The sequence below is a fragment of the Mechercharimyces sp. CAU 1602 genome (genome assembly GCF_024753565.1).
GTDB lineage: Bacteria > Bacillota > Bacilli > Thermoactinomycetales > JANTPT01 > Mechercharimyces.
This window is the reverse complement of record NZ_JANTPT010000002.1, coordinates 172558-278209: the sequence shown is the minus strand read 5'-3', so window position 1 is coordinate 278209 and position 105652 is coordinate 172558. Positions and strand designations below refer to the sequence as shown.

Annotated in this window: 110 protein-coding genes and 1 pseudogene (1 of these 111 cut by a window edge); 92 read left to right on the top strand and 19 right to left on the bottom strand. The window is 44.5% G+C overall.

Annotated elements, in window-relative coordinates; translation table 11 throughout:
• Positions 1-161 precede the first annotated feature (161 nt).
• Positions 162-581, bottom strand: a complete 420-nt coding sequence (locus NXZ84_RS12445; protein WP_309495898.1) for an HTH domain-containing protein — start codon at positions 579-581, stop codon at positions 162-164.
• 506 nt (positions 582-1087) lie between these two features.
• Between NXZ84_RS12445 and NXZ84_RS12440 the strand changes: the two genes are divergently transcribed.
• The 8 genes from NXZ84_RS12440 to cls all read left to right on the top strand — a co-directional run bounded on the left by NXZ84_RS12440 (position 1088) and on the right by cls (position 13263).
• Positions 1088-2317 (top strand): MFS transporter, encoded by a 1230-nt coding sequence (locus NXZ84_RS12440; RefSeq protein ID WP_258840652.1) that lies wholly within the window; start codon positions 1088-1090, stop codon positions 2315-2317.
• Between the two features lie 246 nt (positions 2318-2563).
• Positions 2564-3745 carry an acetyl-CoA C-acetyltransferase gene (locus NXZ84_RS12435; protein ID WP_258840651.1) on the top strand — a complete coding sequence of 394 codons (1182 nt, stop codon included), beginning with the start codon at positions 2564-2566 and terminating at the stop codon, positions 3743-3745.
• A gap of 66 nt (positions 3746-3811) precedes the next feature.
• Positions 3812-4666 (top strand): 3-hydroxybutyryl-CoA dehydrogenase, encoded by an 855-nt coding sequence (locus tag NXZ84_RS12430; protein ID WP_258840650.1) that lies wholly within the window; start codon positions 3812-3814, stop codon positions 4664-4666.
• Between the two features lie 30 nt (positions 4667-4696).
• Positions 4697-5839: an acyl-CoA dehydrogenase gene (locus tag NXZ84_RS12425; protein ID WP_258840649.1), complete on the top strand. Its 1143-nt coding sequence runs from the start codon at positions 4697-4699 to the stop codon at positions 5837-5839.
• A gap of 16 nt (positions 5840-5855) precedes the next feature.
• Positions 5856-6998 (top strand): acyl-CoA dehydrogenase, encoded by a 1143-nt coding sequence (locus NXZ84_RS12420; RefSeq protein ID WP_258840648.1) that lies wholly within the window; start codon positions 5856-5858, stop codon positions 6996-6998.
• A 36-nt stretch (positions 6999-7034) separates the two neighbouring features.
• Positions 7035-7991, top strand: coding sequence for a methylmalonyl Co-A mutase-associated GTPase MeaB (gene meaB / locus NXZ84_RS12415; protein ID WP_258840647.1), 957 nt, complete (start codon positions 7035-7037; stop codon positions 7989-7991).
• Positions 7992-8223: 232 nt separating this feature from the next.
• Positions 8224-11463: a fused isobutyryl-CoA mutase/GTPase IcmF gene (gene icmF / locus NXZ84_RS12410; RefSeq protein WP_258840646.1), complete on the top strand. Its 3240-nt coding sequence runs from the start codon at positions 8224-8226 to the stop codon at positions 11461-11463.
• A gap of 273 nt (positions 11464-11736) precedes the next feature.
• The gene (gene cls / locus NXZ84_RS12405; RefSeq protein ID WP_258840645.1) at positions 11737-13263 is read left to right on the top strand and encodes a cardiolipin synthase; all 1527 of its coding nucleotides are present in this window, start codon (positions 11737-11739) and stop codon (positions 13261-13263) included.
• A gap of 197 nt (positions 13264-13460) precedes the next feature.
• Here the strand turns inward: cls and NXZ84_RS12400 are convergent, their stop codons facing one another.
• Both NXZ84_RS12400 and NXZ84_RS12395 read right to left on the bottom strand, forming a co-directional pair.
• Entirely contained in the window at positions 13461-14273 is an 813-nt protein-coding gene (locus tag NXZ84_RS12400; RefSeq protein ID WP_258840644.1) for a MerR family transcriptional regulator, read from the bottom strand.
• 21 nt (positions 14274-14294) lie between these two features.
• Positions 14295-14720: a VOC family protein gene (locus NXZ84_RS12395; protein ID WP_258840643.1), complete on the bottom strand. Its 426-nt coding sequence runs from the start codon at positions 14718-14720 to the stop codon at positions 14295-14297.
• Between the two features lie 594 nt (positions 14721-15314).
• Between NXZ84_RS12395 and NXZ84_RS12390 the strand changes: the two genes are divergently transcribed.
• The 4 genes from NXZ84_RS12390 (at position 15315) to NXZ84_RS12375 (ending at position 18317) form a co-directional block, all read left to right on the top strand.
• Positions 15315-15827 (top strand): DinB family protein, encoded by a 513-nt coding sequence (locus NXZ84_RS12390; RefSeq protein ID WP_258840642.1) that lies wholly within the window; start codon positions 15315-15317, stop codon positions 15825-15827.
• Between the two features lie 69 nt (positions 15828-15896).
• Positions 15897-17216, top strand: a complete 1320-nt coding sequence (locus NXZ84_RS12385; protein ID WP_258840641.1) for a helix-turn-helix domain-containing protein — start codon at positions 15897-15899, stop codon at positions 17214-17216.
• On the top strand, positions 17203-17325 hold the full coding sequence (locus NXZ84_RS12380) for a hypothetical protein (protein WP_258840640.1): 123 nt from the start codon (positions 17203-17205) through the stop codon (positions 17323-17325). The genes NXZ84_RS12385 and NXZ84_RS12380 overlap by 14 nt, the downstream gene beginning before the upstream one ends.
• Positions 17326-17507: 182 nt before the next feature.
• Positions 17508-18317: a hypothetical protein gene (locus NXZ84_RS12375; RefSeq protein ID WP_258840639.1), complete on the top strand. Its 810-nt coding sequence runs from the start codon at positions 17508-17510 to the stop codon at positions 18315-18317.
• Between the two features lie 73 nt (positions 18318-18390).
• Here NXZ84_RS12375 and NXZ84_RS12370 read toward each other — a convergent pair whose 3' ends face one another.
• From NXZ84_RS12370 to NXZ84_RS12355, 4 genes are read right to left on the bottom strand one after another with little or no spacing between them, the layout of a single operon-like run.
• A complete protein-coding gene (locus tag NXZ84_RS12370) occupies positions 18391-19140 on the bottom strand; it encodes an ABC transporter ATP-binding protein (protein ID WP_258840638.1) in 750 nt (249 codons plus the stop codon).
• Between the two features lie 6 nt (positions 19141-19146).
• Complete coding sequence (locus tag NXZ84_RS12365; RefSeq protein WP_258840637.1) at positions 19147-20154, bottom strand: ABC transporter substrate-binding protein; 1008 nt, start codon at positions 20152-20154, stop codon at positions 19147-19149.
• Positions 20151-20945 (bottom strand): ABC transporter permease, encoded by a 795-nt coding sequence (locus NXZ84_RS12360; protein WP_258840636.1) that lies wholly within the window; start codon positions 20943-20945, stop codon positions 20151-20153. Before NXZ84_RS12360 ends, NXZ84_RS12365 begins: the two co-directional genes overlap by 4 nt.
• Complete coding sequence (locus tag NXZ84_RS12355; RefSeq protein ID WP_258840635.1) at positions 20942-21247, bottom strand: thiamine-binding protein; 306 nt, start codon at positions 21245-21247, stop codon at positions 20942-20944. Before NXZ84_RS12355 ends, NXZ84_RS12360 begins: the two co-directional genes overlap by 4 nt.
• A gap of 59 nt (positions 21248-21306) precedes the next feature.
• Between NXZ84_RS12355 and NXZ84_RS12350 the strand changes: the two genes are divergently transcribed.
• The gene (locus NXZ84_RS12350) at positions 21307-22323 is read left to right on the top strand and encodes a lipoate--protein ligase family protein (RefSeq protein ID WP_258840634.1); all 1017 of its coding nucleotides are present in this window, start codon (positions 21307-21309) and stop codon (positions 22321-22323) included.
• A 70-nt stretch (positions 22324-22393) separates the two neighbouring features.
• On the opposite strand, the gene ung is transcribed toward NXZ84_RS12350, so the two are convergent.
• Together ung and NXZ84_RS12340 are read right to left on the bottom strand one after the other, a co-directional pair.
• Positions 22394-23068 carry a uracil-DNA glycosylase gene (ung, locus tag NXZ84_RS12345; protein WP_258840633.1) on the bottom strand — a complete coding sequence of 225 codons (675 nt, stop codon included), beginning with the start codon at positions 23066-23068 and terminating at the stop codon, positions 22394-22396.
• Positions 23065-23472: an acyl-CoA thioesterase gene (locus NXZ84_RS12340; RefSeq protein ID WP_258840632.1), complete on the bottom strand. Its 408-nt coding sequence runs from the start codon at positions 23470-23472 to the stop codon at positions 23065-23067. The genes ung and NXZ84_RS12340 overlap by 4 nt, the downstream gene beginning before the upstream one ends.
• 213 nt (positions 23473-23685) lie before the next feature.
• Between NXZ84_RS12340 and rpoE the strand changes: the two genes are divergently transcribed.
• The 15 genes from rpoE (at position 23686) to NXZ84_RS12265 (ending at position 36351) form a co-directional block, all read left to right on the top strand.
• Positions 23686-24153: a DNA-directed RNA polymerase subunit delta gene (gene rpoE / locus NXZ84_RS12335; protein ID WP_258840631.1), complete on the top strand. Its 468-nt coding sequence runs from the start codon at positions 23686-23688 to the stop codon at positions 24151-24153.
• 149 nt (positions 24154-24302) lie between these two features.
• A complete protein-coding gene (locus tag NXZ84_RS12330) occupies positions 24303-25904 on the top strand; it encodes a CTP synthase (protein ID WP_258840630.1) in 1602 nt (533 codons plus the stop codon).
• Between the two features lie 354 nt (positions 25905-26258).
• A complete protein-coding gene (locus tag NXZ84_RS12325) occupies positions 26259-26624 on the top strand; it encodes a response regulator (protein ID WP_258840666.1) in 366 nt (121 codons plus the stop codon).
• Positions 26625-26654: 30 nt separating this feature from the next.
• Positions 26655-27044 carry a 3-aminobutyryl-CoA ammonia lyase gene (kal, locus tag NXZ84_RS12320; protein ID WP_258840629.1) on the top strand — a complete coding sequence of 130 codons (390 nt, stop codon included), beginning with the start codon at positions 26655-26657 and terminating at the stop codon, positions 27042-27044.
• On the top strand, positions 27044-27856 hold the full coding sequence (gene kce, locus NXZ84_RS12315) for a 3-keto-5-aminohexanoate cleavage enzyme (protein ID WP_258840628.1): 813 nt from the start codon (positions 27044-27046) through the stop codon (positions 27854-27856). Before kal ends, kce begins: the two co-directional genes overlap by 1 nt.
• Before the next feature lie 98 nt (positions 27857-27954).
• Positions 27955-28458 carry a hypothetical protein gene (locus NXZ84_RS12310; protein WP_258840627.1) on the top strand — a complete coding sequence of 168 codons (504 nt, stop codon included), beginning with the start codon at positions 27955-27957 and terminating at the stop codon, positions 28456-28458.
• A gap of 78 nt (positions 28459-28536) precedes the next feature.
• The gene (gene fba, locus NXZ84_RS12305; protein ID WP_258840626.1) at positions 28537-29391 is read left to right on the top strand and encodes a class II fructose-1,6-bisphosphate aldolase; all 855 of its coding nucleotides are present in this window, start codon (positions 28537-28539) and stop codon (positions 29389-29391) included.
• Between the two features lie 23 nt (positions 29392-29414).
• Positions 29415-30059, top strand: a complete 645-nt coding sequence (gene fsa, locus NXZ84_RS12300) for a fructose-6-phosphate aldolase (RefSeq protein ID WP_258840625.1) — start codon at positions 29415-29417, stop codon at positions 30057-30059.
• Positions 30060-30153: 94 nt separating this feature from the next.
• Positions 30154-31401 (top strand): UDP-N-acetylglucosamine 1-carboxyvinyltransferase, encoded by a 1248-nt coding sequence (locus NXZ84_RS12295; protein ID WP_258840624.1) that lies wholly within the window; start codon positions 30154-30156, stop codon positions 31399-31401.
• Between the two features lie 91 nt (positions 31402-31492).
• On the top strand, positions 31493-32464 hold the full coding sequence (glpX, locus tag NXZ84_RS12290; RefSeq protein ID WP_258840623.1) for a class II fructose-bisphosphatase: 972 nt from the start codon (positions 31493-31495) through the stop codon (positions 32462-32464).
• 65 nt (positions 32465-32529) lie between these two features.
• Positions 32530-33801, top strand: a complete 1272-nt coding sequence (gene rho, locus NXZ84_RS12285) for a transcription termination factor Rho (RefSeq protein WP_258840665.1) — start codon at positions 32530-32532, stop codon at positions 33799-33801.
• 87 nt (positions 33802-33888) lie between these two features.
• Positions 33889-34842 (top strand): M23 family metallopeptidase, encoded by a 954-nt coding sequence (locus NXZ84_RS12280; RefSeq protein ID WP_258840622.1) that lies wholly within the window; start codon positions 33889-33891, stop codon positions 34840-34842.
• A gap of 106 nt (positions 34843-34948) precedes the next feature.
• A complete protein-coding gene (rpmE, locus tag NXZ84_RS12275) occupies positions 34949-35149 on the top strand; it encodes a 50S ribosomal protein L31 (RefSeq protein WP_258840621.1) in 201 nt (66 codons plus the stop codon).
• A 100-nt stretch (positions 35150-35249) separates the two neighbouring features.
• Positions 35250-35849, top strand: a complete 600-nt coding sequence (locus NXZ84_RS12270) for a thymidine kinase (protein WP_258840620.1) — start codon at positions 35250-35252, stop codon at positions 35847-35849.
• Positions 35850-35919: 70 nt separating this feature from the next.
• On the top strand, positions 35920-36351 hold the full coding sequence (locus NXZ84_RS12265; protein ID WP_258840619.1) for a hypothetical protein: 432 nt from the start codon (positions 35920-35922) through the stop codon (positions 36349-36351).
• Between the two features lie 48 nt (positions 36352-36399).
• Here NXZ84_RS12265 and NXZ84_RS12260 read toward each other — a convergent pair whose 3' ends face one another.
• Positions 36400-37416 (bottom strand): CPBP family intramembrane glutamic endopeptidase, encoded by a 1017-nt coding sequence (locus NXZ84_RS12260; protein ID WP_258840618.1) that lies wholly within the window; start codon positions 37414-37416, stop codon positions 36400-36402.
• 209 nt (positions 37417-37625) lie between these two features.
• Here NXZ84_RS12260 and prfA point away from each other — a divergent pair, with 209 nt between their 5' ends.
• The 11 genes from prfA to NXZ84_RS12205 all read left to right on the top strand — a co-directional run bounded on the left by prfA (position 37626) and on the right by NXZ84_RS12205 (position 46591).
• Positions 37626-38696 (top strand): peptide chain release factor 1, encoded by a 1071-nt coding sequence (gene prfA, locus NXZ84_RS12255; RefSeq protein ID WP_258840617.1) that lies wholly within the window; start codon positions 37626-37628, stop codon positions 38694-38696.
• 17 nt (positions 38697-38713) lie between these two features.
• Positions 38714-39583: a peptide chain release factor N(5)-glutamine methyltransferase gene (gene prmC / locus NXZ84_RS12250; RefSeq protein WP_258840616.1), complete on the top strand. Its 870-nt coding sequence runs from the start codon at positions 38714-38716 to the stop codon at positions 39581-39583.
• A 98-nt stretch (positions 39584-39681) separates the two neighbouring features.
• Positions 39682-40371: a stage II sporulation protein R gene (gene spoIIR, locus NXZ84_RS12245; protein ID WP_258840615.1), complete on the top strand. Its 690-nt coding sequence runs from the start codon at positions 39682-39684 to the stop codon at positions 40369-40371.
• 128 nt (positions 40372-40499) lie between these two features.
• Positions 40500-40961, top strand: a complete 462-nt coding sequence (locus NXZ84_RS12240; RefSeq protein WP_258840614.1) for a GNAT family N-acetyltransferase — start codon at positions 40500-40502, stop codon at positions 40959-40961.
• 80 nt (positions 40962-41041) lie between these two features.
• Complete coding sequence (locus tag NXZ84_RS12235; RefSeq protein ID WP_258840613.1) at positions 41042-42172, top strand: L-threonylcarbamoyladenylate synthase; 1131 nt, start codon at positions 41042-41044, stop codon at positions 42170-42172.
• A 60-nt stretch (positions 42173-42232) separates the two neighbouring features.
• Complete coding sequence (locus NXZ84_RS12230) at positions 42233-42796, top strand: manganese efflux pump MntP (RefSeq protein ID WP_258840612.1); 564 nt, start codon at positions 42233-42235, stop codon at positions 42794-42796.
• A 13-nt stretch (positions 42797-42809) separates the two neighbouring features.
• Positions 42810-43535, top strand: a complete 726-nt coding sequence (locus tag NXZ84_RS12225; protein ID WP_258840611.1) for a ZIP family metal transporter — start codon at positions 42810-42812, stop codon at positions 43533-43535.
• Positions 43536-43568: 33 nt separating this feature from the next.
• A complete protein-coding gene (locus NXZ84_RS12220; RefSeq protein ID WP_258840610.1) occupies positions 43569-44207 on the top strand; it encodes a low molecular weight protein arginine phosphatase in 639 nt (212 codons plus the stop codon).
• Positions 44208-44232: 25 nt separating this feature from the next.
• Entirely contained in the window at positions 44233-44673 is a 441-nt protein-coding gene (gene rpiB / locus NXZ84_RS12215; protein WP_258840609.1) for a ribose 5-phosphate isomerase B, read from the top strand.
• A 5-nt stretch (positions 44674-44678) separates the two neighbouring features.
• Positions 44679-45239 carry a TIGR01440 family protein gene (locus tag NXZ84_RS12210; protein WP_258840608.1) on the top strand — a complete coding sequence of 187 codons (561 nt, stop codon included), beginning with the start codon at positions 44679-44681 and terminating at the stop codon, positions 45237-45239.
• Between the two features lie 107 nt (positions 45240-45346).
• On the top strand, positions 45347-46591 hold the full coding sequence (locus NXZ84_RS12205) for a serine hydroxymethyltransferase (RefSeq protein WP_258840607.1): 1245 nt from the start codon (positions 45347-45349) through the stop codon (positions 46589-46591).
• Between the two features lie 69 nt (positions 46592-46660).
• Here NXZ84_RS12205 and galE read toward each other — a convergent pair whose 3' ends face one another.
• From galE to NXZ84_RS15125, 8 genes and pseudogenes are all read right to left on the bottom strand, one after another.
• Positions 46661-47650, bottom strand: a complete 990-nt coding sequence (gene galE / locus NXZ84_RS12200; RefSeq protein WP_258840606.1) for a UDP-glucose 4-epimerase GalE — start codon at positions 47648-47650, stop codon at positions 46661-46663.
• Positions 47638-48576, bottom strand: a complete 939-nt coding sequence (gene galU, locus NXZ84_RS12195) for a UTP--glucose-1-phosphate uridylyltransferase GalU (protein WP_258840605.1) — start codon at positions 48574-48576, stop codon at positions 47638-47640. Before galU ends, galE begins: the two co-directional genes overlap by 13 nt.
• Positions 48566-49003, bottom strand: coding sequence for a GtrA family protein (locus NXZ84_RS12190; protein WP_258840604.1), 438 nt, complete (start codon positions 49001-49003; stop codon positions 48566-48568). The genes galU and NXZ84_RS12190 overlap by 11 nt, the downstream gene beginning before the upstream one ends.
• The gene (locus NXZ84_RS12185) at positions 48978-49991 is read right to left on the bottom strand and encodes a glycosyltransferase family 2 protein (RefSeq protein WP_258840603.1); all 1014 of its coding nucleotides are present in this window, start codon (positions 49989-49991) and stop codon (positions 48978-48980) included. The genes NXZ84_RS12190 and NXZ84_RS12185 overlap by 26 nt, the downstream gene beginning before the upstream one ends.
• Before the next feature lie 42 nt (positions 49992-50033).
• Positions 50034-52064, bottom strand: a complete 2031-nt coding sequence (locus NXZ84_RS12180) for an ArnT family glycosyltransferase (protein ID WP_258840602.1) — start codon at positions 52062-52064, stop codon at positions 50034-50036.
• A gap of 139 nt (positions 52065-52203) precedes the next feature.
• Positions 52204-52833 carry a flavin reductase family protein gene (locus tag NXZ84_RS12175; RefSeq protein ID WP_258840601.1) on the bottom strand — a complete coding sequence of 210 codons (630 nt, stop codon included), beginning with the start codon at positions 52831-52833 and terminating at the stop codon, positions 52204-52206.
• Positions 52834-52931: 98 nt separating this feature from the next.
• Positions 52932-53231 carry a helix-turn-helix domain-containing protein gene (locus NXZ84_RS15130; protein WP_309495902.1) on the bottom strand — a complete coding sequence of 100 codons (300 nt, stop codon included), beginning with the start codon at positions 53229-53231 and terminating at the stop codon, positions 52932-52934.
• A gap of 48 nt (positions 53232-53279) precedes the next feature.
• Positions 53280-53498 (bottom strand): annotated as a pseudogene (locus NXZ84_RS15125) (Ada metal-binding domain-containing protein); the annotation flags it as partial.
• Between the two features lie 681 nt (positions 53499-54179).
• On the opposite strand from NXZ84_RS15125, the gene NXZ84_RS12165 reads away from it, so the two are divergent.
• From NXZ84_RS12165 to NXZ84_RS12145, 5 genes are all read left to right on the top strand, one after another.
• Complete coding sequence (locus NXZ84_RS12165) at positions 54180-54545, top strand: thiol-disulfide oxidoreductase DCC family protein (RefSeq protein WP_258840599.1); 366 nt, start codon at positions 54180-54182, stop codon at positions 54543-54545.
• Positions 54546-54560: 15 nt separating this feature from the next.
• A complete protein-coding gene (locus tag NXZ84_RS12160; RefSeq protein ID WP_258840598.1) occupies positions 54561-55118 on the top strand; it encodes an SdpA family antimicrobial peptide system protein in 558 nt (185 codons plus the stop codon).
• Positions 55103-56077, top strand: coding sequence for a sporulation-delaying protein SdpB family protein (locus tag NXZ84_RS12155; RefSeq protein WP_258840597.1), 975 nt, complete (start codon positions 55103-55105; stop codon positions 56075-56077). The genes NXZ84_RS12160 and NXZ84_RS12155 overlap by 16 nt, the downstream gene beginning before the upstream one ends.
• A 48-nt stretch (positions 56078-56125) precedes the next feature.
• Positions 56126-56800 (top strand): sporulation delaying protein family toxin, encoded by a 675-nt coding sequence (locus tag NXZ84_RS12150; RefSeq protein WP_258840596.1) that lies wholly within the window; start codon positions 56126-56128, stop codon positions 56798-56800.
• A 112-nt stretch (positions 56801-56912) separates the two neighbouring features.
• Positions 56913-57410 (top strand): DUF1648 domain-containing protein, encoded by a 498-nt coding sequence (locus NXZ84_RS12145; RefSeq protein ID WP_258840595.1) that lies wholly within the window; start codon positions 56913-56915, stop codon positions 57408-57410.
• A 45-nt stretch (positions 57411-57455) separates the two neighbouring features.
• Here the strand turns inward: NXZ84_RS12145 and NXZ84_RS12140 are convergent, their stop codons facing one another.
• Entirely contained in the window at positions 57456-57929 is a 474-nt protein-coding gene (locus NXZ84_RS12140) for a GNAT family N-acetyltransferase (RefSeq protein WP_258840594.1), read from the bottom strand.
• Positions 57930-58180: 251 nt separating this feature from the next.
• Here NXZ84_RS12140 and NXZ84_RS12135 point away from each other — a divergent pair, with 251 nt between their 5' ends.
• The 48 genes from NXZ84_RS12135 to NXZ84_RS11900 all read left to right on the top strand — a co-directional run.
• Entirely contained in the window at positions 58181-59608 is a 1428-nt protein-coding gene (locus NXZ84_RS12135; protein WP_258840593.1) for an RtcB family protein, read from the top strand.
• A gap of 60 nt (positions 59609-59668) precedes the next feature.
• Positions 59669-60295 (top strand): uracil phosphoribosyltransferase, encoded by a 627-nt coding sequence (gene upp, locus NXZ84_RS12130; RefSeq protein WP_258840592.1) that lies wholly within the window; start codon positions 59669-59671, stop codon positions 60293-60295.
• Between the two features lie 189 nt (positions 60296-60484).
• Positions 60485-61342, top strand: a complete 858-nt coding sequence (locus tag NXZ84_RS12125) for an arylamine N-acetyltransferase (RefSeq protein ID WP_258840591.1) — start codon at positions 60485-60487, stop codon at positions 61340-61342.
• Positions 61343-61451: 109 nt separating this feature from the next.
• Positions 61452-61640, top strand: a complete 189-nt coding sequence (locus tag NXZ84_RS12120) for a hypothetical protein (RefSeq protein ID WP_258840590.1) — start codon at positions 61452-61454, stop codon at positions 61638-61640.
• A 205-nt stretch (positions 61641-61845) separates the two neighbouring features.
• On the top strand, positions 61846-62064 hold the full coding sequence (locus NXZ84_RS12115) for an AtpZ/AtpI family protein (RefSeq protein ID WP_258840589.1): 219 nt from the start codon (positions 61846-61848) through the stop codon (positions 62062-62064).
• Positions 62061-62510 carry an ATP synthase subunit I gene (locus NXZ84_RS12110; RefSeq protein WP_258840588.1) on the top strand — a complete coding sequence of 150 codons (450 nt, stop codon included), beginning with the start codon at positions 62061-62063 and terminating at the stop codon, positions 62508-62510. The genes NXZ84_RS12115 and NXZ84_RS12110 overlap by 4 nt, the downstream gene beginning before the upstream one ends.
• A complete protein-coding gene (gene atpB / locus NXZ84_RS12105) occupies positions 62467-63210 on the top strand; it encodes a F0F1 ATP synthase subunit A (RefSeq protein WP_258840587.1) in 744 nt (247 codons plus the stop codon). Before NXZ84_RS12110 ends, atpB begins: the two co-directional genes overlap by 44 nt.
• A gap of 32 nt (positions 63211-63242) precedes the next feature.
• On the top strand, positions 63243-63467 hold the full coding sequence (gene atpE / locus NXZ84_RS12100) for a F0F1 ATP synthase subunit C (RefSeq protein WP_258840586.1): 225 nt from the start codon (positions 63243-63245) through the stop codon (positions 63465-63467).
• A 90-nt stretch (positions 63468-63557) separates the two neighbouring features.
• On the top strand, positions 63558-64043 hold the full coding sequence (atpF, locus tag NXZ84_RS12095; protein ID WP_258840585.1) for a F0F1 ATP synthase subunit B: 486 nt from the start codon (positions 63558-63560) through the stop codon (positions 64041-64043).
• Entirely contained in the window at positions 64040-64585 is a 546-nt protein-coding gene (locus tag NXZ84_RS12090; RefSeq protein WP_258840584.1) for a F0F1 ATP synthase subunit delta, read from the top strand. Before atpF ends, NXZ84_RS12090 begins: the two co-directional genes overlap by 4 nt.
• 27 nt (positions 64586-64612) lie before the next feature.
• On the top strand, positions 64613-66130 hold the full coding sequence (gene atpA / locus NXZ84_RS12085) for a F0F1 ATP synthase subunit alpha (protein WP_258840583.1): 1518 nt from the start codon (positions 64613-64615) through the stop codon (positions 66128-66130).
• A gap of 105 nt (positions 66131-66235) precedes the next feature.
• On the top strand, positions 66236-67093 hold the full coding sequence (atpG, locus tag NXZ84_RS12080; RefSeq protein WP_258840582.1) for an ATP synthase F1 subunit gamma: 858 nt from the start codon (positions 66236-66238) through the stop codon (positions 67091-67093).
• Positions 67094-67133: 40 nt separating this feature from the next.
• Complete coding sequence (atpD, locus tag NXZ84_RS12075) at positions 67134-68543, top strand: F0F1 ATP synthase subunit beta (protein ID WP_258840581.1); 1410 nt, start codon at positions 67134-67136, stop codon at positions 68541-68543.
• A gap of 25 nt (positions 68544-68568) precedes the next feature.
• On the top strand, positions 68569-68970 hold the full coding sequence (locus tag NXZ84_RS12070) for a F0F1 ATP synthase subunit epsilon (RefSeq protein WP_258840580.1): 402 nt from the start codon (positions 68569-68571) through the stop codon (positions 68968-68970).
• 533 nt (positions 68971-69503) lie between these two features.
• Positions 69504-70658 carry an MFS transporter gene (locus NXZ84_RS12065; RefSeq protein WP_258840579.1) on the top strand — a complete coding sequence of 385 codons (1155 nt, stop codon included), beginning with the start codon at positions 69504-69506 and terminating at the stop codon, positions 70656-70658.
• Between the two features lie 360 nt (positions 70659-71018).
• Positions 71019-71369 carry an NADH-quinone oxidoreductase subunit A gene (ndhC, locus tag NXZ84_RS12060; protein ID WP_258840578.1) on the top strand — a complete coding sequence of 117 codons (351 nt, stop codon included), beginning with the start codon at positions 71019-71021 and terminating at the stop codon, positions 71367-71369.
• Positions 71360-71872, top strand: coding sequence for a NuoB/complex I 20 kDa subunit family protein (locus tag NXZ84_RS12055; protein WP_258840577.1), 513 nt, complete (start codon positions 71360-71362; stop codon positions 71870-71872). The genes ndhC and NXZ84_RS12055 overlap by 10 nt, the downstream gene beginning before the upstream one ends.
• A 4-nt stretch (positions 71873-71876) precedes the next feature.
• The gene (locus NXZ84_RS12050) at positions 71877-72560 is read left to right on the top strand and encodes an NADH-quinone oxidoreductase subunit C (protein ID WP_258840576.1); all 684 of its coding nucleotides are present in this window, start codon (positions 71877-71879) and stop codon (positions 72558-72560) included.
• Positions 72561-72783: 223 nt separating this feature from the next.
• The gene (locus NXZ84_RS12045; RefSeq protein WP_258840575.1) at positions 72784-73884 is read left to right on the top strand and encodes an NADH-quinone oxidoreductase subunit D; all 1101 of its coding nucleotides are present in this window, start codon (positions 72784-72786) and stop codon (positions 73882-73884) included.
• Positions 73884-74849, top strand: coding sequence for an NADH-quinone oxidoreductase subunit NuoH (gene nuoH / locus NXZ84_RS12040; RefSeq protein WP_258840664.1), 966 nt, complete (start codon positions 73884-73886; stop codon positions 74847-74849). The genes NXZ84_RS12045 and nuoH overlap by 1 nt, the downstream gene beginning before the upstream one ends.
• Before the next feature lie 20 nt (positions 74850-74869).
• Positions 74870-75304 (top strand): NADH-quinone oxidoreductase subunit NuoI, encoded by a 435-nt coding sequence (gene nuoI / locus NXZ84_RS12035; protein WP_258840574.1) that lies wholly within the window; start codon positions 74870-74872, stop codon positions 75302-75304.
• Positions 75288-75797, top strand: a complete 510-nt coding sequence (locus NXZ84_RS12030; RefSeq protein WP_258840573.1) for an NADH-quinone oxidoreductase subunit J — start codon at positions 75288-75290, stop codon at positions 75795-75797. The genes nuoI and NXZ84_RS12030 overlap by 17 nt, the downstream gene beginning before the upstream one ends.
• 1 nt (position 75798) lies before the next feature.
• Positions 75799-76104 carry an NADH-quinone oxidoreductase subunit NuoK gene (gene nuoK, locus NXZ84_RS12025; protein ID WP_258840572.1) on the top strand — a complete coding sequence of 102 codons (306 nt, stop codon included), beginning with the start codon at positions 75799-75801 and terminating at the stop codon, positions 76102-76104.
• A gap of 26 nt (positions 76105-76130) precedes the next feature.
• Positions 76131-77987 carry an NADH-quinone oxidoreductase subunit L gene (nuoL, locus tag NXZ84_RS12020; protein ID WP_258840571.1) on the top strand — a complete coding sequence of 619 codons (1857 nt, stop codon included), beginning with the start codon at positions 76131-76133 and terminating at the stop codon, positions 77985-77987.
• Positions 77969-79501 (top strand): complex I subunit 4 family protein, encoded by a 1533-nt coding sequence (locus tag NXZ84_RS12015; RefSeq protein WP_483869639.1) that lies wholly within the window; start codon positions 77969-77971, stop codon positions 79499-79501. The genes nuoL and NXZ84_RS12015 overlap by 19 nt, the downstream gene beginning before the upstream one ends.
• A 4-nt stretch (positions 79502-79505) precedes the next feature.
• Positions 79506-80999, top strand: a complete 1494-nt coding sequence (locus NXZ84_RS12010; RefSeq protein ID WP_258840569.1) for an NADH-quinone oxidoreductase subunit N — start codon at positions 79506-79508, stop codon at positions 80997-80999.
• A 261-nt stretch (positions 81000-81260) separates the two neighbouring features.
• A complete protein-coding gene (locus NXZ84_RS12005; RefSeq protein WP_309495885.1) occupies positions 81261-81512 on the top strand; it encodes a DUF1146 domain-containing protein in 252 nt (83 codons plus the stop codon).
• A gap of 101 nt (positions 81513-81613) precedes the next feature.
• Positions 81614-82342 (top strand): YwmB family TATA-box binding protein, encoded by a 729-nt coding sequence (locus NXZ84_RS12000; RefSeq protein WP_258840567.1) that lies wholly within the window; start codon positions 81614-81616, stop codon positions 82340-82342.
• Positions 82343-82361: 19 nt separating this feature from the next.
• Positions 82362-83657 (top strand): UDP-N-acetylglucosamine 1-carboxyvinyltransferase, encoded by a 1296-nt coding sequence (gene murA, locus NXZ84_RS11995; protein ID WP_258840566.1) that lies wholly within the window; start codon positions 82362-82364, stop codon positions 83655-83657.
• A 164-nt stretch (positions 83658-83821) separates the two neighbouring features.
• Positions 83822-84865, top strand: coding sequence for a stage II sporulation protein D (gene spoIID, locus NXZ84_RS11990; RefSeq protein ID WP_258840565.1), 1044 nt, complete (start codon positions 83822-83824; stop codon positions 84863-84865).
• Between the two features lie 154 nt (positions 84866-85019).
• Positions 85020-85697, top strand: a complete 678-nt coding sequence (locus NXZ84_RS11985) for a M23 family metallopeptidase (protein ID WP_258840564.1) — start codon at positions 85020-85022, stop codon at positions 85695-85697.
• Positions 85698-86015: 318 nt separating this feature from the next.
• Complete coding sequence (spoIIID, locus tag NXZ84_RS11980; RefSeq protein ID WP_258840563.1) at positions 86016-86324, top strand: sporulation transcriptional regulator SpoIIID; 309 nt, start codon at positions 86016-86018, stop codon at positions 86322-86324.
• A 276-nt stretch (positions 86325-86600) separates the two neighbouring features.
• Complete coding sequence (locus NXZ84_RS11975) at positions 86601-87416, top strand: DNA-directed RNA polymerase subunit beta (RefSeq protein ID WP_258840562.1); 816 nt, start codon at positions 86601-86603, stop codon at positions 87414-87416.
• A 125-nt stretch (positions 87417-87541) separates the two neighbouring features.
• Positions 87542-88831, top strand: a complete 1290-nt coding sequence (locus NXZ84_RS11970) for an NAD-dependent malic enzyme (RefSeq protein WP_396654042.1) — start codon at positions 87542-87544, stop codon at positions 88829-88831.
• Between the two features lie 163 nt (positions 88832-88994).
• Positions 88995-89423 carry a 3-hydroxyacyl-ACP dehydratase FabZ gene (gene fabZ, locus NXZ84_RS11965; protein ID WP_258840663.1) on the top strand — a complete coding sequence of 143 codons (429 nt, stop codon included), beginning with the start codon at positions 88995-88997 and terminating at the stop codon, positions 89421-89423.
• 27 nt (positions 89424-89450) lie between these two features.
• Positions 89451-90515 (top strand): non-hydrolyzing UDP-N-acetylglucosamine 2-epimerase, encoded by a 1065-nt coding sequence (wecB, locus tag NXZ84_RS11960; RefSeq protein ID WP_258840560.1) that lies wholly within the window; start codon positions 89451-89453, stop codon positions 90513-90515.
• Between the two features lie 20 nt (positions 90516-90535).
• Entirely contained in the window at positions 90536-91729 is a 1194-nt protein-coding gene (locus tag NXZ84_RS11955) for a glycosyltransferase family 4 protein (RefSeq protein ID WP_258840559.1), read from the top strand.
• 186 nt (positions 91730-91915) lie between these two features.
• Positions 91916-92953: a Gfo/Idh/MocA family protein gene (locus tag NXZ84_RS11950; RefSeq protein WP_258840558.1), complete on the top strand. Its 1038-nt coding sequence runs from the start codon at positions 91916-91918 to the stop codon at positions 92951-92953.
• A complete protein-coding gene (locus tag NXZ84_RS11945; protein WP_258840557.1) occupies positions 92950-94098 on the top strand; it encodes a DegT/DnrJ/EryC1/StrS family aminotransferase in 1149 nt (382 codons plus the stop codon). The genes NXZ84_RS11950 and NXZ84_RS11945 overlap by 4 nt, the downstream gene beginning before the upstream one ends.
• A 3-nt stretch (positions 94099-94101) precedes the next feature.
• Positions 94102-95427 carry a nucleotide sugar dehydrogenase gene (locus tag NXZ84_RS11940; RefSeq protein WP_396654039.1) on the top strand — a complete coding sequence of 442 codons (1326 nt, stop codon included), beginning with the start codon at positions 94102-94104 and terminating at the stop codon, positions 95425-95427.
• A 28-nt stretch (positions 95428-95455) separates the two neighbouring features.
• The gene (locus NXZ84_RS11935) at positions 95456-96220 is read left to right on the top strand and encodes an acyltransferase (protein WP_258840555.1); all 765 of its coding nucleotides are present in this window, start codon (positions 95456-95458) and stop codon (positions 96218-96220) included.
• 43 nt (positions 96221-96263) lie between these two features.
• On the top strand, positions 96264-97721 hold the full coding sequence (locus NXZ84_RS11930; protein ID WP_258840554.1) for a lipopolysaccharide biosynthesis protein: 1458 nt from the start codon (positions 96264-96266) through the stop codon (positions 97719-97721).
• Positions 97722-97736: 15 nt separating this feature from the next.
• Entirely contained in the window at positions 97737-99134 is a 1398-nt protein-coding gene (locus tag NXZ84_RS11925) for an O-antigen ligase family protein (protein ID WP_258840553.1), read from the top strand.
• 18 nt (positions 99135-99152) lie between these two features.
• Positions 99153-100289 carry a glycosyltransferase family 4 protein gene (locus tag NXZ84_RS11920; protein ID WP_258840552.1) on the top strand — a complete coding sequence of 379 codons (1137 nt, stop codon included), beginning with the start codon at positions 99153-99155 and terminating at the stop codon, positions 100287-100289.
• A complete protein-coding gene (locus tag NXZ84_RS11915) occupies positions 100290-101531 on the top strand; it encodes a glycosyltransferase family 4 protein (protein ID WP_258840551.1) in 1242 nt (413 codons plus the stop codon). It begins immediately after the preceding gene.
• A 212-nt stretch (positions 101532-101743) separates the two neighbouring features.
• Positions 101744-102676: an NAD-dependent epimerase/dehydratase family protein gene (locus tag NXZ84_RS11910; protein ID WP_258840550.1), complete on the top strand. Its 933-nt coding sequence runs from the start codon at positions 101744-101746 to the stop codon at positions 102674-102676.
• Positions 102677-102769: 93 nt separating this feature from the next.
• Positions 102770-103393, top strand: a complete 624-nt coding sequence (locus NXZ84_RS11905) for a sugar transferase (protein WP_258840549.1) — start codon at positions 102770-102772, stop codon at positions 103391-103393.
• A gap of 566 nt (positions 103394-103959) precedes the next feature.
• Positions 103960-105652, top strand: partial view of an alkaline phosphatase D family protein gene (locus NXZ84_RS11900; RefSeq protein ID WP_258840548.1) — the 5' portion only. 266 nt of this gene lie beyond the right edge of the window; 1693 of the gene's 1959 nt are visible here — the first part of the coding sequence; it begins with the start codon at positions 103960-103962; its stop codon lies beyond the right edge, outside the window.

The following is a 105652-nucleotide window of genomic DNA, read 5'->3' as shown; positions in this document are numbered from 1 at the left end:
AATGAACTCCTTGATCAGAATGAATAAACGCCCCTTCTGCCATTTTCACTTTTTTATTCTCTTTTAGTTTTGTCAGAGTAACCGTTGCGATATCTAATGTGATGCGATCAGAAACATGATAGGTTAGAATCTCAGAAGATACTTTTGTTCAACTAGCGATTTTAACGACTTCGTTTCGCCCTCCTTTCCATCATTTTCATCTTTTTTAGCAATTCATTTTCTGCCTTTAATAAGGTGTTTTGAGCTTCTAACCTCGCATATTTTTCTTCGAGAGAAAGACTTCTCGTACGTGCTCTTCCAGAATGATTTTTTCTCCCATCCTGTAAGCCCAATACCCCCTTTTTCTTATAAGCACCAAGCCATCTCTTGGCGCACGATTCTACCCTTTGGATTCCGACCAGATGGATATCGAAGCCACACTGTGTAAAGATTTCTCTAGGTAATTTCCCTTTCCCATATTCCCCGATAAAGAGTTGCTTAAATTCTTCCGTATAGGTAATCGCCTTCAAACTGATAGATTGTACATAGGGGTTTTTTAGTAAAATTCGTTGTTCCTTCTCAGAGAATAGTTTCTTATTCATTTGATAATCTCCAGTCTTCGTTTTCTCTTTATTGTACAGAAAAGCACCCCATAGGATAGACTTTTTTTGGTGTCTACTCTATAGGGTACACTTTACATACACTTTCAAGCTTTTTTTGTTCTCCTTTGAACCTCATACTGTTCAGTAGTGAGAGAAGTCGTTTCCCTTACCTCCATAGATCGACAATCTTTTTGGACTGCTCGGCTTGCTCTCGTGCATTTTCTTTTGTCTAGCTTTTGTGGTCTTTATAATATTTGCTGGCTCCAGTGCCTGTATTTCTATAACTAGTTGATTTGTGATCTGTGTTTTGGGCGACCAAACGTTTCCTTACTTCATCGGCACAACAGCCTACCAGGAGCTTGTGTACGGATGACCCTGTATCTGAACATGCATAGGATATATAGCTGTATATGAAGAAGGAGAATGGTGAGAAGTCGTTTGCAATCACAACAGCTTTTCTATGCTGTGAAGGTGAACGATAAGAACGATTGGGGATGTATACGAGCATGAAATCCTTGTTAAAGAGTAGTTTGTTTGTGTTTCTTTTATCGGGGCAAGCATTATCCGGTTTGGGTGGAACCTTTAGTACCTTTATTCAGTCTTGGCTTCTCTATGAATTGACAGGGTCTAAGATAGCGATGGGTAGTTTGTGGCTTTACTTTATGCTCCCTGGCATCATCATTCAGATATTTTCAGGTCCTTATTTAGATCGCTGGGATTTACGAAAAGTGATGATCGCATGTCAATGGATTCGGGCAGGTGCATTTCTGGTGCCTGCTACCATGCTTTATATGGGGGAGTTACATAGTATTCACTTGTATATGGCAGCAATCGTTTCGGGCATGATGGAACCCTTGTTTCGTCCAGCAAGCATGTCATATGTTAGTAGGGTGGTAGCGAAAGAGCAATTAGTAAAAGCGAACTCTCTGTTAGAGGGAGTGACCAATTTTACAATGTGGTTTGGTCCGGTCGTTGCTGGGTGGGCAATCATGGAGGTGGGAGCTAGTTCTCTTCTGTGGGTGTTGGTGCTACTCTTGTTTCTATCTGGCCTCGTGTTGGGAAGACTTCCTGTAGAAAAGAAGGAAGAAGCCTCTACTGGAGTGGCATCATGGGTGAAAGAAGTACGTGAAGGGACATTGTTTTTTTGTCAGTATCCCGCTTTTTTGTGGATGGGCTTGTTAATGATGTGGGTTAACTTTTGTGCGGGTGCGTTTTTACCGATGATTGTACCGTATGTAACGGAATTTTTGGGAGGAGGTCCGGTAGAGGTAGGGATTTATAGTGTTGGTTTTCCACTGGGATTTGCGTTAGGGGCACTGATTTTAGGACTGCAGAAAGGTAGTGGGCGCTTGCGTGATGCCATGATTGTTTCACTACTATTGCAAGCGGTGTTAATGGCTTGTTTGGGTTGGGTGCGCTTTTTCCCGCTTGCATTCATGATCGAAGTCTGTGTGGGATTGACGGCTGCACAGTTTGTCATCAGAAATACTACTCTGTATCAGCAATATGTCCCGGCACATTTGCGGGGACGCGTATTTACTCTGCGGATGTTGCTCTCTCGATTAGGATTTCCCGTAGGGGCAGTATTGGGCGGTGTTATGGGTGAATTGGTTGGTATTCCAGCGCTTTTTACGACCATAGGAACCTCACTTGCGTTTGCGGGAGTGATCGTTTGGATTTCGCCTATGTATCGCCAGCTTGATAAATTTGAAGAGGTAGGGTTACTAGAGCATTAAGGGATATTGATTAGGTTTGGGGTTAAATGGGGCCGAGCGAAAAATCATGAGCTTGACTCAAGGAAGCTTCTGTTAGTGCATTGACAAGGTTGAGGAGTGCCTATTTCGAGCGACTCTCTGAATGTTCTGGTTGCCATCATGTGCAGTTCACGGTATCTTTAGAGTTGAAGGCGTTTACAAGATGGATGACGAGAGAATTGGTTTACACAAACATACTGGATAGATGAAAGTACTGGAGGTGCCAATATGAAGGAAACAGTCGTTTTGGGAGGGGCACGAACCCCGTTTGGTAAATTTGGTGGTGGCTTAAAAGATAAATCCGCAGTAGAACTGGGTGGCATTGCGATTGCAGAAGCGGTTAAACGTGCTAACATAGCAAATGAAGCAGTTGAGGAAGCGATTATGGGAATGGTGTTGGCAGGAGGAGCAGGGCAGGTTCCGTCTCGTCAAGCTGCGCGCCATGGTGGATTACCATGGGATGTGCAGTCTGAAACGATAAATAAAGTGTGTGCGTCAGGTATGCGCAGTGTAACGTTATCTGATCAGATTATTCGCTCAGGTGGATCTCAGGTGATGGTAGCAGGTGGGATGGAGAGCATGAGCAATGCCCCCTATATCTTACCGCAGGCGCGTTGGGGTGAGCGCATGGGGGATGGACAGCTTATCGACTTAATGATTCATGATGGGCTACGTTGTGCATTTGAAGGTGTGCATATGGTGGTGCATGGTAGCAACGTAGCAGCAGAATACGAAGTAAGTCGAGAGGAACAAGACGAATGGGCAATTCGTAGTCACGAACGAGCGCTGGCTGCGATTGAAGCAGGAAAGTTAGCAGAAGAGATCGTCCCCGTTACCATTAAGACGCGCAAAGGGGAAGTGGTTATTGATACCGATGAATCGCCCCGCCGAGGAACGACATTGGACAAACTCTCTAACTTGAAGCCAGTATTTTTGAAAGATGGTTCGATCACAGCGGGTAATGCTCCAGGGGTAAACGATGGGGCAGCTGCTCTTGTTCTCTCTTCGGCAGAAAAGGCGTTAGAATTGGGAGTGAAGCCGATCGCTCGTATACTGGGGCATGCTGCTGTAGGTATGGAAGCGCGTTACTTCCCTATTACGCCAGCACATGCTGTACAAAAGTTGTTAAAACAACATCAGCTGAAGATGGAAGAGATCGATTTGTTTGAGGTGAACGAAGCTTTTGCTGCAGTCGCACTCGCAAATGGACGCATTGCAGGTTGGGATGCAGAAAAAGTGAATGTAAATGGTGGTGCAGTTGCACTTGGGCATCCCATCGGTGCTAGTGGAACACGGATCATTCTCACCTTGATTCATGAGTTACAACGTCGTGGAGGCGGACTTGGTATTGCTGCTATTTGTAGTGGTGCAGCACAAGGGGATGCTGTACTCGTACGTGTTGACGGTTAATGGCTACCCTCCTCTGTATCGACAGAGGAGGGTTCATACATATAAATTTAATAAGGAGGAGAAAGCATGAGCATCAGACGAATAACAGTGATTGGCGCAGGTCAGATGGGTGGTGGCATTGCCCAGGTGGGAGCGCAAGCAGGATACGAAGTGACCTTACATGATATGAATGCGAAAGCTTTGGCACAAGGGATGGAAGCGATTCACAAGCGGTTAACGCGAGCGGTGGAAAAAGGGAAGATGAATATAGAAGCGCGGGATGCAACTTTAGAGCGACTGACATCTTCTCCTGATTTAACCGAAGCAGCACAGGAAGCAGATATTGTAATTGAAGCGATTGTGGAGAATATGGAAGTGAAAACGGAGATCTTCCGCAACTTGGATGTCATCTGCCCTGCTCATACGATTTTGGCAAGTAATACATCTTCACTTCCGATTACTGAGATTGCTGCTAGTACCAAGCGGCCAGAGAGAGTGATCGGAATGCATTTTATGAACCCGGTGCCGGTAATGAAACTGGTTGAGGTGATTCGTGGACTAGCAACGACTGACGAGGTATACCATACGGTAGAGATGCTGGCAAAGCAAATGCAGAAAGAGCCTGTTGAGGTAAATGACTTTCCGGGATTTGTATCGAACCGTGTGTTGATGCCAATGATTAATGAAGCAATTTATACTGTATATGAGGGAGTTGCGACACCGGAAGCTGTCGATCAAGTGATGAAGTTGGGTATGAATCACCCGATGGGTCCGCTCACGTTGGCTGATTTTATTGGCTTGGATACTTGCCTCTATATTATGGAAACTCTATACGAAGGGTTTGGTGATTCCAAGTACCGCCCTTGTCCTCTATTACGTAAGTATGTAAAAGCAGGTTGGTTAGGGAAGAAGAGTGGGCGCGGGTTTTACGTCTACGATTAAGACTGTTTAGTGGAGGAGGGATAAGGAATCATGGAGCTTAGGTTGACGGAAGAACAGCGTATGATGCAAAAGATGGTTCGTGATTTTGCTCGTACGGAAATCACACCTTATTTGCAGGAGATGGATGAAGAAGATCAATTTCCACATGAAGTGATCAAGAAAATGGGGGATATTGGTCTGATGGGAATCCCGATTTCGGAAGAATGGGGTGGGTCAGGAGCTGACTTTTTCTCCTATATTCTTGCCATCGAAGAGATTTCCAAAGTGAGTGCTACTGTGGGAGTAATCCTATCCGTTCATACTTCGGTAGGAACATACCCCATCTTGCGCTATGGAACTGAGGATCAGAAAAAAAATTATATTCCAAAGCTAGCGCGAGGTGAGTACTTAGGGGCATTTGCGTTAACGGAACCTGGTGCAGGTTCTGATGCGAGTCACTTGCGCACGACTGCTATCCGCTCGGGTGATCATTACCTCCTCAACGGTAGCAAAGTATTTATTACGAATGCGGGTGCTGCCGATACGTATATCGTGTTTGCGGTTACAGATGCAGAACAGGGTAGTAAGGGATTGTCTGCCTTTATCGTAGAGAAAGATACGCCTGGATTAATAATAGGAAAAAAAGAAAAGAAAATGGGCCTAGGTGGTTCCAATACATGTGAGCTTATTCTTGAACAAGCACAAGTGCCTGTGGCCAATCGCCTAGGTGATGAAGGACAAGGGTATGAGATTGCTCTTTCCAACTTAGCGGGTGGTAGAATTGGAATCGGTGCACAGGCTTTGGGAATTGCACAAGGTGCTTTGGAGCATGCAACCGCGTATGCAAAGTCGCGTGTACAGTTTGGTAAGCCGATTGGCCATATTCAAGCAATCCAATTTAAATTAGCCGATATGGCGACGAGGATTGAAGCAGCAAAGTTGATTGTATACCGGGCGGCTGATCTTCGTGGGCGAGGAGACGCATGTAAACAAGAGTCGTCGATGGCCAAGATGCTTGCCTCGGATACAGCGATGGCAGTGACGACGGAGGCGATCCAAATTTTTGGCGGTTATGGTTATACGCGCGAATACCCAGTGGAGCGTCTTTTCCGCGATGCCAAAGTGACGCAAATTTATGAAGGTACCAATGAAGTCCAACGACTGGTTATTGGAACGCAACAGTTAAAATCATAGAAGGAGTTTAGAAGAGATGAACTTTCAATTATCTGAAGAACATAAGATGATGCGCAAAATGGTGCGCGACTTTGCAGAAAAAGAAGTGGCTCCGACAGCGGCGGAAAGGGATGAAAAAGAGATCTTTGATCGCTCTATCTTTGAAAAGATGGGTCCACTCGGTATTACCGGCATCCCTTGGTCGGAAGATGTGGGTGGTGTAGGCTCTGATTTTCTTAGTTATGTGATTGCGGTGGAAGAGTTATCGCGCGTCTGTGCTTCCATCGGGGTAACATTATCCGCTCATATCTCGCTCGCTAGTTGGCCGCTCTATAAATACGGCAACGAAGAGCAGAAACAGAAATTTTTGCGCCCACTTGCAGAAGGAACGAAAATGGGTGCATATGGTTTAACGGAACCAGGATCTGGTTCTGATTCTGCGGGGATGAAAACAACGGCAGTGCGTGATGGTGATGATTATATCTTAAACGGCAACAAAATTTTTATCACCAATGGGGGAGAAGCGCAAGTATATATCGTGTTTGCAGTGACGGATGCTGATAAAAAGCATAAAGGTATTACGGCTTTTATCGTGGAAGAGGGCACCCCTGGATTTTCAATGGGCAAAAAAGAGAAAAAGTTGGGGATTCGTTCTTCTCCGACATTGGAAATTATCTTTGAAGATTGTCGGATTCCAGCAGCCAATCGCTTGGGAGAAGAGGGCGAAGGCTTTAAAATTGCGATGAGCACTCTTGATGGAGGACGTAATGGCATCGCGGCACAAGCAGTAGGAATTGCACAAGGAGCGTTGGATCAAGCGACAGCGTATGCGAAAGAACGGAAGCAGTTTGGCAAGCCGATCGGGCAACTGCAAGGAATTCAGTTTAAGCTGGCTGATATGGCGACCAAAGTAGAAGCTGCACGTCTGCTTACGTATCAGGCAGCATGGTTGGAGAGCGAAGGGCTGCCGTATGGAAAAGAGTCAGCGATGGCAAAGCTGTATGCAGGAGACATTGCTATGGAAGTGACGACGGAAGCGGTACAAGTATTTGGTGGTTATGGCTATACGCGTGACTATCCAGTTGAGCGGATGATGCGGGATGCTAAGATTACGCAGATCTACGAAGGAACGAACGAGATTCAGCGCTTAGTGATTGCCCGTTACCTCTTAAAAGATTAATGAAAAGGGAGTGAAAGGGGGAAGAGAATCATCAATTTGGAGAAACAGATTCGCGCAAGGGATCCACGTAGAGTTGCGCGAGCGATCACCTGGATAGAAAATGGGGATCCACGTCGCTATCCGCTGATGGAATCCCTCTTTCCTCATACAGGTCATGCTCATCTCATCGGTCTTACTGGGGCACCAGGAGCGGGTAAAAGCTCTCTAGCTGATGCTTTGATTACGCATTTGCGCCATGCGGGGTTAACGGTAGGGGTATTAGCGGTGGATCCCACCAGCCCTTTTACGGGGGGATCCCTCTTGGGCGACCGTATCCGTATGAATCGGCATGCTTTGGATGAAGGTGTATTTATTCGCAGTATGGGAACGCGCGGTAGTTTAGGTGGATTGGCGCGTGCCACTAAAGAAGCGGCACGAGTGTTAGATGCGGCAGGCTATGATGTGATTTTAGTGGAAACTGTCGGTGTTGGGCAATCAGAGATCGATATTATGCATATGGTGGATACGGTCGCGCTTATTTTGACACCGGGAGCGGGCGATACGGTTCAAGTATTTAAAGCGGGTATTATGGAGATTGCAGATCTTTTTATCGTTAACAAAGCAGATTTGCCCGGCAAAGGCAAATTAATTGCTCAGCTAGAGGAATTGATTCATATTGCAATGAATGGGAGGGATTGGACCCCTTCCATAACCCCTGTCGTAAGTACGAGTGGGGAAGGGATGGAGTCGCTGTGGGAGCGGTTAAAACAGCATCGCCATTATCTATTTACCAGCGGTTTAGGAATGGAGCGCCGACGGGCACATTTGAAGCGAGAAGTGCAAGAGATTATGCGTAACCAGCTTCAGATAGCATTGGCGCAAAAAATAGAGACACCTCCCTTTCAGGCAGATTTGGATCAGGTACAGGAGCGCGAGATCGCCCCTCATAGAGTGGCACATAAGTGGTTACAACAATTGCTGGAGTATGAAGGTGAAAAGAGGATAGATGGGTAACTCAATTATGGATTCCTCTTCGTTTACACTCATGTTAAGAAGTAGAACTCGCATTCGTAGCGGGTTCTACTTCCCGCGAAAATGAAAGCGTTTACAAGAATAATCATTTAATATAGTTTTAATATAATCTCAGCGTATAAATGAATGAAACGGCGTGTAAGTATTTATTTTTATATGATCAATGGGATAAATCACATATACCACTCGACATAAATATTGGAGGGAATAAAAGATGAAAAAAGAGAGAGTTTCTGCTCAACATCCGATCCGGTTTCTTACTTCTTCCAGTTTGTTTGATGGACATGACGCTTCTATTAACTTGTTTCGGCGTCTCCTGCAGGCTGCAGGAGTTGAAGTGATTCATATGGGGCATAATCGCTCAGTAGATGAGGTAGTAAGTGCTGCAATTCAAGAAGATGTTCAAGGAATTGCGGTCTCTTCCTATCAAGGTGGGCATATGGAGTATTTCCGTTACATGATCGATCTGTTGCGAGAACGTGGGGCTGCACATATTCAAGTGTTTTCAGGAGGAGGGGGCGTAATTGTTCCGCACGAAGTGCGTGAATTAGAGGAGTACGGTGTAAATAAAGTATTTACACCTGAAGATGGTCGTACATTAGGCTTGGAAGGCATCGTCTCCCATATGATACGCTCCTGTGATTTTGCGACGGTAGCTGGGCAGGAGGAATTAGAACTGCCCCATCATCAACGTCCGCATGATGTGGCTAAATGGATTACCTTAGCTGAATATGTGGCTGAAGATCGTGTACAATGCCCACCCTTTTTTGCTGAGACGGAAGATCAAAAGAGAACGGATACTCCTGTAGTAGGAATTACAGGGACAGGGGGAGCTGGGAAAAGCTCACTCACTGATGAGCTGATCTTACGCTTTGTCGAAGATTATCCTACTAAAAAATTGGCCATTCTTTCAATCGACCCTTCTAAACAGAAGACGGGAGGTGCGTTGTTAGGCGATCGGATTCGCATGAATGCGGTTCATCATCCTCATGTGTATATGCGCAGCTTGGCGACGAGAAGACATCGCTCAGAGTTAAGTTTAGCAACACGAGATGCAATTAAGGTACTACAGGCGGCAGAGTATGATTTGATTCTGGTAGAAACGAGTGGGATTGGGCAAGGGGATGCCGATATTATTGAGATTAGTAACTTGTCTATGTATGTGATGACGGCAGAGTACGGTGCACCATCTCAATTGGAAAAAATCGAAATGTTGGATTATGCTGATATGATTGCCATTAATAAGTTTGACCGGGCGGGTTCGCTTGATGCATTACGCGATGTAAAGAAGCAATATCGACGTAATCACGAACGTTTTGAAGATCCAGACGAGGAGATTCCCGTGTATGGAACGATGGCTAGTCGTTTCCATGATGAAGGCATTAATCGGTTATATATGGCTCTATTAGCTCGGATTGAGGAGCGCTTCCAGCTGGGATGGAGCCCTGTCTTGGGAAGGTCGGAGGGACAGAGGGAACTAAGCCACATTATTCCACCAGAGCGTACTTTTTATCTTCGTGATATTTCTAATACGGTGCGCTCTTATCGACAAGAGGTGGAAGAACAAGCGCAAGTAGCACGGAGACTGTTTCAATTACAGGGGACGCAAGCAGCATTATTAGAAGATAAAGTGACAGAAGAAGTGATTAAGGCATTGCAAGAAGTGATCGCTAAGTGGGAAGCTAAGCTGAATCCACATTATAAGACGGTACTGGATGAGTGGGAAGCGGTGTGTGAACGATATCGACAAGCGGAGTATGTGGTAAAGGTGCGCGATCGGGAAATTGTCACCCCACTTTATACGGAAACGCTAGCAGGGACAAAGATTCCTAAAATTTCTCTACCGCGCTTCCAAGACTGGGGAGAGATTTTAAGATGGAATTTGTTGGAGGGGGTTCCGGGTCGCTTTCCTTATACAGCAGGTGTTTTCCCTTTAAAGCGTCAGGATGAAGATCCAAAACGTCAGTTTGCTGGTGAAGGGACGCCCACTCGTACCAATCGTCGCTTTCATTACCTGACCAAAAATGATGCAGCTAAGCGACTATCGACCGCTTTTGACAGTGTTACCCTGTATGGTGAGGATCCAGATCATCGCCCTGATATTTACGGTAAGATTGGTGAATCGGGGGTAAGTATTTGTACGTTAGAAGATATGAGGAAACTATATGACGGTTTTGATCTGTGCGAGCCGCTCACCAGTGTATCGATGACGATCAACGGACCTGCCCCCATTTTATTGGCCATGTTTTTTAACACAGCGATCGAACAACAACTACAAAAGTTTGCTGAACGAGAAGGGCGCGCTCCTACGGAAGCTGAAGAAAAAGAGATTCGAGCGTGGACACTAAAGAGCGTACGTGGAACTGTGCAAGCTGATATCTTGAAAGAAGATCAGGGGCAAAACACATGTATTTTTTCCACTGAGTTTGCGATGAAGATGATGGGCGATATTCAACAGTACTTTATTGATCATGAAGTGCGTAATTACTACTCGGTTAGTATTAGTGGCTATCACATTGCCGAAGCGGGAGCCAACCCAATCTCGCAATTAGCGTTTACCCTTTCCAATGCATTCACCTATGTGGAATATTATTTGAGTCGTGGGATGGCGATTGATCATTTTGCCCCCAACCTCTCTTTCTTCTTCAGTAACGGATTGGATGCCGAGTATACAGTGATTGGCAGGGTGGCGCGTCGTGTTTGGGCAGTGGTGATGAAGAAGTTATACGGGGGTAATGAACGCAGTCAAAAACTGAAATATCATATTCAAACTTCGGGTCGATCCCTGCATGCACAAGAGGTGCAATTTAATGATATTCGTACCACCTTACAAGCGTTGCTTGCCATCTATGATCAGTGTAACTCGCTTCATACCAATGCTTACGATGAAGCGATTACGACGCCTACGGAAGAGTCAGTACGGCGGGCAATGGCAATCCAGATGATTATTACAAAAGAATTAGGATTAGCAAAAAATGAAAATTCGCTCCAAGGTGCGTTTATTATCGAAGAACTAACTGATTTGGTAGAAGAAGCTGTTTTACAAGAGTTTGAGCGAATTAGTGATCGTGGAGGCGTGTTGGGGGCGATGGAGCGCCAGTATCAACGAGGGAAAATACAAGAAGAATCTCTCTACTATGAGACGAAAAAGCATAACGGAGAGTTACCGATCATCGGGGTAAACACCTTTATTAATCCGGAGGGAGAGGAGGAGCGTGAATTTACGTTAACGAGAGCAGATGAAGCAGAAAAAGAAGAGCAGATAACTCACTTGCAAGCTTTTCATGCTCAACATGCGGATGAGTCCCAAGCAGCGTTGGCACAGCTTAAAGAAGTTGCCCGTGCGGGAGGTAATCTCTTTGCCGAGTTAATGGAGACGGTTAAAGTGGCTAGTTTGGGGCAAATTACTCACGCTCTATATGAAGTAGGAGGGCAGTACCGGCGTAATATGTAAGAGTCTGAGTGTGTTTTTAAGCTGCAAACATAGGATAAAGGGTGTGCCAGATTTGCGAGGGGAGAGAATCCCCTCGCAAGTCTGATCCCGTGAAAACCAACTGATCTGCATTGAAGGTTTTTTGTAAAGAACCTCAACCTTTGAGCATGGACATGCCCTACATGTCATTCTCATCATGACTGGGACATCGATGCATGGGCGTTTCCAAGAATCCCACTGCTTCAGCTAAGAGTGCTTAAGGGTATGATATGCTAAAGGTAAGGAGGCTAGAGAATGAAGAAAGTGCTCAGATTTCTATTTAGCCGTATGGTGATCGTCAGTGTACTCATCACCATTCAGCTTGTCTTTCTCTTGGTTGTCATCTTCGGTTTATCGCAGTATGCTTCCTATCTATATACCACGATGGAGCTATTAAGCATTTTACTGGTGGTCGCAGTTGTGATGAGTAATGACAATCCTTCCTATAAGTTGGCTTGGACGATTGTCATCCTAATATTACCATTGTTAGGAGGGCTCTTTTATCTTATCCGTGGTAGTAATCGTATCCCGAAAAAGCATATTCGAACACTAGAGAATCATTTAAAAAAGCATGAGGATTTATTTACACTAACAACGGACATACAAGAAGAACTTTCGTCGTATTATCCTAAAGATGCTAGTATTTCACGATTTATTACTACCGCTGGAGGTTATCCGATCTGGAGTGAAACCGCTGTAGAGTACTTCCCGTTAGGTGAGAAGATGTACAAGCGCTTACTAGAGGAATTAAAGAAAGCGAAGTCATACATATTGATGGAATACTTTATAGTGGAACGAGGAGTCATGTGGGATACAATCTTAGAGGTTTTAGAACAAAAAGTAGCTGAAGGTGTAGAAGTTTACTTGATGTATGATGATCTCGGCTGTATTCAAACATTACCGCCAAAATATGATGAGGAACTTCGTCAAAAAGGAATTCATGTTGCTGTTTTTAATCCTTATCGCCCTCAGCTAAACCTTTTGGTCAATCATCGAGATCATCGCAAAATTACAGTAATCGATGGAAAGGTAGGGTTTTGTGGAGGGATAAATTTAGCGGATGAATATATTAATGTGAAAGAAAGGTTTGGTCATTGGAAAGATACAGCAGTATTACTACGTGGCAAGGCTGTTTGGAACTTATTGATTATGTACTTATCCTTGTGGAACTTTACCTCCGCGGATAAATTGGATTTAGAAAAATACTTGTCTACGTTACCATCTGCTCAACCAGATGGTTATGTACAGCCATTTGGGGATAGCCCTCGCTATCCTGTTAAGGTATCGGAGAATACGTACTTAAATATCATCAATAAGGCGACACGCTATGTTTATATTACAACACCTTATCTTATTATCGATCACAATATGAAAACTTCATTGGTGCGGGCGGCCAAGAGTGGTGTTGATGTGCGCATTATTACGCCGCATATTCCAGATAAGTGGTATGTTCATATGACGACCCAATCGTACTATGAAGAATTGGTGCGAGCAGGAGTAAAAATTTATGAGTATACCCCAGGTTTTATGCATGCCAAAATGGTGCTCACAGATGATGATTTAGCCATTGTAGGCACTGTTAATATGGATTATCGTAGTATGTATTTACACTTTGAATGTGGGGTTCTCCTATATAAAAATTCCATTATCGCCCAAATTAAAGTGGATATTGAAGATGCGATGAACGTATCGACGCTAGTCACAGTAGAAGAAGCAGGCCGTATTCCGTTCTTAAAGTGGATGGTGCGCGCTTTTCTACGCCTCTTTGCCCCTCTGATGTAAGTGAGTGTGGGAAGTGGTTGTTGCTCCTGTTCTCGTCGGTTAGGTGTTTTGTACCCGCAATTGCTTTGGTGTTCTTCGATGAGTTGTGGGCTCAACCTTCCCTCCATGGAGGGAAGGTTGAGCCCATCATGGAATATATCAGAGCTAAAAATACCCTTAACCGGTGGTGGTGTGGTTGAAAGGGAAATATTTTATTTCTACATTTTCCTGACCGGAATCTGAATCTCTGTAACGAAATTATACGGATTTTGTTCGTTTTCAGGATGTTTAATCCCATAACCCCTTGTGTAACCGATGATTTCATATTTATTTTGTTCTATCCACTCTGCAATTGCAGTCATAGCAGGCATAATGTTCTCGTAAGAGCCCGTGTATCTAATGGTGGCTGCGTATGGTATTTCTGGTAATTCTTTATAAGTAAACGGGTTCTGATCTTCAAGCAATTCTTTTACAGGGACAGCAACTTCCATTTCAACATCACACTCTTTATGTTCATCATCATAATAGATTGAATAGATTCCGCTATCTGTTGTCTGGATATTGTTTTCGGTGCAAAATAAATTTAGTCGCTCCCACAGTTCTATTTCTTTGTTATAATCAGAAATATTCTCCTTTAATGAAAACACTTTAATCAAAGGTAATTTCTTTAATTCAACTGAATATTTCATGTTATCCTCCTCCAATTCATTAAGGGCCTTCGTTAATCGTTCATGTTTGAGGTGTTCAACATCAATGTTCTTTCTAATCTGTTTTAATTTTGAATTAAGGGCAGTGTGTAAAAATACTTTATTATCATATTTATCGATAATTTCATTCATCTCATTTACAGAAAAGCCCATGTCACGAAGCTTTACAATACGATTTAACAAAGGAATTTGAAACGCACTATATAGACGATATCCTGTAAATCGGTCAATTTCTGCGGGGCAAAAAAGCCCCAATTTATCATAGTGTCTTAGCATCCGTGTAGACACCCTTGTCAGTTTTGAAAATTGACCTATTCTAAACATAAGCACTACCGCCTTTACAAATCAGTATTGTTCATTCATCCAATCGTCATTAGCATATAGTTGGTCTGACGGATCTACGAATTGTACGATCTGAATCGTAACACCATTTGGGTCGGTCACCTGAAAAAGACGTTCTCCCCAAGGGTCCTCTTGTAATTCAGCAGTAATAACTACACCTTCCTTTTTCAAACGCTTTTCTTCTGCTTCGATGTCTTCAACAACAAAGGCGATTGTAAGACCCGATATTAATTGATTGCGAATGCTTTTCGGTAGAATTTCAATACCGTGTTCTAAAAAAATTATGGGGAACGTATTTTCTTCATGAATTAGATAGGAAAATCCTTCTGCACTCCACTTCTCAGTAAAACAAAAATATTTCCTTAAAAACATGCTGGACGCTAGCACATCTTTGACCGTTACGGCAATTGCTGATGAAGTTATTTTCATCTTGCTCACTCCTTTTATGATTGAATGAATTGTAATTATTTTTTATTCTAGACCTTATCACGGTGATAAGGTCAATATGTTTTAGTGAGTTTTTTACTGTCTTTTACAATACCCCCAAATAGACAAATATAGCTCCACTCAAATCGAGAGAAGCCATAAAGGTATGATAAAGGTAATTGTTCCTGTAAGACGAATAGTGGATTCACCTTGGCAAGTAGTAAAAGATGATTATTGAGGTGGAAGGATCTCCATAGTCTGTTTGGATCCTGCACGATTTGATGAAGGAGCGTTTGCAGGGTTAGAGTTGTTTTCACCCTTGGAAGTTTTTCATCGAAACAGGAGTACGTCATCCACGCACCCGGACAGAATGGTCCAAGGTGGGTGTGTTTGCTCCTCGTGGCCAACCAGGATGAATAAATTGCTGAATCAGTATTACAAAGACGAGTCGGAAAAAGTGGAAGAGGGGTAACGTGAATGATGAATGATTTATCTCTAAACGAATCGGGATAGAGTAGAAGGAAAGTGTGATAGGTTAGCTGAATTATAATGAAAGAAGGTTTTTTAAGTTGATGATTGAGCTTGGAGGGGTTTTGCTTGCAAACATTTTTTCAGTACAATTGGATGGTTAGAAAAGAGTGGTATCAGTGGTGTGAGGAGTTAAGTAATGAAGAACTTTTACGTAGTCGAACGGGCGGAGTGGGTAGTATATTGCAAACACTCTTTCATATAGTTGATGTGGAGTGGAGTTGGATACGCCGTTTACAAGGGAAAGAAGATTTCGAGGAAAGTTTTGATGATTATATGAGTTTAAATCAAGTGAGAAGATTGGATGCTATGTTTCGAGCGGAGGTTGTGAGCTTTGTGAACGATTGGGATGTAAGTATGGAAACTAAAGTATTTTATTGTGCTCTAGCGGATGGAAAGATTGCCACAGGTACGTGGGGTGAGGTAATCCGACATATTATAGCTCACGAAATTCATCATATCGGACAATTATCGATTTGGGCGAAGGAAATAGGAAAAAAGCCGGTGTCGGCCAATCTTATTGGAAGAGGTCTTGCCTCTGATTCTTCCTCCGCTTTGCTGAATAGAAAAACAAAGATGTAGATTCATATTGCATGTTTTAATAAGTAGTATATAATATTAACCAATAATCTATGTTATGGAGGAGTGGGAATGTTAGGAAGTTCTTCGAAAGAAGTAGGCGAAATTCTTCGTCGAATTAGAAAAGAAAAAGGGTTACGCCTTGAAGATATTTCGGACGAGAATATATCCCCAGCGACAGTTTCAAATATTGAACGTGGAGTTCCACATGTACTTCCAGCGAAGATTGGATATCTGATGGACAAGCTGCAAGTGGACACAGATGACTTAAGGGTACGGATGTCAGGTGTAGAAAAGGAGTTGGGGTTTCTCGAACTTAAACTAACCTCAATTGAAGCCCTGCTTGATCAGGGAAACCATGTTGAAGCAGAAAAGAAGCTCGTAGAGTTTGATGGAGTCAGTGTGGATCATCCTTTAACTCCTCAGATCTGTTACATACGTGGTCGGCTATACGTTAAGAAAAAGCAATGGTTGAAAGCAGAAAAGGAACTGCTGAACGCTATTCGATTATCAGAACAGAATTATAATAACATTGATGTGGATGCATACAATGAACTCGGGTTAATATCCTATTATAGAAATGATTTGCAGGCAGCTATTCAATATGTTAATAACGGGTTAGAAAAATACAATCCGGATGGTAAGAGAGATCACACTTTTGATGTTCTAGTGGTCAATAAGATCTCTTATTTAGAGAAACTTAATCGGATCGGTGAGGCTTTCTTTATCTTGAATGATGTTTGGGAGCGAAAAGAAGAGATTAAAAAGCCAGAACTGTTGTTACACTTGTATCATCTGAAAGTGGTTTTACTTCGCAAAACAGGGTACTGTGTCGAAGCTTTGGAGGTGGGACTGGAGGGGATTCAGCGAGGTAGGTTAACGACCGAGTATAATCGTATTCTTCATTTATGGGACGCATTGGGTAGTGTTTACCTAAGAATGAATGATTTAAATAGCGCAGATGTCTGTTTAACTCATGCCTTGTCTCTGGAAGAGTTAATAAGTAGTAAAAATTATTTCGTATCGACATTAACCAAAAAAGGCATTTTGCATATGAAAAAGAATGAAGAAAAGATCTCTGAACAATACTTACAAAAAGCGATAGCCATCGGAAAGGAACATCATGCCGATGTTTATTTACTTGATGCATTTGCCTTTATGGGAGATCTCCAATCTTCCTTAGAAAGGCATGGTGATGCTGTTGCATTCTATCGGCAAGCGTTAAGTATTGCTGATAAGTTAGACTTCAAGCAGAAAAAACATTCTATTCTTTTCCGTATCATCCAATCTCTTCAGAAGACAGATTCGGAGGAATTGTTAACTGAGATAGAGAATATGATTGAAGTACAGAAGGAAATAAAGGAGGATCCATTGTTCAATGAAATCATTTAAATTCGTTTTTTTGGCGTTTGCTCTAACTGTGGGATTACTTTCTTTTTCCCCTTTTGAGAGCGATTTACAAGCAGATGTTAAAGAGAGTGCAGAGCCAAGTAGCACCTAACTTCAGATATACAAAAACCCCTTATCACTGGATGAGGGGTTTTTACTTTACAGTTTGACAGATAAATCTTTATCCAGGATCTTTATTTAGGAGGGAGTGTAGTGATGAGTGGACTTTTTTGAGTGTAAAGCGATATAAATGTTATACTCAGTTAGATTATATGTGAGAAGGGGTAACGCCAAGTGGAGGAACAGAGAGAGAAAAATGATGCACAAATATCAGAAAAGAAAGAAGTGGAACATGAGGAAAGGTTGGAAAAGGAAGATTTATCTTTAGAGACTGCCTCTCCATTGAATCAGTGGGATCACACTCATTCTACAAAGGAGAGGGAAGAAGAGAATAAGATGATATCCTCCTCCATCCGTCTGCACCAACCTGATTCTTCGGTGGGGGAGAAGAATGGAATTCCTGCAAAAAAGAAAAAATTTACTCCACAAAATATTGGATTAATCGGTTGCGGATCAATCCTGTTAATATTATTTGTGACTAGTATAACGATGATCATCGTTTATGCAGATGAGATGGATGCTTGGCTATCGGATGTAGAGAGTTATGATGAAAATAGCTATAGCAGTGAATATGGTGAAGAAGGCTTCAATTATAATGATCAATCTACTAAAGTGAAAATGTTAAATGAGATGGAAGTTGAAGAGATCAGCTTCGTAGAAAATTATCTCCATCAAGATGAAAAATTAGTAGCATTTTATGATGTCTGGGTTGATAAGAGCGAAGTAACGATCTTAACAGATCGACGTCTTATCTATGCAATTGATGGTCGTATATCTGAAATGAAGTTAGATAATATCGAGGAGATCGAATATCTAGAGCGGGAAGCGGCCGACGGTGGGTATATTGATCTGTTTATCATCTCTGATAAAGATAAAAAGAAGATGAAAATAGAGGTGTATCAAGGAGAGGGGGGCGACTTTTTCTATCAACTTTTACAGGAAGGAACAGGTATTGTTGGTAGTAGTGAAGGGTATGGGTTATAACAAGGCACGCTTGCTGCTGGTAAAAAAGATGAAAGTAGCCTCTTCCTAAAGGGAGAGGCTACTTTTATAATGATCAAGTGCTCAATGCTGTTTGTAGCTGTTTTTTATAGTGGAGAAAGGCCGGCTCTGTTGTAATTATTGGAGCACGTGGTCGTGGTAATTGGATATCCAAGTCATATATGATACGTGCTGGTCGTGATGAGAGGACGATAACCCGATCAGAAAGATAGATAGCCTCTTCAATACTGTGTGTGATAAAGAGGATAGCTTGTCGGTATTGCTGCCAAATGTTTAAAAGCCACGTTTGCATTTGGGAGCGTGTTAATGCATCTAATGAACCGAACGGTTCATCTAGCAGCCAAATCTCTTTTTCCATCATAGCAGTACGAAGGAGAGCGACACGTTGGCGCATTCCTCCCGACAAGCGAGCGGGGTATTCATTAGCAAAAGATTCTAATCCGAATATAGGGAGAAGCTGATAAGCTTTATCCTGTGCATCTTTCTTGGATATTCCCTGAATCTCGATCCCTATGGTAGCATTTTCAACCACTGTTCGCCAGGGAAGAAGAGCATCTTTTTGCATCATGTAACCTACATGGCCGGTTTTGCCGGTTATTTCTTGACCATTAACGTATATGGCTCCTGAGCTGGGAAGCTCTAAACCACTGATAATATTAAAGAGGGTGCTTTTTCCACACCCGCTAGGACCAATTAAAGAGACAAACTCGCCTTTGTCTACCTTGAAATCCATATCGATAAGTGTTGGTAGGGGGCCAGAGGAAGAAGCATACGTTTTGGAAACATGTTGTATCGCTAAAGTCATCTGCTTTTACTCCGGTAAAAACTGATTTGTGAAAGCTTCGTCTGAGGAAATCTGGTTTTTGATCAGCTGATTATCAACCATCCAATCTGTAAATTGAGCCCATTTTTCTTTCTCCTGCCAGCCCCACTTGGCTGCATCTGCTTGGTAGTGGCGACTCATCCATTTTTGTGAGGCTTTAATCAGCTCAGGATCTGATTCGGGTGTATATTTGACCAAGATGTCAGCCGCATCCCCTGGCTGTTCGATAGCAAATTTATATCCTTTGCTAACCGCACGCATAAATTTGGTAGCGGTTTCTTGATCGCTTTGTACTGTTTTTTCACTTGCGATGATAGCAGGTGTATAAAAGTCTAAACTGGGGTCTAAATCAGTCAGGTACATCATATTGAGCGGAATATCACGCTGTTCCGCTTCCACACCCGTCCAGCCGTAATAAATCCAAGAGAAGTCGATGTCACGCTTTGTAGCGGTAAAAAAGTCAGCTTCACCCATGTTTACAATGTTAATCTTATCTTCTACTTTTTTTGTGGGGATGCCCTTCTTTTCTAATACTGTCTTCAAAAAGGCATTTTCCATCGGAGTACCCCACCCACCGTATGTTTTACCCACAAAATCAGCGGGAGAGGTGATCTTTTTTTCCTTCGGAGAAGCAAAGCCAGACGTGTTGTGTTGCAAGATAGCTGCAATGGAGACGATCGGAATGCCTTCTGCACGTGCCTGGGTAATATACTCTTGCGAACTGATTCCAAAATCAGCTTCTCCGGCTCCAACTAGTTGTGGTGCACTTGTCTCCCCAGGAGTTTCAATCTTTACATCTAGGCCCTCTTCAGAAAAATAGCCTTTTTCAAGCGCAACATAAAGCCCAGTATGATTCGTATTGGGTACCCAATCTAACATAAGGGTTATCTCTTTGTTTCCTGTTTCCTGTTCTTTATTCCCTCCACATGCCGATGCTGTGAAGACGAGCATCAGGGTGAGAGTAAGTGTGGTCGCTTTTTTCCACCAGTGATTCATGTTTCTTCAATCCTTTCATCATCCGTTTTTATGTATGTCCAAGGGGTAAGCCAACGCTGTATAACTTGTATGAGTAAGAATAATAAGATGCTCCAGAAGGTGATAACCAGGATGGCAACAAACACCTTGTCAGCGGCAAACGAGTGTTGTGCCCGTATAAGAAAAACCCCTAACCCTTTGCTCGCTCCTAACCATTCGCCGATTACAGCCCCCAATATACTATAAGTAGCCGCGATTTTACACCCTGAAAAAAAAGAGGGAAGCGCATGGGGAAAGCGGATGTAGCGAAAAAGCTGCCACTGATTTGCACCTGCGGACTGTAAGAGTCGAATCATATCGGGGTCAGATGAGCGTAAACCATCAGCAGTGCTGATGACTACGGGAAAAAAAGTAACCATAGCTACAATTAATAGTTTTGGAAACATGCCAAATCCGAACCAAACGATAAAGAGAGGAGCAATAGCAATGATGGGTACTGTCTGTGTGCCGATTAAAAGAGGATAGAGCGCACGCCGTATCCAGGGGGAAAGTTCGATCAAGGTAGCTAATAAGAGGGCGACGATGATTCCAAGTGCAAATCCTAGTAGGGCTTCTTGCAAGGTTACCCACATGTGGTCATGGAGGAGAGTTAAGCTTGTAAAAAAAGTATCCCCTATTTTGGAGGGAGAAGGCAATAACCAAGGCTCTACATCTAAGAGACGGACAGTTGCCTCCCATATGAATAAGAATAGCAGAACGAGAGTAAGTGATGGCCATAAAGCATGACCATATCTTCTCCACCCTCTATTCATTTGAGTGCCTCCTGTTTGTACTGATACAATTTTTCTTGAAAGCTTATTCCTTGTGGAGAGTAATCCACCTTTATCATGCTGACCACGCGTTCGCTCCCAGCCGCAATGACTGCCTCTTGCGCCTCTTTTGCAATTTGCATCAGTTCGTCGAGTTCACCTTCCATTGTGGTTTCCATCGGTCCCACGATATACGGCACTCCGGATTTTGCAATGACGTCTATGGCTACATCCACCAAGCGATAAATCTCGTCTGTACTATGCCCTCGTGGCAATATTTGTACACTCACATGTGCATTGGCCATCTATATCTGCCTCCTTAAAAAAAACCAACCCGAGTAGAGGGTTGGTATGGCTACCATTTATGTTTGTCATCGTTTGCAGTCTTTTATCTTCTGAAACCGCTAAGGTATCGTTATCACAACGTAAGACTAGCATACAAATCCATGATTTTCAACTAGCAGGCATCCTTATGATAGAATGGAAAGCGGTGATGAGCATGAATGAAAATAAAAATCATGATGAGACTGGGATTGAAATATACAAGCAGGTGCAACAATGGCGTGTGGTGGCGCAGTCCACTCCTGCTGTGACGCCGCAGCTTAACTATGCATTGGAAGAAGTAATAGGTGAACAGGTAGCCCACGGGAAGGAGCCTGCTACGATTCGCTTATGGAGAGCAGAGCAAGCGGTTGTGGTAGCAAAGAAGGATATTCGCACAGAAAAAGCACAACAGGCTGCAGAGCTGTTGGGGCATGTGGGTTGGCCTGTATATGTTCGCCAAAGTGGAGGGACTGCTGTTCCTCATGGTGAAGGGACAATCAACTTATCGCTCTTTCTCCCACGACTTCCGCAGATGCGTTGGAGTATTGATTTGATTTACCGTGCGCTCGGGTTACCATTTATCCGTCTCTTTGCGGATAAGTGGGGGCTGCAAACCACCTTCGGTGCTGTTCCTGGCTCTTTTTGTGATGGGGATCACAACCTAGTCATTTCACAGCAGAAAGTAGCAGGGACGGCACAAGTGTGGAAAGGGGGGCCAGCAGGGGTGTCCACTTCTCGACCAGGGTATATCTTAGCTCACATTACGCTTCTTACTCATATTGAGCGTGACCTAGCGATGTCCACTCTAAATGCGTTTTACGAGATGTCAACAGGCGAGCGCCCTGTGAAAAGCGAAACGGTGGCACGGATGGCTGACTTCATCACAGCACCGAAGAAAGCTGAACTGGATCAGCTTCTGTGGGATGGATTGGTGGAAACATTGACGAATATGATGAATGTTGTCGACTTATCGGCTCCTCGTCAAGAGGAGTGGGAGCGCGCTCAGCATTTTATGGAGCGGACGGAGCCTTCGTACTACCGGAAGGAACGCGCGTAAAAGATAAACCCTCACTTCAGATTTTTCTGTGAGGGTTTTTTGGATTGAGAATAAGTGTCCGATTTTACTTTTACAACTTCCACTCAATCTCTTGCTGTCCACTCGCGCGCAGAGCGTCATTGATGCGAGTAAATGGTTGGCTACCGAAGAAGCCACGGTGAGCGGAAAGGGGTGAGGGATGAGCTGACTCAATGATGATGTGTCGCTGATCATTGATGAGAGTTCGTTTCCTGCGTGCTGGGTTTCCCCAGAGAACGAAAATAACAGGAGTCTCTTTCTCATTCAATCTGTGGATGATGGCATCAGTGAAGTTTTCCCATCCTATTCCCTTATGAGAATGAGCTTGGTGTGCACGCACGGTGAGTACGGTATTAAGAAGTAATACGCCTTGTTTTGCCCAGGGGACGAGTGTTCCTTCTTGAGGAAAATTCGTCCCTACATCGGCGCTCATCTCTTTAAAGATATTACGCAGGGAGGGGGGGTGAGGTTGTCCTGGGGGGACGGAGAAGGCAAGTCCGTGGGCCTGTCCCTTATTGTGATAAGGATCTTGTCCCAAGATCAATACCTTTACCTCTTGATAAGGTGTCAACTTAAGAGCAGTAAAAGTTTGATTGGAGGGTGGATAGATCGTATGATGCTGACGTTCCCGTTCCACAATGAAGCTTAACTGCTGAAAGTATGACTTTTGCACCTCTGCGGTAAGAAGCTCCCACCCAGCCGGAATAGACGTGGTTAAGTCGCTCATTGTGCTGTATCGACTAGTAGTGAGGTTAAGATGGCTCTCTCTCTTTCACCCAAAGGAGTGCTGCGTTGCTCTTTATAATCGAAATGGATGAGGACAGCCTTACCTATAGCGATCAGCTCACCACTGTCACGATCACGGATGTGATGGATAACCGTAAAGCTGCTATTGCCGATCCGTTCCACCTGAGTGGAAATCGTGAGCCATTGAGAAAATCGAGCTTGTGCTTTATATTCACAGCTGGTGGAGGCAACAATGAGTCGCCATTCTTTAACATCCATCTGTGGATCTAGTTTCGAAAACAATTCCATTCTGGCGGTCTCCATATATGTATAGTAGACAGCATTATTAACATGACCCAATCCATCGCATTCATTAAATCTTACTTGAATTTCTGTTGTGAGCATATTGTTTTCCTCCTTAAGATCATAAGTTTAAACTATTACTATTTATCCTATCATAAATGGAGGAGGACTTTTAGAATCTCACCTCTTTGCCCATAATGATGGGGAGTAGAAAGGGTGTTGACTTCAGCCGCCAGTGGGATACAATAGACGGAGCAAATGAACACAAATAACGGGGTTAATTGTTTTATTTACCATATAAAGGGTGATTGATTGATGGCTGATAAGAAAACATTTGGACTGAGCAAAGAACAAATTCATGAAGCAAGTATGGTAGAGCTCGCATATCTGCTCTTGAAGCAGAAGGGCGAACCGATGCTTTATCAAGATATCTATGAAGAAGTGGCTCAGATCAAAGGAATGAATAAGGAAGAAAAGGCGCACTTTATTTCACAACTATATACAGAGATTACAATTGATGGCCGCTATATATGTGTAGGTAGAAGCTTGTGGGGATTAAAGAAATGGTACTCTCTCGATCAAGCTACCGATTCAGCCGTAGCCGCCAATGTAAAAGAAGACGACTTTGCAAATGAAGAGCTAGAAGAGTTTGAAGAAGAGCCAATCGAAGAAAATGATGCCATCGATGACGATGAAGATGCGGGTTTCCATGAATTTGACGCTGATGACGAGGATTTTGAAGACATGGACAGCGAAGATGATGACCTTGAGGAAACATCTTGACAAGCAGGATGATCAAAGGATAAAATGATGCTTGGGCTACAGAAGAACGGATGATATAAAGCAAGTTGAAGAGCGTCCCCCAATTAATGGGTGGGCGCTCTTTTCTATTTGTATATAGTGGGACAAACTATGCTGGGAGGCTAAAATCCATGACTAAATTTATCTTTGTGACAGGTGGCGTGGTTTCTTCTCTAGGAAAAGGGATTACTGCTGCTTCGCTAGGGCGTTTGTTAAAAAATCGGGGGTTATCGGTTACGATACAAAAGTTTGATCCTTATATTAATGTGGATCCTGGGACGATGAGTCCTTATCAACACGGTGAAGTGTTCGTAACGGATGACGGTGCAGAAACAGACTTGGATTTGGGTCATTATGAGCGCTTTATTGACATAAATCTGAGCAAATACAGCAATGTAACTACTGGTAAAATTTACTCAACAGTGATTAATAAAGAACGTCGTGGGGACTATTTGGGTGGAACGGTACAAGTTATTCCGCATATCACTAATGAGATTAAAGATCGTGTCTATCGCGCTGCACGGGAAACACACCCTGATGTGGTTATAACTGAAATTGGGGGGACAGTGGGTGATATTGAAAGTTTACCTTTCCTAGAAGCGATTCGGCAGATGAAAAGCGAAGTTGGACGTAACAATGTTATGTATATACACTGTACGCTCATTCCGATGTTGAAGGCTGCAGGAGAGTTGAAGACGAAGCCGACGCAACATAGTGTGAAGGAATTGCGCAGTATTGGGATTCAACCTCATCTCATCGTTTGTAGGACGGAGTATCCACTGTCGGCAGATATGCGTAACAAGATTGCACTTTTCTGCGATATTGATGCTGATGCTGTGATCGAAGCGAGAGATGCAGAAACGTTGTATGAAGTTCCACTCATGTTGCAGGCACAAAAAATGGATCAGATCGTGATTGAACACCTCGGTCTGGCTTGCAATGAAGCGAATATGACAGAGTGGACAGCTTTAGTCCAAAAAGTAAAAAACCTACAACAGCAATTGACGATTGCCATCGTCGGGAAGTATGTTGCTTTGCCGGATGCGTATATGTCTGTTGTGGAAGCATTAAAGCATGCAGGTATCGCTAATGACTCTGATGTGGAGATTCGCTGGGTAGATTCGGAATTGTTGACGCTAGCGAATGTAGAAGCAGAACTGGGGAAGGTAGATGGCATCCTTGTTCCAGGTGGATTTGGTGATCGCGGAATTGAAGGAAAGGTTACTGCTATTCAGTATGCACGTGAACAGAAGGTTCCTTTTCTTGGGATATGTCTCGGGATGCAAATGGCATGTATTGAAGGAGCACGTCATGTGGCTGGATTGCAGAACGCCAATAGCTCTGAATTTGATGCAGAAACGCCGCATCCAGTTATCGATCTATTGCCAGAACAAAAGGAGATTGAGGACTTGGGGGGCACGATGCGGCTTGGGTTAGAGCCGTGTAAGTTAAAGCCGGACACAATTGCACAACAAGCATACGGGAATGGGCTTGTCTATGAGCGTCACCGCCACCGTTATGAGTTTAATAATGCCTATCGTGAACAGATGGAGCAGGCGGGATATGTATTCTCTGGGACTTCTCCTAATGGCCGCTTAGTTGAGATTGTCGAACTAAAAGATCATCCTTGGTTTGTCGGAAGTCAGTTCCATCCTGAATTTACTTCTCGTCCTAATCGACCCCAGCCGCTATTTAATCAATTTATCATGGCTTCTTTGCGTTTGAAAAAATAAGTGAGAAAGATTTTTTGTAAGCAAAAAGTCAACAGACTGTTGAGATAGTCTCAGCAGTCTGTTTTTAGTCTTTTAAAAGAGCGGGCCAGGGAAATGTTCAAATAGTGGCGTGTTGTTATAAAGAAAATATAGGGTTGAACACCACGCATTTTATGATATTTATGTTAATAATTAGGTTTGATATGAAACTGATCTCCTGCTTCGCGTTATATGTATACAATGAATCATTTTTTTTTAGGTGTAGGAAGAAGGATATTATTGTCGTTACACGAACTATAAAAAATAAGGAAAAGGTTGCTTTCGATTTGATTATTCTGGATAAAATGAATCTCTGAGGGAGGGGGGAAGGTGTCGATGAGAAATAAGAAAGTACTAATTGTAGATGATCAGTACGGTATACGCATATTGTTAAAAGAGGTGCTCTCCAGAGAGGAATTTTCTGTTTTTCAAGCGGAGAATGGAAGTGCAGCGTTGGAGATTATTGATGAACAAGACCCTGATTTGATTTTACTCGATATGAAGATGCCAGGCATGGACGGAATTGAGATGCTGCGAAGATTGCGGATAAAACGTCCGCATACCAAAGTGATCATGATGACGGCATATGGTGAGTTAGATTTAATGGAAGAGGCGACAAAGTTGGGGGCGCTTGCTCATTTTACAAAGCCATTTGATATTGATGAATTACGCTTAGAAGTGGTGAAGCAGCTCGTTTCCTAAAAAAGAGTCGAAGCAAAGGGGAGGGGTAGTGTGAAGGCCAATTTACGTGTTCGTATGAGTCAGGCAGATGCTCACTACGGTGGGGATCTGGTGGATGGGGCTCGCATGATGGCTCTCTTTGGAGATGTGGCGACGGAGTTGTTGATTCGACAAGATGGGGACGAGGGGTTATTTGTCGCCTATGATCAAGTTACTTTTACAGCGCCAGTGTTTGCGGGGGATTTTATCGAAGTAGTTGGGCGGATTGAAAAAGTGGGACATACATCCCGAAAGATGAGTTTTACCGCATATAAGGTGATTGCCGGTAGCAGAAATGCGGATGAACCCTCTCGTGCTACACTCTTATCTGAGCCTATGGTTGTGGCCAAAGCTTCAGGTACATGTGTGGTGCCGTTGGAGAGACAGCGGGAGGGGAAATAATGACGGAAAAGTTGATGATTACGGTGGCTCTAGTCGGAGCGGAGGCTAGTCGTGCTGATCACCCTCAGTTACCGTTAACCGCTGTCGAGATTGGTAAGGCAGCCGAAGCGTCATGGAGAGCGGGCGCAGCGATCGCTCACATCCATGTGCGTGATCATCTAGGGAATGCTAGTCAAGATGCAGGGTTATATCGGGCTGCCATGGATGAGATAAAAAAGCGCTGTGATATAATTATTCAAGTATCGACAGGTGGAGCGGTGGGGATGAATATCGAAGAGCGGGCACAGCCGCTTTCGCTATATCCAGAAATGGCAACGCTTACAACAGGGTCGATCAATTTTGGAGAGGATGTATTTTTAAACACTCCGCAAGATATAAGGATGTTGGCAAGGACGATGAAAGAAAATCGTATCTATCCGGAGTTTGAGATTTTTGATGTCGGAATGATCAGAAATGCATTGCAACTTGTGAAGGAGGGGATTGTAGGTAAAAATCATCATTTCGATTTTGTTATGGGTGTACCGGGAGCTATTCCTGCAACCGCAAGTAATTTGGTACATTTGGTTGCACAACTACCAGCAAGAGCAACCTGGAGCGTGGCTGGTATCGGACGTGCGCAACTGCCTTTAGCGACAATGGCGATGGTGATGGGGGGACATGTACGCGTAGGGTTAGAGGATAATTTATATTTTCGCAAAGGTGAATTAGCTTCTAATGAACAGCTAGTGGCGCGAATAGCCCGTATCGCAAAAGAGTTGGAGCGTCCCATTGCTACACCTGGGGAAGCCAGAGAGATATTGGGCATATCATAGGCGCGTAAAAGATTGCGAAGAGGAAAGGATAACTGCAGTTAGGTAGTTTTGTGATAAAATAGAGGAAATATAGAGAAGATAAGGGTGATTGAAGAGGCATGTCAACGGCAGAACACGATATAGACTGGGAAACAGCATTAGATGAAGTTGATCTGGCGCAGGTGTTAGCGGAAGTTGATGGAGCACTATTGGATAATTTAGCGGAATCTCTCCGATTTCCCACCTATGAAAGTTTATTGCGGGCATCAGTCCAAATAGCAGAAGAAGTGTATACATTGTATCGTTCCGATGGCGTTTGGGTGATGTGGAGTCCGAGTCGCTACAAGGAAGAGGACCCGCTCTTTTTTTATTTTCAGGAACCGTTGTTAGAGCATTTACATACCCACTACGAGCTTGTCGAAGAAGGTATCTCGTTTGTTTCACTGCTCGCTGAGCTAACTCAGATGAAAGCATGTATGTATTGTCATATGGAGTTTGATCCGTTCGATCCATTGCGCATCGAATTAGGGATTGAACGTTTTTTGCGTGAAGAAGGGGATGACAGCGAATACTGTTCACCTAAATGTGCGATGACAGCCATCTATGAAGAGATGCAGGATTGATGGCTGACTTCATTTAGCGGAAAGTGGTATAATGTCGAATGATCATCACCCACACATCCAATGAAGGAGGACGTAACAATGCCACTCGTACCAATGACAGCTTTTTTGCCTCGCGCGAAAGAAGAGGGCTTCGCTGTGGGACAATTTAATATGAACAATCTTGAGTTTACACAAGGAATCATGGAAGCGGCAAAAGAAGAGCAGTCTCCTTTTATTTTTGGGGCAAGTGAAGGTGCTATTCGCTACATGGGTTTAGAAAATGTAGTAGCATTAGCTAAAATTGCTGCTAGAGAGGCAAATGTTCCGGTAGCTTTGCATTTAGATCACGGTAGTAGTTTTGATGTAGTGATGAAGTGCATCCGTGCCGGCTTCTCTTCAGTGATGTTTGATGGTTCTCATTATCCTTTAGAAGAGAATATTCGTCTTACTCAGGAAGTGGTGAAAGCCGCCCATGCGGTTGGGGTCTCGGTAGAGGGAGAATTAGGTACTATCGGCGGTGTGGAAGACGACCTTGAAGTGGATGAGGCAGATGCACAATTGGCAAACCCAAAAGAAGCAATCCGCTTTTGGCAGGAGACACAGGTAGATGCTATGGCGATTGCGGTTGGGACTGCACATGGAATGTACAAAGGAGAACCAAAGATTAACTTTGATACGATTGCGGAGGTAAGTAGGCAGATCGATGCTCCCATCGTTCTTCACGGCGGTTCGGGTGTTCCTGATGCGGCGATTCAACGTTCCATTGAGCTGGGTGTCGGAAAAATTAACGTTAATACGGAAAGCCAAGTTACGTGTACACAGGCGATTCGTGAACGATTACAGTCGGATCCGGATATGATTGATCCGCGTAAATACTTAGGTCCAGGACGAGAAGCGATTAAAGAGACCGTGCGTTCCAAGATGCGTCTATTTGGAAGTACGGGCAAAGCATAAGGGAAGAGGTTGAGGAGGATATTATGAAATTTTTTATTGATACAGCCATTGTTGAGGAGATTAAAGAGGTTGATGAGTGGGGATTGCTTTCAGGAGTAACCACTAACCCAAGTCTGATCGCAAAATCTGGACGAGTTTTTGAGGAAGTTTTGCAGGAGATCGTGGGGATTACCACTGGCCCCGTCAGTGCTGAAGTGATGAGTCCTGATGCGCATGGCATGATTGAAGAAGGTCTCCGCCTCGCCAAAATTTCAGATCAAATTAACATCAAGGTACCGATGACGTTAGAAGGGTTAAAAGCTGTACATCGCTTTTCGCAAGAGGGAATCAAAACAAATGTTACCCTCATCTTCTCCACTAATCAAGCCTTGATGGCAGCGAGAGCAGGTGCCTCTTTTGTTAGTCCTTTTATCGGGCGTTTAGACGATATCGGATACGACGGCATCGCCCTGATTGGGGAAGTTGCAGAGCTTTTCCGTATTCACGGTTTACAGTCAGAGATTATTGCTGCTAGCACTCGTCATCCGGTACATGTGACCCAGGCCGCTCTAAATGGAGCGCATATCGCTACCGTGCCATATAAAGTGTTGACACAGTTGGTTCGTCATCCTCTTACGGATCAAGGGATTGAGAAGTTTCAACAGGATTGGGAACAAGCATTAAAATAGAGAAAGTAGTTTAAGCGACCGGCGGTGGAATCAAACTCCCCGCCGGTATACCTTTATCAAGGCACATGAACGTTTTATTTGCGAGGAGGTGAGGGTGACCATGCTGTGTGTAAAAGGGAGAACTCCTCTAAGAGGAAGTGTTGCTATCGGTGGAGCTAAAAATAGTGCTGTCGCTTTAATACCGGCTACTTTATTGGCGCAAGAGCCTGTTGTTATTGAAAATGTACCGGCGATTGAGGATGTTAAGACTTACTGTGAACTTCTGCAACAACTAGGTGCAACTGTACAGGTTGATGGAGATGAACTAACGTTGGATACGAGCACTGTCGATAATATTCCAATCGGTAACGAGAAGGTACAGAGCATGCGTGCCTCATACTATCTAATGGGTGCACTCTTAGGTCGGTTTAATGAGGTGACGATTGGCTTTCCGGGCGGTTGCCATCTAGGGCCGCGCCCGATTGATCAACATATTAAGGGATTTGAAGCGCTAGGAGCAAATGTACAACGAAAGGAGGGTGAAATTCGTATTGAGGCTAATCAGTTGCGCGGGGCGCGTATCTTTTTAGATGTAGTTAGTGTAGGTGCGACAATTAATATTATGTTGGCAGCCGTATGTGCGACGGGACAAACGGTGATTGAAAATGCGGCTAAGGAGCCAGAGATCATTGATGTGGCAACTTTGCTTTGTTCTATGGGTGCGAAGATTAAAGGTGCGGGAACAGATGTGATCAGGATAGTGGGTGCTTCAAAACTAAGAGGTTGTCGTCATTCCATTATTCCAGATCGGATTGAAGCAGGCACCTATATGATCGCAGCTGCAGCTACTGGTGGCGAGGTAGTTGTGGAACATGTGATTCCTAAGCATTTGGAACCTTTAACAGCTAAACTTCGTGAGATGGGCGTTACGGTAGAAGAGTCGCTAGAGGAGATCTTTGTGAAGGGTAGCGATCGATTACAAGCAGTTGACGTAAAAACATTACCTTATCCCGGATTCCCCACTGATTTACAACAACCATTTACCGCGTTGTTGACGCAAGCAGACGGAACAAGCTTAGTAACGGACAATATCTATTCCGGCCGTTTTAAATATATTGACGAATTACAGCGTATGGGGGCTCACGTGCGTACACAGGGGAGAGTGGCTGTCGTACAAGGGAGAAGTAGCTTATCAGGTACTCAAGTGCGAGCGAGTGATTTGCGTGCAGGGGCAGCTCTATTAGTGGCGGGTCTTATTGCTGAGGGTGTGACCAAGGTAGGAGAAACACATCACATCAGGCGAGGATATGAACAGATCGAACGGAAATTGGTGCAATTAGGAGCAGAAGTTTGGAGTGAGTAAGAGAGATCTGTCATCAAATATAGAGTGTAATATAACAAGTGATTGTGATACTCTATTATATAGATGAGATGTCTATAGGGAGTGGATTCCGATGGAAAGAAGTTTAACGATGGAATTGGTTCGAGTGACAGAAGCGGCAGCCATACAGTCAGGGCGTTGGATGGGATTCGGAAAAAAAGATGAAGCAGATGAAGCAGCGACCAGTGCGATGCGGAAAGTGTTTGACACCATCCCGATGCGTGGCACAGTAGTGATAGGCGAAGGAGAGATGGATGAGGCTCCGATGCTTTATATTGGGGAGAAATTAGGTCTGGGATATTTGCCTGAAGTAGATGTAGCGGTCGACCCTCTTGAGGGAACCAACATCGTTGCACACGGATTATGGAATGCACTCTCAGTAGTAGCGATAGCAGAGCGTGGTCATCTTTTGCACGCGCCTGATATGTATATGGATAAAATTGCGGTTGGACCGGATGCTGTAGGCGTGGTTAATATTGATGCGCCGGTGAAGGATAATCTGCAAGCTGTGGCGAAAGCATCGGGGAAAGAGATTGCAGATCTGGTAGCGGTTATCTTGGATCGTCCTCGCCATGCCAAGCTGATCGAAGAAGTGCGAGCAGCAGGAGCGCGTATCAAGCTCATACCGGATGGTGATGTAGCAGCAGCGATGAATACAGCCTTTCCCGACACAGGGGTAGATATCTTGTTTGGGAGTGGTGGAGCTCCAGAAGGTGTGTTGGCAGCTGTTGCTTTGAAATGTTTAGGTGGAGAACTGCAAGGTCGACTGTTGCCGGAAAATGATGAGCAGGTCGAACGCTGTGCAAAGATGGGGATCCGGGAAGTAAATCAGATTTTGTATATGAACGACCTCGTCAAAGGGGATGATGCGATTTTTGCTGCTACGGGTGTGACGGACGGAGAGTTATTACAAGGGGTTCGTTACAGTGGAACCGTTGCGACGACGCATTCTTTGGTGATGCGTGCTAAAACGGGAACGGTTCGCTTTGTTGAAGGAAAGCATCGTTTGGAGAAGAAACCGAATCTCGTTTTGGGACAGGAATAGGTTGGTTCATATGAGGATAAAATGGATTGAGAATTCAAAAAAATAGTGTGGTGACGTTGTTAAAAATGGAAGTAACATTGAAAGTATTAGAGTCGAGCCGGATGGCGGATTTATTCCAATTAGCGAGGGATTATCATATTCCCTACTATAGTCAGATGAAGAAAAAAGAGCTCGTTCTCGCTATCTTAAAGGCGAATGCGGAGGCAGAAGGACTTCTGTTTATGTCAGGGGTTCTTGATATGATGGCAGATGGATATGGATTTTTGCGGGCTCATCAATACCTTCCCTCCAAAGAGGACATCTATATCTCTGCCTCACAAATTCGTCGTTTTAGTTTGCGCTCGGGAGATTTAGTAGCTGGAAAGGTGCGTCCACCGAAAGAGAATGAGCGTTATTATGGACTCCTCCACGTGGAGGCAGTAAATGGTGAAGATCCGCATCGCATTCAAAACCGCCCTCAGTTCTCCTCCTTAACTCCATTATATCCGCAGCAAAAGCTTTTTTTAGAAACGCAACCAGAACAGTTATCAACCCGTATTATGGATATGGTGACCCCAGTAGGATTGGGACAGCGTGGTTTAGTGGTGGCGCAACCTAAAGCTGGGAAAACGATGCTACTTAAGGAGATTGCCAATAGCATTACAACGAACCATCCTGAGGTAGAGTTGTTTGTCCTCTTGATTGACGAACGACCAGAAGAAGTAACGGATATGCAGCGCTCTGTTAAAGGGGAAGTTGTAAGTTCTACTTTTGATGAGGTGCCAGAAAATCATATCAAAGTGGCAGAGCTTGTAATGGATCGTGCGCAAAGGTTAGTAGAACAGAAGAAAGACGTGGTAATTCTCTTAGATAGTATTACGCGTTTGGCGCGCGCATACAATTTAGTGATTCCTCCAAGTGGTCGTACCCTTTCTGGAGGTATAGATCCGGCGGCTTTTCATCGACCAAAGCGATTCTTTGGTGCCGCGCGTAATATTGAAGAGGGCGGTAGCCTGACCATCTTGGCGACTGCATTGGTTGATACGGGTTCGCGCATGGATGATGTGATATATGAGGAGTTTAAAGGAACTGGTAATATGGAACTTCATCTTGAACGAAGATTAGCCGAGCGACGGGTATTTCCGGCTATCGACTTGCGACGCTCTGGGACAAGGCGTGAAGAGCTACTTTTATCGAAAGAGGATTTAGAAAAGTTGTGGTCACTGCGCAAAACGATGTCTGATAGCCCAGATTACGTGGAAGCGTTTTTGCGAAAACTGCGCTATTATAAGACAAACGAAGAATTTTTATCCTCATTACAGACGAACAACCCCCGTTCCTCCACAAATGCTTCTTAAAGGAAGTGTCATACTGTCTCATTCCCGCACATAAGGATTGGAGAGAACTTATTTTTCTTTTATGAAACCTAGGTGCGAGGTGATGAGATGACCAATAAAAAAGCCCTTCTCGCTTCTTCGCTTTCCTTATGTACAGTAACTTGGGTTACTGGTAACAGTTCAACCGCACTGGCCATGGATACAGATGAATTCCTCCCACCAGAGCGTATGGATACCAAAGAAGAGAAAGTTGCGCAACAAGCACTGGTGCAGTATTTAAATCCGATCGCATCCGTGGATGAAGACCATTTGGCCACCCCTGTATTGGATGAAGTCGTCTATCGTGTTAAAGGGGGGGATACTCTTTATGGAATTGGAAGAAAGTATGGAACTACTCCCAAAGAGATCGCTCTTCACAACGGAATTACCAACGATTGGGCAATTTACCCAGGTCAAAAGATTAAGATGCCGTACCAAGTAAAGCGTGTGCGTGTTCAGGAAAAAGATACGATCAAGAGTCTGGCAAAGAAATATAAGACCAGTCCTTCTTTGTTGCGCGTACTAAATGAAAAGGAAGATTTAGAACTTCTCTACGTAGGACAGGTTATTCGCGTTCCCAGTAAAGAAAAAATCAAAAAAGAGAAAGTGGCATTAGCCACATCGAAATCGAAGGCGAAGGTGGATGCTACTTCTGGTTTTATCTGGCCAGTAAAAGGGCAAATCACCAGTCGTTTTGGTTGGCGTGGAGGTGCCATGCATAAGGGGATGGATATCACCAACGCTAACAAGTCGGCCAATGTTATTGTAAGTGCTAAAGCGGGTGAGGTCACCCGCGCAGGCTATAGTGGTGGCTACGGAAATTTAGTTGTCGTTGATCATGGTGGTGGTTGGGTTACGTACTATGCACACTTAAGTAAGCTCATTGTTAGTAAAGGGCAACGGTTAGGTAGGGGAGAAGCACTGGGATATATGGGAACGACCGGGGACTCTACGGGTGTTCATCTCCATCTGGAGGTGCGAAAGCATGATAATCCGATTGATCCTCTCTCCGTCCTACCATAAATGTACAAGATCAGCACCTCTGTTGCGAAAAAAGATGTGGCATGCTATAATGATCCAGAGTTTCAAGATACGAATAGCGGATGGGTAGAAGAAAGAGGTGAGGGTTATGAAAACAGCAATTCATCCCGAATATAAAATGACGACCGTGACATGTGCATGCGGTAACACATTTGAAACAGGTTCGACCAAAGAATCCTTGCGTGTGGATATTTGTTCGGAATGCCATCCTTTCTATACAGGTAAGCAGAAACTGATCAACGCAGGTGGTCGTGTCGATCGCTTTAAGAAAAAATATAACATGAAGTAATTACTTCATAAGATAGGAAGAGCCATGTGGGATGGTTTTTTCCGGAAACAGGTGAGCGCCTAGCTCGCCTGTTTTTGCTTTTTAACTGGGGAAGAAGGAGATGAACATCATATATATGCAACAAGGTGCGATTCCTCCGCGTGAGGGGTGGATTGAGATTATCTGCGGAGGAATGTTTTCGGGTAAGAGCGAAGAGTTGATCCGGCGAATTCGACGCGCGCGTATTGCAAGGATGCGAGTTGTTGTTTATAAGCCCAAGATTGATGATCGTTATCGGGCAGGGGAGATCAGTTCACATAATGGTCTTCATGTGGAGGCCATCTCGGTAAATGTTGCGCAAGAAATTTGGGCTAGCTTACCGGATGAAGTGCAGGTTGTAGCAATCGATGAGGTACAGTTTTTTGATGACGAAATTGTAGAAGTGGCTAGCCGGATGGCAACAGAAGGAAAAAGAGTGATTTGTGCAGGTTTGGATCAAGATTTTCGTGGTCACCCATTTGGTCCCACACCGCAGTTATTAGCCGTTGCCGAACACGTTACGAAGCTGCAAGCTATCTGTGTTCATTGCGGGGCTCCTGCTAGCCGTACACAGCGTTTATTGCAGCAGCAACCAGCGAAAAAGGATGATTCGATAATTCAAGTGGGTGCGGCTGAACAGTATGAGGCGCGTTGTCGTCACTGTCACCAAGTAGAACTGTAGAGTAGTGGTACAAAATAGCATCATCTCTAGCCTTGTCCTTTGTACATACTAAGGACAGGGAGGTGCCTTTATGCTCAAGCGAATCGGAAAAGGATTTTTGCTGGTACTACTCGTAATAGGACTTGTTACAGCTTGTTCTTCTGAGCAAGAGGCGAATCAGCGCTATAAAAGTGATGATGGTTATCACGGTTTGTCCAATGCTAATCCCAATTTACGCGTTGGCGATTGGAACACAGCAACTGTGGGTAGTGATCAAAAGAAAATGGTAGAGACAGCAAAGATGGTAAATGGGGTAAAAGAGGCAAAAGCTAGGATCACAGGTCCTGATGCAGAAGTAAATGTGGTCCCTGTCGCTCAGTTAAATAAGCAAGAAATGGCACGCTTACAAACCGAGGTGGAGAAAAAAGTGCAAATAGCGATGCCTCGGTATCGTGTGGATGTCAAGGTGAAAAAGAAACCAACTTCTTGGTTAGAGCGCCTCTTGGGAGGAACAGCAGAGTAGGAGCATAGCAAAAGCGGAGGAATAAATTTTCCTCCGCTTTTAGCTTTCTTATGTCGCGTACAGGGCGATAAGACCGAGTGAGATATTATAGGTGGCATGCGTAAGCATAGCTGTCGTTGTGTTGGTGCGCATGCGAATGACTCCAAGGATTAGACCGAGTATAAAGACGATAAATGTAGAGGAGCTCAATCCATATTGGCTGTGGAGTAAGGCGAATAAGAGTGAGCTTAATACGAGACCAAAGCGGGGCAATAATGCACCACGAAAGATCGTTTCTTCTCCGAGTGCAGCGGCGAACCCGAGTGTAAGCACACCCGGAAGGGATGCGGTTAGAGGCCCGATCAAACTTTCTGTCGCATCTTCAACTTCTTTATTTGTCATCGCTATACCTAAATAGTTGAAAATCAACTCAATACTGATGATAATCGCAAATAAAGCAAAGCCCATAAATACTCCTGTTGCCACATTAGAAAGGGTGGGTAAAACGATGCCTAATCGATTCAAAGTGGGAGTCAACTGATGACGAACCACCCACCCAACTCCAAGTAATCCCAGGATGAAGAGCATAATATCTTGTGCCCAGATGGATGCAAGTGGCATCTGCTGCTCCAAATCGGCTAAACTGTCTAGTCCCATTCCTAATGTCATAAACATTTGCAACAGGATCAGGGTGGAAAAGGAGAGGGAGACAGCGTGTACTTGCTGTGTGGGGTTAATGGGAATCACTTTTGCCACTAGTCGTCGCACGGCTGGAATGAGCAAGAACATACCCAATAGCGTGGAAATGCTGATTCCGACGATATAAGGAAGTTTCTCCATAAACAGTGCGGACGTGTTTGCTTGTGTGATGGTTTCTCCCGTAAAAGCGGGTAGCATCATGTTACCGATCGCTAACAACCATGAGAGTAGGAGTAAACCGACAGTAAGAAGAATCGTAATAACTCCCACAACCGTTCCGGCAGATGGGTTGTCTCCTCCTGATCGTAACCGATCTACGACATTAGCGAGTACGAGAATGAAGATAAACGGGAGAAAGGTGAATATCATCGATAAGATTTCTAACAAACCAATCGCCTCACGTTCTATTATGATTTCTTACTCCATCCTATCAGATTTTAGGGGAGTGGAGAAGTAAAAAGGGGGGTTACTCCATCATTTCTCTAGCTTTAGGCTATTCCCAGTCAGCGGTGGCGGTATACCCGGCTTTGACGCTTCCTGCCTCGGTCAACTATAATAGGAGGAGTGGCTTATTTTAGAAGTGGAGTGAAGTGCCTGTGTTACATCGATTGGAATCGATTCATGATCGCTATGAGGAGTTGAATCGCCTCCTTATGGATCCAGAAGTGTTAAATGACCCGAAGCGGTTACGTCAATATTCAAAAGAGCAATCTGATTTAGAGGGAAAACATCAAGCATATATGGAGTATAAGCAAGTCCTTGAAGAATTAGAAGGTGCTCGTTCCATGCAAGCAGATAAAATGGACGATGAGATGCGTGAAATGGTAAAAGCGGAGATTGATGAGCTGACCACAGCGAAAGAATCGCTTGAAGAACGCATCAAAGTATTGCTTCTTCCAAAAGATCCCAATGATGATAAAAACGTTATTGTCGAGATTCGGGGCGCAGCTGGGGGGGAAGAAGCAGCGTTATTTGCTTCCAATCTGTATCGTATGTACTCTCGCTATGCAGAGCGTTTAGGTTGGAAGACTGAAATCTTAGAAACGAACACCACTGGCCTAGGCGGCTTTAAAGAAGTAGTCTTCTCTATTCAGGGGAGGGGAGCGTACAGTCGCTTAAAGTATGAAAGTGGTGCTCATCGTGTGCAACGTGTACCAACTACGGAGTCAGGGGGACGTATTCACACATCCACAGCTACTGTCGCTGTGTTGCCAGAAGCGGAAGAAGTAGATATTGAAGTTCATGATAAGGATTTGCGCATTGATACATTTTGTTCCAGTGGGCCGGGAGGACAAAGTGTAAATACGACTAAGTCTGCGGTACGGATTACGCACCTTCCAACCGGTGTGGTGGTTTCGTGCCAGGATGAAAAGTCACAGATTAAGAATAAAGATAAAGCGATGCGCGTACTACGAGCTCGTCTGTTGGATCAGAAGCAACAAGAAGAAGCGGCAAAGATGGCAGACGCTCGAAAATCTCAAGTGGGCTCAGGAGATCGCAGTGAGCGTATCCGAACCTATAACTATCCGCAAAGTCGGGTAACCGACCACCGGATAGGGTTAACGCTGCATAAGCTGGAGCTAATCCTAGATGGTGATTTGGATGAAGTGATTGATTCACTCGTTTTAGAAGAGCAATCCTCACTCCTGAAAGAGGCAAGCGAATAGAATGGAGGAACCATTCGATGCATAAACTAGGTACGATTCGGGAAGCCTACCGACAGGCTTCTTCTTTTTTACGTGAGCATGGAATCGAAAGCGCAGACCGAGAAGCGGAATGGATGATGATTCATCTATTACAGCTTGAAAGAACATCCTATTTTCTACAGTTAGATCACCCTTTTCCCTCTACACTAGCTTCCCAACTAGAAGATATGTTACAACAGCGAAGCAGTGGATACCCCATACAGTATATATTGGGTGAGCATGAGTTTTATGGACGCGTCTTCGCTGTCAACCCTTCTGTGTTGATTCCACGTCCGGAGACAGAGCTTTTAATAGAGGCGGTGCTACAGCGAGCGGACAAGCTGTGGCAGGAGTCAGAGTTAAAGATGGCTGACATCGGTACAGGCAGTGGGGCAATCGTTACTACATTGGCGTTAGAACGCCCACAGTGGCAATGTTTTGCTATTGATGTGTCATCCGCTGCCTTGCAGGTTGCTAAGCAGAATGCGAATCAATTGGGTGTAGGCGAGCGAGTGAACTGGTCTGAAGGTGAGTGGCTCACCCCGCTCATACAGACAGGGGTGGAGCTGGATATCATCGTCTCTAACCCTCCCTATATTCCCAGTGTAGAGATCGCATCCTTGCAAGTAGAAGTACGCTCCCATGAACCCCACTTGGCGCTTGATGGAGGAGAGGATGGCTTATCTCCCTATCGCATCCTCAGTAAGCAGGCACAATCGTGTTTAAAAGAGCGGGGGATGATCGCATTTGAAGTGGGAGCAGGCCAAGGCGAAGAAGTAGCTGCTCTCTTGGAGGAGTGGTTGGAGCATGTAGAGGTGAAAGTTGATCTGGCTGGGATTGAGCGCATGGTAATCGGGTGGCGCACATAGAAAAGGGAAAAAGATCGCTCTTTTCTGCCCGTCAATGATTAAATGGAATGGAGCCTGTCCATAATGAAGATAACAGTTTCATGAGGGGGCTTCATTTTATGCGAATACGCACTTATACATTTTTATTGATGATAGCGGCATTAGTAAGCGGTTTTCTGTACCTGACCAATGGTGAAGATGCTGTAGTAGCGGCGACAACCTTTCAAGAAAATGACACTGCGATTCCAGAGGAGTCGATACGCCTCCGAATTTTAGCCAACAGCGATACTGTGCAAGATCAGGCACTGAAGCAGAAAGTAAGGGATGCCGTGCTAGAGGAGATGGGGGGATGGGTAAATCAACCTAATACCTTAGTAGAAGCGCGTTCACTAGTAAAAGATCACATTCCCACATTTGAAGGATTAGCAGCTAAAATTGTGAAGCAGCATGGCTACGATTATGAAGTGGATGTAGACTTTGGACAAGTTCCCTTCCCTACAAAAATGTATGGTAACCGTGTTTATCCTGCAGGTGAGTATGAAGCACTCCGTATCACAATCGGGGAAGGGGAAGGGGATAATTGGTGGTGTGTTCTCTTTCCACCTCTCTGTTTTGTCGATATGAGTAATGGCGACGCCGTCTCAGAAGATGAGAAAATCTCACAAGCGACAGCGATGGTGGCAGAGGCAGAGGCATTAGCCAATCCAGTTACGCGTACAGTTACTACATCCACAAAAGACAAGCCGGTTGAGGTAAGGTTCTTCTTCGTCGACTCCCTGAAGGAATTTTTCACCGGACTATTTAAATAAAAGGGGTTATACCATCCTTGTTCCAGTGGGACAGGGTTTTTGTTTTGTGTAGCTGAAAAAAGTGATATTCCTCTTCTCTAGTGCGTATAAATTGAAAGAGATGCGAGAGAACGAGGAGGGGACCTATAATGTTTTTGATTAGACGTGCGGAGGAACGTGATATCACTCCTATATGTCAACTGCTTTGTCAAGCGGGTCTACATGAAGAGGGGGTGGACAAGCATATTGATCACTTTCTTGTGATTGAACGAGAAGAGGATGAACAAATTTTAGGAGCTGTCGGAATCGAAGTATATGGAGACGAGGGATTATTGCGTTCCTTTGTAATAGAAAGTGAGGTTTGGAATGGAAAAGTAGGCTTAGAATTGTTCGGGGCAGCGCTCTCCTTTGCACAATACTTACGATTAACCAAGGTGTACCTCTTTGCCGGAGTGACTAAACGGTTTTTTGAGGAGGCAGGCTTTACGCAGGTTCCGTGGGAAGTATTACCTGTAGAGTTAAAAAAATCTGACCATATACACCATGCGCGTGAAAAAGGTGGAGTGCTGATGGTCACATCTTTGAGCCAAGTCAAGCAGTCACAAGTGTAACTTACCCATATCATGTTCTTACATGACCGCCTCTAACCGTAGCCGAGGGGCGTTTTGTTTTGCCAAGATGAGATGGTATGATGAAGAAGATATTTCATAGGGAAGGTGAACAGCAGTTGGATGAACGGAAGACTCAGAGGTGGGAGGTTTCATCTCATCCACCTTGGAATCAGGACGAGCGCAATTCGCTACAGCAAGCAGCGCAAATGTTAATGAAAGGTAAATTAGTCGCTTTTCCGACAGAAACAGTGTATGGGCTGGGGGCGGATGCTACCTCAGAAGAGGCAGTATATGAAATCTTTCGCGCAAAAGGTCGCCCAGCCGATAACCCGTTGATCGTTCATATTGGACAACTCTCGCAGGTTGAACAACTGGTATCGGGCGTTTCATCTGTGGCAGAACGGTTGATGTATCACTTTTGGCCGGGGCCTTTAACACTCATTCTCCCTCATAACGGTTCGGTTGCCACACCGGTGACTGCAGGCTTAGATACAGTGGGAATACGTTTTCCCCGGCATCCCGTAGCCGAGGCACTGTTGAAAGAGACAAATCTGGCTATCGCAGCACCTAGCGCTAATCGCTCAGGGCGACCTAGTCCAACAGAAGCGGCTCACGTGTGGAGTGATTTGCAGGGGAGAATAGGCGGATTATTGGATAGTGGATCGACAGGAATTGGGGTAGAATCGACAGTCGTTGACGTAAGTGGCGACATCCCTATGCTCCTCAGACCAGGGGGCATTGCTCGTGAACAATTAATGGAGGTGGTTCCACAGCTACAGGTGGATCCTGCCTTGATAGAGGGGAGCGTTCGCCCCCGCTCGCCTGGCATGAAGTACCGTCATTATGCTCCTATGGGGGATTTATGGTTGGTAGACGGAAAGCCAGAAGAGCAAGTCCTTCATATTCAAAGATTGGCTGATGAAGCATGCGCACTCGATCTGAAGGTTGCGATCTTAACGACGGAAGAGCATCAGTCGGCGTATGGTGATCATGCGGTAATTCTTTGTGGGCGACGCTCTGATCCAAGCAGTGTTGCTCACCATCTTTTTCGTGCATTGCGTCAATGTGACCAGATGGAAGCTCAAGTAATTTTGGCGGAAACTTTTCCGTCAGTCGGTCTATTTGACTCCGTGATGAATCGGTTGCAAAAAGCGGGGAAAGGCATGCTCTCACCCCATAGAAGTCCCACCTCCTTTTCTTCCCTGTTCTGATTGTACTAGCATTTGCATATCCATCCAAGGAAGACAAGCTACAGGTGGGAGGGCGCTTGGATGGAGTTGACATTGCCGCAATGGGGTCAACTGATGACCTTATCAATGATTGCGATTGCTCTCGGTTTGGATGCCTTCTCGCTAGGGATCGGGATTGGTGTAAAAGGAATTTTGTTCCGACAAGTGGTGATAATCAGTACATGGATTGGGTTGTCTCACATGGCGATGCCTCTGCTCGGATATGTGATTGGTGGATATTTAAGTCAGGTGTTTCAAGAGATAGGAACCCTTGTGGGAGGGAGCCTATTTTTCCTCCTCGGAGGTCACATGTTGCTCAGTAGTCTGTGGAAAGGAAAGAAGAGTAGAGGGATACATCCACAGCATTGGATTGGAATCATATTTTTCTCCTTCAGTGTGAGCGTAGATTCATTGTCAGCTGGATTGTCGATTGGTTTATTTCGATCGAACCTCTTGATTGCGGTACTGTTGTTTGGATTTGCGAGCGCCTGCATGGCTGCCCTTGGAATGATGTTAGGACGTACTTCTGGTGATTGGTTGGGTGATTACAGTGAAGCGATCGGTGGCACGATTTTAATCTTACTCGGGTGTAAATTTCTATGGTGAGGGGCGAATCAGAGTGAGTGATGCGATTATCTTCAGCTTCCTGTCGGGTAGTGCCACGTTGGTCGGAGCGATGATCGTGATTTGGAAGCGATCGCTTTCTAGTCGCATGATCTCCTTTGCCTTAGGGATGTCTGCCAGTGTGATGATTATGGTGTCATGGTTAGATTTACTTCCGACTGCGATTCGGTATGGAGATATTCCTCATCTGGCGTTGGGAGTAGGAGGGGGGCTCTCCTTAATGATGCTGTTAAAACAGTTTCATAGGGAGGATCGTTTCCTTCAACCCAATCATCAAGCGGAATTAGAAAGATTAGGTTTGTATCTCATGATTGCAGTTGCTGCACATAACGCTCCCGAGGGAGCGGCTATCGGGATTGGCTTTGGTATGGAACATGCGATGGGCTTACATTTGGCCTTTGCGATTGCAATTCATAATGTCCCTGAGGGGATTGGTTTAGCAGCACCGTTACTAGCGGCAGGTCGTTCTCCACTTTTTATTGTACTGCTCACTTTAATTACATGTGGTGCTCTTCCTATAGGTGCTTGGATTGGGTATAAATATTTAGTCGCGTACCCTTCAGTCGTTGCCGTCGGTTTAATGATGGCAGCCACCACGATGATTTGGGTGGTGAGTGAAGTAGGCCCCCGATCCCTGCGCATTGATCAATTAGGGGGATGGTTGGGGTTGATCTTCGGAATTATATTGATGTACTTCCTGCATCATTTACACGGTTCCTAAAAGTTTTGCATACGTTTGTTGGAGGTAGAAGGGATGGAAAACATACTTTTTGTTTGTACGGGTAATACGTGCCGCAGTCCGATGGCGGAGGTGTTACTCAAAGAGAAAGCGCGTAAAAAAGGATTGCATCTCACGGTTCATTCAGCTGGTGTAGCTGCAGTTAGCGATTTATCGATGTCAGAACATGCGCAAATTGTTCTCCGTGAAAAGGGGCTGGACGGTAGTGGTCATCGTTCTCAGACGGTAACAACGGAGTTGATACAAGCAGCTGATTTGGTTCTGACGATGACGATGACACATAAGGAGATTTTGGTGCGCTCATATCCGCAGTACCTGGATAAAATTTATACGTTGCGTGAATACGTGCAAAGAGATAAGCAAGTGGGTCATTTATTGATGGAGCTAGACCGTCTGCATGTGGATATTGAGACGAAGCATGCTTTATATAAGCATGCGCTGGAAAAAAAAGAAGAGGGGACAGCAACTAAGAAGAGGGAGCTAGAAGAGCTTTTGCAGGAGCAGGCCCGCCTTCTAAACGAATTAAATGAACGCGGTTTTCGACAAGATATTCAGGATCCCTTTAGTGGGAGTGTCGAGGTGTATCGCAGTAGTTACAATGAATTGGAACGCTTAATCGATCAGTTAGTGACGCAATTAACACGTTCTCGATAGACAAAAGAAGAGAGGAATGAAAAAGATGAGGTTAGCGATAGGGTCTGATCATGGTGGATTAAAGTTGAAGCAGTCTCTTGTTTCACTATTAGAAGAGATGGAGATTGACGTTGTCGATGTGGGTTGTTATGACGACGCTCACTCGGTCGATTACCCTGACTATGCGGGGATCGTCGCTAAAAAAGTGGTCGCAGCTGAGGTGGAGTTAGGCATACTCGTTTGTGGGACAGGCATCGGCATGTCGATTGCAGCCAATAAGGTGAATGGGGTTCGCTGTGCGGTCGTAAGCGATACCTTTTCGGCTCGGATGGCACGTGAACATAATAACGCTAATATTTTAGCGATCGGGGAGCGCGTTGTAGGTGCTGGATTAGCACATGAGATCGTAAGTGCCTGGTTAGAAAGTAGCTATGCTGGGGGCCGGCATCAACGTCGTGTAGAGAAGATCCACTCTTTGGAGGGATGAGGAGTATGGAAGGGAACGTGGGGATAGGAACACAATTGGAACAAGTGCTACACGAGCTGGAGCACCAGTGCGAGCTTACCGCAGGGAAGCTACTAGTGGTTGGTGTGAGCACCAGTGAGGTTATGGGGAACCATATCGGTACGTCAGGTAGTGAGGGGGTTGCGGAATCCCTCTTGCAGGTATTGTTGAAGTGGCAACAGGAAAGGTCATTTCAATTAGCGATCCAATGCTGTGAACACCTTAACCGTGCGTTGGTGGTAGAACGAAGTACCATGGAGAAGAGGGATCTACAAGAAGTTGCGGCTATCCCTGTTGTAGGAGCTGGCGGAGCGATGGCGGCGGCGGCTTTTCGTAAATTTACGGATGCAGTGTTAGTTGAGTCGCTCAGGGGGAAAGCTGATCTTGGTTTAGATATTGGCGACACTTTAATTGGGATGCATATGAGGGAGGTCTGCGTGCCAGTACGCGTCAGTCTGCGTTCCATTGGGGAAGCACATATTACATTAGCAAAATCTCGCCCAAAATTGATTGGTGGTGCACGGGCTGTTTATGTTTGTGAAGATTAATGGGTAGCAAGGCGGGAATATATACGACTGAGGATGACTCTTCTGCTACAATAAAAGAGAAAGAGAAAAGATGAATTAAGATCGGTCTATCAAGAGGAGGGAGAAAAGTGAAACATCTTCGTAATCAAGATCCAGAAATAGCAAAGATCATTGCATGTGAATTGGCACGACAACAGGGGAAAATTGAACTGATTGCATCAGAAAACTTTGTTAGCCAGGCAGTATTAGAATCACTAGGAAGTGTATTAACCAATAAATATGCTGAAGGGTATCCAGCAAAGCGTTACTATGGTGGCTGTGAGTTTGTTGATGAAGCAGAAGAACTAGCGCGTGAACGTGCGAAAAAGCTATTTGGTGCAGAGCATGCCAACGTACAGCCGCACTCGGGTGCTCAAGCCAATATGGCTGTTTATTATAGCGTACTGGACCCAGGCGATACGGTTTTGGGAATGGACTTGGCTCATGGCGGCCATTTGACGCATGGGAGTCCGGTTAACTTTTCCGGGAAGTTGTATCAATTTGTATCGTATGGTGTAGATGAGAACACCCATCGTATTGATTACGAAGAAGTTCGCCGCATCGCCTTGGAGCATAAACCAAAGTTGTTGGTTGCAGGGGCGAGTGCATATCCCCGCCAAATAGACTTTAAACGCATGAAAGCGATAGCTGATGAAGTGGGCTGTTACTTTATGGTGGATATGGCGCATATCGCAGGCTTAGTAGCGACAGGTTTACATCCCAACCCGGTTCCTTACGCTGATTTTGTTACGACTACAACCCATAAAACCTTACGTGGACCTCGTGGAGGGATGATCCTCTGCAAGAGCGAACATGCGAAGAAAGTAGATAAAGCCATCTTTCCAGGCATACAGGGAGGACCGCTGATGCATGTGATTGCAGCTAAAGCAGTCGCCTTTGGGGAAGCATTGTCGGATTCTTTTAAGCAGTACTCTCAAGAAATTATTGATAATGCTGCTGAGTTGGGAGAAGCGTTATTTTCTAAAGGGTTTAAGTTGATTTCAGGTGGGACGGATAATCATCTCCTCTTAATAGACGTTCGTCCTTTTCAACTTACAGGTAAAAAAGCTGAGCATCTGCTAGATGAAATTGGTATTACTACGAATAAAAATGCGATTCCATTCGATCCGGAGAGTCCGTTTGTTACAAGTGGTTTGCGCGTCGGTACCGCGGCAGTTACTACACGGGGTATGGATCGAGACGCGATGCATGAGATTGCTGAGGTGATGGCGATTACGCTCTCCCATCCGGAAGACGAGCATGTACAGCAGGAAGCACGGGCACGGGTTGCTCAATTAAATCAAAAGTTTCCTCTTTACGCTGAATTAGGTTAGAGAAACTCATAATATGTAAACGGCGGATGAGACACATAGTCTCATCCGTTTGTTTTATCTTCATCCCGTTTATTTGTACCCATCAGGATGTTGCGAGTGCCAGCGCCAGGCACTGGCGATGATATTTTCTAAACTGGAGTGTGACGGGCTCCATCCTAATTCTTTTTCTGCCTTGTGTGAGGAAGCGACAAGGATAGCGGGATCACCTGAACGCCTGGCTGCTTTTGCGATTGGAAGGGGATGGGTGGTGATGCGTCGAGCTGTTGCGATTACTTCCTGTACAGAATATCCTTGGCCGTTTCCTAAGTTGTAGGTTGCGCTCTCTTCATCCCGACGTAATTTATCGAGAGCTAAGGAGTGAGCATTTACTAAATCAGTCACATGAATGTAATCACGAATACAAGTACCATCAGGGGTGGGATGATCATCGCCAAAGATGGTTACTTCTTGCCGCTTGCCGAGGGCAACTTGTAATATCAAGGGGATAAGGTGGGATTCGGGTTCATGATCTTCTCCGATTTTTCCGCTCACATGTGCTCCAGCAACATTAAAATAGCGAAGGATAACAGCTTTGATTCCATAAGCGTGATCGCACCAATGGAGTAAGCGCTCACTGGCCCATTTTGTTTCCCCGTAAGGATTGTGGGGTTGAGGGGGTGTGGTTTCAACTATTGGAATTGATGCAGGCTCACCATAGACAGCGGCAGTAGAAGAGAAGACTATTTTGCGAACATCGTGTTTTTGCATCGCTGCAAGGAGAGTGTACGTGGCTAATACATTATTTTTGTAATACTGCAATGGATGAATCATACTTTCTCCGACAAGGGAAGAAGCGGCGAAATGAATGACCGCTTCAATATCGTGGGTGGTAAAGATGGTGTCGAGCAATTGCTCATCGCCCAAGTCACCTACATATAGGTGTGCTCCTGCAATGTTGGCAGCGAGGTGACCTTGAGCTAAGTTATCGATAACGACGACCTCCTCCCCGTGCTCCTCAATTAGAGCCCATGTTGCATGACTGCCGATATAGCCTAAACCTCCACAAATTAAGATGGGCATGTCTGATTCTCCTCCTTGCTTACTTTGGTTCTTGTGGGTGTAGATAAGGTAGCAGATTGCTCTTCTGTACGAAGGAGCTGACGTAGATAGTGGAGGAGATTGTCACGTAACTCCGGTTGTTGAAGTGCCATCTCCACATTGGTCGTGATAAAACCAAGTTTTTCTCCTACATCGTAACGGGTTCCGGAGAATGGGTAAGCAAATACATCTTGAGTGGCGATCAGTAAACGAATGGCATCGGTAAGTTGAATTTCATTTCCCCTTCCTATCGGCGTTTGTGCAAGGGACGTAAAGATATCTGGTGTAAAGATGTAGCGTCCCATGATCGCCATGTGAGAGGGTGGATGGGAGGTTGGTTTTTCTATGCAATCTTCAACCCTGAGTAAGCTACCTGTTGAAGGGGCAGGCGCAATGATACCATAGCGATGTGTCTGGTGAGCGGGAACCCGTTGTACCCCGATAATGGAGCGATTAACACGCTCAAATTGTTCTATTAGTTGTTGCAGACACGGTTTTTCTGCTTGTACGATATCATCACCAAGCAGCACAGCGAAGGGTTCGTTTTCGATGAAATGTTGTGCGCATTGGATGGCATCACCTAAACCGCGTGGCTCTTTTTGGCGGACATAGTAGATGTTTGCTAACTGAGAGGAATGGCGTACTTTTTGCAGCAATTTATGCTTGGAATGAGCTTTAAGACGAGTTTCTAATTCAAAGGCAGTATCGAAGTGGTCTTCGATTGCTCTCTTTCCTTTTCCCGTCACAATAATAATATTTTCTATTCCTGATTGAACGGCTTCCTCGACAATATATTGAATCGTCGGTTTGTCGACGATGGGTAGCATCTCCTTGGGTAGAGCTTTCGTGGCTGGTAATAAGCGAGTGCCGAGACCTGCAGCAGGGATGATGGCTGTTTTAACACGCATCGTTATCTTCTCCTTTCAATGGTGGGGTGTTGTATGGTGTTACGGAGCGAAACAATTGTTTGCTACCGATGAAATTAAGCAAGAGTCCTATGCAGATAGCGCCTCCCTTGGCGACATATAATGGAGCACCTAACAGGAGGAGAATACTTAAAATAAAAGTAGATAGTGTGAGTAAGATTAATTGAAATAAAGAGAAGTATATAAATGAATTGGATATAATTGCTTCTTCTTTTATACGAAAGGTGAACCGCTTGTTCCAGATATAACTGTTACCCACTCCTGCCATATAGGCACATAGGTGTGCCCATATGGGTGGGAAAGAAAACCAGTTTAGTAGCAAGATAAAGATGAGGAGATCGATGCAGGTATTCAGTATGCCCACCACTGTAAAACGGAAGAGCTCAAGTGTTGTCTTCGTTTTTAGCAACAAGTGCATCCGGTTGCGTATCAAGATACCTGCCCCTTTCTCGTTGGCTTTCAATAATATATAGGGGACGCTCTCGCACTTCGTCAAAGATACGAGCGATATATTGCCCGATTACACCTAGCATGAATAGGGTGACACCGAAAAAGATAATGTTGAGCGACATAATCGAGGTCCAACCTGCTATCACCTGGGTCGTAAATAACTTCAAGTACATGAGATAGAAGAGAGCGAGAAATCCAGTACTTGCGAGCAGAAAACCTAGATAAATGGCTAAAATGAGCGGCTTATTGGAGAAAGAGGTGATAGCATCAAGAGATAGTCGTATCATCTTTTTCAAAGAATATTTGGTTTGTCCTGCATGGCGCTCATGTCGTTCATATTCGACAGCCGTTTGTTTAAAGCCGACCCAACTGACGAGCCCACGTACAAAGCGATTTCGTTCTTTGCAAAGGGTAAGCGCAGCGCACACTTTTCGGTCGAGCAGACGGAAGTCACCTGTATCGAGAGGGATAGAGATATCCGTCATGAAGTGGAGTGTACGGTAAAAGAGGGCGGCGGTCGCCTTCTTAAAAAAAGACTCCCCTTTCCTTTCTCTGCGCTTTGCGTAGACGACATCATATCCTTGCTTCCACTTAGCGATCATCTCTAGAATGAGTTCGGGTGGATCTTGTAAGTCAGCATCAATAACAACGATCGCTTCTCCACGGGCTGCCTCCATCCCGGCTGTGATTGCGGGTTGGTGACCAAAGTTGCGAGAAAAATTGATAATGCGTAAGTGGTGATCAGCGGTGCACAGTGTCTCTACAATGGATTTTGTTCGGTCTTGACTACCGTCGTTCACAAAGATGAGCTCGTAAGGCGCGTCGACGTTTTTCATCACTTCACAGAGGCGTTCGTAACAGAGGGCGATTACTTCTTCCTCGTTGTACATCGGGACGATAACAGAGTACATGATTTCTTCTTCTTTTTTTAGGCTAGTGGCCGTCATCGAAATGGCTCCTTTCTAGAAAGGGGGAGTCCCCCCCATGGTTTATTTGTCTGTTACGGTAATTCGATAGAGGGAGGATTGACGCCTGGCACCATTAGCCTCATCTGTATTGGATTCAGCAGATGGTGTGGAATCTAACTCCACTCGTTCACTGTTAGCTTGGAGCCACTGGGAAATTTCTTGATTTCCTCCTCGTGAACCGTTCCTTCCGCCATCACTAAGCAGGACGTATTCTACTTTTCCTGTGGCGACGAGTTCTTTAATCTCTGTTAAGGTTAATGCTTGATCTCCGCCGTTAAAACCACCATAAGCTACAGCCGGCAGTCCAGTTTCAATGATGAATGAAGAGACTTCATGTGAGCTTTGTCCCAATACCAGATACTCGCCCTCGTCATACTGAGAAACAAGATAATCCGTGATTTCGTTGTTGCTTCCTCCCTGGTTGTTGCGCTCATATTCTAGTTCTGGCCCCGCGTAGGGGAGAAGAGCTCCTCCGTATATCATGGGGGTAAACGACCAGTATAAAGGAGCGATACTTAGTGCTAATACAGTGAGAATAAGCACAGCTTTTGGTTTCCATCTTACGTGCCAGCTACGATAGAAAAGAAGCACGAGGCTTATGATGGTAGCGAAAAGAATGAGTGGCGAAAGCCAGGTACTAACCCCTTCATATTGATAAACAATGGCCAGATGGACAGTAGCGGTGACGATCACAGCACTAGGCAATAGCCACGCACGCCACGAATCCCTCTGCTGCCATTCCTTCCACATCGCCACCCATCCACTACCTGCTAATGCCGCAATTGCGGGTGCTAGCATAACGAGATAGTAACGATGATAAAAGGAGGCGAAACTGAAGAAGGTTACAGCTGGAATAAGCCACGTGAGCCAAAATAAAGTGAAGTGATGCGATAACGATGTTTCTTTGTATCGACGTATCCCTTTTGCTAAAGCGACTAAAGCGAATAGGACGAAAGGTAATAGCCAGCTTGCTTGCCCGACTAACTGTGAGTCGAAGAGACGGAATAGACCCGGTGAACCGATTTCGTTTTGTCCCCCTGGAGCGGCTGTCTGCTCTCTGGGTCCTCTATTTCCATCAGCGCCCGCTTGCGGTTGCCCAGGTGGGGAGGCATTTCCATCAGCACCCGCTTGCGGTCGCTCAGGTGGAGAGCCATTTCCTTCACTAGGTGATGGGCGCTCATTCGGGGCAGGGGGTAAATTTTCATTAGAATTGTTTTTCATAGTGTCATCAGGTAGAGAGTTACTATCATCCGCTTTATTACCACCTGCCCAGCGGGAGATACCGTTATGACCAAAGATTAGCTCCATCACTGTATTATCTTGTGAACTCCCGATATAGGGGCGTTCATCAGCAGGAACCGCATCGACGGTCAGTGCCCAAGAAAAGGAGACAGCCAGCACCAATACTGCAGCGATCAAACTATTTACTGCCTTTTTCACGCGAGTGTGGCGCGCACTGATGAGATAAAAGAGGAGAAAGGCGGGTAGCACCATATACGCTTGCAGCATTTTGATGTTAAAGCCGAGCCCAATCAATACCGCACTGAGGAAAAGCCATTTGGATTGGTTTTTCTCTACAGCGCGAAAGAGAGCCCAGGTTGCCAATAGCAGGACGAGTACCAGTAAACTATCTACGGTGTTATTGCGTGCCGTGGCCACAGCAACGGGTGTGAGAGCTAAGAGCAGGGCGGATATCAAGCCTGCTGTTTTACCGCTCCACTTGGCAACTAACAGATAGATGAGTCCGACAGAAAGCGATGCGGCTAATGCTTGGGGAAGGATGATCACCCATCCCTCATATCCGAGTAGCTTGGCAAAGAGGGTTTGGATCCAAAACCCTAGGGGGGGTTTATCTACAGTAACCACCCCTGCAGGATCGAAAGAGAGGAAGAAAAAGTTTTGCCAACTCTCCAGCATACTTTGCACAGCAGCCGAGTAATAAAGGTTGGCATACCCTTCTTGTGTGATGTTATAAAAAGTGAGAAAGAAAGATAAGGTCATGATAGAAAGTAAGGAAATAATATGCAACTGGTTTCGGAATAGTTGTTTCATAGCTGTTCCCTCCATGGATTGTGTTCACGTTTATAGGATATAAAGCGAATACGTCAGAGGAATGTCAGACAAAGAAATACCAAAAGCCAGCCACTAGGAATTAGAGGCTGGCAGTGTGAAGCATCTAAGATGCGGGGTTTTATGATTTATGGGTATATTGCGACAAGAAAGGTTCTGCTAAGCGAGAAGGATGGAGCTGTTCACTGAGGCTGAAGAACTCACAAAAGCTCATTATTAAAGGCCGCCACTTGTGAGGATCGATATGGTCTTTCGCTTCCCCAGTTAGAAGGGAGTTGTCAATATGAGCTCGTACAATTTTCACCTCGATCGCTTTCAGTGCACTTGGTTGAGCAAAAGAGTGGATATGGCTGACGGTAGCTTCTAGTTGGACAGGACACTCTTTTACTCGTGCTGCATGAACTTTTTGGGCGGGGAGAGGGGTGAGATTAGCTTTCGTAAATTTATCTGCTTCAAATGTATATCCGATTTTCTCTTTATACGGAGGGACGGGATCTTTACCTGTTAAGAGAGCCAGTTGATCTACCTCCCTTACCTGATCTGCAGAAGGTAAATTTAATACACACTCCTTTGTTCGTATAAGATTGCTTACTGTTTGCGAGTGTCCACTCATGCCTAACATACATGATTGACTCATCCACCATGCAGAGGAGATGGGGGCGAGATTAAACGTCCCATCCTCATTTACTGTACTTACTAGGACAACTGGAGTTCCAAAATATAAAATCTTAGGATTAATCGTTTTGTGCATATGAGCGCTTCCTTTCCTGGAGAACTTGCTTTACACGAAATTATAGCGTGTTTAGAGAGGAAGAGCTTTCACATTCTTGTGCTTCCATTTTGATGAACTCATAAAAATCTCTTGCGATAGAAAGTAGGGGTTAGTCCCGTTGCCCGTTTAAAGGTTGTGATGAAATAGGAGGTATGTGTATAACCAACCTCCAGTCCGATGTCGGTTACGCTAAGATCCGTGTGAGTGAGCAATTCTTTTGCTTTCTCGATGCGCCTGAAGCGTACCTCTTCCAAAGGACTTCTTCCTTGTATTCTTTTAAATAAGCGTTGTAAGTGAGATGGGCTGGTATGATACTGCTGGGCAAGTAGTTCTAGGGTGATCGGTTTGGAGAAGTGAGTTTGAATCCATTGGGACATTTCTCGGACCTTTTCCTCTTCTGGAGGCAAGAGGGTATCTGGTTTACACCGTTTACAAGGGCGGAAGTGTTGAGCAATAGCATCCTGTTTACTTTGGAAGATTACTACATTTCTTCTGTAAGGCTCTTTTGATTTACATGAGGGACGGCAAAAAATTTTCGTCGTCTTTACACCATAAAAAAACTTCCCATCAAAATTGGCGTCATTTTTTATAATTGCCCTCCAGTAAGACGAAGGAATGTTTATAGAAGAGTCCGCGTTTATCATGGTCACCCCCAAGCTATTAAAGATATGGATATGGATATCATTTATTAAGCTAACCCTTGAGAAGTAAAGGTTAGCCTGGTCAAGATTGCGGTTAACTCTAGCGACTCAACGATACTCGTATTAGATAAAAAACTAAGCCTATGTGAAGGGTTCATATAATTATCCTTTTCTAATCTGCTTGGTTAAGTATATAATTACCAATACCATTAAAGTAGGGGTAAGAATAAAGTCTACTACCATGCTGATTATAGATGTAAAAGCTATTATCATAAAATTCCACTCTCCTCGTGCTGTTCAATTGCATCCTGCTAAAAGACTTAATGAACAATAGATCCTCTATATTAAAATGAAGGTTAGACATATCATACCATAGTTACAAATTAAATTCTAATATTTTAGAATTTAACTGTGATATAAATTCTAAAATAGAACTGTACATAGGAGAGAGAAATCTCTAATTTTTTCTTTTAGAAATGAAAAAAGACTCTCCCTCTTACAAATAAATATAGAAAATATTTACTAATATTAAATATTGAATAGTTCTAAATAATTGTATTGACTAGTGGGAGTATATGGGATATTATATCCGTGGAATAACAAAATAATCCTTTATATTGATATAGAATAAAATATTTCAAGAGGAGTGATCTTATTAAACGAGATAAAGATAGAAGCATTATTGTGTTTTATGATGGGTGGTGCCCGTTATGTAGATCGAGTGTGAGCAGACTTGAAAAAATAGATTTCTTTCATCTGATCCAGTATCGTTCCTTTCGTGATCCAGGGATTGTAGAGCGCTATCGATTAGACTTGTCTAAAGCGGAGCAGCGTATGCTGAGTAAGAGAATGACTGATGAGCATTATGTGGAAGGGATTGATTCATTTATTCTTATTATGAGCCGACTTCCTTTGTTATGGCCGTTAATAGCTTTGCTTTACTTGGCAAAAGGGTTAGGAGTTGGACAAGCTGTGTATGATTTCGTCGCTAAAAGGAGAAAGATTGTTCCTGCAGGAACATGTACAAAGGAGTGTGCTATCAGAAAATAGGAGAGGATGAATACGATGGTCAAGAAATCTCTTTCATATAAATATATTGGAATATTCTTATTAACCACCCTATTCTTTTTATATTTTTTTGCAATTTCTATTCATAGTGCGCTACCTACTAATGCGGTTGCTCCCCTTCCCTTAGAAGAGAGTTTAGCAGTTAATCGCAGTGTTCCGCAGGGATGGGGATTCTACAGTAAAGACCCGAAGGAATCGACTTTTCATGTTATCGATATTGAAACGGGAGTGACGGCAGCGGCATGGCCAAACAATCGGCCAATCAATTACTTTGGACTAAAAAGATATGGTCGTAGTCAGGGGATTGAAGCGGGGGTTATCCGTCAGCAGATCGATGAATCAGCCTGGCAAGAGTGTGAGGAAGAGATGTTTGAATGCATGAGAGCAGCAGAAATTGCGCAGGAGATTGAAAATCCGTTGTCTTCCCCTACGATTTGTGGAGAGGTGGGATATGGGTATCAAGAACCAGTTCCTTGGGCTTGGAGTAAAAGTAGAGAACAGATAGAGATGCCATCTCGGATTGCGAGGGTGAAGATTACATGTACCGGCAAATAGAGGAATTTAATAGTACATTGCTTGCATGGGCGCAAAGCGGAAAACCATGGACAAATGTATATGGACTAGCGCGGACGCTTTTCGCTTTATCTACAGCGCTGACATTACTTGTAAACGATGCGCAAACCTTTTTCCGCCCTATTAGTGGGATAGATGTTTACCCCTTGTGCGATAACAATATTAGCATGTTTTGTCTTGTGCCCAATGATTATGTTTACTTAGAGATGATGCGTTGGCTTGCGATTGTGATGTTATTCGTGATTGCTTCTGGATGGCGCCCACGCGTTACAGGTGTATTTCACTGGTGGATCGCATACAGCATGAACGTGTCAGCAGTTACGTTAGATGGTGGTGAGCAGGTAGCGGCCGTATTAACTTTCCTGATGATTCCTTTAACCTTAACCGATTCGCGTACCTGGCACTGGCAGAGACAGGAGAGTGGGGGGTGGGCAGAACGAAAGATAGTAAGTGCAATCATAGCCATGGTATCTCTGATAGCGATTCGTGTGCAGGTAGCTATTTTGTACCTTCACTCCACATTGGCAAAGCTAGGTGAAGATACGTGGATAGATGGGACAGCGGTCTATTATTTTATGCAGGATTCGATGCTGGGACTGCCAGAACCGTTGCTGAAACTTACTTATCCTGTAATCACCTCCCCTTTGGTAGTGATTCCTACATGGGGGACACTGATTTTACAACTCTCCTTGTTTGGAGCATTATTTGCGCCGAAAAAGTATTGGAAGTATTTTTTGATATTGGCGCTATTATTGCATGAAGTAATCGCAGTGATGTTGGGGTTGATTAGCTTTTCTATTATTATGATCGGAGCTTTGGTTCTCTATCTTCGACCGACGGAACATGAATTTACGTTTTATCGAAAATTATTGCGGAAGAAAAGGGATGAGACGGAGGGTGAGATAGGGACAGCTAGCTTCCCGCAATCGCGTGGAGCATAAGTGGATTGTATGAAAGGGGGTGATTAAGGGAGTAAAACACTTTTTAGATTGAATTTTTATTATTTACTAATTATTAAAGGGGAGATGAATGTGACGAAGAAAGTGGTTTCCTGGATGTTGATTTTATCACTATTGGTTGTTGGAGTTGCGGCTACACCTTCCTTTGCTGCCCCCTCGTTGGAAAAGGGAGCAAAGTATGATGGTGAAACTATTTATCGCGGTCTTGTTTTTGGACAAGGTCCGGTAGCAAAACTTTTCCCTGAGATTTGGACAGAGGAATTATTAGCGGAGATGAAGAAGAATGATGGAAATAACGTAGCTGTTGCCGATGATATTATGGCGAGAATGAAGGAAAAAGATCCGAAAGTATTTGTGAACCTAGAAAAAGCAGTATACAGTGGTAGCCATGTTAAGGTAAACAAAGCATTAAAAAAGAGTGGGGAACTGTTGGCACAAGTGATTGAGCAAGAGAATGGGAAGGCTCATCAAGAGATTGAAGGTGCTGGAACAGGACAATGTTATGTAGCAATTTTGGCAGCTGCAATCACGACGGTGGGAGCGTATAGCCATGCTGTTGTAGCGACAGCCGCGGGTGCAGTAACGATCTATGCAGCTGTAGTGGTAAAAACCACCTTCTGGACGTCTGCCAAGTCTCCTAAAGACGCTGAATTGATGCAGGAAATGTTAGTAAACAATGTAGTGACGAGATTAGCGAGTAACTAGCAATATGGATAGCTAGAAATATAGAAATAGATTCAGCTTCGATTCATGGGATGCTTTTTACATGAATCGAAGTCATTTTATTTATTAATAGCCAGAGGGAGGGGGGATGGATATGGGTAAAAACCCTCAAATAGAGCGACATAAAACACGAACAGAAAGAATCCATGACCTTATCTGCGTCCTGTTATTTATGGCAATCCTCCTATACTTAGGTATACAATGGTCTGCTCTGCCCAGTGAGATTCCTATTCATTTCGATGAAACAGGGAAGGCAGACGGATGGGGAGGTAAGGGGTTTACTCTCTTTATCATCATGATTCCTCTAGTCATATATATAGTGATGACAGTTATGGCTAAATATCCTCACCATTTTAATTACCCTGCGAGATTATCTCATGAAAATGCAGCTGCGATGTATCAAAATGCTCAGCTTCTGATAAGTTGGCTCAAATTAGAGATCACTTTGTTTTTTATCTGGTTTAGCAAGAGATTTATTGATGCCGCTGTGTACGGAACTCCACTCGTTGTATGGGAAGAAGTGGTGTTGTTCGTAGGGATATTATTACTGACGATAGGCATACTCTTATATCGGCGTAACAAGATTAAGTAATCAAACAAGAGTAGGAGGTGGTATCACCTCCTACTCTTGTTTGATTTACAACATATTGTAATGCAAGATTTTTTGTGGCCCCACGGGCCCCTCTCTCCTTATCCCATGATCGAGGTAACCGGCTTTATGATATAAAGCTTGTGCAGCAATATTCTTCTCATTTACGACTAACATTAGTTCTGTAACAAGTGGGAAGTGTAAGCGAACATAGTTAGGGAGGAGTCGCATTGCTTGGAGCGCAATTCCCTTTCCCTGCTCACTGTGGTTAACGGATAGCGAGCGTATCAAAAGTGACGTTTCTTTCTTTGTAAAATCAGTAAGTTCGCTGCGATGATGAAGAATAAAAAAGCCAACAGGACGCTCAGCATGTAATATTACCACGGGATGACGGTTAGGGTCCTCTGTACACTTGTGTAAGGCATCTTGGGGGAGTTGGGTGTATTGGAGTTGATCATGAGGTAAGGAGAATGTGGATAAGAGTCTCTTGTGTTCTGACTTGTAAGTGGATAATTGAATCATATGGGGTTCTCCTAGAAAGTCATATTATAGCTATAAGCATAACAAACATATGTTCTGTCTGCAAGAGTTATGAAGATATGTAGTTTAAGTATCTTAATATATCAGAATAAAGTTTGCATTTTCTTACCATGTATTCTATTATTTCTATAGAATATTGATGAGCGAAAAGTAGATTAGAAGGTAAGGGTTGTAGATGGCCACATGTGGGCTTTTCTCACTGCCTCATCAGTTAGAAAAGAGAGGATAGCTAGATGATAAAAGAACATGGAAATAATCATCGTGAACTAGAGTTAACACAAGGAAACTTACATGTATTTGCCAACGACGAGGTATTTCAAAGCCTGGATGATAAAGTATATACGATGGCAGATAATAATCTCACGATTCCACGCAGTGTACATATGAGTTACACACCGGATGCTCATGTAGGAATCGGTACGTGTATAGGTACAACTGCAGTTTGGATGCAGAAGGACGGCTTCGTTTCCCCTTCGATTGTGGGCTCAGATATTGGATGTGGCATGCGGGTTCATATGACTTCTTTGCATCATGAAGATGTTCGTGACAAGCGTATTCGCCGCGCGATGATTGATGCAATCGAAAAAGATGTGCCAATTCATGAGAAATCGCATTCTGCATATAAAGATATTTGGTTGGAAGATATTATAAAAGAGGGAATTCGTGGTCTTCCCCGTCACTATGTTCCTGACTCTTATACTCCTACCAAAACACGCTCTTTAACGCATATTGAGAATGCCACATTTACTTTTGACCATGATGCGCTCGCCGACATTCCAGAGAAGATGTGGAAGCGTGCCTGGGGACAACTGGGCACCTTGGGGGGCGGCAATCATTTTATTGAATTACAGCGCATTGAGATCGCTGAAGATAAGCGTGAGATTGCAGAGTCTTGGGGATTATTTGATGGGCAGATCATTGTAATGATTCACTCCGGTTCACGTGCCTGGGGTGGGATGATGGGACCCCGTTATACGAAGGAATTTAAGGGGGCTATGTATAAATGGGGAATTGGTACCCCTGACCCTAATTTGGTTTTTGCGCCTATTCAATCGGAGGAAGGTCAGCGTTATATTAATCTGATGTATTCGGCGCTCAACTTTGCTGTTACCAATCGTCATATGCTAGCCTATGGGGTAGAGCAAGCGTTACAAGGGTTGTTGGGAAAAGATTTTAAGATGCCTGTACTGTATGATTTAATGCACAATTATGCTCTAAAAGAGCCTCATCACAATAAAGCGATGTTCGTTCATCGTAAGGGGACAACGCGCGCTCTTCCAAAAGGTCATTTCCTTAATCCGGATTCATATAAGAAAACAGGTCACCCTGCTTTGATTCCAGGTTCGATGGGCACGGCTTCCTATATTATGGTGGGGGAAAAAGAAGGAGTAAAAAATTACTACTCTATTTGCCACGGGGCAGGTCGGGTGCGTTCACGACGGGCAACGAAGGAGCAAGTTTCTGTTGATTCGTTTTCACAAGCGATGCGAGTGGGTTCGGATGAGGAGATCTTGGTAAATCACCGTACTTTGGAAACCATATTGGATGAGTGTCCCCAAGCCTATAAGGATGTGGATCAAGTGATTGACTCGGTAGTAGGAGCGAAGTTAGCATCCGTAGTTGCTATCTGCAAACCGATCGCTGTACTTAAAGGAAGATGATGGACAGATGACGAAGGAACCAGTAAAATAGTCGGCGGAGTGTGAAAGGGGTGTGTAGCTGTGGGAGTATATGTTTTGGATCATCCATTGATTCAGCATAAATTAACCTATATCAGACGAAAAAAAACAGGTACGAAAGCCTTCCGCGAGTTGGTAGAAGAAGTATCTGCCTTAATGGCATACGAGATTACACGAGAAATGCCACTAGAGGAGATTACGATTGAAACACCCGTAGCTACGATGGAGAGTAAAATCTTGTCGGGTAAAAAATTAGGATTGGTTCCGATCTTACGGGCGGGATTAGGAATGGTGGATGGGATCCTACGTCTCATTCCGGCAGCCAAAGTAGGTCACATCGGGTTGTACCGTGATCCAGAAACATTGGAGCCTGTTCAATACTATGCGAAGATGCCGTCTGATATTGAGGAAAGGGAATTGATCGTGATTGATCCGATGTTAGCAACTGGAGGATCGGCGGCAGAGGCATTGATTCGTCTCAAAGAGATGGGGGCACGCAACTTAAAGCTGATGTGTTTAGTTGCGGCTCCAGAGGGAATTGAGCGCGTGCAACATGAACATCCAGATGTTGATCTTTACGTAGCTGCGATCGATGAGCGTCTAAATGAGCATGGTTATATAACTCCAGGCTTAGGTGATGCAGGAGACCGTTTATTCGGAACGAGATAACAGCGGCAAAGCCCTTATGATCAAGCGATCATAAGGGCTTTTGTGTGTGTAGGTAACATAAGACTAAAGTTGTAGCTTAAGTATAGTCCATGGCGGGACGTGCGACGCCTGTAACTTCTTGTAGACTAAAAGAGAAATAGAGAGCTACTTACTAAACAGGCGACTTATAAAGAGAAGGGGAAGATAAAGATGAGTCACACACCAGTATGGATTCAGCGCTACATTCAATTTTTAGGGATTACACCACAATCACCATCGGCTGACCACTTGAGTCAAATCATAACCTCACATTTAAATAAAATTCCGTTTGAAAATATAAGTAAGCTACTACTGTTTAAAGAAGCAGGTGGAGCAGAGCGAGGTATTCCTGAACCGGATCAATATGTGAAGCAAATCATAGCGAAAAACTTAGGGGGGACCTGTTATTCTATCCACTATCATCTGTTGCACGTATTACAGCACCTAGGTTATAAGTGCCGCTGGACCAAGTTAGGGAAAAGTCATCTTGCTATCTTAGTTCAATTGCCAGAAGCTCCTAAGGAATGGGCATATATAGATTGTGGGTCTGCAGCCCCGTTTTTTTCTCCGGTCTTTTTTACTACTGATGTAGAGCAAGTTAGTTCATATGCAGGGGTAGAGTGTCGTATTGAAGCAGAGCCAGGTCAGGAGAATCACTTCCGTTATATAAGGACAGTAAATGGAGAACGAAAAGAATCGGATTGGGTATTTTCTCTTCATCAAACCTATACTTGGGCTGAGATTCGCCCATCCTTACAAGCTTCGTACGCTCTTGATTCTACCTTTATGAAACGAATTTTTTGCCAGCTCTACCAGTTAGAACAGGGGCGCAGCATTGCGTTAGATAATAACAAATTGACGATACGTACGCAGGACGGCAACGTAACGACACAATATTTACATGATTTGGATGAGGTGAAAGAAGTGATGCGAACGGAGTTCCATTTACCTCATCTTCCTCTAGAAGAAGCGATTGCAGTATTGCATGAACTAGGAGTTGATGTGTTTGCACCAGCGAAGAGTAAGTAAATAGTACTTGCTTAACAAAGACTGTAAAAAGATCCATCGCGGCGAGTATTTGGGGGCAGGATAAAAAAATGACCTCGGGGGGAAATATATTCTTAGAAAAAGTTAGGGGATGGGTGCCTTTCTTGCGAAGAGCGAGGGGCAAGTTGAACTAAAAACGGGTGCATATAGGGAGCTTAATTTGCCAGGAAACTCTGTCATTAAGCTCTTTTGCTGTCGCTTACATCACCTTTTCGCAGTTGAGTACAAAATGGGAGGAAAGATCGCTGGTTACAACGATATAGACTGGGAAATTGTATAAGAGAACGTGGCAATAACCTGTGAGAAATCCCTGTTATTTACCATTTGGTTATTAATACCAATATTGTGACGGTTTGTTCAGAACTCGTATGAGGAAATAGAGCAAGAAAGCGTTGACATTAACACCTATGCTTCGGTACGATTATACGGGATGATTAGGGTAGGAATGAGTAGTTTCATAAAGGATGCCACAAAGGGGTGTGGATGTGAACAAAAACACTGAAAACCCACTTCGCATGATGGGGTTGATCGGAACTCTGGGTTCGGAGATTGTCATCATGATTTTAATTGGCGTCTGGCTGGGGAAATGGTTGGATCAAACCTTTTCCACAGAACCTGTATGGTTGTTGGTAGGTGTGTTAGGTGGCCTTATCACAGGCATAGTAGGGGCAGCGATGACGTTGAAAGCATTTATAAAGGAATGACAGCGATGACGAACGAATTGGACTGGATACGGCGCCATATATTGCGATATTCAGGCATCATTCTTACTACCCTGGTACTGTTGTGGATAATAACTCCATACAAACCCTTTTTGGCAGGGATCATCCTGGGTGGATTGGTCAGTCTATACAATGTTCTTTACTTAGCGCGGCGCATCCGAATCATTGGTGAGCGCGTCGTTGCAGGACAAGGTCCAGCAGGAACAGGACTGGTTAACCGCATATTGATGATTGGATTCTCTGTAATCATGGCGGTCCGGTTTCCGGAGTGGATCGACTACCGCTCGCTGGTACTGGGTTGGCCGATTAGTTATATACTCCTAGCTGTCGTTGGCTACTTACTCGTACGCCATGACAGGATGGACAGAAAGGAGGAGAATGCTGATGGAAGCAACACCGAAGTTGGGTTCGGGGATATGGGCCATTGATTTAACCGTTGTATTGGGATCAGTCATCGTTGCAGCAATCGTTTTACTTCTTACGATTCTAGCTTCACGGCGTCTTAGTATGAGGCCGACGGGTTTACAAAACTTCATGGAGATGGTGATCGAATTTATCCAGGGAGTTACCCGCATGAGCTTGGATCATAAACAGGCGGATAAATTTTTAGGGATGGCATTTACGATATTCCTGTTCATCTTTTTTTCCAACCAATTGGGTGTCATCTTCATGCTTTCGGCAGAGGTGCATGAACCGATTCCTTCATTGGGCTTAACAAGCGAAGTGCTTGAAGACGCCCATAATGAAGTGTCGATTATTAAGTCGCCGACAGCAGATTTGAGTGTGGCATTTGCCCTCTCCTTTGCCATTACGCTGTTTGCACATTTCTTGGGGATTCGCAAGAACCCGAAGAAGTATGCTAAGCATTACTTTGAGCCTTATATACCGATGTTCCCACTCCATATCATCGATGAATTGGCAAAACCGACAACTCACGGGATGCGGTTATGGGCAAACATCTTTGCAGGTGAAGTATTGATCATCATCATGCTGAAGGCAGGCTTGTTGGCGGGGCTACCCCTGCTAATCTGGGTTGGATTTTCGATTTTTGTAGGAACGATCCAAGCCTTTATCTTTACCGTGTTAGCAATGGTGTATATTGGACAAAAAGTGGCGGATGATCACTAAAATTTTCTTAACTACTAAGGAGGATTTTTAAAATGAGTGTATTAGCTGGTGGAATCATGATCGCATTTGCAGCGATTGCAGCAGGTTTGGGGAACGCAATTTTGTTTAGCCGTTACATCGAGGGTATCGCTCGTCAACCAGAAGCACGTGGTACGTTGTTTGGTCAGTCCATGATCGCATTGGGTCTTGTTGAGGCGCTTCCAATTATTTCGATCGCTTTCGGGATCTTGGTATTGATGGGTGTCATCGGCAGCTAAAGTTACTTGAAGATAGAGTGGGGGACGGGATAACGCCCCCTTTTTGTTTCGATGTAAGAGGCCATTTGTGATTGAAAGGAGTGACCGGATTTGAGTCTACATGTGGGTACAATGGCATTTCTACTTGCGGTCGTCTTGGTTCTGATGCTATTGGTTTCGAAATTTGCTTTGCGTCCGATGGTAGAAGTGATGCGCAAGCGTCAATCCTATATCGATGAGCAAATTAGCGCGGCAGAAAATAGCCAGAAGCAGGCAGAGCAGTTGATTGCTGATCAACAAGCTGCATTGAAGGAGGCTCGCAACGAGGCACATGCGATTCTTGAACGTGCGAAGAAGCAGAAAGAGCAAGAAGCACAACAGATTATCGCTGCCGCTAACGAGCGTGCTGAACAAATGCTAAATGACGCGAAAGCGGAAATCATACAAGAAAAAGAAAAAGCGGTTGCCCAGTTGCGCGGTGAAGTGGGACAACTATCGGTCTTGCTTGCTTCAAAGCTGATGGAAAAAGAATTGGATGCAAGCGAACAAGCCAAACTGGTTGATCGTTACATCCAAGAGGCAGGGGAATTGCAATGAGTAGCGCAGTCGTAGCGAAGCGGTATGCCAAAGCGCTATTCGAGGCCGCTCAAGAACAAGGGTTGCTGGAACAAGTGGAGGAAGAGCTTGTGACAGTGGATCAAATGCTTGGGCATACCCCGGAACTTAAGAAATGGTTGACACACCCGACGGTAGATGTCAAGCAAAAGAAAGAAGTATTGCTGAAAGTAAGTGAGTCCATGTCAACGTTAACAACCAATGTGCTCATCTTATTGATCGAACGTGGTCGTGAAGCCGTTATTACTGACTTTGTGCGTAGCTATCAGAAGCTAGCCAACGAAGCGCGTGGAGTTGCTGAAGCGGTGGTAACAACGGCGGTTACACTTACAGAAGCAGAGGCTGCACAATTATCGCAAGCTTTTTCCAAGAAGATGGGGAAAGAATTGCGGATTACCAATATTGTTGATCCAACAATCATCGGTGGCGTTGTTGTACGCATCGGCGATCGTCTCTATGATGGCAGCATCAAAAGTAAGTTGGATCGGTTTGAACAACAGTTGCGTCAATCACATGTCAGTTAGACTGGGAAGGATAGGGGTGAATACCGAATGAGCATCAAACCAGAAGAGATTAGTGCGCTGATTAAACAGCAAATCGAGCAGGTTGGTTCTGCAATCGAAATGGTGGACGTAGGTAGCGTTATTCAAGTAGGTGACGGGATCGCACGCGTTCACGGATTGGAGAAAGTAATGGCAGGTGAGCTATTGGAATTTGCCAATGGCGTGATGGGCATGGCCCTTAACCTGGAAGAAGATCACGTAGGTGTGGTTATTCTCGGACCTTACACCGACATTCGGGAAGGGGACCAAGTGAAGCGGACGGGACGGATCATGGAAGTTCCTGTAGGGGAAGCACTACTCGGCCGAGTTGTTAACCCACTAGGACAGCCGCTTGATGGAAAAGGTCCAATCGAAACAACCGAAACACGTCCAGTTGAATCACCGGCTCCAGGTGTATTTGATCGGAAATCGGTACATGAACCGATGCAAACAGGAATCAAAGCGATCGATGCCATGATTCCAATCGGTCGTGGCCAGCGGGAATTGATCATTGGTGATCGTCAAACAGGTAAAACCACCATTGCGATCGACACCATCATTAATCAAAAAGATCAAGATGTGATTTGCGTCTATGTTGCGATCGGACAGAAGCAATCTACCGTGGTTAACGTGGTAGAGAAGCTGAAAAAAGCAGGTGCACTCGATTACACCATTATCGTAAGTGCAAGTGCGTCCGACCCTTCACCGCTTCTATTCTTATCACCATACTCCGGTTGTGCGATGGGTGAGTACTTCATGTACAAAGGCAAACACGTCCTTTGTGTATATGATGACTTGAGTAAACAAGCAGCAGCTTATCGTGAGCTTTCCTTGCTTCTTCGTCGTCCACCAGGTCGTGAAGCGTTCCCAGGGGATGTATTCTATCTTCACTCCCGCTTGTTGGAGCGCGCTGCGAAGTTAAGTGATGAGCGTGGTGGCGGTTCCTTAACTGCACTTCCGTTTATTGAAACGCAAGCAGGTGACGTCTCTGCGTATATCCCGACCAACGTAATCTCTATTACGGATGGTCAGATCTTCCTTGATACCGATCTCTTTAACTCAGGTGTGCGTCCAGCGGTAAACGTGGGAACCTCGGTTTCTCGTGTTGGTGGTGACGCACAGATTAAAGCGATTAAGAAAGTATCAGGTACCTTGAAGCTGGACTTGGCCCAGTACGAAGAACTACAAGCTTTTGCCCAGTTTGGTTCTGATTTGGATAAAGCAACCCAAGCGAAGTTGTCGCGTGGGGAGCGTACGGTTGAAATCTTGAAGCAGGGTGAGAATGCACCGCTCCCAGTGGAGAAGCAGATCGTTTCCATCTACATCGTAACCAAAGGACATCTTGATGATATTCCTGTGGAAGATGTAAGTCGCTTTGAACAAGAATTCCTCTCTTACATGGATAGTGAGCATAAAGACGTACTCAAGTCGATCGTAGAGAAGAAAGTATTGGAAGAGGCGACGGAAGAGAAACTGAAGGGTGCAATTGCCACCTTTAAAAAAGGGTTTGCCGTTTCAGGATCATAAGTTCTAGTAACACAAAGTGTATAAGTACCCATCAATATCTGAGTTCATCTGTCGGAGCGATCTGTACAGATGAACCAGCGATGGTGTAAAAGGCGGTGAATTGATATGCCGAATATGCGAGATATTAAGCGTCGCATTCGCTCCGTGGAAAACACAAAGCAGATTACTAAGGCGATGGAGATGGTTGCGGCGGCGAAGTTGCGGCGTGCGCAGGAGCGTGCGGAAGCGGCACGTCCCTATGCTGAGAAGCTGGGTGAAGTGGTAACCAGCATCGCAACAGGAACGCAAGGGGTAAGTCATCCGATGTTAACCTCCCGTCCAGTGAAAAAGACAGGGTATTTGATCATCACGTCAGATCGCGGGTTAGCAGGTGGGTTTAACGGTAACTTATTGCGTAAACTGGTGGCAACTGTGAAAGAGCGTCATCAGACTGAAGATGAATATACGATGTTCGTCATTGGACGCAAAGGGCTAGACTTCTTGAAGAAGCGTGGCTATCCGGTGCTCGACTCAGTAGTTGGGCTTCCAGATGATTTGGACTTTGCCGATGTGAAGGCAGTAGCCAAAAATGCGGTTCGCTATTATGCGGATGAGCAATTTGACGAATTATATCTGTTATATAACGAGTTTGTAAATCCAGTAACACAGATACCAGTCGAAAAACGATTGTTACCTTTGGAAGATCTCGCTCAGGAAGAGTCGGGTAACTCTCCCGCATATGAGTATGAACCTTCAGCAGAAGAAGTGTTGGAATCCTTGCTTCCTCGCTATGCGGAAACCTTGATTTACAGTGCGGCTTTGGAGTCGAAAGCGAGTGAACAAGGTGCTCGTATGTCTGCTATGGGTAGTGCCACTGATAATGCGAGCGAAATGATCGGTAAGCTGAATCTGCACTACAACCGCGCACGTCAAGCGGCGATTACACAAGAACTGGCAGAAATCGTCGCTGGAGCGAACGCGTAACGGATAGAATGATGAAGATGTGCCATAAGGAGGGAACATGATGAGCAAAGGACGCGTCATTCAGGTTATGGGTCCCGTTGTCGATATTGAATTCGAACGCGGACATCTTCCTGAAATTTATAATGCGATTACCATTCATCAACCAGCGTCCGCTAGCGGCGGACAGGAATTAAACTTGACGGTAGAAACAGCGCTACACTTAGGCGACAATGCAGTTCGTTGTGTTGCGATGTCATCTACTGATGGATTGATTCGCGGTGCGGAAGCGACCGATAGCGGAAAGCCGATTTCCGTTCCAACCGGTCGTTCCACCCTAGGACGGGTATTTAACGTTTTGGGTGAACCGATTGATGAACAAGGAGAAGTAAAAGGAGAGAAGGTAGAGCCGATTCATCGTGCTGCTCCTTCATACGAAGATTTATCTACAGCAGAAGAGATGCTGGAAACGGGAATTAAAGTTGTTGACTTGCTTGCACCATATGCTAAAGGCGGTAAGATCGGTCTGTTTGGTGGTGCGGGTGTAGGGAAAACGGTTTTGATTCAGGAATTGATTAACAACATCGCGCAAGAACATGGCGGGTTGTCCGTCTTTGCAGGTGTGGGTGAGCGTACCCGTGAAGGGAACGACCTCTACATGGAGATGAAAGATTCCGGTGTTATCGAAAAAACCACGATGGTGTTTGGTCAGATGAACGAACCACCAGGTGCGCGTCTCCGTGTAGCGCTTACAGGTTTAACGATGGCTGAGCATTTCCGTGACGAAGAAGGACAAGACGTGCTTCTGTTTGTTGACAACATTTTCCGCTTCACCCAAGCGGGTTCAGAAGTATCGGCACTTTTGGGTCGGATGCCTTCTGCGGTAGGTTATCAGCCAACTTTGGCAACGGAAATGGGTCAATTGCAAGAACGAATCACTTCGACCAAGAAAGGTTCGGTTACCTCTATCCAGGCCATTTATGTGCCTGCGGATGATTATACCGATCCAGCGCCGGCGACCACCTTCGCCCACTTGGATGCGACCACCAACTTGGATCGTGGCTTAACACAAAAAGGGATTTACCCAGCGGTAGATCCATTGGCTTCAACCTCTCGTATCTTGTCCCCGGCTGTTGTGGGTCAAGACCATTATGAAGTAGCGCGTGGGGTACAGGAAGTACTACAACGCTATAAAGAGTTACAAGATATTATTGCGATCTTGGGCATGGATGAATTGTCCGATGAGGATAAACTGGTTGTAGGTCGCGCACGTCGTATCGAGAAGTTCCTTTCGCAGCCGTTCCACGTGGCGGAGCAATTTACCAACATGCCTGGTAAATATGTATCTGTAAAAGATACGGTACGTAGCTTTAAAGAAATTCTCGAAGGAAAGCATGACAACTTGCCTGAAGACGCGTTCTACATGGTAGGAAGCATCGATGATGCAATCGAGAAAGCGAAACAGCTGGTATAAGGCTGCGTAAAAGGAGCGAATGCCCGTGAGTACCATGCAGCTTGATATTGTGACACCCGAACGGAAAGTATACTCTGAGCAGGTGGAAATGGTATCTACGCGTGCGGCAGAAGGAGATATTGGGATTCTTCCTAATCACATCCCTCTTGTCAGCCCCTTAGATATCACCATCGTGCGCATCAAAAAGAGTGGCCAAGAGCTACAGATTGCGATTAGTGGCGGGTTTCTCGAAGTGCGTCCTGATAAAGTGACCATCTTGGCAGAAACCGCTGAACTACCAAGTGAGATTGATGTGGATCGTGCTGAACGTGCAAAAGTGCGTGCAGAACAACGCCTTGTCAATAAACAGGATGATGTCGATTTTCGTCGTGCTGAGATGGCAATGCAGCGTGCGATCAATCGTCTCAATATCTCTGGTCGTCGCTAAGCACTAACAAAGCAGTGCCCTTTGGGGTGCTGCTTTTTTTTACTAAGTATAATCATTGTTTACAGTGATAAGACGATACAGTATAATATAACCATTAATGTGAAAAGAGTGATGCGATGTGCTAGCAAAGGTGTTTCATTCCTAGTCAATAATGAATAGAGCATAAAAGTTTAGATAATCTTCTCTTCCTGTGCAGGAGCGATGCCTATCTGGTCATCACTTCGGCTTTAAAAAGTTGGGAATTGGAGGTCTATTTCGTATGCTTTTTTGCTCTTTCTTGAATGAGCACCTGCTATCATCTGCTGGCTCGCATCCCTATAAATAGAGTTAGAGACTCTCCGTGTAAGGAGAGCTTTTAGAGCGGAAACAAGTATGGTGATCATCCATACTTGTTTTTTGTTTTCCACAGATGATGCGTGAGGAGTTTATTTGAGGATCCCAAAAATAGAGGAGTCTAAAAATGAATCATTCTTTCTCAGCGTATCACGTTTATCTTATCTATTCAGGGATGACATCCCTTTTTTTTTGCTTTAATGTCCACTGTAAGTCAGGTTTTCTATATCGAAACCATTGGCATGAATGCTTTTCAGTTGGTATTAGTAGGAATGACATTGGAATTAAGTTGTTTTATCTTTGAAATCCCTACAGGGATAGTAGCTGATCGAACGAGTCGTAAACGCTCCATTGTGATCGGACTCTCTTTGATGGGAATGGGTTTTCTCCTCGAAGGGTTATGGCCGTTCTTTTACTCTGTTCTTGTAGCGCAGTTGATTTGGGGATTGGGGATTACGTTTATTAGTGGGGCAGATGATGCTTGGATCGCGGATGAATGGCAGAAAGAGCATCTATCGTCCGTTTACTTACGGGGAGCACAAGTGGCACAAGGAGGAGCATTAATCGGAATTGGTATAAGCATTATGTTAGCTCAATTAAGCTATGCTCTTCCTATAATTTTAAGTGGTATCAGTTTTCTTATTTTAGCAATGTTTCTAACGGCATGTATGCCGGAGCAGCACTTTCATCCGCTGGCAAACCATGGGTTGACTAGTTGGAACAAGTGGGTGGGGATAGCTATTGCCGGCTTTAAATATATTAGGAAAAGTTATATGTTATGGGTGGCGCTATTCGTTGCCCTGTTACAGGGGCTTTATTCCGAAGGATTTGATCGATTATGGACACTTCACTTTTTGCAGCAGTTTACTCTACCAGAGATTGGATCACTTGATCCAGTCGTATGGTTTGGAATTTTAAATGGTGGAGCGATGGTACTCAATATCATAGTAGTCGAATGGATACGTAGGAGGGTTGAAAAAAGCGGCAATTTAGAGTATGTTTGGATATTGGCGCTTATTAACCTGTTTTTAATGGCAGCAATCGTCTTTTTTGCTTTCACCAGCCACTTTATGCTCGCCATTATGACTTACTGGCTGGTTTTTATCCTTCGTGGTACCAATGCCCCTCTCTTTCGTGCTTGGATAAACTCTCAAATTAAAAGTAGTCAGGTACGGGCTACCGTGATGTCCACTGTGGGTCAAGTAGATGCTCTCGGACAGATTGGTGGGGGACCGATATTGGGATGGATTGCGCTAAAATCGTCAGTGGGGCTTAGTATTATGAGTAGTAGTGTGATATTAGCTCCGGTAGTGCTTTTGTACGTACTGATAGGGATCAATAATGGGAGAAAGTGAGCAAGGCTGAAAGGAGAGGACTACCTCTCCTTATTTTCACGCACGATCTGTTGACAACTTAGTTTTTGTGATCTATGGAGATTCTTATCGATCAAGTTAGGAGTTTAGACTGGGGTCTTCTCTGCTTTGGTATCGTTGGGGAATCGTCTGAACGTATAGCTCGAATGAAAATGAGAGCGCTTACATCAACTGTGCAAAAAATGGAGGAAAAGCGGAGGCAGATCACGAATGAATACATGTATCAACAAGACAGTAAATCATAGTTTACAAATAAGTGGGAAGACTCATAATTGGTGATTTTACACGTACGCTTCAGAGGGGGAGGTGAGAACGGGATTGGACATCTCGCAGTCATTTCTTATGATCGCTTACTTTATTTTTATCGGTGTGGCACTGCCTGTCATCGCCTTTACTCTCTCTCGCTGGCTTAGACCTGATTTTCCTTCGGAAGAGAAGAGGATCACGTATGAGAGCGGGGCTGAACCGGTAGGAGATAGTTGGATCCAGTTTAATGTACGTTATTATCTGTTTGCGCTCTTGTTTGTAATTTTTGAAGTGGAAGCCGCTTTTCTTTATCCCTGGGCGACAGCGTATGATACTCTTCGAGATGAAATCGGACTCTTTGTTCTCTTTGAGATGGGGCTCTTTTTATTCATGTTGATTGTAGGGCTTCTCTATGCTTGGAAAAAGAAGGTGTTTGAATGGGAGTAAAAGAGGATGGATTACTGTTACCAGAGCAACAGGAATTAGAACGGAATGTGCTTACGACCACGCTAGATCGGGTAAAGGGGTGGGCACGTAGCCAGTCGATGTGGCCGCTTACATTCGGTCTCGCTTGTTGTGCAATTGAAATGATGGGTACAGGAGGAGCACATTACGATCTCGATCGTTTTGGTGTTATTTTTCGGGCTTCTCCGCGGCAGTCTGATGTGATGATCGTGTCAGGAACGGTGACGAAAAAAATGGCGCCGTTGCTCAGGAGATTATATGATCAGATGCCAGAGCCGAAATGGGTGATTGCAATGGGTTCTTGTGCTACAGCAGGAGGACCATATGTAAAGTCGTATGCGGTGGTCAAAGGGGTGGATCAAGTCGTACCTGTCGATGTATACATTCCAGGTTGTCCGCCTAATCCAGCTGCCTTGATATATGGTATTCACAAATTAAAAGAGAAAATTCAGTACGAAGCGAAGACAGGGAAGCAGGTGACATAAGCGGATGAGTGAAAAACAGCAACCCAAACAATCCTCTGCACCAAGACTGGATAAGCGGCACAGGAGAGTAGAGGAGGCTGAGAACAATGGTGAGGAATCGAAGCAGACAGAGCGAGCTAAAGAGCTAGCGCAAGGAAGAGGGAAGGTTATCGAGAAGAAAGAGCGACCAGCCTCACGCGCGAAAAAAGAAACAGAGCCTCCTCCTCCTTCTCCAAAACAGCCACTATTGGAAGAGTGGGTAGCGACGATAAGTGCGGAGCTGGGTGAGGATGTGATCCAAGAGGCTTATATTAACCAACGGAATAATCATTTGCTCACCTGGGTTGTTCCCCCTTCAAAATGGAGAGGCGTAGCTTCTTTTTTACGTGATGATCCATCATTTTCCTTCGATTATTTACGCCATTTTGCAGGTCTGGATCAAGGAGAGTATTTAGAAGTAGTCGTTCATCTCCATTCTTTTATTCATAAACATGACCTCTGTATTCATGTTCCCACACCAAAAGAGGAGGCAACAGTGCCCTCTGTGACAGATATCTGGGCGGGAGCAGATTGGAACGAGCGGGAAGCATATGATTTACTTGGGATCTCCTTCACCGGTCATCCCAATTTACGTCGAATTTTGTTGCCGGACGACTGGACGGGTCACCCTCTTCGAAAAGATTATGAGCCATATGATGAAGGGATATAGCTACTTAAGTTCGTTTCAACGAAAGCTAACACATCAGGGGATCAGGTAAACCCCATCTGATTGGAAACGTCCCCTTTAGAAGAGGACGTGGGATCTAAAGCTGGTTTGAAAGATAGGGATCGGAATGTTAGAAACTATTTGGTTTTTAGCTATCAATATAGGGTGAGTTTGCGAGGTCATACTTGGTTATTAAACCTCTTTATAATGGAGGAATGTTGACATTATGTTGCGCACAGAAGAGATGCTACTTAATGTAGGACCACAACACCCCAGTACACATGGTGTCTTTCGACTCGTACTAAAAATTGATGGAGAGATCATTCGCGAAGCGACGCCAGTCATTGGGTATTTGCACCGTGGGACAGAAAAGCTGGCGGAGGAATTAAATTATACACAAATTATTCCCTATACGGATCGGATGGACTATGTATCAGGGATGACCAATAATTATGCCCTGGTACAAGCGGTGGAGACGATGATGGAGACGAATGTGCCAGAGCGAGCGGAGTATTTGCGCGTGATAGCGATGGAATTAAATCGCATCGCCAGCCATCTTGTTTGGTTTGGCACGTACTTATTAGATATTGGAGCGATGAGCCCATTTCTGTTTGCCTTTCGGGAACGAGAAAAAATTTTGGATCTTTTTAATGAATTATGTGGAGCGCGTATTACCTTCAATTATATGCGGGTGGGTGGAGTAAAGTGGGATGCCTCACCTATCTGGCTTAAAAAAGTAGAGCAATTAGTTGTAGATATGGAGCACCATGTGGACGAATATGAAGCCTTGATAACAGGAAATGAAATCTTTCAGGGACGGACCCAGGGTATAGGCGTCTATGATGCCAAAACAGCTATTCAATATGGATTGACTGGTAGTAATTTGCGTGTGACTGGAGTGAAGTGGGACCTCCGTAAAGATGAGCCTTACTCTATATACGATCGTTTTCAATTTGATATTCCGGTGGGGGAGACATCGGATCTGTTTGCTAAGTATGTATGTCGAATGGGTGAGATGCGTCAGTCCCTTCGCATTCTAGCTCAAGCTTTGCAACAGATTCCCTCAGGACCGATCATGGCTAAAGTGCCTCGCCTTATTCGTTTGCCTGAAGGGGAGGTTTATACGCGTTTGGAATCACCGCGGGGAGAGTTAGGGTGTTATTTGGTTACGAAAGGAAAGGGGGATAAGCCATGGCGTTGTAAATTCCGTCGCCCTTCATTTAATAACTTGCAAATACTGCCCCATTTACTAGAAGGGGAAAACATGGCTAATCTCGTTGCCATCCTAGGCGGAATTGATATCGTACTGGGGGAGGTGGATTGTTGATGATATGGGTAGGTCCTGTCGCCTTACTCTTGCTCGTCTTAGGATTTGTCACGATGGCAATTTTGTTTGAGCGCAAAGTGATCGGCTGGATCCAAAGCCGTATTGGTCCTAATCAGGTAGGGCCTTGGGGGTTGCTACAGACGGTTGCCGATGTACTCAAATTGTTAATCAAAGAGGATATTATTCCACGTCAAGCAGATGAAGCACTATTTAAGTGGGCACCCGCGCTTGCATTTATGCCAGCTTTTGTTGTGATAGCTGTGATTCCCTTTACGGATGCGCTCGTTTTTGCCGATGTGGGTGTTGGTCTCCTCTTCTATCTTGCGCTCTCCAGCTTGACCACAATTGCGATAGTGGTAGGTGGTTACGCTTCTAATAATAAGTATGCGCTCTTAGGTTCTATGAGGACGGCAGCACAGATGATTAGCTATGAGGTTCCGTTAGTGATGGCACTTGTCGGTGTGGTGTTAACAGTGGGTAGTCTCAATCTGATTGAGATTGTAGAAGCACAAACCAAAGTATGGCTGATTATTCCTCAATTTTTAGCCTTTGTCATCTTTTATATCTCTTCCTTGGCAGAGTTGAACCGTACGCCTTTTGATCTTCCAGAAGCGGAGTCAGAGCTAGTGGGTGGGTATCATGTGGAGTACAGTGGTTTTCGGTTCGCTTTTTTCATGTTAACAGAATATGTATACGTGTTCGTGATGGCTTCTCTCACCACAATACTATTTTTGGGGGGGTGGTTGCCTCTCTTTGGTTTAACCATGATTCCAGCTTTGGTTTGGTTTATCCTCAAATTTTCACTTGTCGTCTTTAGTTTGATTTGGATTCGTGCCACGTTACCACGAATGCGGGTCGATCAGTTGATGCAATTGGGTTGGAAGGTATTATTACCTCTTGCTCTGTTCAACTTATTTGCTTCAGCCTTACTAAAAGAAGTTCCAGTGCTGGGTACCTACTTTTAAGGAAGGGAAGGGGGATAATAATGTTTGGCATGCTAAAAGGAATGGGCATTACGCTGAAAAACATGACGAAACCGAAGGTGACATATCAATATCCCGCTCAGCCACTGCATATGCCGGAACGTTTTCGTGGGATTCAATACTTTGAGCCGGAGATGTGTATCGTGTGTAATCAATGTGTACGTGTGTGTCCAACGGAATGCATATCGCTTACTGGACGCAAGCATCCTGACCCAGGGAAGAAAGGGAAAATAATCGAAACATATGATATAAATTTTGAAATTTGTATTTTATGCGATTTGTGTACGGAGGTTTGTCCGACGGAGGCGATTGTGATGACCACCAATTATGAATTAGCCACTTATAGTCGGGACGAATTATTTAAAGATATGAATTGGCTACATGATAACGATACCAACATAAGAGGAGGCACCTTAGCAGATGACAGCAGCGATTAGTATGGAAGGGATTGCGTTTTTTTTCCTCTCAACGATGGTCATCGGCGGTGCCGTCTTTATGATTCACTTTACGAAAGTCGTGCACATGGCGTTAGCGCTATCTTTTACCTTCCTCGGTATAGCGGGGCTATATGCGCTTTTACAAGCACCTTTCCTAGCGGTAATCCAGGTGCTCGTCTATGCTGGCGCTGTAACGATACTGATCTTATTTGGAATTATGCTGACTGGATCGTCCACAACAGCTCCATCTGAGCGCTCATGGCATCCAGTTATCTCGTTTATCGGGGTAGCATCGTTACTTGTATTACTGCTGGGAGTGATTTATCAAACTCCGCTTTCACGAGAGAAGGAAGTGGATTCAGTCACTGCGGCGGATCTTGGAGAGCTTACCTTAACGCAGTATGTGATCGCATTTGAGGCAGTATCTTTGCTATTACTTGTTGCGTTGGTAGGGGCGATTCTATTAGCGCGGAAAGAGGGGGGGAGCTCGTAAGGTGATTTTATCTTCTTATCTTTCTTTGGGAGCAATTTTATTTTCGATTGGTTTGTTCGGTGTGTTGACAAAACGGAATCCCATTATCGTTTTAATTTCGATTGAATTAATGTTAAATGCAGCTAATCTTAATTTGGTCGCATTCTCTAGATGGGGGGTGTCTGCCAATGCGACAGGGCAGATCTTTTCTCTCTTTTCTATCACAGTAGCAGCCGCAGAGGTAGCTGTAGGATTGGCGATTGTGATTGCTCTCTTTCGTAATCGGCACGTACGTGAAGTGGATCGTATCAACAAATTGAAAGGGTAGGGTAAACGGATGAGGAGGTGCTACAGATGCAGTTAGCGTGGTTAATTCCTGTTTTTCCTTTCATAGCGTTTCTACTTCTGCTTGGTGGAAGGTCGACGCTTCGCCAGAATTGGGCGAGTGGGATTGGGGTAACAAGTATTGCAATCTCCCTGCTCTTATCCATCTATACGTTTTATGATTTGTGGCAACAAGGAGGTGCTTGGCTGAAATCTTGGACATGGTTGACGGTAGAGGAACGCACACTCTCTGTTGGAATCTTTGTGGATGAGTTAAATGCATTGATGGTGGTATTGGTCAGTTTGATCAGTTTATTGGTTTACATCTATGCACGCTCCTATATGGAAAATGACGATCGTTTCACCACTTTTTATGCATATTTAACACTCTTTAGTGCTAGCATGTTGGCGCTTGTTCTTTCTCCTAGTCTCATTCAGATGTATCTATTTTGGGAGCTGGTGGGCTTAGGTTCCTTCCTTTTAATCGGTTTTTGGTACCAAAAAGCGAGTGCGAAGCGTGCGGCCCAGAAAGCATTTCTCATTACAAGGGTGGGGGACATCGGCTTCTTTATCGCTCTTCTGCTTCTGTTCTGGCAGGTGGGAAGTCTCGATATTTCGGTGATCATCCAGGCGGTAGAAGCAGAAGAGGGTGCCCCGCTTTGGATCATGATGGCAGGAATCTTTCTTTTTATAGGTGCGATGGGCAAGTCAGGGCAGTTTCCTCTTCATACGTGGCTACCCGATGCCATGGAAGGCCCTACCCCTGTCAGCGCTTTAATCCATGCGGCAACGATGGTGGCGGCTGGGGTTTATTTGGTGGCGCGCATCTATCCACTTTTTCTTGCTTCGACGACGCTGTTAAACTTTATCGTATTTGTAGGGATAATAACAGCCCTCTTTGCGGCTTCAGTCGCCTTAGTAGAAACGGATGTGAAACGTATTCTCGCCTTTTCCACAGTGAGTCAACTCGGGTTTATGATGGTAGCACTCGGGTCGATGGGTTATGTTGCGGGGATCTTTCATCTGTTGACCCATGCGACATTTAAGGCTTTACTCTTTCTTGTTGCCGGAGGAATGATACTACTCTATAGGAAACAAGAGTTGGGTGAAATTAGTGGTTTGCGACAAAAAAATAAACACTTAGCATCGCTACTGGTGATTGGTTGTCTGGTTATGGCTGGGATGCCGCCGTTTTCTGGTTTTTTCTCCAAAGAAGAAATTTTGGCAGCTGTGTTTGTGGAGGGGCACAGTGAAGTGTTTTTGCTAGCATGGTTGGCATCGCTACTTACCGTCTTATATCTTTTTCGTCTCACCTTCAGGGTGCTCAGGGGTCAGGCGAAAGGAGTGCGCTCTCGTGATCTGCGTGCCAGTTTACGTTGGCCGATGTATGTCTTAGCAGGATTGGCGCTTGGATTGGGAATCATTCAGTATCCCAGCTCTCTATTACAGGAGTGGTTATTACAGGCGGGAGACCAGGGCGTACATAGCTCTTTGTCACTATGGTTACAACTTTTATGGGTGCTTCTACTGATCATAACGATCGCCTTCGCTTTTTTCTTGTATGGACGGGTAGCCACCTCAAGACAGCAGCCGAGTGTTGTCCGTGCTACATTCCAGCGGATAGTGCGACAACAGTATGGAATGGATATGTTGATCGATCGCGGTGTAGTAGGGGTGGTCATCGGACTGGGCTGGTTCCTAGAACGGGTGGACCGCTATGTGATTCGGGGTAGTGCACAAGTGGCATTCTCCACTGTGCAAAGAGTGGCTCGCTGGGGAACGGCTTTACAAACGGGACAGGTACAAGGGTATCTGCTTCTTAGCCTGGTAGCATTGGTAATTTTGTTCTTTAGTTTAGTGGGAGGAGAGTGGATGGATTGGAGTTAATAACTTCACAGCTATTAACGTGGCTTCTTTTTTCTCCCCTAGTAGGAGTAGGGGTAATGACCTTTATTCCACAAGCTCGTACTAATATGGTGGGGGTTGTGGGGATAGGAGCAACTGCCATTCCGCTGGTAATGGTGGTATGGCTCCTCTTTCTCTATACTCCTGGTGAAGGACTGATGCAGTTCTCCCATGAAATTGATTGGTTTCAGCTTGCGGTTTCAGCTAATCAAACTCTGGCTTTTAGTTATCACGTCGGCATCGACGGGATTTCTTTACCCCTCGTGATGCTGACAGCCTTTATATGTTTTGTAACCGCAATAGCAGCGCTCCTATATATCGAGCGTCGCAGAAAGCTGTTTTTCCTGCTCTTACTACTGCTAGAAGTGGGAATGTTGGGAGTGTTCCTATCACAAAATCTATTACTCTTCTTCCTCTTCTTTGAGATTACGTTAGTGGCCACTTATATACTTATTGGTCAATGGGGGGGTGTACGCAGGGAAGAGGCGGCTAATCATTTTTTAATCTACAATGGTCTCGGGTCAGGAGTGTTGCTGTTAGCCTTTCTTGTTTTGTTATTTCTGGGGGGGACACTCGATTACGCCGGTCTCCAAAATGAGATGCGTATTATTATTGCGACAACCGATGAAAATGAGCTTACCTATATGCTGTGGGGAGTGTTTCTTGCTATCTGGACTGCTTTTGCGATTAAGCTACCTCTTTTTCCCTTGCATTCATGGATGGTGCGCGTTCATAGCGAGGCATCAGCTCCGGTAGTGATGCTCCACGCGGGTGTTCTTCTCAAAGTGGGGGCATACGGACTGATTCGTTATGGGGTTGTTCTCTTCCCCACATTGATGTCACAGGCGGGCGAAGTGATTGCTCTTCTTGGTTTGATCAGTCTTTTTGTGGGTGCGCTGATCGCTCTTGTGCAAACAGATCTGCGTCGTATTCTCGCCTATGCGAGTATGAGTCACATGGGATTAGTGTTGATGGGGATCGCAGCACAAAATGAAGCTGGCTTAAGTGGGGCTGTGTTGCAATCAGTCTCTCATGGTCTCATTTCTGCTCTTCTCTTTTTCCTCATCGGTGCTTTAACAGTACGCACACGGTCTACTTCACTTGCCCGTCTCGGTGGACTTGCTCACCCGTATCCGCTCTGGTCAGGCTTCTTTCTCTTTGCTGGTCTTGCTTTACTAAGCCTCCCGACTACTTCGGGTTTTATTAGCGAACTGTTGATATTTTTAGGATTATTTGCTAAGCATCCACTCTTGGCTGGGATAGGAACATTGGCACTTGTATTGGCAGCTGCATACGCTCTCCGCATGGTCTTACAGACGACATATGGGAAAGGGAATGCACAATCACAGTTAGTTGGATCAGATCTGCACCGTAGTGAAATGGTACCGGTTTTTCTTTTATGTGCGAGTATCTTGTTTGTCGGAGTATACCCGCAAGCATTAACAGGACCGATGTCGGAAGCCATTCAACTAGTTGTTACACAGATGGGAGGGTAGGAAAATGAACCGAACTTTACTCGATTACGATTGGATCGTGATGGCACCAGAACTGATATTGGTTTGTGCAGCTGTTTTATTATCTTTGCTCGATTTGGTACTAAGAGATGAGCAGAGGCGGACACTGATCGCTTGGCTTAGTGTACTCTTTGTTGGATTTTCCTTGACAGTTACCCTTTCGCAGTGGGGGGAGGCTCCATATGAGATTTTAGCAGACACATATCGGATAGATGCGATCAGCCTCTCTTTTAAAGTTTTGCTCCTCATCGGGGTGCTCGCGGTGCTTCTACTCTCAATCGCAGATGTGCGACGGTCAGAAATAGAGTATGAGGGTGAGTATTACACGCTGTTGTTGACAGCACTGATAGGGGCAATGTTACTTGTCTCCTCAGCAGATTTGATCACTTTGTATGTGGGGCTGGAGTTACTAAGTATTTCATCTTATATACTGGTAGGCATTCGTAAAAAGCGACAAGATGCGAATGAAGCCGCTTGGAAATACGTTATCTATGGTGGAGTGTCGTCTGCCTTTTTTTTATACGGTCTCTCGTTTATATATGGTATTACCGGCAGCACGAATCTCTATCTGATTCAGGAGCAGTTGGCAGAGGTTTTTGTAGAAGGATTTGATCTTTATATCTACCTCTCCCTTTTTCTTGTTTTATTCGGATTAGTCTTTAAAATAGCGAGTAGTCCTTTTCATTTTTGGGTACCTGATGTATACCAGGGGGCAAGTACCCCGATTATGACTTGGTTAGCGGTAGTCTCTAAAATTGCTGCTTTTGCTCTGTTGTTGCGGATAGTGCTGATCGCATATTATCCTGCACTACAGACAGAATGGGTATTTATGGTGGAGTCGATCTTTGTTGCAGTGGCTGTTCTTTCCCTTGTTATCGGAAATACGGTTGCATTGCGGCAAACGCATACCAAGCGGATGTTGGCATACTCCAGTATTGGGCATGTTGGTTTTCTCATACTCCCCGTTGCTATGATTGGTCCGCTCTTATTTAACAGCCTTCTTTTCTATCTCCTTGCATATATGCTAGCTACTGTCGGTTTGCTCACGATTGTAGCTATTGTTGAACGGGAGACGGAAGATGAACATGTAAGTGCTTTTGCGGGTCTAAATCATCGTTCGCCTCTACTAGCGTTCGCTACGGTTCTGTTTGCCCTCTCACTTGCCGGCATACCAATTACCGTTGGCTTTTTTGCCAAGCTACACATTTTTCTGGCCGTACTGATGACGCGCTCTTTTTGGATAGCCGGCCTGATGGTACTGATGACGGTAATCTCTTATGGTTATTACTTTGAACTGGTACGTCAAATGTATTTTCGTCCTATAGTAGTAAACGAGCAGAGGTCAGCGCTGCGTCTACCTTGGACCGGCGCACTTCTGGTGGGGCTTTCGTTAGTTGGAGTAATCGGTTTCGGTATCTTTCCTGGGTTGATCCTTGATATTTGGAGTTCGTTGGATTGGAGATCATCCATTTTCCAATAGAAAGTATAATTTATAAAAATAGACAAAAGAGGCGCGGTCACCGCTCCTCTTTATGTTTCCCAACAAAAAAGTTAATCAAAATCATACAATGGTTAGGCAGGAATAACGAATTCATTCTAGAAAGAACCTTAATGGGTGCTCATCCTCCACCATCCCCAAAATATTTTTAAAGAAGTTTCATAAAACACCCTTTGCGTCTGTACTATTTTTGCGTTAGGATAGGGAGTATCGTAATGTGATATTGAACCATGATAATAAGGAGTGCATACCATAGTGGGTGGGGAATTCGGCTTAGGAACAAGCGCACTCATCAATATAACTATATCCCTTATAAGTATAGCTTTTTGTTGGTGGGTTATATCCAATATGCGATTGGATCGCATCATTAGTAAAGTGGAAAGCCCGCATATCAAATTATTTACCATCATATTGTCCGTAGTATTGGGGCACGGTTTAGCCACCTTTTTGATCGACTACCTTAGCTGGTCACGAATGATTAAATATCTTTTTTAAAGAAAAACAGAAATGTAGGGAAACTCTTCTCTTTCCCCGTTTAGCCGCTCCTCTTTCCGTCCAAACTGGAAGAAAGATTTGAGCGGAGGAGAGAGTAAAGGATGAAAAAGAATTGGTTATGGGGTACAATATCTTTATTGGCTACAAGCCTATTTTTGATTGGATCCACAGCGGCTCCATCAGAAGTAGAAGCACTCATTCATGTATTTGAAGACATGAACGTGACACCAGAAAAAGTTGTCATTCATCATGGCAGTAAATTAGCAGCACCAATCGAGAAACAAAACGCAGAACAATTAGCGATAAACATATGTGATTCTTTAGATATTCCTAATCCTAAATTGTACGCAAATAGGCATGGTAGCAAGTGGTCCTCTAGTGCAAAACGTGAAGAACAGAGTGAACTGGAGTTCCATTTGTTTATCTTAGAAGAAGAAGGCAAATGGGTTAGACCGTATATTTCGCTCCAATCACAGGGAGAGATGAAAACAACAGCCGCAATCCGAAGCATGCGTCAAGAGGTGGAAAGTGCTTTGCGAAAAGCTGGGATTGAGCCTAGTATTCATCTGTCCATGCAGGGGCGAGGAGCCATATCCAAGCTAAAAACGGATAAAGTCGTTGAACAAATGTTAAGTCAGCTGGATGCGGTGGAGATCGAAGCGATGCGTACAGAAGAGACGACAAGCATTTCTGCATATTCTCCCTTCTTCCAAGAAGAGCTGCTGACTGACGGCAGGAGGATGAACGTGCAAGCGGCGGCTCGAATCGACCCTAATCATCAACGAATGGTCTATACCATCGGCACTCCTATCATAACGATCGAATATTAGTCTCGTGGAGGGAAGACATGTGGAAAAAATCATCGTCCGAGGCGGTAGGAAATTAAAAGGCCGTGTGAAAGTACACAGCGCAAAAAACTCCGTACTCAAAATTATCGCCGCTTCGATATTATCGAGTCGTGGCGAAGTTGTCATCGAGGAAGTTCCCTTGCTTGAGGACGTAAAAACCATTACTGAACTTATCTCCCGCTTGGGAGTAGTAACTTCATTAGAAGAGAATCGATTAAGTATTAAAGCGGAACATATCGAAGTAACAGAAGCTCCGTATGAATTGGTACGCAAAATGCGCGCCTCTATTGCAGTTATGGGCCCTCTATTAGCACGTAAAAAACATGCTCGTATTCCACTGCCAGGCGGATGTGCGATCGGCAGTCGTCCCATTGATCAGCATCTCAAGGGACTGGAGGCAATGGGAGCCCAGTTTGAGATCGGTCAAGGGTATATTGAAGGACGAGTCCCTGGACGCTTAAAAGGCGCACGTGTCTATTTGGACGTAGTAAGTGTGGGTGCCACGGAAAATATTATGATGGCAGCGACTCTGGCGGAAGGGCGCACGATTATAGAAAATGCTGCTCGTGAACCAGAAATTGTTGACTTAGCGAATTTCCTCAATGCGATGGGAGCCAATGTACGTGGGGCAGGTACGGATACGATTCGTATCGATGGTGTAGATTTTCTGCATGGAACGGAGTACTGCCCTATTCCTGACCGCATCGTGGCAGGCACCTTTATGGTGGCAGCTGCAATTACCCGGGGGGAAGTATTCGTTGAAGGTGCCATTACAGACCACCTTAAGCCAGTTGTTGCTAAAATCAGGGAGATGGGTGTCGAGGTGTTAGAAGGTGAAAATGGTGTACATGTACGGGCTGAAGGCGAATTAAAAGCCATCGACGTAAAAACACTGCCCCACCCTGGATTTCCTACCGATATGCAGTCTCAAATTATGGCACTGCAACTGACGGCAGAAGGTACCGGTATGATGGTAGAAAGTGTATATGAAAACCGCTTTATGCACGTTGAAGAGCTGAAGCGCATGGGTGCTAATATCAAATTGGACGGCCGTAGCGCCCTGATTGAAAAGTCTTCCCTCTCGGGTGCGGAAGTGAAAGCGACCGACCTACGTGCGGGTGCAGCGATGGTACTGGCAGGCTTAATAGCTGAAGGTACGACGGTAGTTACGGAACTTCATCATATTGATCGTGGTTATATTAAATTTGTTGAAGAGCTTCAAGCATTAGGTGCTGATGTACAACGTGTGAAAATAGAGGAGAAAGAAGATCTATCTGTACAGACCTCATATGCTTAATATATGATATTTCGTATTTCATAAACTGTGAACCATTTCCTAGGTTCACAGTTTTTTTGTGGGGCAAAGGTGGCGCACTCTCTTTTTGATGGTGAGGATGTTCTAATCTATTAGTTCATTACATAACGTAAAGAGAGTTTATCAGATAGAGAGGGGGAAAAGGGTTGAACAAAGGAGTAGTAGTAGCCACCTTTTTCGTTGTGCTCGTTGCAGTGATGGTGATGATACCGGCATTATTAACGGGATTTGGGGATGAGGAGCTCACGCCTGTGGCAGCAGTAGAGAGTGAAAAGGTGGTAGCGTTGCCCGATGAAGGACCCATTATTCGTGTATACAGGACGAAGGAGAAAAGAACGGAAGAAATATCGCTAGAGGCGTATGTGCGTGGCGTAGTGGCAGCGGAGATGCCGGCTGATTTTCATGTAGAGGCGTTAAAAGCACAAGCATTAGCAGCGAGAACCTATATTATTGACCGCTTACGTAAAGATAACTTTCATGATATGGAGTCTTCTTTCGGTGAGGGGGCGAAAGGGGCCCACGTTTCTGACACTGTGCGTCATCAAGTTTATGCGTCGGACGAAATGTTGCGGGCAAAATGGGGAGCAGAGTATATTTCTTACTCCAATAAAGTGAATCAAGCGGTTAAAGAAACAGAGAACAAAGTATTGCTCTACGAGAAGCAACCCATCTATGCTGCTTTTTTTTCCACTAGTAATGGCCGTACTGAGAACTCGGAAGATTACTTCACGGCTCCCTATCCCTATTTGCGCAGTGTAGATTCAAGTTGGGATCAGGAATCACCAAAGTTTAGAGATGAAGTGACGCTGTCCCTTGATGAATTTTCTAAAAAATTATTGGAAAATACGAGGAAAAAGGTTTCGCCTCCTAATAAATGGAACTCCAATTGGATCAAGGTAAAAGGTTGGACAGAAGGGGAGCGGGTGGATGAAGTGATTATTGATGGACAACTATTTTCTGGGCGTGAAGTTCGTGAGGCGTTAAATCTCTCATCTTCAGACTTTACTTGGAAATACGATCAAGGAAAGCTTACCTTTCGTACAGAGGGGTATGGTCATGGTGTAGGGATGAGCCAGTGGGGAGCCAATTTGATGGCGGAGGAGGGTAAAGGTGCTCAGGAGATTGTGAAGCACTATTATAGTGGGATAGATATCGGGCAAGTAAATCAAGTACTAGCAAGTAAGAAATAAGGAATCGACTCTTTTCTTCTAAATAAATTTTGCATATAAGAATTGAGCAAATAAACTTGATTAGAAAACGGGTTGCGAAAATACAAAAAATATGGAGACCCTAGGTATATAAACACTTCAGGCTGTCCACACTGGAGTTTGAGGTGATTACCAAATGAAACCACAAGATCCAGACAAGCGCGTTAAAAAATTACCTACACGCGCCAAATGGAAAAGAGTTCTAGGAAAGAAATGGGTCTTCCCTGCTATTTATTTGGGTACTGCTGCACTTATCTTCACTATGATGTGGTGGTACCAAAGTAGTCAAAATCAAAGCTTACCCGAGTTGGGATTGGAAACTATCCAAATGAATAATGACGAGGGTGAGAAGAAAGAGCAGAAAGAAGAGAGTATGCGTCTTCCAGTAGCTGATGACACGCAAGAAATGATGAAGATGGGCTACTATGAGGAGGCGGATACAGATGAAGCAAAAGAAGCTTCCCTTGTAAAATATGCTAATACATTTTGGCCCCATTCTGGACAGGATTACGCTCGTAAAGATGGCAAAGAATTTGAAGTAGTTGCCGCTTTGAGTGGGAAAGTGACACGGGCAGAAGAAAACCCGATCCTGGGAATGGTTGTTGAGATCGAGCATGAAAACGGATTGGTTACTGTATATCAGAGCTTAACGGATGTGCAAGTGAAAGCTGGGGACAGCGTAAAAAGTGGAGAGAAGATCGCCACTTCCGGATTTAACAAGTTTGAAAAAGAAGCGGGTAACCATTTGCACTTCGAAGTGCGTAAAGAGGAGAAACCGCTAAATCCGAATCAATTTATTAGCTCCAAAAAATAAAAAATCAGACTAATGTTTGAGAGGGGATATGTTCTTATCTGTCGTCGACAGAAAGAAGATATCCTATTTTTTTGTTTATTGCTAGGTTGTAGATAGTGGATACGAGTGTGACTACCATGCGGATTATCACAGCTTATTGGAATGAGGAGGAAGGTCATTCTCTTATTTATCCTAGTAAACGGAGTGCATGGATTTAATTGGATTGTGATTTTCGTGAAAGAAATTGGATGAAAAGGCTTGTCAGTGCTTGTTCGAAAGAGAATAACCCCCAAACCCCTTCATATAATGTACCAGACAAACGTAAGAGGGGTGAAGGGAGTGCACGATTATATAAAAGAGCGTACAATTAAGATTGGACGGTACTTTGTGGAGACAAGGAACACGGTTCGACATATTGCTAAAGAATTTGGTGTATCCAAAAGTACTGTTCATAAGGATCTTACAGAACGTTTACCTGAAATCAACCCTGAGTTGGCGGAAGAAGTGAAGAAGATCCTGGAGTATCATAAATCGATTCGTCATTTGCGTGGTGGTGAAGCGACGAAAGTAAAATACAAAAATCAAAAAGAGAAAGTTGATGATATGAGTCAACAGCAAGAGACAGAAGCGACAACACTAAATATGTAGCAAAAAGAGCGCCGTAGCGTACATAGGGATGTATCATTATTTGTCTTTATTATCAGATATCTTTCTTTGCTCCGGTGTTCTTTTTGTTGGAAAATTTATTTCTATTTTTTCTAATATTTATAGGAGGCAGATGGAATCTATTACGTAATTATGATATAGTTATAGTGATTTTATTGCCTTTTTATGCGACAACCGGACTAATATCGTACCAATGTGATATAAATATAAATGATGAGGAACAGAGAGAAAAAGAGTGGGAAAGAAAGGGTTTGGGCTATGTCAGATAAGGAAAGAAATGAACATACAGATATAGAGGAAGAAAATTCAAACGTTGAGGAAACAGGCCCGATCACTTCCTCTGAAGAAGAAAAGCAAATATCTGAAGAAGAAAAGCAAATAGAGGAAGAAAAACAGATTGAAGAAAAAAAACAGATACAGATAGAGGAAGAACAGATTGAAGAAGTAGAGGAAGCTGAGGAAATCAGAGAAGAGGATAGCCATAACCATCAGACTGCTACAAAAGAGCAGGAAGAGACTCACACTTTGGGAGAAAAAGATACGTCAGCAGAATCTGAGGGTGATTTAATCACCCGACCAGAGATGGAGTCTGCCAATCCTCTTACTGAGGTGGATGGGGATGATGGACATGTAGAAGATGTACCAGCAGACGATGAGGACCAGGTTGAAGAGAAGCATCAGTTGAATGAGGATGAGCAGCACTCAGAAAAAAGCGAAAACATAGAAGAGGGTAATCTAGACCCCATATCTGTTTCAGAAAATAAAGCCATAGAGGAAGGGCATGAAGCCATACAACCGGCTGGAGTTCTCAAGTGGAGCGAAGCCGATGAAGAAGAGAATGAGCTTGTTGAGGGGGAAGCTGACCAAGCTGAGGTTTCTACTCAGACGAATCAGACAGCTGACATTGGGAAAAAAGTAGGTATCGTGATTTGGAAGATTGTTTGGCTCCCTTTATTGTTCCTAACAGCGTTGTCCATTGGTTTGATAGTAGGGTATAGTTCCAATGGAGGCGAGTGGAAAGAAGTTTTTAGTGTAGAATTGTGGGAACACCTATATAATCTTGTTTACAAATAATTCATATCTACTCTTTTTGCCCAATCTCGGTATTGGGCTTTTGCCTTTCACGAACAATAATGACAGCTGTATTAATACGCAAGGAGGACCAGAACGTGAGTGAACGAAACCTGACTCGATCCGTGATGATCGAAACACCCTCATTACCCGGAAATTTGGGTCGAGTAGCTACTGCTATTGGACAAGCCGGTGGTGATATCGGTGAGATTACAACTGTGCGAATTGGGCCGCGCACAACCTTGCGCAATATCACAGTACAATGCGAAAGTGATGAGAAGTTAGCGGAAATATTGGCTGATATTCGCCAATTGGGTAGAGGAATCCGTCTAACAGCTGTCTCTGATGATGTACTCTCCGCTCATGAGGGTGGAAAGATTCATATGACCAGTAAGATGGATGTCCGTTCTCTTGCCGATCTACGAAAAGTGTACACTCCAGGGGTGGCCAATGTGTGCCGTGTCATAATGGAAGATCCTAGTAAAGCGCGCATCTATACCAGTATTGGTCATACGGTGGCCATTGTTACTGATGGTACGGCGGTATTGGGATTGGGCAATATAGGTCCAGTTGCAGGAATGCCAGTAATGGAAGGGAAAGCGGCTCTCTTTGATCGCTTTGCTGGAATAAGTGGGATTCCAATCTTGTTGGATACAAGCGATCCCGATGAAGTGGTCAACACGGTGAAACATATTGCTCACAGTTTTGGGGGCATCTTATTAGAGGATATTGGTTCCCCTCATTGCTTTGAAATTGAGGAGCGTTTGCAGCAAGAATTAGACATCCCTGTTATGCATGACGATCAGCATGGAACGGCAGTTGTTACGTTGGCTGCAGTCATGTCGGCTTGTCGTGCTGCTGGAGTCGACTTAAAAGAAGCGAAGGTAGGACAGATAGGACTGGGAGCAGCTGGATTGGCGATTTGTCGTATGTTTCTGGCTTATGGAGTTACTGAAGTGTATGGTACAGACCCACAAGAACAAGCCCGTCAACGTTTGCAAGGATATGGTGGGAAGCCTTTAGTTACCCTTGAGGAATTAATGCTCGAGTGTGATATTGTGGTGGCGACAACGGGTGTACCTGGTTTGATTCAACCTGATATGATTCGTAAAGGGCAAGTTATTTTGGCGTTGTCTAACCCTAAGCCGGAAATTCGGCCGGAAGTAGCAGTGGAAGCAGGAGCTGCTTTTGCTGCTGATGGTCGTTCTGTAAATAACGCACTCGGCTTTCCTGGAATCTTTCGCGGAATATTGAATGCGAAGGCACGACGGTTTTCGCATGAGATGTTTGTTGCGGCAGCGGAGGAGATTTCACGTTTAACAAAAGAAGGCGATTTAGTTCCACACCCACTTGACCCAGATGTCCATCATCAAGTAAGTCAAGCTGTAGAACGAATTGCATTGAAACAAAAGGATTAAATGCTATTATACATCACCCTCTAGATCATCTAGAGGGTGTTCTTATTTCTATTGGGAAGCGATTAAGCCGGTTTCTTTCTTGATGGAAAAGAGTGAACAGTTTCGCTATAATGAAGGTGCTATAGGAGAAGAATGAACCTGAAGAGGAGTGAAAAGAGTGGAGATGACGATTGCTGATATACAACGCATTTTGCCACACCGTTATCCCTTTTTATTGGTAGATAAGATTATTGAATGTGACTGGGGAGTGCGCGCGGTAGGACAGAAAAATGTCAGTATCAACGAGCCTTTTTTTGCTGGTCATTTTCCTGGACACCCCGTGATGCCAGGAGTGTTAATCATGGAAGCATTGGCCCAAGTAGGAGCGGTGTCGATCTTAGGAGTGGAAGAAAATCGAGGAAAGATTGGTTTTTTAACAGGCTTGGATCGGGTTCGTATTCGTGGTCAGGTAAAGCCAGGAGATATTTTGCGCTTAGAGGTGGAAATGTTAAAAATGCGACGTTATATAGGGAAAGCGAAAGGGACTGCTACGGTAGAGGGTAAAGTGGTGGCAGAAGGAGAATTGATGTTTGCGATTGGTGAAGCCGAATAAACCATAAAGAGGGAGGGGGAGGCTTAAATGAAAGCGGTAACGATTGTAGGAGCTAGACCTCAATTTATTAAAGCGGCACCCATCTCACGCGTGTGGCGTCAGCATGGTGAAGAGATTCTCGTTCATACTGGACAACATTATGACCACAACCTCTCCGACATATTTTTTTCGGAATTGGAGATACCGCAACCTGATTATCACCTTCATGTTGGCTCTAAATCACACGGAGAACAAACGGGAGAGATGTTGACCAAGATTGAACGTATTTTGCTTGAGGAGAAACCTGATCTCGTTATTGTATACGGCGACACAAATTCTACATTAGCGGGTGGATTAGCGGCGGCCAAACTCCATGTGCCCGTCGCTCATGTAGAAGCTGGATTACGTAGTTTTAATCGCCGGATGCCAGAAGAAACCAATCGTGTGTTGACTGATCATCTTTCCACCTGGCTCTTTTGTCCGACGGAAACAGCGGTTGCTCATCTTTTGCGTGAGGGCATGAGCGAGGGTGTACATATGGTGGGGGATATTATGGTGGAGGCGGTACAGTATAACATACAGTTAGCGCGACGGCAGTCGACGATCTTACAGCAACTTGCCCTTACCCCAGATCAATTTCTGTTAGCCACGCTTCACCGGGCAGAAAATACCGATCATGAAAGTCGATTACGTAGCATCGTATCTGCCCTGAATCAAATTGAATATAAAGTGGTTCTCCCCCTCCATCCACGTACACAGGCCAGACTAGCGCAGTGGGACTTACAGATTACCAATCCCAACGTGATTATGATTGCCCCTATCGGTTATTTGGATATGCTACAACTGGAAGCCGCGGCGGCTAAGATTCTTACGGATTCTGGAGGAGTGCAGAAGGAAGCTTTTTTATTACAGACCCCTTGTATAACCATGCGTGATGAAACCGAGTGGGTGGAAACAGTGAAGTGGCGAGCGAATCGGCTTGTTGGTGCAGATGAACGTCAAATAGTAGAAGCGGCTCACGAGCGCTCAGTCATTCATTTTGATAAAATCCCACCATTATACGGAGCAGGACGGACGGCAGATCAGATTATTCATGTACTTGCAAAAGGTTAGAAAAGAGGGAGTAACCGTAGATGAGTAAGATGTTACATGTTGCGATCATCTCACATATGTACCCCCATCCTGCCAACCCGATGTCAGGATTATTTGTGCATCAACAAGTGCGGGCATTACAAGATAGAGGGGTCAAGTGTAGTGTCTTTGTTCCTACCCCATCTTTTCCGTTCTATCCGAAGTGGAAAAAATATCGGCAAGAAGAGAAGAAAACGGTCATGGATGGTGTATTTGTTCAATATGTTCCAACAAGGATGTTTCCTGCGGGACTGGGATTCTCTTTCTACAGTCAATATTACCTGCAATCCCTGCAAGCGGTGATTACTGCTTTTCATCGTACTCATCCGATTGACCTCATTCACTGCCACACACTCTTTCCCGATGGACATGTAGGTGCCTCCCTCAGGCAAAAATTACGAGTCCCTGTTGTAAGTACGGTTCATGGTTCCGATATTCTTGTATATCCTGAGAAGAATAGGTGTGTGGCCCGTCATGTAGAAGAGACTCTGGCGACAAATGATGCGATTATTGCGGTAAGTGACGGGCTAGCGGAAGCTGTTCGCCGTGTGGATAAAGATGTAATGGTTCATACTATTTATAATGGCTTTGATGCAGAGCGTTTCTATCCGCGTGAAGGTAGGGAAATGAAAATTAGATTGGGACTTCCTCTGGAGCAAGAGGTTATCTTATTCGTTGGAAATCTCTATTCAGTAAAAGGACTGGAGTATTTAATTCGTGCAATGCGACAGGTATATAGAGAACGTCCCCAAGCCTCTTTATGGATTGTAGGAGAGGGACCACTACGGAAGCGACTCCAAGCACAGGTAGAAGCACTGACAATGACGCATGCAATCAGCTTTGTGGGTCGTCGTCCACATGAAGAGATCGCAACTTGGATGAATGCGAGCCATCTTATATGTTTGCCTAGTTTGCACGAGGGACTGGGTGGGGTGCTCCTTGAAGCCATGGGTTGTGCTATTCCCGTCGTCGCCACTCGAGTGGGTGGAATTCCTGAAATCGTGCGCGAGGGGGAAACAGGGATGTTGGTGGCTGCTCAAGATGAACAGGCATTGGCAGGGAAGGTTGTAGAGATGTTGCGGTTGTCGGGGGAGGATAAGTGTGCATATGCACAGCGGGCTTATCGCTTCTCTCAATCTTTTCGCTGGGAAAAAAGTGCTAGCCAATTGATAGCACTATATGAAAAATTAACTTAAATCCAGGATAAGCACTGCTCATTATTATCAGACTATTAATTTTAATAAGAATAGATGGGGTTATTGTAAACCATGTAATCTTCTTGTTCTCTTTTTGCCACAACGATTGCACCACAATATTGATCGTGGCAAGATGATGGTACTTGATCGAACTCATCGTAGCTTAAATCTTGGGGGGAACACGTTATGATTCGATATGGCATTGTGGGATGTGGTCATATTGCAAGCGCACATATACAGGCGATCACTAAAGCGAAAGGAGCTGTCTTAACGGCTCTTTGTGATCGTGATCCAAAGAGACTCGCAGTGTATAAAGACGAGGGGGTCGCCCTTTACACTGATTTTGAAGAGATGGTGCGCACAGCCCCGGTTGATGTAATCAATATCTGTACACCCAGTGGTCTGCACGCAGAGCAGACGGTTATAGCGGCAGAGGCAGGGAAGCATGTGATTGTGGAAAAGCCGATGGCACTAACATTGGCGGATGCAGATCGAATGATTTCCATATGCAAGCAAAAAGAAGTGAAACTGGCGGTGGTTCATCCCCATCGGTTTCGTCCTGCGATGGTGGTGCTCAAACAGATGATAGAGCGAGGGGGATTTGGTTCACTCAGTCATGTGAACGCCACTTTACGCTGGAACCGGAATCAAGATTATTATGACCAGGCGCAGTGGCGAGGAACAAAAGAGCTTGATGGTGGAGTGTTGATGAATCAAGCTATTCATAACATAGATTTGCTTTTATGGTTGGTGGGGGATGTGGAAGAAGTAAGTTCGTTTCAAGCCACGCAAGTGCGTGATATAGAGGCGGAAGATACAGCAGTATCCATTTTACGTTTTCAAAACGGGGTACTGGGAATTGTTGAAGCAGCAGTCACTGTTTATCCACGCAATTTAGAAGAATCGATTCATCTTTTCGGTTCAGATGGGACAGCACAAGTAGGAGGACCGACAGCCCATTACTTACACACATGGCAGTTTTGTAATATTCCAGAGTCTGAGCAACAATCTCTTTTAGATCAGGTCCAAGTGGATCCTTACGGTAAACCGGGTCATTTGCATATCATTGAAGACATGACAGCCGCAATTCGTGATCATCGTTCACCTCTGATTTCTGGGGAAGAAGGTCGTAAAGCGCTTCAGCTCATTGTCGCATGTTACCAATCACATGCACAAAAACAAACGATACGTCTTTCTAAACCAGGGAAAGAGGTGCACTTATGAATGAGATTCCATTAATGGACTTGCATGCTCAGTACAAAGGATTGAAGGGAGATATTCAGGCAGCGATTGAACGTGTGTTGGAAAGTGGACAATATATTATGGGGCCAGAAGTAACGCAATTTGAAAAAGAGGTGGCAAGCTATATAGGAGTGGAGCATGGGATTGGAGTTGCCAATGGTACAGATGCGCTGTTGCTGTCGTTAGAGGCACTTGGGATTGGTGCTGGAGATGAAGTTATTACGACGCCATTCACCTTTTTTGCCACCGCGGAAGTGATTTCACTGGTGGGGGCGACACCTGTCTTTGTTGATATTGAGCCCCTAACCTATAATATGGATGTAACACAGCTACGCGCGCAAATCACGCCACGTACGAAAGCGATCTTAGCTGTCCATCTGTTTGGACAGCCAGCAGCGATGGAGCAGATACGGCAGGTGGCAACAGAATATGACCTGCATGTGATAGAGGATGCGGCACAAGCGATCGGTGCTCATTACCAAGGGCAAAAAGTAGGATCATTAGGGGATGTAGCCTGCTTCTCTTTTTTCCCGACTAAAAATTTGGGCGGATACGGTGATGCAGGAATGGTAGTAACCGATAATGAGGAGCTAGCGCAGACGATTCGTCTTCTGCGTGCGCATGGGAGTAAGTACAAATACCATCATCAACTTATCGGGCATAACAGTCGGCTAGATCCCATACAGGCAGCTATGTTACGAGTGAAATTGCCCCACCTTGATCGTTGGAATAAGCAACGGCGTGAACGAGTGCAGTTGTATAACTCATTGCTGGCAGATTTGCCTCTTAAAACACCTCATGTGGCTTCAGAGAGAATATCTGCTCATCATCTCTATGTAATTGCTTGTGAACAACGCGATTCTTTACGGAATTTTCTTAAACGAGAGGGAATTGCGACAGGGATTTACTACCCCGTTCCCCTTCATCTGCAAGAGGTTTATCGTTCATTGGAATATACAGAGGGGAGTTTTCCTCAGGCTGAACGACTGGCAGAGGAAACACTGGCTCTTCCCTTATACCCAGAACTGAAAAGCGAAGAAGTAGAGCGGGTTGCTGCTAAGATTAGGCTGTTTTTCACTGCTTCGTCGATTGAAATCTCTACACGACATCATGTAAAGGGTGGATAAATGATGGAATCGGTTGCAAGTGATTCACAGCTACTCGCAAAAATTAATGATCGTTGTGCGGTTATCGGTGTGGTTGGATTGGGTTATGTCGGTTTGCCGCTCGCTGTTGAAAAAGCAAAAGCTGGTTATGAAGTGATCGGGTTCGATATTCAGCCCGGGCGCGTTGATATGGTAAATGAGGGCATCAATTATATCGGTGATGTCGTGGATAACGATCTAGTCTCGATGGTAGAAAGCGGCCGCTTTCGCGCGACTGTGGATTATGCCGAGATATCAAGAGTGGATGCCGTCATGATTTGTGTCCCCACTCCTCTGGATAATTATCAACAGCCGGATACCTCCTACGTGGAGGCATCTACTACGGAGATTACTAAATATCTGCATGCGGGTATGTTAGTGGTCTTGGAGAGCACCACCTATCCGGGCACAACGGAGGAAGTAGTGCGTCCCATTATCGAACAGTCAGGGCTAATCATCGGCAAGGATGTCTTTCTCGCTTTTTCTCCCGAGCGAGTTGATCCGGGTAATAAGGTATTTAGGACGAAAAACACTCCGAAGGTAGTAGGGGGAGTAACGCCAGAATGTACGAAGATTGCGGCACAAATGTATCGTCATGTATTAGATGGAGAGGTGTTTGAGGTTTCCACCCCTTCCGTTGCCGAAATGGAAAAAATATTAGAAAACACGTTTCGTAATATTAACATCGCGTTAGCCAATGAAATGGCTATCCTCTGTTATAAGATGGGGATTGACGTATGGGAAGTGATTGAAGCAGCAAAAACCAAACCATATGGGTTTATGGCTTTTTATCCTGGTCCAGGTCTAGGGGGGCATTGCATTCCCATTGATCCATTCTATCTGACCTGGAAAGCGAGGGAGTATAACTATCATACACGTCTGATTGAATTAGCAGGTGAAATTAATCACTATATGCCGCAGTTTGTGATAGAGCGCTTGATGAAAATCTTAAATCGCTACGGCAAGGCAGTTAATCAGGCCCGTATTTGCATTTTAGGGGTAGCATATAAGAAAGATATTGACGACTATCGAGAATCCCCCGTTTTGGAGATTATACATGAATTGGAATCATATGGAGCTGATCTACAGATACACGACCCTCATATTGATACCTTTTCATATAAAGGTAAGAAGTACGCCACTCTACCATGGAGCCAAGAGATGATCCAAAAAGCGGACTTGGTGCTTATCACAACCGATCATACCCAATTCGATAAGGAAGCGATCGCTACGTATGCGCGTGTAATTTTTGATACGCGTAATGCGTTAAAAGATGTTCCGACAATATACGCCGATTATGAAAAGCTGTAATGGGGAGAATGGGATGAGGAAGGGGAGAATGGAAATGATTCACTCATCCGTTCATATGGGTGAAGAGGTTTCATATGGAGAGCATGTAGTGATCGAAGAAGGGGTGGTGATTGGTGCTCACACTTCGATTGGTCATCATGTAGTCATTTTGGCCGGTACTAAGATAGGAGAAGGGGTAACGATCGCTGATCATACTGTGCTTGGTCGTTATCCTAGACCGAGTAAGACGAGTACAGCTCGTCAGGATGCAGATCTACCTACGTTGAAGATTGGAAATGGAGTAATCATCGGAAGTGGTTCAGTTCTGTACCGTGGCAGCTTGTTGGCACAAGATGTAATGGTGGGGGATTTAGCTACGATTCGTGAGCGGTGTGAGGTAGGAGAGCGGGTAACGGTGGGAAGAGGCGTGACATTGGAGAATGACGTATCGATCGGAGCACATAGTAAAATCCAGAGCAATGCATATATTACAGCGTACACAAGTGTAGAAGATTATGTGTTTATCGCTCCCTGTGTGATTACAACCAATGATGATTATATGGGTAGAACAGAGGAACGCTTTCAATTTGTGAAAGGGCCACATATCAAAAGAGGAGCACGGGTGGGAGGAGGGGTGACACTGTTACCAGGAGTAACTGTGGCTGAGGAGAGCTTTATTGCCGCAGGAGCAGTTGTCACTCGCGATACGGAGTCTGGAATGGTGTATATGGGGGTTCCAGCTAAACCCGTACGGGCAGTTCCAGCTGCAGAAAAGATTCAAAGTGAGAGTACTAGTAGGGCGCTTGGCAAATGAGATGATGGAAACATGAAGGAAAGGTTTGTATAGGTGTTATGGAATGAAAACTAACCTTAAACAGCTATTCTCTGATTCAGCTGCATTTTCACTGGCATTGATGGGAAATAAGTTGGTGGCGTTTTTACTAGTCCCGGTGTATACAACCTATCTTTCTGTACAACAGTACGGATACTGGGATATCACCACTTCAGTGTTACTTATTGTTACCTATCTAAGTATGATGGGTACGGATGTGGCAATGGCCTTTTACTATCATGATGCGGCAACGTTAAATGAGCGGCGACGATACTTGTCGACAGCGATTGTGCTCGGTATCGTCCTCTCTATATGTTACTTCTTGATCGTGGGCATCGGAGGGAGATGGTGGCTTTCCTTTTTGTACGAGGGGCAAGCTACCTATCCTCAAATTCTCCTGTATGCGATGGGCGTAAATTTGACTACGGTCGTTATTCAACATCTGCTCGCCTATGCTCGTTATAGCCGCCGTGTATGGGTATTTAATAGCATGACCATGATGTATGTGATCGGATCTTCACTTGCTAGTATTTATTTTCTGGTTGTGGACAAGCGCGGAGTGGAAGGAATTTTTTTAGGACAATGGTTGTGGCAACTAGTGATTGTTGTCGTACTGCTCATTCTATTTCGCAGTGAACTTACCTGGCGATTACAATGGAGATATTGTAAAGACCTTTTGTTCTATGGCCTGCCATTGTTGCCTACCCTCATGTCTTTCTGGGTCCTCAACTCTCTTTCACGGCCGCTTCTTACAGTGATGGGGACGGTAGGTGAGGCGGGTATATTAGGAACGGCGGTTCGTTTTGCTAGCGTGGTCGCTTTGGTGACGGGTGCGTTTCAACTGGCGTGGCGACCCTTTTCTATGTCGCTTAAAGATGAGGAACATGCTCCTCGTCTGTACAGTTCAGTGGCACGTCTATATTTGCTGATCACTACCTGTGGAATCTTATTCCTCTCTTTCGTGATTCGGCCTATAATGCAGGCACTTACAGGAGACCCTGCTTTTGTCGAAGGGTATCCGATCGTCTGGATGCTCTCATTAGGAACCGTCTTAAATACGTTTCACGCTATTATTGGAATCGGACTCTTTATCCGGAAGAGAACACGAGTGCTCACACCGATATTTTTGTGTGCATCATTATTATACCTGGGAGGGAACTTGTTTCTCATACCTTTCTGGGGATTTTGGGCGGTAGGTGTGATGACGGTTGTCACTTATTTTCTCATCATGGTATGGGTGTATGCCCGTGCGCAAAAGATATATCCGATAGATTTCCGGATAGCGTCGATGCTTTCCTTTTTAATGATATATGTTGGATTACTCTCTTTTGTAACGTGGATTCAGGTTGAAGGGTGGCGTGATGCGTGGCTTTACTATGGTTTTGTGGTACTCCTTTATATCAGTTCGATATTTGTGACAAGGCTTTTTCGCCTCCATTCCCTCGCTCAGATGCGTAAAGTAGTGCAGACGTGGATGAGATAAAGGGGGATAGCAAAGATGAAGACACGATTGGGAACAGGCCTGCGAAATCCCTATGGGGAGTATTTGTTTATATGTGTGGTGATAGCGGCATTATTGGGGCCAGTTATCGGGATTGAGATTCCGCTATCAGGTGAACAAACGATGGTGATCACCTTGTTTCGTCTCTCCCTATTCGGTTTGATCCTGCTCTTGGTATGGGAAGGGTGGCAGAGGAATATAAATTCCAACTTGTCTCTTCTTTCCTCTTACGGATTCATTTTTCTTGTGTGGCTTGGGTATGCAGTTCTTTCATTGTTATGGAGTAGAGATATCGTTGCAGGAGTGCGTTACGTGCTGTATTTAAGCATGATGATGGGGTACGCATGGTTGTTTCCCTTGTTGTTACGCTCTGAGAAGAGTGTGCGAGCAATGGTCCGGGTGATAGCGATGACGGTTACGGTCATTTTAAGCTTCGCATTTATTGAATCGATTACTTATTTTCACCTTCCTACTTCGCGTTACTGGAAGATAGAGGGCATTCCTTTTATCACTTCTGTATTCACCAATCAGAACGATCTAGCAACGTTTATTACTCTTTTGATCCCTTTTATCTTAACCAGTTTTTATCTGCTTCCCTTAGGTTGGCGTGGGAAAGCGTGGGCATATCTATTACTTGTGCTCAGCCTGTACTGTTTGATCGGGACGGGATCTCGTATCAACAATTTGATCGTCTTTCCATTGGTGGTAGCAGTATGGCTGATAAGCTTACCCTTTACAGTAAAAAAGAGTGTGTTGGGTGATTGGAAAATGTGGCGAAATGCGGGAGTAATAGCAGCTTCAGTGCTGATCGTGACGGGTTTGTCATGTCATTTGTTATTGCCCGACTTTGTTAAAACCAAGATCGGAACAACATTTGGCTTATATGAGGATCTAAAACCGCAAGCGTGGGAGATGCCCGCACAGGCAGAAGAGATGATTGCTGGTGGTGGCGATCGCAGTGTTGAAACGAGGAAAATGTTGATTCTCAACGGAGTCTTCTTCTTAAAAGAAAGCGCAGGTGTTGGGGTCGGGGCAGGTAATGTAGAACCATATATGAGCAAGATGAACAATGTTAACGAGAAGTCTAACATGCACAATTGGTGGATGGAGATCCTCGTAAACTTTGGTGTTTTTATTTTTCTGCTCTATTTGCTATTTTATTTTCACTTTCTCCTCTCTCTTTATCGAAGAGCGGGCAAGCGTGCACAAACTTCATCGTGGTTACGCTGGGGTCTGCTCTCATCGGCGCTCTCGTTAACTGGATTTCTCCTTGGGGGAATGGCTCCCAGCACAGTGATTCACTTTACTCCTATGTGGACTGTAATTGGGCTGGGGTTGGCAATGTTGCTGCTGTACCGACGGGGTGATAAAGATGTCATAGTTGGATCAGAGTGAGGAAGGGGGGAAATCTAAGTGAGAGATAAGGGAAAAGTATTTATCTTTAGCTCTGTACATCGATATGACGATGTGCGTATCTTTCATAAACAAGCGCTCTCATTAGTTCAGGCTGGATATTGTGTGGAAATACACGCACCGGCAGATTTTGACGAACAGTTTATTCAAGGTGTATATGTCAAAGGAATGAAGCCAGCTCGTAACCGCTGTCATCGGTTATGGCAGGGATGGCAATTGTATCGAAGGGGTTTATCTAGTAAGGCAGACTTATTTCACTTTCATGATCCAGAATTACTTTATTGGGGATGGAAATTGGGGCAAAAGAGCGGCAGGCCTGTAATATATGACGCTCATGAAGATTTGCCTAAGCAAATACATACCAAACCTTGGATTCCTTTATGGCTTCGTCCATGGGTTTCTACATGGGTAAAAAGAGTGGAGAAACGATTAGCGCGTCACATGTCGGCCGTTGTTACTGCTACTAACTCGATCGCAGCATCTTTTCAGATGGAAGGTGTCTCCCAAGTGACAGTAATCAAAAACTATCCACTACCATTTAAAGGGAAACCGATGTTGGAGATGAGTGGAGAGAACGCCCTTCTCTATGTGGGTGGAATCTCCTATCTGCGTGGGTATAGGGAAATGATCGCCATGATGGAACGACTGCCGGCCGACCTAGCACCTACCTTACACCTGATTGGCCCTTTACAGCATATTGAGGTGAGTGTGGAGGAAATAGAGAAGTTACGGCAACAGGGGATTTACCTACATGGACGCATTCCCTTTGATGAAGTACAGAATTGGCTTGCATCAGGGGCAGTAGGAATGGTTTGTCTGCATCCGCTTGAAAATTACCGTGAATCATTACCCATTAAACTATTTGAATATATGGCAGCTGGCATCCCTGTGGTGGCAACTGATTTTCCGCTGTGGCGTGACATCGTAGTGGGAAATCAATGTGGAGTAGTCGTTGATCCCCTTAATCCAGAGGAGATGGCAGAAGAAGTACTAAAATTGCTGCAGGATAAAGGCTTGCGCAATCGCATGGGTGAAAATGGAAAGAGAGCGTATCAAAGAGAGTTTAATTGGAAGCAGGAAGCAAATAAGTTGATCACCCTATATTCCTCACTTATTTCAAAAAGGGACGTGAATTAGATGCGCATTTGGGTTGCGAACCATTATGCGGTACCACCACACATCGGAGGAATTACAAGGCATTATGAGTTGGCACAAGCATGGGTGGAACAAGACGATGAGGTGGAGGTAACGCTGTGGCTCTCGCAATTTCTACATAGTAGCCATCAGTATGTAACGCCAGCACAACAAGCGCAAACAGAGAATCTTCCTCGCCTGCATATGCGTTGGTTATGGAGCTTGCCCTATCGGGGAAATAATCTTTTTCGTATGTTAAATATGCTTAGTTTTGCCCTTCTGTTTGGATTAGTAGGAATGTGGCAACGGCGTCCCGATGTAATACTTGCTTCTTCTCCTCATCTATTTACGGCGCTTACAGGTTGGGCGTTGGCACGTTTAAAAAATTGTCCCTTTGTATTAGAGGTGCGGGATTTGTGGCCAGATTCACTTATTAAGATGAGGGGTTTAAAGCGTAAAACCCTGCTTGTCCATCTTTTGGAGAGAATAGAGCACTTCCTATACTTTCAAGCTGACCAGATCGTGGTATTGACGGAGCACCAACGCCAATACATTGCGCATAAAGGTGTGTGTATCGATCAAATCGTCTTAATTCCCAACGGGATTGTTCAGGGGGATCTGCACTCGGTGCAGATGCATAGAGAGTCATATCGCAAGCGTATGGGTGCAGAAGAGGCAGAGTTTATCGCTATTTATGCCGGAGCTCATGGACCTGCCAATGCATTACACCATGTAGTGAAAGCGGGTGCATATATTCCAGAAGGGTTTAAAATTGTTCTCATCGGAGATGGTTCCGAAAAAAAACAATTGCAACAATTAAAGGAGGAGAAAGGATTAAAAAACGTATTGTTTCTCGATCCGGTTCCCAAAAAAGAGGTGTACCGTTATTTATACGCAGCCGACTGTGGAATAATCTCCTTAGCTAATAATGAGACGTTTCGGGGTGCACGTCCCAATAAGTTGTTTGACTATATATATGTAGGTCATCCTATTGTTACGACCGTCGGAGGAGAAGTGGAGAGCATCTTACGCACTTACGATCTTGGTGTATTTGCGGGTGCAGAAGATGCAGAAGCGTTAGCAGAAACGATACAGCAGGTTAAGAAATACTCACCTGCACGGTTACAACAGATGAAAGAGAATGGGAAAGCCTATATTAATAACCAGGGCGATCGTCGTAAGTTAGCTGAGCGTTTGTTACTAGATTTAAAGCGTCTTGTTATACGCTCGAACAAGAGGAAGTAGCTAGATGAGTGGTTCCTTGTAAGGGGAGCATCTTTCCTGTAATTAAGTATGACTTTAATCACAAATGTATGGTAAAGTATGCCTTGAAGCAACTGTAGGAAGAAGATCATAATGAAACCATTACGGATGATGTCGCGTTAATTGAAAAAAATAGGTAGTAGGTGTACAACTTAATTAAGGTTTAGAGCGTACAGGAGGAGAGGAGAAGGAGAATGAAGGTTTTGGTTACAGGTGGGGCTGGATTTATCGGTTCTCATATTGTAGATCAATTATTGACCCGGGGTGATCAGGTAGTCGTAATTGATAACCTGATTACCGGTGATGAGCGACGTGTGCGAGCAGAGAGTGCTTTTTATAATATGGATATTGGCGATCCGCGCTTGGTGGACGTGTTAAATAGAGAAAAAGTAGATGCTGTTATCCATCAGGCGGCACAAAATAATGTTCCCGATTCTATAGCAGATACTTCTTATGATGCCAAGGTAAATATTATGGGGACGATACATTTGTTAGAGGCTTGCCGGCAGGCAGATGTAAGGAAGATAGTATATGCTTCTTCGGCTGCTCTATACGGCAACCCAGCATATCTCCCTATTGATGAGGATCATCCGGTTTCCCCACTTTCTCCCTATGGCATTTCTAAACGAACAGCCGAAGATTATTTGCAGGTGTTTGGAGAACTGTATGGGTTAGCTTGGACTTCATTGCGGTATGCCAACGTGTTTGGAGCGCGTCAAGATCTGAAAGGTGAGGGAGCGGTGATCCCTATTTTTATGGATAAATTGTTGCATGGCGAAACACTGCGGATTGAAGGGGATGGTGAACAGACCAGAGATTATATATATGTGGAAGATGTTGCAGCAGCCAATATACTTGCATTAGAATATGGCGATCAACATATCTTAAACATTGGGACTGGAGTTCAAACTTCACTTAATCAATTAGTGAAGGAAATAAGTGAAGTAACAGCGATGGAGATGGAGATTAAACACGTATCTGCACGTGTAGGTGATATTCGTCATAGTTATTTTGCGGTCGATCGTGCAGAGCAGGTATTAAACTGGTCTGCCAACATTAATTTACGCCAAGGATTGGAACGAGCGTTTGCTTATTATCGCCAGAAACAACAGGAATATCAAGGATAAGTGGTTGTCAAATAGATGTGAGTACAGTATACTAGTTAGAAGTTGGTTAGCGAAAAAACGTACGGAGTGAATTGGTAGGGGTGGGTTGAATTGATGCGTTCCAAGGTATTAAAACAAGAGACATACCTGTGGCAACAGTGGGTATATGATGTGTGGAAACGGAGTTTGGAACTAGTCTTTTCTATTTCCTTCCTTATTCTCACACTTCCTGTTTTGCTTATCACGGCGCTTTTGATTAAGTTGGAATCAAGAGGCCCGGTATTATATAAACAAGAACGAGTAGGTTTAGACGGAAAGCCATTCTCGATTGTGAAGTTTCGGTCGATGCGTACAGATGCGGAGAAAAACGGACCACAATGGGCAGCTAAAAATGATCCTCGAGTTACACGTATAGGTCGTTTTATACGTAAGACTCGTATCGATGAAGTTCCGCAGCTACTCAACATTTTGCGTGGAGAGATGAGCTTGATCGGACCACGTCCAGAGCGGGATGTCTTTATTGAACGATTTTCGGAAGAAATTCCTGATTTTCGTAAACGCTTGTTAGTTAAGCCAGGATTGACCGGGTGGGCACAAGTAAATGGTGGATATGATATTACGCCGAAAGAAAAGTTTGAGTTAGACATGTATTATGTCCAGCGTCGATCGATCGGTCTAGATATAGTGATTTTATATCGTACTGTCTGGGTGGTTTTGTCGGGAACTGGTGCACGATAAGAACAGACAAACAATAGGTTGCCCCGGCAACCTATTTTGCTATGACCACATATGGTTGGTTTTGAGCTTGATCCGTACGGGCGAAGCACACAGAGATTAAAAAGCCCAACGGAGGGACCAGTAAAAGAGAACCCAGAATGGGATGCTCATCAACGCTGCATTCATGATGCCAAACCAAAACGCTTTTCCAACCAAAAGGGTTTGCATATCGGGCACCTCCATGTACTTCCTTGATGATACTTATTATACGCCAATCGCTCAGTAAATTGTGCGCAAAACGCCAAATGTAAACGAAATGTAATGTAGGAGTAACGTTCGTCAACGTGTCCCTGTTCAGGTACATCTAATCTGATTAAAGGAGCCTGGTAGGAAGGTATAGGCTCCTTTTGCTTTTTCTAGGTTCACATGTGGATTTCGCCATTCATCGAGGGATATAAGAAAAATGAAGGGTATTAATATTCGCTGTTTTAGGGAGGTGATGCCGTTTTAATCGCTATATAAAGAAAAAGTGATGAATGTAGTGTAAAAGAAGAAAAAGGGGAGTGTTATAGATTAGTATGGATGGGATGGATAAAGGAAGAAGGATTTTTGTTAAATCGTTGATTACAGGTTCTGCCCTCGTGATGGCAGAAACATTAAGTGGTGGATTTTTTTCGAAAGTGTTGGCGCAAAGCGAAAAAGGGGTAAAAACATACGGTTTGCCTCTTTTTGAGGCGAAAGAAGAGGTGGGGATCGGATTTCCGCAATCGATTGCTGCGGGAGATCCGACACCGTCAGGAGCTGTCCTGTGGGCACGTGTCGATCCCAGTATTGCAACTGGGATTGAAGAGGAGCATTTTGATTCTAAGCTCGTACAATGGTTAGATCAGGGTTCAACCAAACCTAATGCGCAAGTGCGTCAAGCAATTGAAGCAGGAAAGTTCCTTATGGTGGAAATTTCAGAAGGAAATGATTTTACAGCTAATACAATGCGCTGCTTTACCCCATTGTGGAGTATGTTTGATAATATTGCTAAGGTGGACGTAGACGGTCACCTGGACGCAAACAAAACATATTTTTACCGTTTTATAACTCATAACGGTTATGTAAGTAAAACGGGTAAATTTAAAACCTTACCCACGCAGGGAGCGGAGGTTTCCTCTTTAAAATTTGCGTATGTGAGTTGTCAGGACTACACTAACGGATATTACCATGCAATGCAACATGTAGCGAGTGAAGAGTTGGATTTTGTTATTCATTTAGGTGATTATATTTATGAGAACGTAGGGTATCAAGATAATAATCCGATGGATGATCGTCGCATCAAGTTACCGAGCGGAGGGAAAGCCGCCATTACTATTGAAGATTATCGTACATTGTACCGCACGGTGAAAGCGGATGCCGACTTACAGCTCCTTCATGAAAATCACGCAATGATCGCTACATGGGATGATCATGAGTTTTCTAATAATGGTTACGGTGATATCGCTCCTGATGAGAGTGGAAAACCTAATGCGAAAAGGCGAATAATTGCTAACCAGGTGTGGTTTGAGTATATGCCTGCTCGTGTAACTTTTCAAGCGGATCAAGACTATTCGTCCTTTAAAATATATCGTTCGCTCAGTGTAGGTAATCTGGCAGATATTGTAGTAACAGATCAGCGCCTGTTCCGTAGTGCTCCACCGTGTGGAGATAGCTACTTAGAGCGTTTTTTGGGTAATTGTAAAGAGAAAGATAAAGAAAATCGTACGATGCTCGGTAAGGGTGATGGGAGCCAACGCGATTGGTTTATCGACAAAATGACATCATCAAATAATACTTGGAAAATATGGGCCAATGCTGTGCAATTTACTCCACTTAAAATTTTGGGCAAGGAATTGAATTTGGATGCCTGGGATGGGTTTAATGCAGAACGAGAGTATATTACAAGTGAAATTAAGCGCGCGGGGGTTAAGAACTGGCTCACCATTACAGGTGATTTGCATACGTACGAAGTTGGTTTAATTAAAGAGAATTATAAGAAGGACAAGGATAAAGAAGCGGTAGGAGTGGAGTTTATGGTAGGTTCCATCTCTTCTGCAACGATTCAAGACACGATTGATAATAATTTAGCGGGTACATTTTTTGGTGTTTCATCTAAAGAAGGTAGGAACAGGAAGGAAATGAAAGAGCCTGTCTCCAGTCCCATCCCGAAAGAGATTATGGATAAAATCTTAGCGGATCCAGAAGTGAAGCGGAAGGTTGAAATCGAAAAAGCAAAAAGAGAGAAGCAAGGTCCGC

Bases quoted from the DNA above. Each gene is read 5' to 3' on its own strand.
- NXZ84_RS12445 (WP_309495898.1), bottom strand. From the start codon at position 581: ATGAATAAGAAACTATTCTCTGAGAAGGAACAACGAATTTTACTAAAA.
- NXZ84_RS12440 (WP_258840652.1), top strand. From the start codon at position 1,088: ATGAAATCCTTGTTAAAGAGTAGTTTGTTTGTGTTTCTTTTATCGGGG.
- NXZ84_RS12435 (WP_258840651.1), top strand. From the start codon at position 2,564: ATGAAGGAAACAGTCGTTTTGGGAGGGGCACGAACCCCGTTTGGTAAA.
- NXZ84_RS12430 (WP_258840650.1), top strand. From the start codon at position 3,812: ATGAGCATCAGACGAATAACAGTGATTGGCGCAGGTCAGATGGGTGGT.
- NXZ84_RS12425 (WP_258840649.1), top strand. From the start codon at position 4,697: ATGGAGCTTAGGTTGACGGAAGAACAGCGTATGATGCAAAAGATGGTT.
- NXZ84_RS12420 (WP_258840648.1), top strand. From the start codon at position 5,856: ATGAACTTTCAATTATCTGAAGAACATAAGATGATGCGCAAAATGGTG.
- icmF (WP_258840646.1), top strand. From the start codon at position 8,224: ATGAAAAAAGAGAGAGTTTCTGCTCAACATCCGATCCGGTTTCTTACT.
- cls (WP_258840645.1), top strand. From the start codon at position 11,737: ATGAAGAAAGTGCTCAGATTTCTATTTAGCCGTATGGTGATCGTCAGT.
- NXZ84_RS12400 (WP_258840644.1), bottom strand. From the start codon at position 14,273: ATGTTTAGAATAGGTCAATTTTCAAAACTGACAAGGGTGTCTACACGG.
- NXZ84_RS12395 (WP_258840643.1), bottom strand. From the start codon at position 14,720: ATGAAAATAACTTCATCAGCAATTGCCGTAACGGTCAAAGATGTGCTA.
- NXZ84_RS12385 (WP_258840641.1), top strand. From the start codon at position 15,897: ATGTTAGGAAGTTCTTCGAAAGAAGTAGGCGAAATTCTTCGTCGAATT.
- NXZ84_RS12380 (WP_258840640.1), top strand. From the start codon at position 17,203: ATGAAATCATTTAAATTCGTTTTTTTGGCGTTTGCTCTAACTGTGGGA.
- NXZ84_RS12370 (WP_258840638.1), bottom strand. From the start codon at position 19,140: ATGACTTTAGCGATACAACATGTTTCCAAAACGTATGCTTCTTCCTCT.
- NXZ84_RS12365 (WP_258840637.1), bottom strand. From the start codon at position 20,154: ATGAATCACTGGTGGAAAAAAGCGACCACACTTACTCTCACCCTGATG.
- NXZ84_RS12360 (WP_258840636.1), bottom strand. From the start codon at position 20,945: ATGAATAGAGGGTGGAGAAGATATGGTCATGCTTTATGGCCATCACTT.
- NXZ84_RS12355 (WP_258840635.1), bottom strand. From the start codon at position 21,247: ATGGCCAATGCACATGTGAGTGTACAAATATTGCCACGAGGGCATAGT.
- NXZ84_RS12350 (WP_258840634.1), top strand. From the start codon at position 21,307: ATGTTTGTCATCGTTTGCAGTCTTTTATCTTCTGAAACCGCTAAGGTA.
- ung (WP_258840633.1), bottom strand. From the start codon at position 23,068: ATGAGCGACTTAACCACGTCTATTCCGGCTGGGTGGGAGCTTCTTACC.
- NXZ84_RS12340 (WP_258840632.1), bottom strand. From the start codon at position 23,472: ATGCTCACAACAGAAATTCAAGTAAGATTTAATGAATGCGATGGATTG.
- rpoE (WP_258840631.1), top strand. From the start codon at position 23,686: ATGGCTGATAAGAAAACATTTGGACTGAGCAAAGAACAAATTCATGAA.
- NXZ84_RS12330 (WP_258840630.1), top strand. From the start codon at position 24,303: ATGACTAAATTTATCTTTGTGACAGGTGGCGTGGTTTCTTCTCTAGGA.
- NXZ84_RS12325 (WP_258840666.1), top strand. From the start codon at position 26,259: ATGAGAAATAAGAAAGTACTAATTGTAGATGATCAGTACGGTATACGC.
- kce (WP_258840628.1), top strand. From the start codon at position 27,044: ATGACGGAAAAGTTGATGATTACGGTGGCTCTAGTCGGAGCGGAGGCT.
- NXZ84_RS12310 (WP_258840627.1), top strand. From the start codon at position 27,955: ATGTCAACGGCAGAACACGATATAGACTGGGAAACAGCATTAGATGAA.
- fba (WP_258840626.1), top strand. From the start codon at position 28,537: ATGCCACTCGTACCAATGACAGCTTTTTTGCCTCGCGCGAAAGAAGAG.
- fsa (WP_258840625.1), top strand. From the start codon at position 29,415: ATGAAATTTTTTATTGATACAGCCATTGTTGAGGAGATTAAAGAGGTT.
- glpX (WP_258840623.1), top strand. From the start codon at position 31,493: ATGGAAAGAAGTTTAACGATGGAATTGGTTCGAGTGACAGAAGCGGCA.
- rho (WP_258840665.1), top strand. From the start codon at position 32,530: ATGGAAGTAACATTGAAAGTATTAGAGTCGAGCCGGATGGCGGATTTA.
- NXZ84_RS12280 (WP_258840622.1), top strand. From the start codon at position 33,889: ATGACCAATAAAAAAGCCCTTCTCGCTTCTTCGCTTTCCTTATGTACA.
- rpmE (WP_258840621.1), top strand. From the start codon at position 34,949: ATGAAAACAGCAATTCATCCCGAATATAAAATGACGACCGTGACATGT.
- NXZ84_RS12270 (WP_258840620.1), top strand. From the start codon at position 35,250: ATGAACATCATATATATGCAACAAGGTGCGATTCCTCCGCGTGAGGGG.
- NXZ84_RS12265 (WP_258840619.1), top strand. From the start codon at position 35,920: ATGCTCAAGCGAATCGGAAAAGGATTTTTGCTGGTACTACTCGTAATA.
- prmC (WP_258840616.1), top strand. From the start codon at position 38,714: ATGCATAAACTAGGTACGATTCGGGAAGCCTACCGACAGGCTTCTTCT.
- spoIIR (WP_258840615.1), top strand. From the start codon at position 39,682: ATGCGAATACGCACTTATACATTTTTATTGATGATAGCGGCATTAGTA.
- NXZ84_RS12240 (WP_258840614.1), top strand. From the start codon at position 40,500: ATGTTTTTGATTAGACGTGCGGAGGAACGTGATATCACTCCTATATGT.
- NXZ84_RS12235 (WP_258840613.1), top strand. From the start codon at position 41,042: ATGAAGAAGATATTTCATAGGGAAGGTGAACAGCAGTTGGATGAACGG.
- NXZ84_RS12230 (WP_258840612.1), top strand. From the start codon at position 42,233: ATGGAGTTGACATTGCCGCAATGGGGTCAACTGATGACCTTATCAATG.
- NXZ84_RS12220 (WP_258840610.1), top strand. From the start codon at position 43,569: ATGGAAAACATACTTTTTGTTTGTACGGGTAATACGTGCCGCAGTCCG.
- rpiB (WP_258840609.1), top strand. From the start codon at position 44,233: ATGAGGTTAGCGATAGGGTCTGATCATGGTGGATTAAAGTTGAAGCAG.
- NXZ84_RS12210 (WP_258840608.1), top strand. From the start codon at position 44,679: ATGGAAGGGAACGTGGGGATAGGAACACAATTGGAACAAGTGCTACAC.
- galE (WP_258840606.1), bottom strand. From the start codon at position 47,650: ATGCCCATCTTAATTTGTGGAGGTTTAGGCTATATCGGCAGTCATGCA.
- galU (WP_258840605.1), bottom strand. From the start codon at position 48,576: ATGCGTGTTAAAACAGCCATCATCCCTGCTGCAGGTCTCGGCACTCGC.
- NXZ84_RS12185 (WP_258840603.1), bottom strand. From the start codon at position 49,991: ATGACGGCCACTAGCCTAAAAAAAGAAGAAGAAATCATGTACTCTGTT.
- NXZ84_RS12180 (WP_258840602.1), bottom strand. From the start codon at position 52,064: ATGAAACAACTATTCCGAAACCAGTTGCATATTATTTCCTTACTTTCT.
- NXZ84_RS12175 (WP_258840601.1), bottom strand. From the start codon at position 52,833: ATGCACAAAACGATTAATCCTAAGATTTTATATTTTGGAACTCCAGTT.
- NXZ84_RS15130 (WP_309495902.1), bottom strand. From the start codon at position 53,231: ATGTCCCAATGGATTCAAACTCACTTCTCCAAACCGATCACCCTAGAA.
- NXZ84_RS12160 (WP_258840598.1), top strand. From the start codon at position 54,561: ATGGTCAAGAAATCTCTTTCATATAAATATATTGGAATATTCTTATTA.
- NXZ84_RS12155 (WP_258840597.1), top strand. From the start codon at position 55,103: ATGTACCGGCAAATAGAGGAATTTAATAGTACATTGCTTGCATGGGCG.
- NXZ84_RS12145 (WP_258840595.1), top strand. From the start codon at position 56,913: ATGGGTAAAAACCCTCAAATAGAGCGACATAAAACACGAACAGAAAGA.
- NXZ84_RS12140 (WP_258840594.1), bottom strand. From the start codon at position 57,929: ATGATTCAATTATCCACTTACAAGTCAGAACACAAGAGACTCTTATCC.
- NXZ84_RS12135 (WP_258840593.1), top strand. From the start codon at position 58,181: ATGATAAAAGAACATGGAAATAATCATCGTGAACTAGAGTTAACACAA.
- NXZ84_RS12125 (WP_258840591.1), top strand. From the start codon at position 60,485: ATGAGTCACACACCAGTATGGATTCAGCGCTACATTCAATTTTTAGGG.
- NXZ84_RS12120 (WP_258840590.1), top strand. From the start codon at position 61,452: ATGGGTGCCTTTCTTGCGAAGAGCGAGGGGCAAGTTGAACTAAAAACG.
- NXZ84_RS12110 (WP_258840588.1), top strand. From the start codon at position 62,061: ATGACAGCGATGACGAACGAATTGGACTGGATACGGCGCCATATATTG.
- atpB (WP_258840587.1), top strand. From the start codon at position 62,467: ATGGAAGCAACACCGAAGTTGGGTTCGGGGATATGGGCCATTGATTTA.
- atpE (WP_258840586.1), top strand. From the start codon at position 63,243: ATGAGTGTATTAGCTGGTGGAATCATGATCGCATTTGCAGCGATTGCA.
- NXZ84_RS12090 (WP_258840584.1), top strand. From the start codon at position 64,040: ATGAGTAGCGCAGTCGTAGCGAAGCGGTATGCCAAAGCGCTATTCGAG.
- atpA (WP_258840583.1), top strand. From the start codon at position 64,613: ATGAGCATCAAACCAGAAGAGATTAGTGCGCTGATTAAACAGCAAATC.
- atpG (WP_258840582.1), top strand. From the start codon at position 66,236: ATGCCGAATATGCGAGATATTAAGCGTCGCATTCGCTCCGTGGAAAAC.
- atpD (WP_258840581.1), top strand. From the start codon at position 67,134: ATGAGCAAAGGACGCGTCATTCAGGTTATGGGTCCCGTTGTCGATATT.
- NXZ84_RS12065 (WP_258840579.1), top strand. From the start codon at position 69,504: ATGTCCACTGTAAGTCAGGTTTTCTATATCGAAACCATTGGCATGAAT.
- ndhC (WP_258840578.1), top strand. From the start codon at position 71,019: ATGATCGCTTACTTTATTTTTATCGGTGTGGCACTGCCTGTCATCGCC.
- NXZ84_RS12055 (WP_258840577.1), top strand. From the start codon at position 71,360: ATGGGAGTAAAAGAGGATGGATTACTGTTACCAGAGCAACAGGAATTA.
- NXZ84_RS12050 (WP_258840576.1), top strand. From the start codon at position 71,877: ATGAGTGAAAAACAGCAACCCAAACAATCCTCTGCACCAAGACTGGAT.
- NXZ84_RS12045 (WP_258840575.1), top strand. From the start codon at position 72,784: ATGTTGCGCACAGAAGAGATGCTACTTAATGTAGGACCACAACACCCC.
- nuoH (WP_258840664.1), top strand. From the start codon at position 73,884: ATGATATGGGTAGGTCCTGTCGCCTTACTCTTGCTCGTCTTAGGATTT.
- nuoI (WP_258840574.1), top strand. From the start codon at position 74,870: ATGTTTGGCATGCTAAAAGGAATGGGCATTACGCTGAAAAACATGACG.
- NXZ84_RS12030 (WP_258840573.1), top strand. From the start codon at position 75,288: ATGACAGCAGCGATTAGTATGGAAGGGATTGCGTTTTTTTTCCTCTCA.
- nuoL (WP_258840571.1), top strand. From the start codon at position 76,131: ATGCAGTTAGCGTGGTTAATTCCTGTTTTTCCTTTCATAGCGTTTCTA.
- NXZ84_RS12010 (WP_258840569.1), top strand. From the start codon at position 79,506: ATGAACCGAACTTTACTCGATTACGATTGGATCGTGATGGCACCAGAA.
- NXZ84_RS12000 (WP_258840567.1), top strand. From the start codon at position 81,614: ATGAAAAAGAATTGGTTATGGGGTACAATATCTTTATTGGCTACAAGC.
- NXZ84_RS11985 (WP_258840564.1), top strand. From the start codon at position 85,020: ATGAAACCACAAGATCCAGACAAGCGCGTTAAAAAATTACCTACACGC.
- NXZ84_RS11975 (WP_258840562.1), top strand. From the start codon at position 86,601: ATGTCAGATAAGGAAAGAAATGAACATACAGATATAGAGGAAGAAAAT.
- NXZ84_RS11970 (WP_396654042.1), top strand. From the start codon at position 87,542: ATGATCGAAACACCCTCATTACCCGGAAATTTGGGTCGAGTAGCTACT.
- fabZ (WP_258840663.1), top strand. From the start codon at position 88,995: ATGACGATTGCTGATATACAACGCATTTTGCCACACCGTTATCCCTTT.
- wecB (WP_258840560.1), top strand. From the start codon at position 89,451: ATGAAAGCGGTAACGATTGTAGGAGCTAGACCTCAATTTATTAAAGCG.
- NXZ84_RS11955 (WP_258840559.1), top strand. From the start codon at position 90,536: ATGAGTAAGATGTTACATGTTGCGATCATCTCACATATGTACCCCCAT.
- NXZ84_RS11950 (WP_258840558.1), top strand. From the start codon at position 91,916: ATGATTCGATATGGCATTGTGGGATGTGGTCATATTGCAAGCGCACAT.
- NXZ84_RS11945 (WP_258840557.1), top strand. From the start codon at position 92,950: ATGAATGAGATTCCATTAATGGACTTGCATGCTCAGTACAAAGGATTG.
- NXZ84_RS11940 (WP_396654039.1), top strand. From the start codon at position 94,102: ATGGAATCGGTTGCAAGTGATTCACAGCTACTCGCAAAAATTAATGAT.
- NXZ84_RS11935 (WP_258840555.1), top strand. From the start codon at position 95,456: ATGGAAATGATTCACTCATCCGTTCATATGGGTGAAGAGGTTTCATAT.
- NXZ84_RS11930 (WP_258840554.1), top strand. From the start codon at position 96,264: ATGAAAACTAACCTTAAACAGCTATTCTCTGATTCAGCTGCATTTTCA.
- NXZ84_RS11925 (WP_258840553.1), top strand. From the start codon at position 97,737: ATGAAGACACGATTGGGAACAGGCCTGCGAAATCCCTATGGGGAGTAT.
- NXZ84_RS11915 (WP_258840551.1), top strand. From the start codon at position 100,290: ATGCGCATTTGGGTTGCGAACCATTATGCGGTACCACCACACATCGGA.
- NXZ84_RS11910 (WP_258840550.1), top strand. From the start codon at position 101,744: ATGAAGGTTTTGGTTACAGGTGGGGCTGGATTTATCGGTTCTCATATT.
- NXZ84_RS11905 (WP_258840549.1), top strand. From the start codon at position 102,770: ATGCGTTCCAAGGTATTAAAACAAGAGACATACCTGTGGCAACAGTGG.